Annotated in this window: 100 protein-coding genes, 1 tRNA gene and 3 rRNA genes (2 of these 104 only partly in view); 77 read left to right on the plus strand and 27 right to left on the minus strand. The window is 67.8% G+C overall.

What is annotated here, in order from left to right:
• From BJ960_RS06300 to BJ960_RS06320, 5 genes are all read left to right on the plus strand, one after another.
• Positions 1-616: the 3' portion of an aldo/keto reductase gene (locus BJ960_RS06300; RefSeq protein ID WP_185986667.1), read on the plus strand. The gene continues 347 nt to the left of window position 1, outside the view; only the last 616 of its 963 coding nucleotides appear in the window; its start codon lies off the left edge, out of view; its stop codon occupies positions 614-616.
• 249 nt (positions 617-865) lie between these two features.
• Positions 866-2,428 carry an AMP-binding protein gene (locus BJ960_RS06305; RefSeq protein ID WP_272928805.1) on the plus strand — a complete coding sequence of 521 codons (1,563 nt, stop codon included), beginning with the start codon at positions 866-868 and terminating at the stop codon, positions 2,426-2,428.
• Positions 2,429-2,624: 196 nt separating this feature from the next.
• Positions 2,625-3,455 (plus strand): LuxR C-terminal-related transcriptional regulator, encoded by an 831-nt coding sequence (locus BJ960_RS06310; RefSeq protein ID WP_185986669.1) that lies wholly within the window; start codon positions 2,625-2,627, stop codon positions 3,453-3,455.
• A 108-nt stretch (positions 3,456-3,563) separates the two neighbouring features.
• The gene (locus tag BJ960_RS06315; RefSeq protein WP_185986670.1) at positions 3,564-4,715 is read left to right on the plus strand and encodes an acyl-CoA dehydrogenase family protein; all 1,152 of its coding nucleotides are present in this window, start codon (positions 3,564-3,566) and stop codon (positions 4,713-4,715) included.
• 174 nt (positions 4,716-4,889) lie between these two features.
• The gene (locus BJ960_RS06320) at positions 4,890-5,315 is read left to right on the plus strand and encodes a hypothetical protein (RefSeq protein ID WP_185986671.1); all 426 of its coding nucleotides are present in this window, start codon (positions 4,890-4,892) and stop codon (positions 5,313-5,315) included.
• A 17-nt stretch (positions 5,316-5,332) separates the two neighbouring features.
• Here BJ960_RS06320 and BJ960_RS06325 read toward each other — a convergent pair whose 3' ends face one another.
• On the minus strand, positions 5,333-6,967 hold the full coding sequence (locus tag BJ960_RS06325; RefSeq protein WP_185986672.1) for a class I adenylate-forming enzyme family protein: 1,635 nt from the start codon (positions 6,965-6,967) through the stop codon (positions 5,333-5,335).
• A 34-nt stretch (positions 6,968-7,001) separates the two neighbouring features.
• On the minus strand, positions 7,002-7,874 hold the full coding sequence (locus tag BJ960_RS06330; RefSeq protein ID WP_185986673.1) for a crotonase/enoyl-CoA hydratase family protein: 873 nt from the start codon (positions 7,872-7,874) through the stop codon (positions 7,002-7,004).
• Positions 7,875-7,985: 111 nt separating this feature from the next.
• Here BJ960_RS06330 and BJ960_RS06335 point away from each other — a divergent pair, with 111 nt between their 5' ends.
• Positions 7,986-8,246, plus strand: a complete 261-nt coding sequence (locus tag BJ960_RS06335; RefSeq protein WP_185986674.1) for a helix-turn-helix domain-containing protein — start codon at positions 7,986-7,988, stop codon at positions 8,244-8,246.
• Between the two features lie 9 nt (positions 8,247-8,255).
• Here the strand turns inward: BJ960_RS06335 and BJ960_RS06340 are convergent, their stop codons facing one another.
• The 11 genes from BJ960_RS06340 to BJ960_RS06390 all read right to left on the minus strand — a co-directional run bounded on the left by BJ960_RS06340 (position 8,256) and on the right by BJ960_RS06390 (position 17,616).
• On the minus strand, positions 8,256-8,993 hold the full coding sequence (locus BJ960_RS06340) for an RES family NAD+ phosphorylase (protein ID WP_307814684.1): 738 nt from the start codon (positions 8,991-8,993) through the stop codon (positions 8,256-8,258).
• The gene (locus tag BJ960_RS06345; protein WP_185986676.1) at positions 8,876-9,499 is read right to left on the minus strand and encodes a hypothetical protein; all 624 of its coding nucleotides are present in this window, start codon (positions 9,497-9,499) and stop codon (positions 8,876-8,878) included. The genes BJ960_RS06340 and BJ960_RS06345 overlap by 118 nt, the downstream gene beginning before the upstream one ends.
• Positions 9,500-9,557: 58 nt before the next feature.
• Positions 9,558-10,184 carry a TetR/AcrR family transcriptional regulator C-terminal ligand-binding domain-containing protein gene (locus BJ960_RS06350; RefSeq protein ID WP_185986677.1) on the minus strand — a complete coding sequence of 209 codons (627 nt, stop codon included), beginning with the start codon at positions 10,182-10,184 and terminating at the stop codon, positions 9,558-9,560.
• Positions 10,181-10,939, minus strand: a complete 759-nt coding sequence (locus BJ960_RS06355; RefSeq protein WP_185986678.1) for a tyrosine-protein phosphatase — start codon at positions 10,937-10,939, stop codon at positions 10,181-10,183. Before BJ960_RS06355 ends, BJ960_RS06350 begins: the two co-directional genes overlap by 4 nt.
• Complete coding sequence (gene phnE, locus BJ960_RS06360; protein WP_185986679.1) at positions 10,936-11,775, minus strand: phosphonate ABC transporter, permease protein PhnE; 840 nt, start codon at positions 11,773-11,775, stop codon at positions 10,936-10,938. The genes BJ960_RS06355 and phnE overlap by 4 nt, the downstream gene beginning before the upstream one ends.
• Entirely contained in the window at positions 11,756-12,577 is an 822-nt protein-coding gene (gene phnC / locus BJ960_RS06365; RefSeq protein WP_121077596.1) for a phosphonate ABC transporter ATP-binding protein, read from the minus strand. The genes phnE and phnC overlap by 20 nt, the downstream gene beginning before the upstream one ends.
• Positions 12,578-12,591: 14 nt before the next feature.
• Entirely contained in the window at positions 12,592-13,497 is a 906-nt protein-coding gene (phnD, locus tag BJ960_RS06370; protein WP_185986680.1) for a phosphate/phosphite/phosphonate ABC transporter substrate-binding protein, read from the minus strand.
• A 230-nt stretch (positions 13,498-13,727) separates the two neighbouring features.
• Entirely contained in the window at positions 13,728-14,648 is a 921-nt protein-coding gene (locus tag BJ960_RS06375; protein WP_185986681.1) for an acyl-CoA thioesterase, read from the minus strand.
• Positions 14,645-15,073: an acyl-CoA thioesterase gene (locus BJ960_RS06380; RefSeq protein ID WP_185986682.1), complete on the minus strand. Its 429-nt coding sequence runs from the start codon at positions 15,071-15,073 to the stop codon at positions 14,645-14,647. Before BJ960_RS06380 ends, BJ960_RS06375 begins: the two co-directional genes overlap by 4 nt.
• Before the next feature lie 129 nt (positions 15,074-15,202).
• The gene (locus tag BJ960_RS06385) at positions 15,203-16,903 is read right to left on the minus strand and encodes a glycerol-3-phosphate dehydrogenase/oxidase (protein WP_185986683.1); all 1,701 of its coding nucleotides are present in this window, start codon (positions 16,901-16,903) and stop codon (positions 15,203-15,205) included.
• Positions 16,904-16,941: 38 nt separating this feature from the next.
• Positions 16,942-17,616 carry a TetR/AcrR family transcriptional regulator gene (locus tag BJ960_RS06390; protein ID WP_185986684.1) on the minus strand — a complete coding sequence of 225 codons (675 nt, stop codon included), beginning with the start codon at positions 17,614-17,616 and terminating at the stop codon, positions 16,942-16,944.
• A gap of 17 nt (positions 17,617-17,633) precedes the next feature.
• Here BJ960_RS06390 and BJ960_RS06395 point away from each other — a divergent pair, with 17 nt between their 5' ends.
• From BJ960_RS06395 to BJ960_RS06415, 5 genes are all read left to right on the plus strand, one after another.
• Positions 17,634-19,319 (plus strand): FAD-binding oxidoreductase, encoded by a 1,686-nt coding sequence (locus BJ960_RS06395; protein WP_185986685.1) that lies wholly within the window; start codon positions 17,634-17,636, stop codon positions 19,317-19,319.
• A 32-nt stretch (positions 19,320-19,351) separates the two neighbouring features.
• Positions 19,352-20,230, plus strand: a complete 879-nt coding sequence (locus BJ960_RS06400) for an SDR family NAD(P)-dependent oxidoreductase (protein WP_185986686.1) — start codon at positions 19,352-19,354, stop codon at positions 20,228-20,230.
• A 90-nt stretch (positions 20,231-20,320) separates the two neighbouring features.
• Complete coding sequence (locus BJ960_RS06405) at positions 20,321-20,536, plus strand: hypothetical protein (RefSeq protein WP_121077033.1); 216 nt, start codon at positions 20,321-20,323, stop codon at positions 20,534-20,536.
• A 49-nt stretch (positions 20,537-20,585) separates the two neighbouring features.
• Positions 20,586-21,362 carry a glycerophosphodiester phosphodiesterase family protein gene (locus tag BJ960_RS06410; RefSeq protein WP_185986687.1) on the plus strand — a complete coding sequence of 259 codons (777 nt, stop codon included), beginning with the start codon at positions 20,586-20,588 and terminating at the stop codon, positions 21,360-21,362.
• A 405-nt stretch (positions 21,363-21,767) separates the two neighbouring features.
• Positions 21,768-23,168: a dipeptidase gene (locus BJ960_RS06415; protein ID WP_185986688.1), complete on the plus strand. Its 1,401-nt coding sequence runs from the start codon at positions 21,768-21,770 to the stop codon at positions 23,166-23,168.
• A gap of 86 nt (positions 23,169-23,254) precedes the next feature.
• Here BJ960_RS06415 and mscL read toward each other — a convergent pair whose 3' ends face one another.
• Positions 23,255-23,716: a large-conductance mechanosensitive channel protein MscL gene (gene mscL / locus BJ960_RS06420; RefSeq protein WP_185986689.1), complete on the minus strand. Its 462-nt coding sequence runs from the start codon at positions 23,714-23,716 to the stop codon at positions 23,255-23,257.
• A 139-nt stretch (positions 23,717-23,855) separates the two neighbouring features.
• On the opposite strand from mscL, the gene BJ960_RS06425 reads away from it, so the two are divergent.
• From BJ960_RS06425 to BJ960_RS06460, 8 genes are all read left to right on the plus strand, one after another.
• Entirely contained in the window at positions 23,856-25,376 is a 1,521-nt protein-coding gene (locus BJ960_RS06425) for an IMP dehydrogenase (protein WP_185986690.1), read from the plus strand.
• A gap of 61 nt (positions 25,377-25,437) precedes the next feature.
• Positions 25,438-26,865 (plus strand): threonine synthase, encoded by a 1,428-nt coding sequence (gene thrC / locus BJ960_RS06430; RefSeq protein ID WP_185986691.1) that lies wholly within the window; start codon positions 25,438-25,440, stop codon positions 26,863-26,865.
• A gap of 38 nt (positions 26,866-26,903) precedes the next feature.
• Entirely contained in the window at positions 26,904-28,115 is a 1,212-nt protein-coding gene (locus BJ960_RS06435) for an AI-2E family transporter (protein WP_342354337.1), read from the plus strand.
• Between the two features lie 42 nt (positions 28,116-28,157).
• On the plus strand, positions 28,158-28,568 hold the full coding sequence (locus BJ960_RS06440) for a phage holin family protein (protein WP_185986692.1): 411 nt from the start codon (positions 28,158-28,160) through the stop codon (positions 28,566-28,568).
• A 121-nt stretch (positions 28,569-28,689) separates the two neighbouring features.
• Positions 28,690-28,762 (plus strand) — tRNA-Glu (locus tag BJ960_RS06445).
• Between the two features lie 122 nt (positions 28,763-28,884).
• Positions 28,885-29,946: a 3-isopropylmalate dehydrogenase gene (locus tag BJ960_RS06450; RefSeq protein ID WP_185986693.1), complete on the plus strand. Its 1,062-nt coding sequence runs from the start codon at positions 28,885-28,887 to the stop codon at positions 29,944-29,946.
• Positions 29,947-30,007: 61 nt separating this feature from the next.
• A complete protein-coding gene (locus BJ960_RS06455) occupies positions 30,008-31,111 on the plus strand; it encodes a branched-chain amino acid aminotransferase (protein WP_185986694.1) in 1,104 nt (367 codons plus the stop codon).
• 10 nt (positions 31,112-31,121) lie between these two features.
• Positions 31,122-31,910 (plus strand): fumarylacetoacetate hydrolase family protein, encoded by a 789-nt coding sequence (locus tag BJ960_RS06460; RefSeq protein ID WP_185986695.1) that lies wholly within the window; start codon positions 31,122-31,124, stop codon positions 31,908-31,910.
• 78 nt (positions 31,911-31,988) lie between these two features.
• Here the strand turns inward: BJ960_RS06460 and BJ960_RS06465 are convergent, their stop codons facing one another.
• Positions 31,989-32,594 (minus strand): hypothetical protein, encoded by a 606-nt coding sequence (locus BJ960_RS06465; protein WP_185986696.1) that lies wholly within the window; start codon positions 32,592-32,594, stop codon positions 31,989-31,991.
• 80 nt (positions 32,595-32,674) lie between these two features.
• Here BJ960_RS06465 and rlmN point away from each other — a divergent pair, with 80 nt between their 5' ends.
• A complete protein-coding gene (rlmN, locus tag BJ960_RS06470) occupies positions 32,675-33,979 on the plus strand; it encodes a dual-specificity RNA methyltransferase RlmN (RefSeq protein WP_185986697.1) in 1,305 nt (434 codons plus the stop codon).
• A gap of 79 nt (positions 33,980-34,058) precedes the next feature.
• Here rlmN and BJ960_RS06475 read toward each other — a convergent pair whose 3' ends face one another.
• Both BJ960_RS06475 and BJ960_RS06480 read right to left on the minus strand, forming a co-directional pair.
• Positions 34,059-35,066 carry a PDDEXK family nuclease gene (locus BJ960_RS06475; RefSeq protein ID WP_185986698.1) on the minus strand — a complete coding sequence of 336 codons (1,008 nt, stop codon included), beginning with the start codon at positions 35,064-35,066 and terminating at the stop codon, positions 34,059-34,061.
• Positions 35,067-35,412: 346 nt separating this feature from the next.
• Positions 35,413-36,480 (minus strand): aminotransferase class V-fold PLP-dependent enzyme, encoded by a 1,068-nt coding sequence (locus BJ960_RS06480; protein WP_185986699.1) that lies wholly within the window; start codon positions 36,478-36,480, stop codon positions 35,413-35,415.
• A gap of 82 nt (positions 36,481-36,562) precedes the next feature.
• Between BJ960_RS06480 and BJ960_RS06485 the strand changes: the two genes are divergently transcribed.
• The 5 genes from BJ960_RS06485 (at position 36,563) to BJ960_RS06505 (ending at position 42,326) form a co-directional block, all read left to right on the plus strand.
• Positions 36,563-37,537, plus strand: a complete 975-nt coding sequence (locus BJ960_RS06485; RefSeq protein WP_185986700.1) for a LysR family transcriptional regulator — start codon at positions 36,563-36,565, stop codon at positions 37,535-37,537.
• A 58-nt stretch (positions 37,538-37,595) separates the two neighbouring features.
• Entirely contained in the window at positions 37,596-38,897 is a 1,302-nt protein-coding gene (locus BJ960_RS06490) for an MFS transporter (RefSeq protein WP_185986701.1), read from the plus strand.
• Positions 38,898-38,932: 35 nt separating this feature from the next.
• Positions 38,933-40,456, plus strand: coding sequence for a glutamate--tRNA ligase (gene gltX / locus BJ960_RS06495; protein ID WP_185986702.1), 1,524 nt, complete (start codon positions 38,933-38,935; stop codon positions 40,454-40,456).
• Between the two features lie 66 nt (positions 40,457-40,522).
• On the plus strand, positions 40,523-41,527 hold the full coding sequence (locus BJ960_RS06500; protein WP_185986703.1) for an NAD(P)/FAD-dependent oxidoreductase: 1,005 nt from the start codon (positions 40,523-40,525) through the stop codon (positions 41,525-41,527).
• Positions 41,528-41,612: 85 nt separating this feature from the next.
• Positions 41,613-42,326 (plus strand): queuosine precursor transporter, encoded by a 714-nt coding sequence (locus BJ960_RS06505; protein WP_185986704.1) that lies wholly within the window; start codon positions 41,613-41,615, stop codon positions 42,324-42,326.
• A 339-nt stretch (positions 42,327-42,665) separates the two neighbouring features.
• Here BJ960_RS06505 and tgt read toward each other — a convergent pair whose 3' ends face one another.
• On the minus strand, positions 42,666-43,994 hold the full coding sequence (tgt, locus tag BJ960_RS06510; RefSeq protein WP_185986705.1) for a tRNA guanosine(34) transglycosylase Tgt: 1,329 nt from the start codon (positions 43,992-43,994) through the stop codon (positions 42,666-42,668).
• 539 nt (positions 43,995-44,533) lie between these two features.
• On the opposite strand from tgt, the gene BJ960_RS06515 reads away from it, so the two are divergent.
• The 9 genes from BJ960_RS06515 (at position 44,534) to mnhG (ending at position 56,381) form a co-directional block, all read left to right on the plus strand.
• Positions 44,534-46,056, plus strand: a 16S ribosomal RNA gene (locus tag BJ960_RS06515).
• Positions 46,057-46,497: 441 nt separating this feature from the next.
• Positions 46,498-49,609, plus strand: a 23S ribosomal RNA gene (locus BJ960_RS06520).
• A gap of 139 nt (positions 49,610-49,748) precedes the next feature.
• Positions 49,749-49,865 (plus strand): 5S ribosomal RNA (rrf, locus tag BJ960_RS06525).
• The 16S, 23S and 5S rRNA genes sit together here, the layout of an rRNA operon.
• 202 nt (positions 49,866-50,067) lie before the next feature.
• Positions 50,068-52,950, plus strand: a complete 2,883-nt coding sequence (locus tag BJ960_RS06530) for a Na+/H+ antiporter subunit A (RefSeq protein ID WP_244960240.1) — start codon at positions 50,068-50,070, stop codon at positions 52,948-52,950.
• Positions 52,947-53,399, plus strand: coding sequence for a Na(+)/H(+) antiporter subunit C (locus BJ960_RS06535; RefSeq protein ID WP_121078533.1), 453 nt, complete (start codon positions 52,947-52,949; stop codon positions 53,397-53,399). Before BJ960_RS06530 ends, BJ960_RS06535 begins: the two co-directional genes overlap by 4 nt.
• Positions 53,396-55,066 (plus strand): Na+/H+ antiporter subunit D, encoded by a 1,671-nt coding sequence (locus tag BJ960_RS06540; RefSeq protein WP_185986707.1) that lies wholly within the window; start codon positions 53,396-53,398, stop codon positions 55,064-55,066. The genes BJ960_RS06535 and BJ960_RS06540 overlap by 4 nt, the downstream gene beginning before the upstream one ends.
• Complete coding sequence (locus BJ960_RS06545; RefSeq protein WP_121078529.1) at positions 55,059-55,619, plus strand: Na+/H+ antiporter subunit E; 561 nt, start codon at positions 55,059-55,061, stop codon at positions 55,617-55,619. The genes BJ960_RS06540 and BJ960_RS06545 overlap by 8 nt, the downstream gene beginning before the upstream one ends.
• Positions 55,616-55,924, plus strand: a complete 309-nt coding sequence (locus BJ960_RS06550; protein ID WP_185986708.1) for an MrpF/PhaF family protein — start codon at positions 55,616-55,618, stop codon at positions 55,922-55,924. Before BJ960_RS06545 ends, BJ960_RS06550 begins: the two co-directional genes overlap by 4 nt.
• Entirely contained in the window at positions 55,917-56,381 is a 465-nt protein-coding gene (gene mnhG, locus BJ960_RS06555; protein WP_185986709.1) for a monovalent cation/H(+) antiporter subunit G, read from the plus strand. Before BJ960_RS06550 ends, mnhG begins: the two co-directional genes overlap by 8 nt.
• Before the next feature lie 85 nt (positions 56,382-56,466).
• On the opposite strand, the gene aceB is transcribed toward mnhG, so the two are convergent.
• A complete protein-coding gene (gene aceB / locus BJ960_RS06560; protein WP_185986710.1) occupies positions 56,467-58,122 on the minus strand; it encodes a malate synthase A in 1,656 nt (551 codons plus the stop codon).
• A gap of 264 nt (positions 58,123-58,386) precedes the next feature.
• Between aceB and BJ960_RS06565 the strand changes: the two genes are divergently transcribed.
• From BJ960_RS06565 to BJ960_RS06580, 4 genes are all read left to right on the plus strand, one after another.
• Positions 58,387-59,856, plus strand: coding sequence for an XRE family transcriptional regulator (locus tag BJ960_RS06565; protein WP_121078523.1), 1,470 nt, complete (start codon positions 58,387-58,389; stop codon positions 59,854-59,856).
• Positions 59,857-60,015: 159 nt separating this feature from the next.
• Complete coding sequence (locus BJ960_RS06570; protein ID WP_259125173.1) at positions 60,016-60,468, plus strand: FHA domain-containing protein; 453 nt, start codon at positions 60,016-60,018, stop codon at positions 60,466-60,468.
• Positions 60,468-61,145, plus strand: a complete 678-nt coding sequence (gene ftsR, locus BJ960_RS06575) for a transcriptional regulator FtsR (protein ID WP_121078521.1) — start codon at positions 60,468-60,470, stop codon at positions 61,143-61,145. Before BJ960_RS06570 ends, ftsR begins: the two co-directional genes overlap by 1 nt.
• Before the next feature lie 209 nt (positions 61,146-61,354).
• The gene (locus BJ960_RS06580; protein ID WP_237463835.1) at positions 61,355-61,876 is read left to right on the plus strand and encodes a MerR family transcriptional regulator; all 522 of its coding nucleotides are present in this window, start codon (positions 61,355-61,357) and stop codon (positions 61,874-61,876) included.
• A 632-nt stretch (positions 61,877-62,508) separates the two neighbouring features.
• On the opposite strand, the gene BJ960_RS06585 is transcribed toward BJ960_RS06580, so the two are convergent.
• Positions 62,509-63,321: a ParA family protein gene (locus BJ960_RS06585; RefSeq protein WP_185986712.1), complete on the minus strand. Its 813-nt coding sequence runs from the start codon at positions 63,319-63,321 to the stop codon at positions 62,509-62,511.
• 87 nt (positions 63,322-63,408) lie between these two features.
• On the opposite strand from BJ960_RS06585, the gene def reads away from it, so the two are divergent.
• Positions 63,409-63,900 (plus strand): peptide deformylase, encoded by a 492-nt coding sequence (gene def / locus BJ960_RS06590; RefSeq protein ID WP_121078517.1) that lies wholly within the window; start codon positions 63,409-63,411, stop codon positions 63,898-63,900.
• A gap of 76 nt (positions 63,901-63,976) precedes the next feature.
• Here def and BJ960_RS06595 read toward each other — a convergent pair whose 3' ends face one another.
• Positions 63,977-65,806, minus strand: coding sequence for an AMP-dependent synthetase/ligase (locus BJ960_RS06595; RefSeq protein WP_307814746.1), 1,830 nt, complete (start codon positions 65,804-65,806; stop codon positions 63,977-63,979).
• Positions 65,807-65,944: 138 nt separating this feature from the next.
• On the opposite strand from BJ960_RS06595, the gene BJ960_RS06600 reads away from it, so the two are divergent.
• Together BJ960_RS06600 and BJ960_RS06605 are read left to right on the plus strand one after the other, a co-directional pair.
• Positions 65,945-66,625 carry a lysophospholipid acyltransferase family protein gene (locus BJ960_RS06600; RefSeq protein WP_121078584.1) on the plus strand — a complete coding sequence of 227 codons (681 nt, stop codon included), beginning with the start codon at positions 65,945-65,947 and terminating at the stop codon, positions 66,623-66,625.
• A 115-nt stretch (positions 66,626-66,740) separates the two neighbouring features.
• Entirely contained in the window at positions 66,741-68,126 is a 1,386-nt protein-coding gene (locus tag BJ960_RS06605; RefSeq protein ID WP_121078582.1) for a class II 3-deoxy-7-phosphoheptulonate synthase, read from the plus strand.
• A gap of 132 nt (positions 68,127-68,258) precedes the next feature.
• Here the strand turns inward: BJ960_RS06605 and pknB are convergent, their stop codons facing one another.
• A complete protein-coding gene (gene pknB / locus BJ960_RS06610; protein ID WP_307814747.1) occupies positions 68,259-70,241 on the minus strand; it encodes a Stk1 family PASTA domain-containing Ser/Thr kinase in 1,983 nt (660 codons plus the stop codon).
• A gap of 94 nt (positions 70,242-70,335) precedes the next feature.
• Here pknB and BJ960_RS06615 point away from each other — a divergent pair, with 94 nt between their 5' ends.
• Positions 70,336-70,683: an Rv2175c family DNA-binding protein gene (locus BJ960_RS06615; protein ID WP_185986714.1), complete on the plus strand. Its 348-nt coding sequence runs from the start codon at positions 70,336-70,338 to the stop codon at positions 70,681-70,683.
• Between the two features lie 35 nt (positions 70,684-70,718).
• Here BJ960_RS06615 and BJ960_RS06620 read toward each other — a convergent pair whose 3' ends face one another.
• The gene (locus BJ960_RS06620; RefSeq protein WP_185986715.1) at positions 70,719-71,813 is read right to left on the minus strand and encodes a polyprenyl synthetase family protein; all 1,095 of its coding nucleotides are present in this window, start codon (positions 71,811-71,813) and stop codon (positions 70,719-70,721) included.
• Between the two features lie 71 nt (positions 71,814-71,884).
• Between BJ960_RS06620 and BJ960_RS06625 the strand changes: the two genes are divergently transcribed.
• The 25 genes from BJ960_RS06625 to BJ960_RS06745 all read left to right on the plus strand — a co-directional run bounded on the left by BJ960_RS06625 (position 71,885) and on the right by BJ960_RS06745 (position 99,309).
• Positions 71,885-72,253, plus strand: coding sequence for a DUF3040 domain-containing protein (locus BJ960_RS06625; protein ID WP_121078509.1), 369 nt, complete (start codon positions 71,885-71,887; stop codon positions 72,251-72,253).
• Positions 72,254-72,678: 425 nt separating this feature from the next.
• A complete protein-coding gene (gene mraZ, locus BJ960_RS06630) occupies positions 72,679-73,110 on the plus strand; it encodes a division/cell wall cluster transcriptional repressor MraZ (protein WP_119279310.1) in 432 nt (143 codons plus the stop codon).
• Between the two features lie 13 nt (positions 73,111-73,123).
• Positions 73,124-74,095 carry a 16S rRNA (cytosine(1402)-N(4))-methyltransferase RsmH gene (rsmH, locus tag BJ960_RS06635; protein ID WP_185986716.1) on the plus strand — a complete coding sequence of 324 codons (972 nt, stop codon included), beginning with the start codon at positions 73,124-73,126 and terminating at the stop codon, positions 74,093-74,095.
• Positions 74,092-74,679: a cell division protein FtsL gene (gene ftsL, locus BJ960_RS06640; protein WP_185986717.1), complete on the plus strand. Its 588-nt coding sequence runs from the start codon at positions 74,092-74,094 to the stop codon at positions 74,677-74,679. Before rsmH ends, ftsL begins: the two co-directional genes overlap by 4 nt.
• 74 nt (positions 74,680-74,753) lie before the next feature.
• Entirely contained in the window at positions 74,754-76,529 is a 1,776-nt protein-coding gene (locus tag BJ960_RS06645) for a peptidoglycan D,D-transpeptidase FtsI family protein (protein WP_307814749.1), read from the plus strand.
• Positions 76,530-76,540: 11 nt separating this feature from the next.
• Positions 76,541-78,100: a Mur ligase family protein gene (locus tag BJ960_RS06650; protein ID WP_307814751.1), complete on the plus strand. Its 1,560-nt coding sequence runs from the start codon at positions 76,541-76,543 to the stop codon at positions 78,098-78,100.
• Positions 78,097-79,533 (plus strand): UDP-N-acetylmuramoyl-tripeptide--D-alanyl-D-alanine ligase, encoded by a 1,437-nt coding sequence (locus tag BJ960_RS06655; RefSeq protein ID WP_185986719.1) that lies wholly within the window; start codon positions 78,097-78,099, stop codon positions 79,531-79,533. Before BJ960_RS06650 ends, BJ960_RS06655 begins: the two co-directional genes overlap by 4 nt.
• The gene (gene mraY / locus BJ960_RS06660) at positions 79,530-80,615 is read left to right on the plus strand and encodes a phospho-N-acetylmuramoyl-pentapeptide-transferase (protein ID WP_185986720.1); all 1,086 of its coding nucleotides are present in this window, start codon (positions 79,530-79,532) and stop codon (positions 80,613-80,615) included. The genes BJ960_RS06655 and mraY overlap by 4 nt, the downstream gene beginning before the upstream one ends.
• Entirely contained in the window at positions 80,612-82,093 is a 1,482-nt protein-coding gene (murD, locus tag BJ960_RS06665; protein WP_185986721.1) for a UDP-N-acetylmuramoyl-L-alanine--D-glutamate ligase, read from the plus strand. Before mraY ends, murD begins: the two co-directional genes overlap by 4 nt.
• Positions 82,094-82,096: 3 nt before the next feature.
• Positions 82,097-83,317, plus strand: coding sequence for an FtsW/RodA/SpoVE family cell cycle protein (locus BJ960_RS06670; RefSeq protein ID WP_185986722.1), 1,221 nt, complete (start codon positions 82,097-82,099; stop codon positions 83,315-83,317).
• A gap of 5 nt (positions 83,318-83,322) precedes the next feature.
• Positions 83,323-84,399 carry a UDP-N-acetylglucosamine--N-acetylmuramyl-(pentapeptide) pyrophosphoryl-undecaprenol N-acetylglucosamine transferase gene (locus BJ960_RS06675; RefSeq protein ID WP_185986723.1) on the plus strand — a complete coding sequence of 359 codons (1,077 nt, stop codon included), beginning with the start codon at positions 83,323-83,325 and terminating at the stop codon, positions 84,397-84,399.
• Positions 84,386-85,609, plus strand: coding sequence for an MFS transporter (locus BJ960_RS06680; protein ID WP_237463834.1), 1,224 nt, complete (start codon positions 84,386-84,388; stop codon positions 85,607-85,609). The genes BJ960_RS06675 and BJ960_RS06680 overlap by 14 nt, the downstream gene beginning before the upstream one ends.
• A gap of 77 nt (positions 85,610-85,686) precedes the next feature.
• On the plus strand, positions 85,687-87,117 hold the full coding sequence (gene murC, locus BJ960_RS06685; RefSeq protein WP_185986725.1) for a UDP-N-acetylmuramate--L-alanine ligase: 1,431 nt from the start codon (positions 85,687-85,689) through the stop codon (positions 87,115-87,117).
• Positions 87,114-88,298, plus strand: coding sequence for a cell division protein FtsQ/DivIB (locus BJ960_RS17170; RefSeq protein WP_185986726.1), 1,185 nt, complete (start codon positions 87,114-87,116; stop codon positions 88,296-88,298). The genes murC and BJ960_RS17170 overlap by 4 nt, the downstream gene beginning before the upstream one ends.
• Before the next feature lie 132 nt (positions 88,299-88,430).
• Positions 88,431-89,630, plus strand: coding sequence for a cell division protein FtsZ (ftsZ, locus tag BJ960_RS06695; protein WP_121078482.1), 1,200 nt, complete (start codon positions 88,431-88,433; stop codon positions 89,628-89,630).
• A 9-nt stretch (positions 89,631-89,639) separates the two neighbouring features.
• The gene (locus tag BJ960_RS06700) at positions 89,640-90,338 is read left to right on the plus strand and encodes a YggS family pyridoxal phosphate-dependent enzyme (RefSeq protein ID WP_307814753.1); all 699 of its coding nucleotides are present in this window, start codon (positions 89,640-89,642) and stop codon (positions 90,336-90,338) included.
• A gap of 30 nt (positions 90,339-90,368) precedes the next feature.
• Positions 90,369-90,854, plus strand: a complete 486-nt coding sequence (locus BJ960_RS06705) for a cell division protein SepF (RefSeq protein ID WP_121078480.1) — start codon at positions 90,369-90,371, stop codon at positions 90,852-90,854.
• Positions 90,854-91,150, plus strand: coding sequence for a YggT family protein (locus BJ960_RS06710; RefSeq protein WP_121078478.1), 297 nt, complete (start codon positions 90,854-90,856; stop codon positions 91,148-91,150). Before BJ960_RS06705 ends, BJ960_RS06710 begins: the two co-directional genes overlap by 1 nt.
• An 81-nt stretch (positions 91,151-91,231) precedes the next feature.
• Positions 91,232-91,879 (plus strand): DivIVA domain-containing protein, encoded by a 648-nt coding sequence (locus BJ960_RS06715; protein ID WP_121078476.1) that lies wholly within the window; start codon positions 91,232-91,234, stop codon positions 91,877-91,879.
• Positions 91,880-91,940: 61 nt separating this feature from the next.
• Positions 91,941-92,594: a signal peptidase II gene (gene lspA / locus BJ960_RS06720; protein WP_185986727.1), complete on the plus strand. Its 654-nt coding sequence runs from the start codon at positions 91,941-91,943 to the stop codon at positions 92,592-92,594.
• Positions 92,581-93,498 (plus strand): RluA family pseudouridine synthase, encoded by a 918-nt coding sequence (locus tag BJ960_RS06725; RefSeq protein ID WP_185986728.1) that lies wholly within the window; start codon positions 92,581-92,583, stop codon positions 93,496-93,498. The genes lspA and BJ960_RS06725 overlap by 14 nt, the downstream gene beginning before the upstream one ends.
• A 215-nt stretch (positions 93,499-93,713) precedes the next feature.
• Complete coding sequence (gene dnaE / locus BJ960_RS06730; RefSeq protein WP_221936424.1) at positions 93,714-97,214, plus strand: DNA polymerase III subunit alpha; 3,501 nt, start codon at positions 93,714-93,716, stop codon at positions 97,212-97,214.
• Positions 97,214-98,056, plus strand: a complete 843-nt coding sequence (gene nadE / locus BJ960_RS06735) for an ammonia-dependent NAD(+) synthetase (protein WP_307814754.1) — start codon at positions 97,214-97,216, stop codon at positions 98,054-98,056. Before dnaE ends, nadE begins: the two co-directional genes overlap by 1 nt.
• Positions 98,053-98,577 (plus strand): peptide-methionine (S)-S-oxide reductase MsrA, encoded by a 525-nt coding sequence (gene msrA / locus BJ960_RS06740; RefSeq protein WP_185986730.1) that lies wholly within the window; start codon positions 98,053-98,055, stop codon positions 98,575-98,577. The genes nadE and msrA overlap by 4 nt, the downstream gene beginning before the upstream one ends.
• A 6-nt stretch (positions 98,578-98,583) precedes the next feature.
• Entirely contained in the window at positions 98,584-99,309 is a 726-nt protein-coding gene (locus BJ960_RS06745) for a Pr6Pr family membrane protein (RefSeq protein ID WP_185986731.1), read from the plus strand.
• A gap of 3 nt (positions 99,310-99,312) precedes the next feature.
• Here BJ960_RS06745 and BJ960_RS06750 read toward each other — a convergent pair whose 3' ends face one another.
• A complete protein-coding gene (locus BJ960_RS06750) occupies positions 99,313-99,819 on the minus strand; it encodes a single-stranded DNA-binding protein (protein WP_185986732.1) in 507 nt (168 codons plus the stop codon).
• A 229-nt stretch (positions 99,820-100,048) separates the two neighbouring features.
• Here BJ960_RS06750 and BJ960_RS06755 point away from each other — a divergent pair, with 229 nt between their 5' ends.
• Entirely contained in the window at positions 100,049-100,531 is a 483-nt protein-coding gene (locus BJ960_RS06755) for a DUF6993 domain-containing protein (protein WP_185986733.1), read from the plus strand.
• Positions 100,532-100,551: 20 nt separating this feature from the next.
• On the opposite strand, the gene BJ960_RS06760 is transcribed toward BJ960_RS06755, so the two are convergent.
• The gene (locus BJ960_RS06760) at positions 100,552-101,376 is read right to left on the minus strand and encodes an aminoglycoside 3'-phosphotransferase (RefSeq protein WP_185986734.1); all 825 of its coding nucleotides are present in this window, start codon (positions 101,374-101,376) and stop codon (positions 100,552-100,554) included.
• Positions 101,377-101,519: 143 nt separating this feature from the next.
• Between BJ960_RS06760 and ettA the strand changes: the two genes are divergently transcribed.
• Complete coding sequence (ettA, locus tag BJ960_RS06765; RefSeq protein WP_185986735.1) at positions 101,520-103,199, plus strand: energy-dependent translational throttle protein EttA; 1,680 nt, start codon at positions 101,520-101,522, stop codon at positions 103,197-103,199.
• 80 nt (positions 103,200-103,279) lie between these two features.
• Positions 103,280-103,747, plus strand: a complete 468-nt coding sequence (locus BJ960_RS06770; protein ID WP_185986736.1) for an acyl-CoA thioesterase — start codon at positions 103,280-103,282, stop codon at positions 103,745-103,747.
• 24 nt (positions 103,748-103,771) lie between these two features.
• Here the strand turns inward: BJ960_RS06770 and BJ960_RS06775 are convergent, their stop codons facing one another.
• A complete protein-coding gene (locus BJ960_RS06775; protein ID WP_185986737.1) occupies positions 103,772-104,668 on the minus strand; it encodes an acyl-CoA thioesterase in 897 nt (298 codons plus the stop codon).
• Between the two features lie 81 nt (positions 104,669-104,749).
• Between BJ960_RS06775 and BJ960_RS06780 the strand changes: the two genes are divergently transcribed.
• The 4 genes from BJ960_RS06780 to BJ960_RS06795 all read left to right on the plus strand — a co-directional run bounded on the left by BJ960_RS06780 (position 104,750) and on the right by BJ960_RS06795 (position 109,115).
• A complete protein-coding gene (locus tag BJ960_RS06780) occupies positions 104,750-105,412 on the plus strand; it encodes a DUF8185 domain-containing protein (protein ID WP_121078452.1) in 663 nt (220 codons plus the stop codon).
• 31 nt (positions 105,413-105,443) lie between these two features.
• On the plus strand, positions 105,444-105,695 hold the full coding sequence (rpoZ, locus tag BJ960_RS06785; RefSeq protein WP_119279365.1) for a DNA-directed RNA polymerase subunit omega: 252 nt from the start codon (positions 105,444-105,446) through the stop codon (positions 105,693-105,695).
• A gap of 107 nt (positions 105,696-105,802) precedes the next feature.
• Positions 105,803-106,987 carry a methionine adenosyltransferase gene (metK, locus tag BJ960_RS06790; protein WP_185988189.1) on the plus strand — a complete coding sequence of 395 codons (1,185 nt, stop codon included), beginning with the start codon at positions 105,803-105,805 and terminating at the stop codon, positions 106,985-106,987.
• 13 nt (positions 106,988-107,000) lie between these two features.
• Positions 107,001-109,115 (plus strand): primosomal protein N' family DNA-binding protein, encoded by a 2,115-nt coding sequence (locus BJ960_RS06795; protein ID WP_307814755.1) that lies wholly within the window; start codon positions 107,001-107,003, stop codon positions 109,113-109,115.
• A gap of 196 nt (positions 109,116-109,311) precedes the next feature.
• On the opposite strand, the gene trpB is transcribed toward BJ960_RS06795, so the two are convergent.
• Positions 109,312-110,529 carry a tryptophan synthase subunit beta gene (gene trpB / locus BJ960_RS06800; RefSeq protein WP_185986738.1) on the minus strand — a complete coding sequence of 406 codons (1,218 nt, stop codon included), beginning with the start codon at positions 110,527-110,529 and terminating at the stop codon, positions 109,312-109,314.
• A gap of 214 nt (positions 110,530-110,743) precedes the next feature.
• Here trpB and BJ960_RS06805 point away from each other — a divergent pair, with 214 nt between their 5' ends.
• From BJ960_RS06805 to BJ960_RS06815, 3 genes are all read left to right on the plus strand, one after another.
• On the plus strand, positions 110,744-111,718 hold the full coding sequence (locus BJ960_RS06805) for an IS481 family transposase (RefSeq protein ID WP_185986739.1): 975 nt from the start codon (positions 110,744-110,746) through the stop codon (positions 111,716-111,718).
• A gap of 87 nt (positions 111,719-111,805) precedes the next feature.
• Positions 111,806-113,239 (plus strand): SWIM zinc finger family protein, encoded by a 1,434-nt coding sequence (locus BJ960_RS06810; RefSeq protein ID WP_237463816.1) that lies wholly within the window; start codon positions 111,806-111,808, stop codon positions 113,237-113,239.
• A protein-coding gene (locus BJ960_RS06815; protein WP_185986740.1) for a hypothetical protein crosses the window boundary here: on the plus strand, positions 113,236-115,343 show its 5' portion. Its footprint extends 1,594 nt past the window's final position; only the first 2,108 of its 3,702 coding nucleotides appear in the window; its start codon is at positions 113,236-113,238; the stop codon falls past the right edge of the window. Before BJ960_RS06810 ends, BJ960_RS06815 begins: the two co-directional genes overlap by 4 nt.

Here is a 115,343-nt window from a genome sequence, read left to right on the forward strand (position 1 = left end):
CCGCCCAGGGATGAGCGTCGAGAAGCTCGTCGATGAGATCACGGAGATCGTTGCCGATGGCCGTGCCCGTAGCTGGGGTGCATTGAACTGGGTTCCCGAGGACTTGATGCGGGCTCATGAGCACGCCACCGCAAACGGCGTGCAGGGCCCGGCTCTTGCCCAGCTGAAGTATTCCATTGTGCGGAGAAACGTCGTCGAGGAGCAGTATCGACAGGTTGTTGAGCAGACTGGGATGAGTATCCACGCTTCCGACACGATGGAGGGCGGCATCCTGGCAGGCGTCCTCAACCCGGAGCGCCATATCGGCATTGACGTTGGAGAGATCCGCGAGCAGATCAAGGGCACCGTGCCTAAGGTCCTCGAGGCAGCACGGCGTCTTGACATCACGCCGGCCCAATTCTCGCTTGCGTGGTGTTTGACCAATCCCCAGGTTGCGTCACTCCTCTTCGGTGCGACTCGCCCAGAGCGACTCATCGAGAACATTGAGGCTGTTCGAATCGCGTCAGAACACGGTGCCGAGATCCGCGCCGCGGCAGAGGGGCTCGGCATCGACGCGCACGCCCTTGACGCGCCGTACACCCATGACCGCCCCCTGATTGGCGACTACGTCGCGTAATCTCCGCCGAGGAAGACTACGCGTCGACCGAGCACTGGTATTTCCACCCGCTCGGTGAGAAGGCCAGGACCTATGTGGAGGTCCTGGCCTTCATCCTTTGGCCTGGCGTTTAGGCATCCTGGGAAGGAGAGCAGCCCTGTCCACCACACACAATCTCACCCGCGAAAGGGGGTATCGACCCCGCGAAGCCCCAGGGATCATGAGGTCATGGGCAATGGAGCACAGATTTCTTACGCATCGGGTACGAGCATGACACCGCTGAAGGGGCAGACCATCGGCGAGATGCTCGACGAGATCACCGGCCGGTTTCCTGACAATGAGGCGCTGGTCGAGACGTTCACGGGGCGGCGGTGGACCTTCTCAGAGTTGAGAAGCGAAAGCGCCAGACTCGCCGCAGCGCTGACGAAGCGCGGCGTCGCGAAGGGCGACCGGGTCGGCATCTGGTCGCCGAACTGTGCCGAGTGGGTGTTCACGCAGTACGCGACCGCGATGATCGGCGCGATCCTGGTGAACGTCAACCCGGCCTACCGTACGCACGAGCTCAAGCACGCGGTGGACACGTCGGGCATCACCGTGATGGTGAGCGCCGTCGAGTACCGCTCGAGCGACTATGCGGGCATGCTCGCCGAGATCGGGTTCACCGACGTGCTGTTCATCGGTACGAAGGAGTGGGATGCCGCGCTCGCCGACGCTGAGCAGGATCCGCCCGCCGCGGAGGCGGTCCCGCTCACGTTCGACGAGGCGATCAACATTCAGTACACGTCGGGCACGACCGGGTTCCCGAAGGGCGCGACGCTCACGCATCACAACATCCTCAACAACGGCTTCTTCGTTGGTGAGGGCGTCGGCTACACGGACACCGACCGCGTCTGCCTGCCGGTGCCGCTGTACCACTGCTTCGGCATGGTCATGGGCATCCTCGGCGCGCACAGCCACGGCGCCTGCATCGTGCTGCCTGCGCCGACGTTCGACGCGGCCACGACGCTCGCCGCCGTCGAGCAGGAGCGCTGCACCTCGCTGTATGGGGTGCCCACGATGTTCATCGCAGAACTCGGGCTCGAGAACTTCTCGGAGTACAACCTCCAGAGCCTCCGCACGGGCATCATGGCGGGCTCGTCGTGCCCCGCCGAGGTGATGGAGCAGGTGATCGCCGAAATGCACATGAGCGAGGTCGCGATTTGCTACGGCATGACCGAGACCTCGCCCGTGTCGACGATGACCTCGGTCACCGACGACCTCGTCGCGCGGACCCAGACGATCGGCAAGGTGATGCCGCACCTCGAGGTGAAGATCATCGACGAAGACGGCCACGTCGCCCCGGTCGGGGTGCCGGGGGAGCTGTGCACGCGCGGCTACTCGGTGATGCTCGGCTACTGGGGGCAACCTGACGAGACCGCTGAGGCGATCGACGCCGGCAACTGGATGCACACGGGCGACATCGCGACCATGGACGAGAACGGGCGCCTGAACATCGTCGGACGGCTGAAAGACATGGTCATTCGTGGCGGCGAGAACATCTACCCGCGCGAGATCGAGGAGTTCCTCTACCGCCACCCCGACATCGCTGACGTCCAGGTGATCGGCGTGCCAGATCAACGGCTCGGCGAGGAGCTCATGGCCTGGGTCGTGCTCCGGCCTGGCGCGGGGATCCTCACCGCCGAGAGCCTCCGCGAATTCGCGTCGGGCAAGCTCACCCACTTCAAGATTCCGAAGTACGTGCACGTGGTCGACGCGTTCCCTATGACAGTTACCGGCAAGGTGCGCAAGGTCGAGATGCGCGAACTTGCCACAACAATGTTGGCCAGCGTTTGAGCGTGCGTACAGTGCGCCGGAGGTACGGTGGACATGACTGCGCGATAGCCCTAGGCTGGCTCGCACGGCGCCGAAGCCGTGCGGATCACCGAGGCTGGCGCGGGCGACAAGGAGGTCCGATGTTCAAGCTTGACGGCGGGCGCGCGCGGCGCGCTGCGCAGCGGCGTGTGCACGGCAGCGACCTGGTGAGGGCATCATGATGCGCTCGGCTGTCGCGGGCGCGCTTTCTGGCGCGCGCGAGGCCACCGGCCTCGACGTGCTGTTCGGCGGCTACGCCGCCCCCGATTCGGATCGGTTCACGATTACTCACACCGTTGGCGCGCTGACGCCCGCGCTGACCGGGCTCGTGATTCGCGCGGGGAAGGGGCTCGGCGGGCTTGCGCTGGCCCAGAAGGCCCCGACCGCCGCCCGCGATTACCTGCACGACTCCTCGATCTCTCGGCACTACGACCCCGCCGTTCAGGCGGAGTCGCTCCGATCAGTTGTCGCCTTCCCGATCGTCGTTGACGGCGACGCCCGCGGCATCGTCTACGGCGCCAGACGCGAGACGGGCTCGTTCGCGCCGCAGGAGGTGCGGAGCGTTCGCGCCGCAGCCGACGCCGTCGCGTTCCGTGTGGCCGTCGACGAGGCGGTCCAGAAGCAGGTTGAGTCCGCGGAGACCGCCGAGTACCTGCGCGCGGTGCGCTCGGCGCCCGCGGACCGCGAGTGGGAGCAGGTGCGGGTCGCCTTCGCCGAACTTCGGGAGCTGGCGCGCACCATCGAAGACGCCGACGCGCAGATCGGGATCCAGGCGATCCTCGACAAGCTCACCCCTGACGCCGCGCCCGAGGGTCCCGCGCTGTCGGTGCGGGAGATCGACGTGCTCGCGCTCGTTGCGCTGGGGCTCTCCAACCGCGAGATTGGGGACCGGCTGCACCTCGAGCTCGAGACCGTGAAGAGTTACCTCCGCAGCGCGATGCGGAAGCTCGGCGCACACAACCGTGTCGAATCGGTCGCGCTCGCTCGCGGCCTCGGCCATCTGCCCTAGCAGGCATCATCACCCGGGTGTCGCCCACAGGCGGCGCTCACTATCCAGGGGTCCGGCACCGCACCGGCGTGCCGCCTCGCCCCACCCGACACACGAAGGAACAGTTTGATGGAGAACTACAGTCTGAACGAGGAGGAGCTGCAGCTCGCCCAGATGGTGCGCGAGTTCGCTGACGAGGTGGTGGCGCCCGTCTCGTACGAGGCTGACCGCACCCACACCCTCCCGCTCGACATCGTCGCGCAGATGGGCGACATGGGCCTGTTCGGGCTCCCGTTCCCCGAAGACGTCGGCGGTCAGGGAGGCGACTACTTCGCGCTCTGCCTCGCGATTGAGGCGCTCGCGCGGGTCGACCAGTCGATCGCGATCACGCTTGAGGCCGGGGTGAGCCTCGGAGCGATGCCGATCTTCCGCTTCGGTACCGCCGAGCAGAAGGCGGAGCTGCTGCCCGACCTGCTCGCGGGCCGGGCACTCGCGGGCTTCGGCCTGACCGAGCCTGAGGCTGGATCGGACGCCGGCGCGACCCGCACCACCGCGCGCCTCGAGAACGGCGAGTGGGTCATCAACGGCTCGAAGCAGTTCATCACGAACTCCGGCACCGACATCACGAAGTTCGTCACCGTCACCGCCGTCACCGGCGAGAACAACGGCCGGAAGGAACTCTCGACGATCATCGTGCCGAGCGGCACCCCCGGCTTCACCGTGGAGCCCGCGTACGACAAGGTCGGCTGGAATGCGTCAGACACGCACGCGCTCACCTTCAACGACGTTCGGGTGCCCGAAGCTAACCTGCTGGGCGAGCGCGGCCGCGGCTTCGCGAACTTCCTGCACACCCTCGACGAGGGGCGCATCGCCGTCGCGGCGCTCGCGACCGGCGCGGCGGAGGGGTGCCTCGAGCAGGCGATCGACTACGCCGGCAAGCGACACGTGTTCGGTGAGCCGCTGAAGACTCGGCAGCACATTCAGTTCATGATCGCCCGCATGCAGCTGCGCGTGCACAACGCGAAGCTCTCCTGGCACCACGCGGCGCGCCTCTGCGCCGAGGGCAAGCCGTTCAAGACCGAGGCCGCGATCGCAAAGCTCACCGCCTCGGACGCCGCGATGGACAACGCTCGCGACGCGACGCAGATCTTCGGCGGCAACGGGTTCATGAACGAATTCCCGGTTGCGCGCCACTACCGCGATTCGAAGATCCTCGAGATCGGCGAGGGCACCAACGAGGTGCAGCTGCTCGTTATCGCCCGCTCGCTGGGTCTCGCGTAGGTCACGCGCCGACAGGCATCTGCCGGCACGCACCCCGTCCCGCCCGGACCACGGGCGCGACGGGGTGCTCGCGTTTTGGCTGCAGTCAGGGGTGGCCCCTGCGGCCGTCTCGGGGCCCGCTCTAGGATGGGTACGAGCCAGCCGCACGAACGATCGCGGCAGAACGGGGCCTTCATGCGCATCGCCAAGACGACAGACACCGGTTCGGTGGGTGACGTCTACGCGCTCGCTGACGAGCTCCTGGCCGACGCCGAGCAGTTTCAGCGGGCCACGGCGGCCGTGCCCGGCGAACTCTTCATCGCGTTCCGCTCGCTGCCGCGAGAGTACGGCCGCAGATCCACCGTGCGATACGTGTCGGCTGACGATGTCCTCTACCTCGACGTCGCGGTCGCGGAAGAGGACATCGCCGAGCTGACATTCGACGAGCAGCGGGACCTGCTTCGATCCGAACTCCGTGCGCTGGTGCAGCGCGGCGTGCGATCGCGCACCGCGGGGTGGAGCCGCGCGCAGAGGCACACGATCAACAGCGCATTCGAGGCCCTGTTGAGCGGCACCGACGCCGCTCCTGGCGACGGCGTTCTCGCAGATACCCCGACATAACGGGGTGACCCCGGACGCTAGTCGAGCAGCTTCTTGTACGCGCCGCGCTGCAGCCCGTCGCGCAGCCTGTGCTTCTGCAGCTTTCCCATCGCGTTCGCGGGGAGCTCGTCACCGTGGAACCAGCTTGCCGGAATCTTCTGGGGCGACAGGCGCGGGCGCAGGAAGTCCTTGAGCTCCCGTGATGTCAGCGGCGCGAGTCCGGCACGGAATCTCACGGTTGCGGCGACGGTCTCGCCCCAGCGGTCGTCTGGCACGCCGACGACTGCCGCGAGCGCAACATCGGGATGCAGCTGAATCGCCTCTTCGACCTCACGCGGGTAGATGTTCTCGCCGCCCCTGATGATGAGGTCCTTCACGCGTCCGGTGATGGTGAGCGCCCCGTTCTCGTTCATGATCCCGAGGTCGCCGGTGTGCAGCCACCCGGTGTCGTCGATGAGCTCAGCACTCGCGTCTGGCATGCCGTAGTAGCCCGCGACGAGCTGGTAGCCGCGAGCGCAGATCTCGCCTGGCTCGCCGATCCTGACGATCTCGCCTGACTGCGGGTCCACGATCTTCACCTCCGCCTGGGGGAGCGGCGTGCCCGCCGTGCCCCACCGCTCCGCCTCGTCGGCGTCCGGCGACGTCTGCGCGAGGATCGGGCTGAGCTCGGTCTGGCCGTAGACCGTCGTGAGCGGCGCCCCGAAGACCTCCTCGATCTCACGCGACAGCTCCCACGGCACCGAATCGCCGCCGGACGATACCGTCTGCAGCGAGCTGAGGTCGACGTTTCGCACGGCGGTGCGCTCGATCGCTGCCCGGAACATCGCGGGGACCATGCGCAGGCCGGTGGCCCCGAACCGCTCGACGGCGTCGAGCGCGAGGTCGGGGTCGAAGGTGCGCAGCAGAACGAGCGTGCCGCGCTCGAGGAACGTGCCGAACCCGGCGAGACCCGAGCCAGCGGTGTGAAAGAGCGGCAGCGGCGAGACGGAGACCCCGGCGTGAGACGTGCCGCCGCGGGCGTTCACAAAGTCCGCGTTGGTGATCATCGCTCGGTGTGAGAGCTGCGCCGGCTTCGGGAGGCCGGTCGTTCCCGACGTGAACTGCAGCTGGATCGCGTCGCCCGGTCTCACCGTCGGAAACTCCGCGGCGATGGGGGTCTCGCGGGTGGCGTCGAGCCACCCCTCGAAGGGGATAATCGACGGCACCTGCAGCCGCTCAGTTCGTGATCGCAGTCGCACCAGGTCGAGCGCGTCGAAGAGGATCGGTGCCATGTGTGTGCCACGAACCTCCGCGCCGAAGGCGACGGCATCGGCGTGGGACGCGGCGAGGATGTGCGCGAGCTCCGGGCCGCGAAGCGCCGGATTCGCGGTAACGAGCGTCATTCCCGCGAGCGCGGTCGCGCACTGCAGGATGAGCCACTCAGGGTCGTTCGCAGCCCAGACAGCGATGTGGCTGCCGGGGTCGAAGCGTTCAAGCAGCCACGAGGCGGCCCGCTCCGAATCCTCGAGCAGCTCCCCGTAGGTCCACACTCGCGGTGCTCCCTTGACGGAGACTCCGATGAGGGCCGGGGCATCGCGCGAGTCCGCGGCGGCGGCGCGGATGAGGTCGCCCAGTGTGAGCTCGAGCACGGGGCGACTGGTGTCGGCCGGGTAATACGATTCTGTGAGGTGCACGGTGAACTCCCTTGTTCGCGTCACGGGGCGGCCGTCAGAGCGCGGCAACTTCGGACTCGGTCGGGATCGGGCCGCCGCCGTTCGGGATGAGCCCGCCGGCGTCGCGCCACTTCGTGGCCGAGTGGAACCCCTGCTGCTGCGCGAAGTCCATGAACCAGCGGCCTTCGGGGGAGTGCCTCGTGATGCCGTCGAAGAGCGTCGCGAGGTTCTGCGTGCTCTGCAAGCCCATGTTGTCGTAGGCCTGGTTCACCATGAGTTTCTGCATCGCAAGCTGGTTGCTCGGAACGGTCGACATTCGGTCCGCGAGTCGCTCGACCGCATCGTCGAGTTCCGCGGCCGGTACGGCCTCGAGTACCAGGCCCCACTCGGCGGCCCGTTTGCCGGTGATGGTGTCGCCGGTGAGGAGCATTCGCTTGGCCCGCTCCGCCCCGAGCCTGTACACCCACATGGCCGTGGTCGGGCAGCCCCACACCCGCGCCGGCATGTAGCCGATCTGCGCGTCCTCCGCCATAAGGACGAGGTCGCAGCTCAGTGCGACGTCGCTGCCGCCTGCGACGGCATGTCCATGCACCTTGGCGATCGTGGGCTTGAGCGACCGCCACAGGCTGAAGTAGTGCTCGGTCGCGGCGCGCATCGAGGCGTAGTCCTTGATCGGGTCCCACAGGTCGCCCTGGTTGTCGACGCCCTGCTCCGCGTAGAGACGCAGGTCGTAGCCCGAGCTGAACGACCGGCCCGCTCCCTGCAGGATGATCACGCGGACGTCGTCGTCGGCGTTTGCGCGCGCCACGGCATCGGCGAGTTCGCGCGCCATGGCGAGCGTGAGGGCGTTGAGCGACGACGGCCGGTTCAGCGTGAGGTAGGCCTTCCGGTCGCGGGTTTCGTAGAGGACGGTGGGCTCTGTTGACATGGGTGCTCCTATCTGGGTACTTCGGTGTACTGAAACTGGAGTGCTGATGCCTCGAATGATAGGCGCTTTTAAGTTACTGTGCAATAAACGCTACTGCGGCATTGTTGAAGCGTGCTTGTTCCCGCCCCAGATCTGCTCGCGCTCGGCGTCGAAGTCGCGCGGCAGCGGCGAGCCCACGGGTACTCCATCGACGCTCTCGCCGAGGCCGCCGGCGTGCACCGCAAGACGATCATTCAGATCGAGGCGGGCAGGGTCGCGGCCCGCGTGAGCACGCTCCACGGGATCGCCCACGCGCTCGACGCCCCGCTCGCGGAGCTGCTGGACCCGCTGTGCCGTCAGCACGGGGCACCGCAGCGCCCCGCCGCACGCTAAGTCCCGCGGTCAGCCAGCCGGGGGAACAAGCACTTCGACGCCGAGCGGGCCACACAGGGTGATGAGCTTCTCTCGCCCGCCTGATACGTCGTCGAAGCGCCACGAGTAGCTCGAGTCGACCTCGAACGCGCCGTCGCAGCGGTCGCCGAAGAACGCGTACGCCCGGTCGCTGTTGCACTGCCTGCTCATGTACACCACGCCATCGAATCCCGCGGCGTGGGCAGCTTCAGCCCACTTCACGGTCTCACCGTACGAAGACGCCGGCGTCGCTGTGACCTGCTCCGCTCTCACTCCGAGGGCACGCAGTCCGAGTCCGAGGAAGGCCGCGAGGCGCAGATCGCCCGTCGTACGGAGGCGGCTGGTTATCCGCCCCTCGTACTCTCGGGGCAGGAGCTGGCCGCCAGTGAGCGGGGCATCGTGGAGCAGCGTTTCAGCGACGGCAGCTTGCTCTGAGGCGGCCGCGTACAGGATGGGCACGTGTGGCGAGCCGAAGAACGCAAATCGTGTGGCTGCCCCGAACCCCGGGTTGAAACTCGCAGGTGGCCGGCCACCCGAATGCACCCGGTAGAGGTCGCTGCCCAGCGGGAGCGGTTCGTCATGGGCTCGAAATGGGAACGGAGGGCGAGGTGTTACCACGCCACGCCCCACGCCCGGCGGGCGACGTCGAAGACCATGTCGGGGTCGGCGTCGATGAAGTCGATTGGGCGGGCAGCGTTCGGAAGGTATGTTGTGGGGCGCCAGAGCCACAGCAGGGCATCCTCTTGGCCCCACCCGAATTCCGAGGCAAGCTCTGCGTACGGCGCGACCCACGGGGCGACGCTGCCGTGGTCGAAGTCAAACTGGAACCCTGGGTAGACGTACCTGTTGAGCCGCTGCACGGCGAGCAGCGCCCCCCGCTTGCGCATGTCATTTGCGAGCGAACGCGCGGCTGCTGGCGAGGAACGGGATCCGAGTAGCTCGGCAACTTGTGTGGATGCGAGTAGGCCTGACTCGGCCTCAATCGCCCGCCACACGTTCTCCGTTGCCTGTGCTGCGCGAGCCGCACCAGGCGGGACAGTGCCGGGGAGTTTCACGAGCTCGACCCCGAGCTGTGCGCGGGCGGTTTCGATGCGCACAGCCTCGAGCGCGGCGCGCAGCGCCACGGATGCCTGCGCGTCGGTCACTTCGTGCCCGGTCTCCTGCCGCAGCACTTCGCGCATCGCGTCGATCTCGCGGGGCTGTTCTTCGCTGAGTTGTGCGTGTCCGGTCGCCATACGGTCTCCAATTCCTACGATCCATTGTACCGCAGGAAACGGCAGGTGGCCCGGGTGCTTAGGAAACCACCATCCCGCGCCACGTGATGTCGAATGCCGCGGCGAGGCGGCTGCGGGTGGCCGGCGACTCGAGCGGCTCGCCGCGCACAATGGATTGGTAGTAGGCGGCCCCGGCGATCGCGTCGAAGGCCGCTTCGACGTCGAGATCGTGTCGCAGGATCCCGCGGTCGACGCCAGCGCGGAGCGCCCGCTCGACCGGCCCGCGTCGGCGGCTCACGTGCGACTCCCAGTACGCGCGTTGCAGGGCGCGGTCGGCCATGACGAGGCGGATCCGCTGCCGAAACCGCGCCTCCGAGTAGCCGGAGGCGTCGATCGAGGTGGGCGAGCCGATGAGCGCGGTGAACAGCGTCTCGCGAAGGTCGCCGTCGAGCGGGAGCTCGGGCGGCACGGTCCGGCCGACGTCGAGCGCGGCGGCGATGAGCGTCGTGAGCGACGGCCACCTCCGGTACAGCGCCGCCCGGCTGACGCCGCCGCGCTCGACGACGCGCGACACCGTGACCTCTTCTTCGGCGTCGATGAGGTCGAGCACCGCGGCGATGATCTGCGGGTCGAGGTCCGTGTCACGCGGCCTGCCGGGGCCGCGGCGAACCGCGACCCCGGCAGGTGCTGCAGCGGTGAGTGTCATGCGCTGAGCGCTCGCGCGCGGAGCTTCGCGACGGTGTCGTCGCTGAGGCCGGCGGCCCGGAGCGGGGCGAGCGCGTCGCCGTGGGTGTCGCGGAGGGAGGCGAGCAGGATCCGCATCGACACGTCCATCCCGTCGTCGGTGAGCGCCTTGCCGTCGAAGACCTCGGGATCGAGGCCGAGCTTTGCGAACACGGCGCTCATCGCGGTCTTCGTGCGCGCCATGATCGCCGGCATGTTCGGTCCGGTCTTCGCGTAGTCGGCGACGATCGCGTCGTCGTCTGCGCCGAGCACGAGCAGCAGCGACGCGGCGAGCACGCCGGTGCGGTCGCGCCCGGCGGCGCAGTGGAACGCGGTGGCCCCCGGGGTGTTCGCGATGATGTCGAGTGCGGTCACGATGAGCGGCGCGGCGCGGTCAATCATGCCGACGTACATCTCGCCCATGAGCTCGTGCGTGAGCTCGGGGGCGTCGCCGGCAGGAGCCTCGATCGAGCCCATGAACGGCAGGTGGTGGTACGCGACGGCGTAGTCGGCGAGGGGGCCGCGGCCGGTCACCTGCACCTCGTGTGGCGAGCGCAGGTCGATGATCGCGGTGAGCCCGTCCGCCACGAGCTTCGCGGCGAACTCGGGGGTGACGGTCGCGAGGTCGTCGGTGCGGATCGCGAGGCCGTCGCGCAGCGTGCCGCCGGAGATCGGGGTCCCGCCGAGGTCGCGCAGGTTGACGGGCGTAGTGAGCTCGAGCTCGAGTGTGGCGGTCATGTGATCTTCTTTCTGATGAGGGCGCTGCCCTGGTCGATTGCCGTGACGAGCACGATGATGCAGATGATGATGGCGCTGAGGTGGCCGTAGTCGTACATGCGCATGGCGGTGGTGAGTTCGAGGCCGATGCCGCCGGCGCCGACGAGGCCGAGGATCGTCGCGCCGCGCACGTTGCCCTCGAACAAGAGCAGCGTGTACGAGACGAGCAGCGGGGCGGCCTGGGGGAGCACACCGTACTGGATCACCTGGCGCTTCGACGCTCCGACGGCCTGCATGGCGACCATGGGGCCGCGATCGACGGACTCCATCGCCTCGGCGAACACCTTGCCGATGGAGCCGAGGGAGCCGAGCGTCATCGCGAGGATGCCGGCGAAGGGGCCGAGGCCAACCGCGGAGACGAACATCAGCGCGAACACGAGGTCGGGCACCGAGCGGATCACGTTCATGATCCAGCGCGCCGGGTAGTACAGCCACTTCGGGGAGATGTTCGAGGACGCGGCGAACGCGACGAGCAGCGAGAGCACGGCGCCGAGCACGGTGCCGACGACGGCCATCTGGAACGTCTCGATGAGCAACTCGACGATTTTGCCGAACTTCGTGAAGTCCGGCGGGAACAGTCGCGAGAGGAACTCGCCCATGTTGACCGCGCCCTCGCCGAGCTTCGCGAAGTTGAATTGTGCGCCGTTGAACGACCAGATGAGCACGATCACGGCGACCGGGAGGCCCATGAGGAACCGGGCGCGGGGGAGCGAGACTGCCTTCTCGAGGCGCGCGCGGTCCGCCGCTGGCAGTTCGGGCTGCTGCGCCTTCGGGCGCTCAGGCGCGTGCGTGGACACTCGGGGTCACCTCCTGCGTGCCGACGCGGCTCTCGGAGTCGTCGGCGTACAGCGGGGCGAGCTGCTCCGCGTCGAGCTCGGCGGTGCGGCCGCTCACGATCATCTCGCCGTGGCGCAGGCCCACGATCCTGTCGGTGTGGGCGAGCGCCAGCGGGAGCACGTGCAGGCTCACGAGTACCGGAATCCCGTCCTGCAGCGCGATCTCGCGCAGCAGCTCGAGCACGGAGTCGGCGAGTTTCGGGTCGAGCGACGCGACGGGCTCGTCAGCGAGGATGAGCTTCGGCTGCTGCATGAGCGCCCGCGCGATCGCGACGCGCTGCTGCTGGCCGCCGCTCAGCGAGCGGGCGGGATCCTTCGCCTTGTGCGCGATCCCGACGCGGTCGAGCAGCTCGAGCGCACGTTTGCGGTGCGCCGACGTGAACCCGTACGCGAGGTTGATCGGGCCGGCGGTGTGCAGCGCCCCCGTGAGCACGTTCGTGAGCACGCTCATCCGCGGGATGAGGTTGAACTGCTGGAACACCTGGCCGACCTCGGACCGGAGCGTGCGCAGCTCGCCGCGCCGCAGGTTCGTGACGTCGTGCCCGGCGACACGAACCTGTCCGCCAGAGATCGGGGCGAACCCGGTGAGCGAGCGCATGAGCGTCGACTTCCCCGAGCCCGACGAGCCGAGCAGGGCGACCATCTCGCCAGGGAATAGATCGAGATTGACGCCGTCGAGCACGTTCGGTCCGCCGTCGTAGGCGACGCGCAGGTCTCGGGCGGTGACGAGCGGGAGCGCCTGGCGCAGTTCTGCGGTGGTCATGCGCGCGGGGTCGATCACTTGAGGTCCTCGAGCTCGACGCCCGCGACCGCAGCGATGTCCGCGAACGACGAGAAGAAGTCAGGCTGTGGCGCGATGACAGGCTCGAGTCCCGCGAAGCCGCCGTAGCCGGCGAGGCGCTCCTTGTTCTCTGCAGAGAACACCTTCGGCAGCGCCTCCTCGAGCTGGGTGCGCGTCTCGGCGTCGAGCGACTGCCGCGCGAGCACCGATCCCATGACAGCCATCGGCGCGCTCTCGCCGACCGCGCGCCATTCGCCGTCCTCGAACGGGAACATGGGGGCGCCCATCTCGGTGAGCATGAACGCGGTGCAGGCCGCGTCGACCTGGCCCTGCTCGAGCGCAGCGAAGCTGCCTTCGTGGCCGCCGGCGAAGATCGCCTCGTAGTCGGTGCCCTGCTCGAGGCCCGCCTCGTGCAGCATTGACACCGGCATGAAGTAGCCCGAGCTCGAGGCCTGGTCGGCGAACGCGATCGTCTTGCCCTTGAGGTCTGCTGGCGTCTTCACCGGCGAGTCGTTCAGCACGACGCAGGTGGAGACCGGCTTGTCGTCGCCCGGCCAGGCGAGCAGCGCGTCAACCTCGCCGGTGTTCACCGCGAGCGCGGACGGGAAGCCGCTCATGATGCCGATATCGACGTGGTCTGCGCGGATCGCTTCGACGACCGAGAGGTAGTCGGGCACGTCGGTGACCTCCACCTCGCGGCCGGTCTCAGCCTCGAGGAGTTCGACGAGGACGTCGACCGGGTTCTCCGCGGTCGGATCGTCTGACATAGGGATGGTGGCGATCGTGATCGGCGCATCCGCGGCGGCGGAGTCGGCGCCTGCCGCGGCTGCGGCCTGGCACCCGGTGAGGGTGAGCGCGGCGATGCCGACGATGCCAAGCGAGGTGATGACGTTGCGACGCATGGTGACCTTTCGGAGAGTAGGGCCCTCGAAGAATTCCGAGAACACCTGTATTCAAACTTCCGAAAGTGACGAGCAATTACGAGACTGGGGGTTCGCTTGCCAAAGGTTTCATGAACGAGTGGTGAACCCGCGTCAGGCCGGGCTATCTGATTTCTCAGATAGCGACCGAGTATCTGGTAATTCGGATACCACCGGGCGATCCCGGACTCCGGCCGTCGTGCATTCGAGTCTCAGCGACGCACTCGAACGATGCCCTCCTGGACAACGGTCGCGACGAGCGCGCCGTCTCGCGTGACGAGGTCGCCCTGGCAGACGACGTGGTCGCCGGTTGCGCTGACGAGGCGCTGCGAAAACAGCAGCCAGCCGGCGGGGTCGAAGTCGGCGTGGAACCAGAGGCTCTGTTGCACAGTCGTGCTGAACATGCCGGGCGCGAGCCAGCCGTGTCCGAGGGCGGCCGCGGCGGGCTCGAGGATGGTGTCGTCGGCGATGTAGGCGACGAGCGCGATGCGGCCCTCGGGCGTCGCGAGCAGTGCGCGTTGCGCCGGTGCGTCGCCCGTGAAGCGCACCCACACCCGATTCGTGGCGCGCGGCGGCACGCTCTCCCCATACAGCGGCGGGTCGATGTGGCGGGTATCGAGGGCGCGGCCGCCGCCCCAGTAGGCGTCGAGCTGCGTGGGGTCGTCGACGTCGGGCGAGAGCGGGCCGCGGGCCGCGATTGCCTCCGCCGCGGTGGGAAGCGAATCAGGATCGGGGAGGCCGTCCCGCGCCGACAGGTCGGCCGCTGGCGCCTCGCCGGGGCGGGGCGCGCGGAGCAGCACGGCCGCGGCGGCGATCTCGGTGCCGTCTTGCAACAGCCGCACGGAGCGATTCGCGTACCGAAACCCGTCGCGCACGCGCTCGACAACGTAGCTCAGCGGGCGGTCGCGGTCGCCCGGCCGAAGGAAGGCGATCTGCATGCTGTGGGGGAGTTGCCCCTCGGCCGCCGACCGCACCGCCGCGGCAAGCGCGCCGACCGAGAGATCGCCGCCGTAGGCGGCGGGCCAGGGGGTCGCGACCGTGCGGCCCTCCCAGACGTCGAAGCGCTCGCCGGCGCTGCCCGAGGCCTGGGTGAGCGCCCACGGAGTCGAAAGCTTCGGGAAGGGATCGGTCATGGGTGTGCCGTGCTCTCGTGCTGAGCGTGGTCACCGTCGAACTGGTGTCTGGCGAGCTCCAACCGGACGGCGTCGGAGAGCGGTTCCGAACGCTTGGTTGCTGGGTTCACGTTGACGTACGTCGTGCGGCCGGTGGCGCAGCGCGTGCCGTGCTGGTGGAGTTCCTCGTGCAGCGTGAGCGACGAGTTTCCGACCCGTTCGACCCACGTGCGCACCGTGACTGGCGCGGGATAGGTGAGCTCGTGCTCGAAGTTGACAGTGAAGCCCGCGACGATCATGCGCCACTGCGAGAAGTCCTCCGGCGGGCCGAAGATGGCGAAGAAGTCGCGCCGGCCGGCCTCGAACCAGACGGGCACCACCGTGTTATTGATGTGCCCGACCGCGTCCGTCTCGGAGACGCGCGGGTGAATGATTGTCTCGAACACTGTGCTCCATCTGTGGGGTGGACACGGACGCTCCGGGGTGCATCGGTGCAGGGGTTCCGCTCGCGGGCCGGGTGAGGGCCCGCGAGATGTCGCGAGTGCCGCCCAGCCTACGGAGCCGTATCCCGTAGCCTACGCGAGCCGCTCGATGAGGTCACCCGCCGCCGTCTCGGCGGCTGCCGCGACCCTCGGGTCGAGCGCGAGCCTGGTGCGGCGCGCGAGCAGGTCCGCCGGGGTGGCGGCGCCCTCGGCGAGGATCCCGAAGGCGAGTTCCGCGAGCGTGATCCCCGAGCCGGGGCTCGCCTCCGCAGCGAGGTCTGGATCGGCTGCCGCGAGCGCCGCGACGCGTTCGGCCTCCCAGCCGTAGACGCGGGCGAGCCTGTCGACCGTCTCGCCCGCGTCGGCGACGGGCCAGATCGCGGCCGCAGCCCGGGCGCACGCGCGCCGGGCGCTCTCCGGCGTCGGGCGGTGTCGTGCGGCGGCCGCGCCGCGCGGGCCATGCTCGGACCCCGGCGACCCGAGCACGGGCACGCGTTTCGTGACCGCCGGCCGAACCGCGGGATCCTCGCCGAGCCGGCGGAGCGCGGCGTCGACGGCGTCCTCCGCCATCTTGCGGTACACGGTGAGCTTGCCGCCCGTGACGGTGATGGGCGCGCCAGGGGCGTCGAGCACGAGGTGCTGGCGCGATGCGGCGGCGGACGGCCGTTCGGCGTCCCCGCGGTGGCTCGTGACGGCGCGGATGAGGGGGCGCAGGCCCGAGAACGCGCTCAGCACGTCGGCGCGCGTGAGCGGGACGGCGAGCGACTCGCTCGCGACCCCGAGCAGGAAGTCGATGTCGTCGTCAGGCACGCCGGGCGCGTAGCCGTCGGCGCCAGGCGCCGGCTCGTCGGTCAGCCCGAGGTAGCTGAGCCCGTTCGCCTGCGGCAGCACGAACACGTACCTGCCGAAGTGGCCCGGCACCGGGGCGGTGAGCACCGCGCGTGGCATTCCGAAGATCTCCGAGCGGAACACGAGGTGGGTGCCCCGGCTCGGCGCGAGCTCCACCCCGGGCGCGAGCTCCGCAGCCCAGACGCCCGTCGCGTTGATGACCGTGCGCGCCCGGACACGGAGCTCGTCGGCGTAGGCCGCGATCCACGCCTCCCGGTCGGTCGCCCGGACCACGCGGCACCCGGTCGCGATGTGCGCGCCGTGCCTGGCGGCCGTGCGGGCGAGCGCGATGACGAGCCGGGTGTCGTCCTCGACGGCGCCGTCCCAGTACACGAGACCGCCGCGCAGCCCGCGCTCGCGGAGCGCCGGGGCGAGCAGCAGCGCCTCGCGCGCGCTCACGCGCTGCGGCTTCGGGAGGACGCGCCCGGGGAGCCCGCTCGCGGCGCGCAGGGCGTCGGCGATCCTGATCCCGGTCTCCGAGAGCGCGTCGCCGAGCCTGCCGTCGAGCGGGCCGGCAGCCGCGGGGCCGCCGCCGTGCGCGCGTGCGGCGCGGTCGTGTGCGAATCGCGGCACGAGGAACGCGCGAGGAGTCACGAGGTGCGGGGCGATGCGCCGCATGAGCGCCTCCCGCTCGACCGCGGACTCCCAGGCGAGTGCGACGTCGCCCTGCGCGAGGTAGCGCAGCCCGCCGTGCACGAGCTTCGAGCTGAAGCCGCTCGTGCCGCTCGCGAGGTCCCTCGCCTCGACGAGCGCGGTCGAGAGCCCGCGGGTCGCGGCGTCGAGCGCGATGCCCGCGCCGGTGATCCCGCCGCCGATGACGAGCACGTCCACCTCGCGTTCGGCGAGGTGCGCAAGCGCGCGGGCGCGACTTGCTCGGTTCAGGTCTCCGGGGAGTGTGTCGAACATGTCGCCTCGTTTCTGGCCGGACGGAGCCGGCCGGTCAGCTATGCGATGGTGACTGGCGCGGTCGGCGGTGACTGGGCGGCGCCGGTCGCGCCGTCGGCCTGCGGGACGGGCGCGATGCCCGCGCGCAGCGCCGCGAGCGTGATGCCCGCGAGCTCCGCGCAGCTGCGGTCAAACGCGTCACCGCGCACGAGGGGCGCCCCGAGCGCGACGCCGCGGACGAGGAGCAGCAGGGTGAGGCTCGACGGGGCGGACGGCGCGATCGAGCCGTCGCGCAGCCCCGCCTGCCGGAGCTCCTCGATGGCGTCCACGACGAGTTCCTGGCTGCGGCCGAGGCGCCCGCTGAGGTACGGCTCGAGCAGCTCGGGCTGCTGGGACATTACCGACGCGATGAGCTCGGATTCGACGAAGGCGCGGGCGCCAGCGCCGAGAAACGCCGCGAGCCTGTCGGCGCCGGTGGCGGCTGGCCCGGTCGGGAGCATCGCGCGCAGCCCGGCGACCGCGCGGGCGAACTCGCGCGTGAGCGTGAGCAGGATCGCGTTGTCCATGCTGCCCATCGCCCGGTACAGCGTCATCCGCGAGATCCCAGCGGTGTCGGCGACGTCCTGGGCGGTGAGCTTTCGGGGGCCGTAGCGGCGCAGCCCAGCGGAGACCGCGTCGAGGATGGCCTCGTCGCGCGCGATAACCGAAGAACTTCTGTGACTCTGTGCGCCCATGTGTCACACTGTAACGTATGGCTGCCGATATTACCGAGAGCGTCCCCGTATCGCCGTGGTGGGGCTGGGCGCCACCGACGCCAGGCGGAGCCCTGAGCGACGGCACGCTCGCCGTGCTCGCCGAACACCTTGGGATCGACGCGGTCGCCGCGCGCCGCCCCGGCGTGCTCGATGCAGCGCCGGCCACGCCCCCGGGCGACGCCGACGTCAGCAGCCCCGCGCTCACCGAGGCGGAGGTGGCGGCGCTCGGAGCCGCGATCCCGACAGGGACCATGGCGCAGGATCCGGAGAGCCGCGTCGCACACGCGGCCGGCAAGAACACCGTCGACCTCCTCCGCCAGCGCGCCGGGGCCCCGCTTGCGCTGCCCGACGCGGTCGTGCGGCCGGGCGCACGCTCGGAGATTCCGGGGGTGCTCGCCGCGTGCGTCGCCCACGGCATCGCCGTCGTGCCGTTCGGCGGCGGCTCCAGCGTCGTCGGGGGAGTCGCGCCGCTCGCGGGCGACCACCACGCCGTCGTCGCGCTCGATCTCACGGGCCTCGCCGAGCTCCTCGAACTCAACGAACGCGACCGGACGGCGACGTTCGAGGCCGGGGTGCGCGGCCCGGAGGTCGAACGGATGCTCGCCGAGCGCGGCTATACCCTCGGGCACATCCCGCAGTCCCATCAGCAGGCGACGCTCGGCGGGTACGCGGCGACGCGCTCGGCCGGGCAGGCGTCCACGGGCTACGGGGCGATCGCGGAGCTCATCACCGCGATCCGGATCGACACGCCCACCGGCCCGCTCGCCCTCGGGGGCCGCGCTCCCGCCTCCGCGGCCGGCCCAGATCTGCGCCACGTCGTGATCGGGAGCGAAGGCACCCTCGGCGTCATCACCGAGGTTACGGTCGCCGTGACCCCGAAGCCGACAGCGAAGGCGTACGGCGCCTGGGCGTTTCCCTCGTTCGAGGCGGGCGCCGAGGCGGTCCGCGCGCTCGTCCAGGACGGCGCGGCCGGCGACGCCCCCGACGTCTGCCGCCTGAGCGACGAGGAGGAGACGGCGCTCACCCTCGCCCAGAGCGGCGGCCGCCAGGTCGAGCTGCTGCGCCGCTGGCTGCGCTCGCGCGGCATCGAGACGCCGGCGCTGCTGCTCGGCGTCTGGGAGGGGTCCGGCGCGGAACCCAAGGCCAGGCTCAAGCGTGCGCGCAGGATCCTCCGCGCGCACGGCGGCGTCTCCGCGACGAGCGCGCCCGCAGCAGCGTGGGATCGCGGCCGATTCAGCTCGCCGCGCCTCCGCGACGAGCTCCTCACCATCGGGGTGCTCGTCGACACGCTCGAGACAGCCGCGACGTGGACGCGCCTCGCCGACACGCACACGGCCGTCGCCGCAGCGATCCGCGGCGCTCTCGAATCGGGCCCGCAGGGAGCGGTCGCGAGCGCCGTGCAGGGGCACGTCTCGCACGTGTACCGCACGGGTGCATCGCTGTACTACACCTTCATCGCGAAGGCCGAGGACGACCCGATCGCGCAGTACGAGCGCGTGAAACGTGCCGCGAACGCGGCGATCCTCGCCGCCGGGGCGACAATCACCCACCACCACGCCGTCGGAACCGAGCACGCGGCCGAGCTGCCAGCTGAGATCGGGGAACAGGGCGTGCGGATCCTCCGCGCCGTCAAGCGCGAGCTCGACCCGACCGGCATCATGAACCCAGGAAAACTGATCTAGCTCGCGCGTGCCGCGACGAAAGGTGTGAGGCAATGGCAGACAAGACTGACGGGCGTCGCGTGATCCCCGGCGCAACCGTGCTCATCACCGGGGCCGCCCGCGGCATGGGCGAGCTGTATGCGCGCCGCGCCGCGCGGGAGGGCGCGGCGAAGATCGCGCTCTGGGACCTCGACGAGGATCGCGCGACCGCGCTCGCCGCCGAGCTCGCCAGCCCCCGCGGGCGCGTTGGCGGCCCAGACGTGCGCGTCTACGCCGTCGACGTGTCCGACCGTGAGGCCGTCGCCGACGCGGCAGCGCGCGTGCGCGACGAGCTCGGCGACCCGGACGTCGTCGTGAACAATGCAGGCATCGTCCGCGGTGCACTCTTCTGGGAGCACGACGCCGAACGCGACATCGAGCTGACGATGCGCGTGAACGCGCTCGCCCCGATGTGGATCGCGCGCGAGTTCCTGCCGGCGATGATCGCCGACCGGACGCGGCCCAAGCGGATCCTGAACATCGCCTCAGCCGCTGGGACGCTCGCGAACCCGCGCATGAGCGTCTACGCCTCCTCGAAGTGGGCGATGATCGGGTGGAGCGAATCGCTCAGGCTCGAGCTCACCCGCACCGACAACGCGCACGTCGCCGTGACCACGTTCTGCCCGAGCTACATCTCGACGGGCATGTTCGCGGGCGCCAGGGGTCCGCTGCTCACGCCGATCATGCGGCCGCAGCAGGCCGTGCAGGCGGCATGGAGCGGGATGCTGAAGGGCACGCCGATGGTGCTGCGGCCGTGGACCGTGAAGCTCGCGATGGCGCTGCGGGGCGTGCTCCCCACGCGGGCGTGGGACGTGCTCGGTGATCGCGTCTTCCACGTGTACTCGTCGATGGACCGGTTCACCGGGCGCGCCGACGAGCGCGGCACACCCTGAGCCGCGTCAGGGGGCGCGTGGCACCTGGGTACCATGCGATTCATACTTCGGTGTGACGCGCCCGGGCGCTGGGAACGCGAATATGGAAGCATGAAGTTCCCCGAGGTGTTGAAGCAGCCATCAACGTTCGTCGCCGCCGCGCTCGTGACCGCGTGCCTCGTCGCGCTGCTCGCCGCAATCGGCGGGTTCCTCCTCATCGACGGCGCAACGCGCAGCGCGCTCGCGATGAAGCCCGTCGGCTCAGGGATCGTGACGAGCTCAACTGTCGAAACGTCTGAAGCGACGGTCGTTCCGGCACGCGGATAACCCCGAAACTTGCCTGCCGGGCGCGGGCCGTGGGCAATAGCATGGAGACATGTTGCACCCATTCTTCGCGGAGGGGCAGACGCCCCGCATCTTCGGGCATCGCGGGTATGTGTCGGCCGCGAACGCCGAGCGCGGCATCGCCGAGAACTCGCGCGCCGCACTCGCTGCGGCAGTGGACGCGGGCGCGGACTACGTCGAGTCCGACTGCCAGCTCACGGCCGACGGCGAGGTCGTGCTGTTCCACGACAGCACCCTCGAACGAACCCTCGGCGACGCCCGGCGGATCTCGACGGTCACGCACGCGCAGCTCGCCGAGCTCATGGCCGACCGCGGGGGACTCATCACGCTCGCGGAGGCGCTCACCGAGCTCCCGTCAATCAGGCTCAACGTCGACATGAAATCCCCGGAGGTCGCGACCCCTGCCGGAACGCTTGTCGGGAGCCTCGCGCCCGACCGGGTGCTCATCAGCAGCTTCTCCGACAGGCTGCGGCTCGAGGCGCTCGCCGCAGCCGAGGCCGCAGGCTCTCGGCCCGCGGCCGGTGCCGGCCAGAGCGCCATCGTGAAGATCCTCGCGGCGGTGGCGATGCGGTCGTCCGCGCTCCTCGACCGGGCGTTTGCCGGGATCGACGCGCTGCAGGTTCCCGTCAAACAGGGGCCGGTCAGGGTGCTGAGTCCCGGCCTGCTCCGCGCGGCGCATGAGCGCGGCGTCGAAGTGCACGTCTGGACCGTCAATGAGGCCGACCAGACGCGCGAGCTCGTGGAGCTCGGCGTGGACGGCATCATCACGGACCGCACGGACCTCGCGGTCGCGGCGCTTCGCGGGTAGGGGCCGGCGGGGCCCCAGTTAGACCAGGCCCGCACACCTTCTTCGCGTGAGCACACCTTCCTCACGCACTTTAGGGTGTGTTGAGGCGAGGAAAGTGTGCTCGGGGGCTTGCGGGCCTTGCCCGTCTCGGGGCTACCGGGCGCAGCTGCAGCGGTCAGCGACCGCGACGCCCTGCAGCGCGTCTTCAATGTGTTCGCCGCAGCCGGCCCAGGTCGGCTTCGAGCAGTTCTCGCAGGTTACGCGTGCGCACATGGTGTGTCCTTTGTGTGAGTGAATCTGAATGGTGGACGGCGGTGAACACTGTCCGACCACACCATCAAACCAGACGTTCGCATCGATAGGCTTAAGGATTGAAGAGGGCGAGCCGCGAAGACGCGCGCCGCCACCGGCTACGAAGGAGACCCGATGAGCGACCAGCTCGAAACAGTCATCAAGCAGCACGTTGACACGGCGTTCGAAACCACGATCGAGGAGCTGTGCGAACTCGTGCGGATTCCGTCGGTGTCATGGCCAGCGTTCGATCCCGCGCACGTGCAGGAGAGCGCAGAGAAGGTTGCCGAACTCATGCGCTCGACCGGCGTCTTCGAGTTCGTCGATATCCGCCGCGCGCCGGTCGCTGGCCAGGAGAACGAGACTGATCCCGAGCTCGGTCAGCCCGCCGTGATCGCCCGCCGCCCGGCGAAGAACGGCGCCCCGACCGTGCTGCTCTACGCCCACCACGACGTGCAGCCTCCCGGCAAGGAAGAGGAGTGGGACACCCCGCCGTTCGAGCCGACCGAGCGCAACGGCCGCCTGTATGCACGCGGCGCAGCCGACGACAAGGCGGGCGTGATGGTGCACGTCGCGGCCATCCGCGCGCTCATTGAGGCGAAGGGGGCGGACTTCGACCTCGGCCTCGCCGTCTTCATCGAGGGCGAGGAGGAGTGGGCGTCGCAGTCGTTCGCGAACTTCTTGCACGAGAACCGTGCGGAGCTCGAGGCAGACGCGATCATCGTCGCCGACTCGGGCAACTGGGACGTCGACACCCCGGCCCTCACCGTCGCACTTCGCGGCGCCGTCGCGTTCAACGTCCGCATCGAGACGATGGCGCACGCGACCCACTCGGGCATGTTCGGCGGCGCCGTTCCCGACGCGATGCTCGCGGCCGTGAAGCTGCTGGGCACCCTGTGGGACGAGGACGGCTCGGTTGCCGTCGAGGGACTCACGAGCGCCGACCTCACCACCCCCGAGTACGACGAGGCGCGGCTGCGCGAAGAATCGGGTCTGCTCGACGGCGTTTCCCCGATCGGCCGCGGCGAGATCCTGTCGCGCATGTGGGCGCAGCCTGCGATCACCGTGACGGGCATCGACGCGCCGAACATCGCGAACGCGTCGAACACCCTCATCCCGAGCGTGCTCGTGCGCATCTCCGCCCGCGTCGCGCCTGGCCAGGACCCGCAGGAGTTCTACGACGCGCTCACTGGCCACCTCACGAAGCACGCGCCGTTCGGCGCGAAGCTCACCTTCGAGGACCCGGGCCTCGGTCAGGCGTTCAGCGTCGACACATCGGGCCCCGCGGTCGCGCACATGCGCGCGGCAATGACCGGCGGCTTCGACCGCGAGCCGATCGACATGGGCATCGGCGGCTCGATCCCGTTCATTGCCGACCTTGTCGACGAGTTCCCCCAGGCGGAGATTCTCGTGACCGGCGTCGAGGATCCTGACGGCCGCCCGCACTCGCCGAACGAGTCGCTGCACCTCGCGTCGTACAAGAATGCCCTCGCGACCGAGGCGATCTTCCTCGCGCGGATGAACGACGGGCTGTAAGCGCCCACACACCCCGACACAACGAGAGGGGCTGGCGGATCGTGATCCACCAGCCCCTCTCGCTGTGTCTGCGCGACGCCCGCGCGCTACTCCGCGTGGGCCGGACCCGCGGGGTCAGCCGGCGCTGCGGGTGCGGCGAGGGGAGCGGCAGCCGAGGCGGCGCCGCCGTTCTGCGCCTTGAGGAGATCGCGGATCTCGCTGAGCAGCTCCTGCTCGGTCTCGACGACGGGCTCTTCCACCGCGGTCGTGGTGCGCTTGCGGAGCTCGTTCATCGGCATCACGAAGACGAAGTAGACGACCGCAGCGACGATGATGAAGTTGATGAGTGCGCCGACGAGTGCGCCGAACGCGAGGGTGCCGCCGCCGGGAAGCTCAACCATGAGTGCCGTATCGAGCGAGTCGGCCTTGAAGAACATGCCGATGAGCGGCGTGATGAGTGACGACACGACCTTCTCGACGACCGCGTTGAACGCTGCACCGATGACAACGGCTACCGCCAGGTCGATGACGTTGCCGCGGAGCAGGAACTCCTTGAACCCTTTGAACATGTGCTTCCCCTTTGCGTGAACCGTGAACCAGTGCAGGTGTTTCGCCCCTAATGTATTGCGAATCGGCGCCGCGCGCGAGCATATCCGCTCCATGTCGTCGTCCCAGCCACGCGCGCGTCGCCCGGGGTACGCTGAGCCTATGGACTTCATCGGTGCCCAGCCCACGCTCGATCTCACCTACTCCGACGTCTTTCTCGTCCCGCGGCGGTCGGCGGTCGGAAGCCGCCTCGCGGTGGACCTGGCGCCCACCGACGGGACGCCCGCGACGATCCCGCTTGTCTCCGCAAACATGAACTCCGTGACGGGTCCGCGGCTGGCGGCCGTGCTCGCCCGCCGCGGCGGCCTCGGCGTGCTGCCGCAGGACATGAGCGAGACCGGGCTCGCCGACGCGATCGCGTGGGTGAAGGCGCAGCCCGTCGGGTTTGACACCCCGATCGTGCTCGGCCCCGAGCAGACCGCGGCGGACGCGCTCCGCCAGGTGCCCGCCGCCGAGGGCCAGGTCGTGGTGGTAGTCGAGGGCGGCTCGGCCTACGCCGGCGCCTTGCCAGGCGGCTCCGAACCCGGCCAGACGTTCCCCGCCGGCCGGGTTCTCGGGGTTCTTGCGGCGACGCGCCTCGCTGAGCTGCCGGGCGACGCGCGGCTGGGGGATCTCGCCTCGGGCCAGGTTCCCGTGCTCGAGCTCCGCGAGCTTGGCGCCGCTGCGCAGGATCCCCGTGCGATGTTCGACGCCGTGGACACGGCGCTTGGCGACACTGGCGCCGAGGCCGTCATCATCGCTGAGCAGGGCGCGGTGCGCGGCACGCTGTCGCGCCGGTCGGCGCTTCGGGCCTCGATCTATCGGCCGGCGCTCGACGCCAGCGGGCGCCTCGCCGTCGCGGTCGCGGTCGGCATCAACGGCGACCCGGCAGCGCGCGCGAAGGCGCTTGCCACTGCCAGGGCCGACGTGCTCGTCGTCGACACCGCGCACGGCCATCAGGAGGGCATGATCCGCGCCCTGCGAGAGATCTCGGCGCTCGGGCTCGGCCTGCCGATCGTTGCGGGCAACATCGTTACGGCGGACGGCGTCACCGACCTGGTGGACGCTGGCGCCACGATCCTGAAGGTTGGCGTCGGGCCCGGCGCGATGTGCACGACGCGCATGATGACCGCGGTGGGACGCCCCCAGTTCTCGGCCGTCCTCGAAACCGCGCAGGCCGCGCGCGAGCTCGGCGCCCACGTGTGGGCTGACGGCGGCGTCCGTTATCCGCGCGACGTTGCGCTCGCCCTCGCCGCCGGCGCCGGCTCGGTCATGATCGGATCCTGGTTCGCCGGCACCGCCGAATCGCCCGGCGAGCTGCTCGCCGATGCGAACGGCCGTCAGTACAAGGAATCGTGGGGGATGGCCTCGACGAAGGCGGTGCAGGGGCGGTTCTCCAGGCTCGACGCGTTCGAGCGCGCACGCAAGGAGCTCTTCGCCGAGGGCATCTCGTCGTCGAAGATCTACCTGGACCCCCAGCGCCCCAGCGTCGAGGATCTCGTCGACATGATCACCTCTGGCGTGCGCTCGTCGTTCACGTATGCGGGCGCCGCGTCGCTCACCGACTTCCACGTCAATGCGCGCGTCGGCCTGCAATCGGCCGCCGGCTACGAAGAGGGCAAGGCGCTGCCCGTTTCCTGGTAAACGTGCCCGCGGGCGCATGCCCGTTCACTAGACTGTGAAGCTGCAACGGTTAGGAGCTTTGGTGGAATACATCTCGACCCGCGGCGGGATGGCCCCCGCACCCTTTAGCGCGACGCTGCTCGAAGGGCTTGCGACCGACGGCGGACTCGCCGTTCCCGAAACGATGCCCGAGATCACGCATGAGCGGATCGAGACCTGGCGCTCACTGAACTACGCCGAGCTCGCCACCGAGATCCTCAGCTTCTTCGCGACCGACATCCCGGGCCCCGAGCTCGCCGCGATGTGCGAGCGAGCGTACCGCGAGGAGAGCTTCTCGCCCGGGATCGTGCCGCTCACTCCGATCAGCGACTCAATCACGCTGCTCGGCCTCTCCGAGGGCCCCACGCTCGCGTTCAAGGACATGGCGATGCAGTTCCTCGGGCAGTCGCTCGAGTACGTCCTGCGCAAGACCGGGCGCACGCTGAACATCGTTGGCGCGACCTCTGGTGACACCGGCTCCGCGGCCGAGTACGCGCTCCGCGGCAAGGAGGGCGTGTCCGTCTTCATGCTGTCGCCCCAGGGACGCATGAGCGACTTCCAGCGTGCGCAGATGTACTCGCTCGACGACGCGAACATTCACAACATCGCGGTCGAGGGCGTCTTCGATGACTGCCAGAACCTCGTGAAGGCGATCGCGGGCGACCTCGAGTTCAAGCGCGAGTACAGCGTCGGCGCCGTGAACTCGATCAACCTCGGCCGGATCTCGGCCCAGGTCGTCTACTACTTCTGGGCGTGGCTCCGCGCGAGCGATTCGCTCACTGCCGAGGAACGCGAGACCTTCAAGATCTCGGTCACGGTGCCCTCGGGCAACTTCGGCAACATCCTCGCGGGGCACTACGCGCGCGAGATGGGCGCACCGATCCGCCGCCTCGTGCTCGCCGCGAACGAGAACAACGTGCTCGACGACTTCTTCCGGACGGGGATCTACGCGCCGCGCACGTCGGCCGAGACGCACCTCACGTCGAGCCCGTCGATGGACATCTCGAAGGCGTCGAACCTCGAGCGGTTCATCTTCGATCTGCTCGGGCGCGACCCGGAGCGGCTGAACGCTGCATGGCGCGAGCTCGACGAGACCGGCAGGATCGACCTGAGCGCCGAGCTGCCCCGCTTCGTCGGCGAGTTCGGCATCCAGAGCGGCACCAGCACCCACGCCGACCGCGTCGCCACGATCCGCTCGGTGCGCGAGGAGAGCGGCGTCACGATCGACCCGCACACCGCCGACGGTGTGAAGGTCGCCCGCGAGCTGCTCGAGCCCGGCGTCCCCATGCTCGTGCTGGAGACCGCAAAGCCCGAGAAGTTCCCCGAGATTGTGCTCGAGGCGACGGGGGAGGCCCCCGGCCTGCCCGCCGACCTCGCGGGCCTGCTTGACCTGCCGCAGCACGTCGTGAAGATGGCGGACGATGAGGCCGCGCTGCGCGAGTTCATCGCGGATCGGGCACTCCGCGCGTAGACTCCAACCACATGGTCTACGGCTAGGAGGGGTATCCAGTGTTCGGACGCCGCACAGAGCAAGTACTTACCCGACGCATTGTCGAGTTGGAGCGACGGAGCGGCATCCGCGTGCCCTCCGGGGAATCGGGCGGGCAATCGAACCCCGCATCCGAGTCGCCCGTGGCGCGCTCCCGGGCAGGCGGCGCGTGGGGTGACGGCTTCGGAATGATCGCGACGCGGTCGCTGCAGGTGATCATCGTGCTCGTACTGACCGCGGCGGTCGTGATCGGGCTCCGAACGCTGAGCACGGTGTTCATCCCGATCCTGCTCGCGCTGATCCTGGCGAGCACGTTCGCGCCGGTTATGCGCTGGCTCCGCGCCCACAAGCTGCCGTCGGCGCTTGCGACGGTGGTCGTTCTGCTCGGGATCCTGTTGCTGCTCACCGGCGTCGGGTGGCTCATCGTCTGGGCCGTGCAGGACGAGTGGGATGAGCTCGCCGCGCAGGCACAGAGCGGCTTCGAGCAGGTCGTCGCGTGGGTGCAGACGCTGCCGTTCGCGCCAAGCTCCGAGCAGATCTCCGAGTGGCAGGACACCGTCATCGACTTCGTGACGAGCTCCCAGTTCGGCTCGGGCGCGCTCGCGGGCGTCGGCGCGATCACGAGCTTCGTCACCGGCCTCGTGCTCATGATCGTTGTGCTCTTCTTCTTCCTGAAGGACGGCCCGCAGATCTGGCAGTTCCTGCTCCGTCCGTTCCGCGGCGAGGCGCTCGCCCGCGCCGAGCGCGCTGGCGACAAGACCGTGTCGACCCTCGGCTCCTACGTCCGCGGCACGGCCGCCGTCGCCGCGGTCGACGCGATCGGTATCGGGATCGGCCTCTTCATCCTGGGCGTCCCGCTCGCGCTGCCGCTCGCCGCGCTCGTGTTCATCCTCGCGTTCATCCCGATCGTCGGTGCGACGGTCGCCGGCATCCTCGCCGCGCTCGTCGCCCTCGTCGCGAACGGCCCGCTCAGCGCCGTGCTCGTCGTCGGAGTCGTCGTGCTCGTGAACCAGCTCGAGGGCAACTTCCTGCAGCCCGTGCTCATGGGGCGCGCGCTGAAGCTGCACTCGCTCGTGATCCTGCTCGCACTGACGATCGGCACCGTGCTCAGCGGCGTGCTCGGCGCGGTGCTCGCCGTGCCGATCGCCGCCGTCGCGTGGGGCATCATCCAGGTGTGGGACGGCCCCAACCTGCCGGCGAAGCCGTTCCGTCCGCGGGAGCGCCAGGCGTAGATTTGCCGGCGCACCTCGCGCCGCCGCACCCGAAAGGACGCCATGCGTTTTCTCCTCAACCTCCTCGCGCAGATCGCACTCGCGGCCGTCGCCCTCGTCGTGATCCACTTCGCGCTGCCCGGCGTCACCCTCCACCTCGCCGGCTTCTTCATCGCCCTGGGGGTGTTCACGATCGCGTACGCGATCCTTCGCCCGCTCGTCAGGAAGCTCGCGCAGCGCTACGCGGAGCCACTGACCGGGGGAGTCGGCCTCATCGCGACGCTGCTCGCGCTGTGGATCGCGACCCTCTTCAAGGGGGGCATTGTCATCTCGGGCGTGCAGGCCTGGCTGCTTGCGCCAGCGATCGTGTGGATCATCACCGCGCTCGGCGGCTGGATCGTCGGCAAGTTCGTGATCGACCGCTCGCTCGAGAAGCGCGATCTGGCGCGGAAGATCGCCCATTCCAAGAAGTAGCGGCGGCGCAACACGCGCGGGTGCACCGGTTTTGGGGCCTCGATTTGCGCAGCCGGTGGGTACGTGGGAATATATATGAGTTGTCAACGACGGCCTAGGCCAGAAGGAGACAACAGCGTCCGGCCCCATCGTATAGCGGCCTAGTACGCCGCCCTCTCACGGCGGTAACGCGGGTTCGAATCCCGCTGGGGTCACCGGAACAGAAAGCCTCACCTTCGGGTGAGGCTTTCTTCGTTTGTGCGCAGTGCTGGCCTGGGGAGGGAGCCCTCGGGAGTATGCTTGAACCACGATTTCAACGCACAACGAGGAGCACGTAGTGACCCGCACGATCAAGCTTGCAGTGATTCCAGGCGACGGTATTGGGCCGGAGGTGATCGAGCAGGCGAACCGCGTCATCGACGCTGTCGTTGCTGGGGGCGACATTACGATTGAGCGGACCGAGTTTAAGCTCGGCGCCGAGCGCTTCCTCGAGACCGGCGACACGCTGCCCGAGATCGAGCAGGCCGCGATTGCGAGCCACGACGCGATCCTCTTTGGCGCGGTTGGCGGCGTGCCCGGCGACGAGCGGCTCCGCTCCGCGAACATCGAGCGCGGCCTGCTGCTGAAGCTTCGCTTCGACTTCGAGCACTACGCGAACGTGCGCCCGTGCGTGCTGTTCCCGGGCGTCGAATCGACGCTCGCAGACCCCGGCACCGTCGACTTCGTCGTCGTGCGCGAGGGGACCGAGGGGCCGTACGTCGGCAACGGCGGTCGCCTGCGCCCCGGGACCCCCGCCGAGGTCGCGACCGAGGTGTCGGTGAACACCGCGTTCGGCATCGAACGGGTCGTGCGCTACGCCTTCGAGACCGCCATGGCGCGTCCGCGCAAGAAGCTCACCTGGGTGCACAAGACCAACGTGCTCGTGCACGCCGGCGCGACCTGGCAGGGCGTCGTCGAGGCCGTGCGCGCGGAGTACCCGGAAATCGCCGTAGACTATATGCACGTCGACGCGGCAACGATCCACATGGTGCAAAACCCAGCACAGTTCGACGTGTTGGTCACTGACAACCTCTTTGGCGACATCCTCACCGACCTTGCGGGCGCCATCGGCGGCGGCATCGGTCTCGCGGCGTCAGGCAACATCAATCCCGACGGCACCTTCCCGAGCATGTTCGAGCCGGTGCACGGCTCCGCACCGGACATCGCCGGGCAGCAGAAGGCCGACCCAACGGCGGCCATTCTCTCTGCAGGGCTCATGCTCGACCACCTCGGGCTCGACGCCGAGGCGGAGCGCCTGCGTGCGGCTGTCCGCGCCGATCGCGCGGCAGCGGGTGCGCAGGTCCGCTCGACGGCCGAGGTCGGCGACGCGATCATCGCGCAGATTCCGGCCCGCGCATAGCTCACGTTCTCGGCCCGCGCCGAACCACTCATGCGTTTCACACTGACCAGAAAGGCGTGTCATGACTGACTCCACCTTCACTCTCACCGAGGCGGAACGCCTCCCCGCAGCGGAGCGCGAGGCGATCCTCGCTGATCCCGGCTTCGGCGATCACTTCACCGACCACATGATCTCGATCGTCTGGACGCAGGCGGACGGCTGGCACGACGCGCAGGTCCTGCCGTACGGCCCGATCGCGATGGATCCGGCGTCGTCCGTGCTGCACTACGGCCAGGAGATTTTCGAGGGGATGAAGGCGTACCGTCGCGCCGACGACTCCATCGTGATCTTCCGCCCCGAGGAGAACGCGCGCCGCCTGAACGAATCTGCCGTGCGGCTCGCCCTGCCCGAGCTTCCGGTCGAGCTGTTCGTCGAGGCGACCAAGCGGCTCGTCGAGATCGACGCCGACTGGGTACCGCGCGGCGCCGACCAGTCGCTCTACCTGCGTCCGTTCATGATCGCCGACGAGAGCTTCCTCGGCGTCCGCGCAGCGCAGCGCGCCCGCTTCATGGTCATCGCGAGCCCCGCCGGGCCGTACTTCACGGGTGGCGTGAAGCCCGTCTCGATCTGGCTGTCGCAGGACTTCGCACGCGCCGGCCACGGCGGAACGGGCGCCGCGAAGTGCGGCGGCAACTACGCCGCGTCGCTGCTTCCGCAGAACGTGGCGGCCGAGAACGGCTGCCAGCAGGTGCTGTTCACCGACGCAGGCGACCCCGACGTGATCGACGAGCTCGGCGGCATGAACCTCTTCCTCGTCCGCGATGACAAGACGCTGCTCACGCCCGCGCTCAACGGGAACATCCTTCCCGGGATCACGCGGAAGAGCCTCATCCAGCTCGCGAAGGATCGCGGCTACGCGGTCGAGGAGCGCGCGGTCACGGTTACGGAGTGGCGCGAAGGCGTCGCGAATGGTTCCATCGTCGAGGCGTTTGCCTGCGGCACCGCCGCCGTGATTACGCCGATCGGGCAGCTGAAGTCGCCCGACTTCACCATCGACTTTGGTGACGCGGCGCCGGGCGAGCTCACGCTGTCGCTGCGTGAGGAGCTCACAGGGATCCAGTACGGCACCCATGAGGATCGCCACAGCTGGCTCACCGAGATCCCGTCCGCCAGCGTCGCCGCGTAGAGGAGCAGCAGTGAAGATCGCACGTTTCGAGGCCGACGGGGAGATCTCGTTCGGAATCCTCGACCCCGCAGAGGACGGCACCGGCGTTGAGCTCGTCGAGCTCGTCGGAGACCCGATCGTGGCGGGCTACGACACGACGGGCAAGCGCTTCAAGTTCGAGGACGTGCGGTTGCTCGCCCCCGTGATCCCGCGCTCGAAGATCGTCTGCGTCGGCAAGAACTATGCCGACCACATCGAGGAGATGAAGGACGTCACGGGCGGCGATGCGCCAGCGGAGCCGCTGCTGTTCCTGAAGCCGAACACCTCGGTGATCGGCCCGGGCGGCACGATTGTGCGGCCCGCCATCTCGGATCGCGTCGAGCACGAGGGCGAGCTTGCGATGGTGATCGGTGCGATCGCGAAGGACGTCCCTGAGGATCGCGCGCTCGAGTACGTCTTCGGCTTCACCTGCGCGAACGACGTCTCCGCCCGCGACATTCAGATCGCTGACGGCCAGTGGACGCGCGGCAAGGGGTTCGACACGTTCTGCCCGCTCGGGCCGGTCATCGAGACCGATCCTGACCTCGCGGACGCGCGCGTCACGACCCGCGTGAACGGCGAGACGCGGCAGGACGGCACCACCTCGCAGCTCATCTTCTCGCTCGCCCGGATCGTCGCGCACGCGTCGCAGGCGTTTACGCTGCTGCCGGGCGACGTGATCCTCACCGGTACACCCGCGGGCGTCGGGCTGCTTGAGCCCGGCGACGCCGTCGAGGTCGAGGTCGAGGGCATCGGGATCCTGCGCAACACCGTCGCGTAGCGCGCCGTGCTGCGCGCCGTGCTGCGCCCTGCGCGTGCTGGCTGAGTCCCTCACCGAACGGTGGGGGACTCAGCTGTTTCAGCTCTGGCTGAGGCTCTCCAGATCATCGCGCAAACTCGTCGCTCGTTCTGGCACCCGGGGGAGTGCGTGCGCGGAAATGCTTCGGGCAAGCTGCCTGTCCTTGAGCAGTACGGCGACCCGGGCCCAGGTGAGCAGGTGCGCGGGGTGCATGCTCTCGTCGGATGCGGCAGCCACGGCGCCGGCTTGGAAATCCTCCGAGAACGCGGTGAGCGGGCCGAAGAACCCGGTGGCCTGACGCGGCCACTCCGAGACAAAGAACGCGACCGATTCGGCAGCCTCGGCTGCGCTTTGGCCGTAGGCGAACTCCGCGTCGGAGCTGTTGCGGAAGCCCGAAATGATCGAGCTACGCCAGGCACAGTCGTGGTCCCGGAGCTGCTCGGCAGGGGTGCTCGACGTTCCAGCGACCTCGTCGAGCGGGCTCAAGTGCACGCCGAGGCCGACCTGGAAGACGCCGGCCCGAGGGCGATGTTGAATCTCGACGACGTGCACGACGCTTCCCGGAAGCACGCGGCGGGCGACGTCGCCGGACCGGACGAATCCGTCCGCGGCCAGGAGCGGGAAGAACTGCCGCCGGAACTCGGCATTGATGGTTTTGCGGTCCACGAGGCTCCTCCGGTTCGGTGCTGCCCCCATTTTAGGGGCCGGGCGCAGCATCAGCTTTGAGGTGAGACAATAGGAGCACGATGGATCCGAACAAGCTCAACCACACACCGCCCACCGGCGAGTCCAAGCTCATCAAGACTCGCCCGAACACTGGCGGCCTTGCTCGGCGTCCGCAGGTGCGTCCGAAGACCGAGGGGTGGACGCAGCTCACGAATCCCGATGGGCGCCCGACGCTGCAGTTCGCATCCCCGCGCGTCAAGCAGCCCGCGACGCACCTCGCCGATATGACGCTCGAGGAGCGCGAAGCGAAGGTCGTCGAGATGGGGCTGCCGAAGTTCCGTGCGAAGCAGCTCTCGGTGCACTACTTCGAGCACCGCACCACGTCTCCCGAGGAGATGACCGACCTGCCGAAGGACCGGCGCGAGGAGCTTGCGGAGGCATTCTTCCCGCCGCTTCTGAGCGAGGTCAAGAAGCTCGTGACCGACGACGGCAACACGGTCAAGTTCCTGTGGCGGTTGTTTGACGGCGCGCTCGTTGAGTCAGTGCTTATGCGGTACCCGGGCCGGATCACGCTCTGCGTGTCGAGCCAGTGCGGCTGCGGCATGAACTGCCCGTTCTGTGCGACGGGCCAGGCGGGCCTCACGCGCAACATGTCGACCGCCGAGATTCTCGATCAGGTCGTCCAGGCGAACCGCTTTATCGCGGAGGGCGGGCTGGGGCACAAGCGCCGCGCCGGCAACGGTGCGGAGCCCGAGCGCGTGAACAACATCGTGTTCATGGGCATGGGGGAGCCCCTCGCGAACTACAAGCGTGTGATGAACGCCGTTCGCCGCATGGTCGCGCCGTCGCCTGAGGGCCTCGGGATGAGCGCCCGCGGCATCACGGTCTCGACCGTTGGACTCGCCCCGGCGATCCGCAAGCTTGCCGACGAGGACATCCCGGTGACGTTTGCCCTGTCACTGCACGCGCCCGACGACAAGCTGCGCGACGAGCTCATCCCGGTGAACAGCCGCTGGAAGGTCGACGAGGTGCTCGACGCCGCGTACGCCTACTACGAGAAGACTGGTCGCCGTGTCTCGATCGAGTACGCGCTCATCAAGGACATGAACGACCACGCCTGGCGCGCGGACCTCCTCGCAGATCGCCTGAACCAGCGCGGCCGCGGCTGGGTCCACGTGAACCCGATTCCACTGAACCCGACGCCGGGCTCCATCTGGACGTCTTCGACCAAGGAAGTCACGCGCGAGTTCGTCGACAGGCTCAATGCTGCCGGTGTTGTCACGACCCTGCGCGACACCCGCGGCAAGGAGATCGACGGCGCGTGCGGCCAGCTCGTCGCGACCGAACAGGACCGCGCGGACGCCGAGGCGTTCGCGACCTCCTGACAGCCGCTGTCGAGCGAGTCCGAACCGTCCGAGGTGAGCGACCGGGACCGGACCGCCTGCGGTTGGCGAGCGAGACCGTTCAGCGGGTCTCGCGTGCGAACCGCAGCGCTTCGAGCACCTGCCGTTTGAGTTCGAGCGGCTGACGGTAGAGCAACGAGCTCGTGACTCTGAGGACCCGCCACCCCTGCTCTGCGTACGCCTGATACTTTTCGACGTCGCGTGCGTACTGTTTCGCCTGGCTGAAATGATGTTCCCCCTCGTACTCGATGGCCAGCTTCAGCTGTGGGTACGCGAACTCGCTGCAGCCAAGCAGCCGCCCCTCTGGGGAGTACACGTCGTAGTCGAGCTCAGGCGGCGGCGCGCGCCACTCTGCGAGCAGCATTCGGATGTGGCTCTCGGGTGGCGACGCGCTCTGGTGCGTCAGCAGGGGGAGCAACTCCCGAAGCTCGCGGCCGCCGCGGCGATACGGGGTCGTGGCCGCCTGTTCGAGTTGGGAGCGTGTCGCCAGTGGGTCGCGCTTGTACCTACTCGTTCCCGGATATCGCGGATGCCTGAGCACTGCGTCGCCGACCGCGACGGCCTGTGACCGGGCGAGCCCGGGGGTAAGCTCTGCCCACGTGGTTGCGGGATCGGTGACAGGAATACCCCTCAGAACGACGACCTTGACCTGCCTGGGCGAGAGCACGCGGTACGTGACGCCGAAGCGTTCCAACGACTGGCTCCCCTCGCACGACGCAATGTCGACCCGCAGCTCATCGCCGCCCAGGGGAGGGGATACCGGAAGCCCCCAGATCGCCGCGGCGGTGTAGTGCGAGAAGAATGCGTTGGGCTTCATTACCTCGATGAGGTTGATTGCACGGATGGTGAGCGACTGTCGCCATCGTTCGTTCGGGTGCGGCAGCCGCCCACTCGGATGGTCCGCCGGAGAGACAATGACCTCTCCATCGACCCGGGAGTATGTCCCTGGAGCGATGCGCACGACGTCGTCACCGTGCAGGCGGCGGCTGTCGATCCCCGCCGCGCGGGCGGCAGCGGCGGTGAAGACTCTACCGAGGCTCTCGGGAAGGGGATGCTGGCGTCGATCCATGCTGCAATCCTGCCGAGCCGGGCCTGGCGCGCCCACCGCACCGGACCGAATGTGGAGAACGAGGCCACGCAGGGTGGGCTGCGGGCGATGTGGACGAAGTAGCCCACCCCAGCACTTTCGGGCGCACCCTTCCCAGACTCGACCCCTACCCGCAGGTCCGGTCCCCGGAAACGGGGGCGCCGATCCTGCTCCCGGAAACTTTGTCTACGTTTTGACGTAGTTGTTGCGCCTCAACTACGTCAAAACGTAGACAAAGTTGTCCAGGGTGGGGGCCGTGAGCGCCGTGAGCGCCAGGGGACCCCCAGCGCCAGGGCGCCACCAGCACCGGCGAGCCCGCGCCCGAGCCCTAGCGGCCGAGCGCCCGCGCCAGCAGCTCCACGTCTTCGACGGTATTCCAGAGGTGGAACGACACCCTCGCGTTTCCCGCGCGACCCGAGGCGACGAGTCCGGCGGCCTGCATTGCGGCGAGGTCGGCGCCCTCGGGGTCGGGCCAGGTGACGATCGCGGAGTTTCCGGCTGGCATCCCGAGCATCTCGCGAGCAGCGTTCGCGAGGCCCACGGCGTGGTCGTGCACGGCTGCGGCGTCGAGCGACACGATCACCTTGAGCGCCTCTTCGGTGCCCCCGATGAGCGGCCACAGCGGTGAGAGGTCGAACCTGCCGGTCCCGGCGGCGAGGGGAGTGTTGCCCGCGTAGCACGAACTCCACACGTCGTCCGCCGAGCACCAGCCTGCCGCGAGCGGCGTGAGGGTCTCATCTAGCCCCTCGCGCACGGTGAGGAACGCGGTGCCCCTCGGCGAGCACAGCCACTTGTAGGCGTGGCAGACCGTGTAGTCGAATTCGGCCGCGCCGACCGGAAGCCAGCCGAGCGACTGCGTGAGGTCGACACAGGTCTTGGCGCCGACTTTGGCGGCGGCCTGCACGATCGCCGCATGGTCAGCGACCTCGCCCGTTACGGACTGCACCAGTGAGAACGCCACCAGTGACGTGGCCGGTGTGATGGCCTCGGCGAGCGTCGCGGCCGGGGCGTACCGGACGGTCACGCCGCGCGACGCGAGCTGTTCGAAGGGGTGCGTGAGGGAAGCGAAGTCACCGGCTGGGCAGAGCACCTCACCACCGTCGGGCACCCCCGTCGCGACGATAGAGACGAGCTGCGACGCCTGCGACCCCAACGCCACGCGCGAGGCGGGGACGCCGGCGAGTTGCGCGTACAGGCCGCGCACCCGCTCTGCCGCTTCGCCGATGGCGCGGGCGTCGATCGCGCCACGCGACCAGTCATCGTAGAACGCGTGGCCGGCCCGGGTGGTGCCGTGCGTTGGCAGGCCACCCGTGCACGCCGAGAGGTAGCCGCGTACCGCTGGGAAATGGCTCGAGAAGTCGTGTGTCGAGGGCTGCGTCGCCGCTGAGGTGGTCATGCAGATCAGGCTACGGCGCGACAAAACATAAGAATAGAGAATGATTCTTATGAAAGAGTTGCATCTGGGTTATAGTGGTGCTGTGAACGCCACCCGACCCGCCGATCCGCTCGGCTCCATCGACTCGACCGAGCTGCGCATCCTGCATACCCTGTCGGTGACAGGCTCACTCACCGCGACCGCCGCGGCGCTCGGCCTGAGCCAGCCCGCCGTGAGCCAGCGCATCAAGCGCGTCGAGACCCGCCTGGCCGTTCCGCTCATCGAGCGCTTCGGCCGCGGGATCCGGCTCACGACCGCCGGCAACATCCTCGCCGATCACGGCCGCACCGTCGTCAGTGAGATCGATGCAGCCCTCGCCGCGATCGACGATCTACGCGGGGAGCGCGCTGGCACCCTCCGTCTCGTCGGCTTCCCGTCGGCATCGGCGACAATCGTCCCGGCCATCATGCGAAAGCTCGCGGTGGAGGCGCCCGAGGTCGCGCTGCAGTACCGCGAGGCCGAGCCCCCCGAGGCGACCGAGATGCTTCGCGACGGCGAGGTCGACTGCGCGCTCATCTTCGACTACGAGGGCGCCGCTGAGCTCCCCGCAGGGTCGGCCTTCTTCCCGTTATGGGAGGAGGAGGTGCAGCTCGTGGTCTCCGAGAGCCGCGCGGCGGAGCTCGTTGGCGCGGGCAGTGCCGACGCGCCCGCGAAGCTCGCCGAGTTCGCCGGTGACCACTGGATCGCCGGCTGCGAAAAATGCCGCGGCCACCTGCTCGCGGCCTCGCGCGACGCCGGCTTCGATCCTGAGATCATCCAGGAGACCGACAACGTGCCAGCGATGCTCGCGATGGCCGCGGCAGGCGGCGCGGTTGCGCTCGTCCCCGGCCTCGCGCTGGCCGCGGCTCGCACGCTTCCGGACGAGGCCGTGCTCGTCGAGCTTGACCCGCAGCGCCATCGCACGATCGGCCTGATCGCGATGGCGACCGCGAACGAGAGCCCGCAGGTGCGCCTCGCGCGCCGCCTGCTCGCGAGCATCGACGGCACCTGTTGGGGGCTCACACCGGTGGGCCAGTAGTCACACCGGGCTGAGGCCGCAGCACCACCACACACCCCGCCACCAAAGGAGACGTCGCGTGACGACGAACACGGCAGCAGCGCCGGACCGGGTACCGGGTTCGAGCCGGTATCGGGATCGCTTTCCGCTCGAACTCGGCGGCAAGCTGCAGCGACGAACCCTTGTCGTGCTTTCGACCGCGACGATCCTCGGCGGCCTCGGCTTCGGCGCCTCGGCGTCGGTCGGCGCGCTGCTCCTCGCCGAGGTGAGCGGCAACGACGCGATCTCAGGCCTCGCGGCCGCCATGTCGAACGCGGGCGCCGCCGCCGCGGGCATTCCGCTCGCACGAATCGCAGCGCGACGTGGCCGCCGCACCGCGGTGGTCCTCGGTAGCTCGGTTGCGATGCTCGGCGCGCTCCTCGCGATTGGGGGCGCGGCGATCTCGGTGTGGTGGGTCCTTGCGCTCGGGATCGGGATCCTCGGCGTGGCCTCCGCCGTGCAACTGCTCTCTCGCTTCGCGGCGACCGACCTCGCCCTGCCAAAGAACCGCGCGCGCGATCTGTCGCTCGTAGTGTGGTCGATCACCGTTGGCGCGGTGATCGGTCCGAATCTCATGGGCCCGGGGGCCGTGGTCGGCGGGTGGATCGGCGTGACCCCGCTCGCGGGGGTCTTCGTGTTCACGTTCTTTGCGCAGCTCGCGGCGGTGTGCGTGAACTTCTTCGGGCTTCGTCCGGACCCGCTGCTCACGGCGCGGCTGCTGCAGGCCGAGGCCGAGAAGTCGAGCGACGTCAGACCAGAAACCACCAGTGAGGTGGCGGCCTCGCGCAGCGCGAAGATCCTCGCGATCGTCATTATCGGTATGGCTCAAGCGATCATGGTCGGTCTCATGGCGATGACCCCGCTGCACCTCAAGCATCACGGCGGCAGCGACGCCCTTGTTGGCGTCACGCTCAGCCTGCACATCGCGGGGATGTACGCGCTGTCGCCCGTGTTTGGCATCCTGGCGGGCAAGATTGGCAGGCTCCCGGTGATCGTTGGAGGATGGGCGATCCTGCTCGTCGCGATCTACTTCGCGTTCATCTCGGGCGACAACAACGGCTACGTGCAAATCGCGATGACGCTCGTGGGTATCGGCTGGAGCGCGGTGACGGTTGCCGGCGCCGCGCTGCTCACGGACCTCACCACACTCGGGGAGCGGCCCAAGTGGCAGGGGCGCGCCGACACGTTTATGAGCGCCTCCGGGGCGGCGGCGGGCGTGCTCGCCGGAATCGTGTTCGCGATGAGTGACTTCTCGATCCTCGCCCTCGTGGCACTCGCGCTGCTGACGCTCGGCGTGATCGCCTCGATGTATCCCAAGCTGCGAGTCGCCAGGCAACACTGAAGCCCGGGGCGCCAATAGCGGCTAAACTGGTGGGGATGTCTACTACCGTCGAACCCCAGTTCTCAACCGCTACCGGCAGCGACGTTCGCGTTCGCTTCTGCCCCTCACCGACGGGCACGCCGCACGTCGGCATGGTGCGCACGGCCCTGTTCAACTGGGCGTACGCCCGGCACACCGGCGGCACGTTCGTCTTCCGCATCGAAGACACCGATGCGGCGCGCGACAGCGAGGAGAGCTACGGCCAGATCCTCGACTCACTGCGCTGGCTCGGCCTGACCTGGGACGAGGGCATCGACGTGGGCGGCCCCCACGGGCCATACCGTCAGTCGGAGCGTGGCGAGATCTACCGCGAGATCGCGCAGCGCCTGATGGACGCCGGCTACCTCTACGAGAGCTTCTCGACCGCCGAGGAGATCGACGCGCGCAACGAGGCGAACGGCCGCGCGAAGCAGCTCGGCTACGACAACTTCGACCGCGACCTCACCGACGAGCAGCGCGCAGCATTCCGTGCTGAGGGCCGCGAGCCCGCGCTCCGGTTCCGCATCCCCGACATGGATCTCAGCTTCGACGACCTCGTGCGCGGTCCGATCAGCTTCCCCGCGGGCTCGACCATCGACTTCGTTGTCGTGCGTCCGAACGGTGCTCCGCTGTACACGCTGACGAACCCCGTCGACGACGCACTCATGGGCATTACGCACGTCCTGCGCGGCGAGGACCTGCTCTCGTCGACGCCCCGCCAGGTCGCGCTGCACCGCGCACTCGTGGAGCTCGGCATCGAGGCGGCCATCCCGCAGTTCGGCCACCTCCCATACGTGCTGGGCGAGGGCAACAAGAAGCTGTCCAAGCGCGATCCCGAATCGAATCTGCTGCACCACCGTGAGCGCGGGTTCATCCCCGAGGGTCTCCTCAACTACCTGTCGCTGCTCGGCTGGTCCATCTCCGCGGACCGTGACGTGTTCACGAGCGACGAGATGATCGCGGCGTTCGATGTCACCGACGTCAACCCGAATCCCGCCCGCTTCGACCAGAAGAAGGCCGACGCGATCAACGCAGACCACATCAGGCTGCTGAGCGAGGACGACTTCTACAAGCGGATCCTCCCGTACCTCATCGCCGGCGGCGCGCTGCCCGTCGAGCCGAGTGAGCAGCAGCTCGCAACCGTGCGTGCCGCGGTCCCGCTCGTGCAGAGCCGGGTCACCGTGCTCTCCGAGGTCGTGCCGATGCTCGGCTTCCTCTTCACCAACGCGGCCGCGCTCGTCTACGAAGACGACGCGCTCAAGTCGCTGAAGGACGATGCGCCTGAGACCCTGCGCGCGAGCATCGCGGCGCTCGAAGCGCTGCCGGCCGACGCGTGGGCGACCGAGCCGATCCAGACGGCGCTGCAGGACGCGCTCATCGAGGGCATGGGCCTGAAGCCCCGCGTCGCGTTCGGTGCGCTCCGGGTTGCCGCTTCGGGACGCCGCGTGTCGCCGCCGCTGTTCGAGTCGTTCGAGCTGCTGGGTCGCGACGAGACGCTTGCGCGTCTTCGCCGACTCGAGGCTCAGCTCTCAGGCGCATAGTCGCCCCCGGCGGGCGCGCCGCCCGCCGGTCAGGAATCGGTTGACTGGAAGAAGGAGTGAGACCTGATGGTGATCGAGACGGTTGCGGATAATCCTGCGGCTCCCTATGGCGTCGCAATCATCGGCGGCGGTCCTGCCGGGCTGTCGGCGGGCCTGCAGCTCGTGCGGGCGAACCGCCGCATCGCGATCCTCGATTCGAACAGGCCGCGGCACTCCGCCACGCTCCGCTCCCACGGCTTCCTGACCCGCGACGGCGCGCCGCCGCTCGAACTCCGCAAGCTCGGGCGCGAGGAGTTCGAGACCTACCCGACCGCGCGTTTCGCGCAGGCGATGACCCGCGAAATCGCGCCGCTGACTGCGGACGAGGCGCGTGCGGCGGGCTTCCCCGACGGGATCGGCTTCAGGATCCGGGGCACCGGGCTCCGCGGGAGTAGCGACGTCGAGATCGTTGCCCGCCGCGTGCTCATCGCTGCCGGGCTCACGGAGGAACTCCCGCCGTTTCCGATGATTCGCGCCTACTACGGTACTGCGCTGCACTCGTGCGTCGAGTGTGACGGCTTCGAGAAGACCGACAAGCCGCTCGCGCTCATCGGTGAGACGAGTGACCTGTTCGCGCGGGCGCTGCTCATCTCACGGTTCAGCTCGGACCTCATCGTGTTCACGAACGGGGCCGACACGATCCGGCCGCAGCAGGAGACCGAGCTCGCATCGATCGGTATCCGCGTCGAGCGTCGCCCGATCGACGACATCGTCGGCGAGAAGGCCGACATGACGGGCGTGCGGCTCGCCGACGGCGAGGTCATTGCCCGAGTCGGCGGATTTGTTCGCCCCCGCTGGCACGCATCGGTCGACTACTTCGGCGATCTCGAGATCGAGCGCGACGACTGGGGCCTCGTGAAGGTTGACGAGCGTGGCGAAACCTCGATTCGTGGCGTCTACGCCGCAGGTGACACCGTCCCACCCGGGCCGCAGCAGCTCATTATCGCGGCTGGCAACGGCGCGAGCGTCGCGGCGAAGCTCAACATGGACATGATCCGTGGCGCGCTCGGTGTCGGGCAGGTAGACGAGTAAGCTGTGTTCTGCGCTCACGCATAGTGGGCGAGATATTCGCAGTACAGACGTGGGGCAGCGCGTCGTCACTCTCAAGGAGACAGTTGTGTCTGAGCAACAGCGCGCCCACTTGGTGCCTGGTGACCGTGCGGCAGCGGCTGGGGGCCGCTACGCAGTAATTTCGGCAGCGTTCGTAGGAATCCTGCTGATCTCGAACGTGGTGGCGGTCAAGCCGATCGCGTTCGGGGCGATCGAGTTCGGCAGCGTCTCGTTGCCGCTCGTCTTCGACGGGGGAGTGTTCCTCTTCCCGCTGGCCTACATCCTCGGCGATGTGCTCGCGGAGGTGTATGGGCTGAAGGCGTCTCGGCGCGCGATCCTCACGGCGTTCGCCCTCGCGCTCGTGGCGTCGCTCACCATCGTGCTCGTGCAGGTGTCGCCGCCCGCAGCCGGGTGGGAGAACCAGGACGCGTTCGCTGCGGTGCTCGGATTCGTGCCGCGCATCGTCGCCGCGAGCCTCGTCGCGTTCCTCGCCGGTCAGCTCGTCAACGCGTGGGTGCTGGATCGCCTGCGCCGCAAGACCTCCGGGCGCTTCCTGCGGACCAGGCTGATCGGATCGACGATCGCTGGCCAGCTGATTGACACCCTGCTCTTCTGCACCATCGCGTTCGCCGGGATCATCACGGGGGTCGACTTCGTCATGTACGTCGTGCTCGGGTACGTCGTGAAGGTGCTCGCCGAGGTCGTGCTGCTTCCCGTGACCACGCGAGTCATCGCCTGGACGCGCCGGGCTGAGGAAGCGCGGACGGCGTTCCCGGCGTAGGTCGCGTGCCGCGCGCGGATGGCGGCGGCGTGGGGTTCCGGGCGTTGGAGCGGGGTGAATCTTGTCACCGGGGGTTGCCCTCGTGACAGCGGGCCGATCCTCTGGGATCTGCGATAGCAATGCCGGTCCGGGCGCATCCGGCGATTGGGTCTGTCGATCCCAGGCGCACTGACTGCTCGGGCGGGCCGGGCCACGCCAGCCATGGGGGAGTGATGGCCCTGCGGCTCGGGCGGGGCGCCAATCCCGCTCTGGCGGGGCGCCACTCCCTTTCGGCCGGGGCAACACTGAGGGGGGTGGTGCCGCGATCGAGTCGCGGCACCACCCCCTCAGTTGTTCTCACTACGCGGAGTAGCGGGCTGCCGCCTCCTTAGCGAAGTCGGCTCCGTACTGCTTGGTCAGGACTTCCTCGCGGAGTTCGAGGAACGTGCCGTCGATGATCGACTGGCGGATCTGGTCGACGAGACGCACGATGAAGCGCTCGTTATGAATCGTCGCGAGGGTTGAACCGAGCATCTCCTTGGCCTTGAACAGGTGGTGCAGGTAGGCGGCGGTGTAGTTCTCGCACGTGTAGCAGTCGCACTCGGGGTCGAGGGCCTCGAACCGACGGCGCTGGGTCGCGGCCTTCGCGTTGATGCGACCGCTGCTGGAGTACATGGTGCCGCCGCGTGCCTGCCGCGAGGGGGCGACACAGTCGAACGTGTCTGCGCCGGCCGCGATGCCGAAGAAGAGGTCGTCGGGCTCTGAGATGCCGAGCAGGTGTCGCGGCTTGTTCTCCGGTAACTCGTCACAGACCCAGCCGACGATCTCGCCAAGTTCGGTCTTCTCGATTGCGCCGCCAATACCGAAGCCGTCGAACTCCTGCTCGGTCGCCGTCGCCCCCCGGAGCCCCGCGAGTCCGCTCGCCGCTCGGCGACGCAGGTCCTCATACTGTGCACCCTGCACGACACCGAACAGTGCCTGGTATGGACGATGCTGTCGCTCGGCGGTCTGGCGTGCGTGCTCGTCGAGGCACCGCACGGCCCAGCGCTCGGTACGCTCCACCGAGTCCTCCTGATAGGCACGTGAGTCGAGCAGGGTGGTGAGCTCGTCGAAGGCGAACATGATGTCGGCGCCGAGCTGGTGCTGAATCTGCATCGAGATCTCAGGGGTGAAGCGGTGCTTGTCGCCATTGATGAATGACTTGAAGGTGACGCCGTCCTCGTCGACGTGCGCGAGCCGTTCCTTGGTCTTCGCGATGACCTCGGCCTCGGCGTGCGTCTTCTCGCTCATCGAGATGACCTTCTTGAACCCAACGCCGAGCGACATTACTTGGAAGCCACCCGAGTCGGTGAACGTCGGGCCGTGCCAGTTCATGAACTTGCCGAAGCCGCCGGCCTCATCGACGATGTCGCTGCCAGGCTGAAGAAACAGGTGGTACGCGTTCGCAAGGACCGCCTGGCCACCAAGCTGGCCGACGGTCTCGGGGAGGAGGGACTTGACAGTTGCTTTGGTCCCGACCGGAATGAAGGCGGGGGTCTGGATGTCGCCGTGCGGGGTGTGGATGGTGCCCGCCCTCCCGAGCGGAGCGCCAGTACGGCCAATCGCGCCCCCGGTCTCGAGTCGATGCTCGACGTCGAAGCTGAAGTCGGCGGGGGAGGGGGACAGCGGGGTCGCGGAAGAGTCAGTCACCCACTCAGTGTAGAAGTAGCCCGCTGCGAGGGCACAACACGCGCGGGAACACGAGGGATCGGCAGCCAACGGTCGAGTTTTGCCCCGTTCCGGGCATCGGCGAACCCTAGAGAGGAGAGGGTGAACGAATAGCCAATACTGCATGAATGGCGGAAAGACGCGGAGACACGCCCGAGATCGCGCCGCGGCTTGCCCTTCGGGGCGGACCGCCGTAATGTATTCCCTTGTCAGCGCAACGCAGCCGGGCCGCAGAGCGGTTCGGTTTAGACGGATGCGCTGGAATCACCTCGTGTGATAAGATAGAAAAGTTGCTCTTCGGAAAGCCTCAGGGTGAGTACGGTGGGTGTCTGGATCTTGAGAACTCAATAGTGTGCACTTAAATTGTCAAATGCCAATTTATTATCCCCGGCATTGAACCTGTTGGTTTGGTGTTGGAGATTCCTTTTTTATGGATAACGAAATCGTCAGATGATGGTTTCTGTCCAGGTTGAACTCGCAGTCTGGCTTACCTTATTCCGGTGGCTGGCTGCTATTCGTTTTTTACGGAGAGTTTGATCCTGGCTCAGGACGAACGCTGGCGGCGTGCTTAACACATGCAAGTCGAACGATGAAGCCCAGCTTGCTGGGTGGAAGAGTGGCGAACGGGTGAGTAACACGTGAGTAACCTGCCCTGAACTCTGGGATAAGCACTGGAAACGGTGTCTAATACTGGATACGACCTATCACCGCATGGTGTGTGGGTGGAAAGATTTATCGGTTTTGGATGGACTCGCGGCCTATCAGCTAGATGGTGAGGTAATGGCTCACCATGGCGACGACGGGTAGCCGGCCTGAGAGGGTGACCGGCCACACTGGGACTGAGACACGGCCCAGACTCCTACGGGAGGCAGCAGTGGGGAATATTGCACAATGGGCGCAAGCCTGATGCAGCAACGCCGCGTGAGGGATGACGGCCTTCGGGTTGTAAACCTCTTTTAGTAGGGAAGAAGCGAAAGTGACGGTACCTGCAGAAAAAGCACCGGCTAACTACGTGCCAGCAGCCGCGGTAATACGTAGGGTGCAAGCGTTGTCCGGAATTATTGGGCGTAAAGAGCTCGTAGGCGGCTTGTCGCGTCTGCTGTGAAATCCCGGGGCTCAACCCCGGGCCTGCAGTGGGTACGGGCAAGCTAGAGTGCGGTAGGGGAGATTGGAATTCCTGGTGTAGCGGTGGAATGCGCAGATATCAGGAGGAACACCGATGGCGAAGGCAGATCTCTGGGCCGCTACTGACGCTGAGGAGCGAAAGCATGGGGAGCGAACAGGATTAGATACCCTGGTAGTCCATGCCGTAAACGTTGGGAACTAGATGTAGGGCCTGTTCCACGGGTTCTGTGTCGTAGCTAACGCATTAAGTTCCCCGCCTGGGGAGTACGGCCGCAAGGCTAAAACTCAAAGGAATTGACGGGGGCCCGCACAAGCGGCGGAGCATGCGGATTAATTCGATGCAACGCGAAGAACCTTACCAAGGCTTGACATAGCCGAGAACGCTGTAGAGATACAGAACTCTTTGGACACTCGGTTACAGGTGGTGCATGGTTGTCGTCAGCTCGTGTCGTGAGATGTTCGGTTAAGTCCGGCAACGAGCGCAACCCTCGTCCTATGTTGCCAGCACGTTATGGTGGGAACTCATGGGATACTGCCGTGGTCAACACGGAGGAAGGTGGGGATGACGTCAAATCATCATGCCCCTTATGTCTTGGGCTTCACGCATGCTACAATGGCCGATACAAAGGGCTGCGATACCGCGAGGTGGAGCGAATCCCAAAAAGTCGGTCTCAGTTCGGATTGGGGTCTGCAACTCGACCCCATGAAGTCGGAGTCGCTAGTAATCGCAGATCAGCAACGCTGCGGTGAATACGTTCCCGGGCCTTGTACACACCGCCCGTCAAGTCATGAAAGTCGGTAACACCCGAAGCCGGTGGCCTAACCCTTGTGGAGGGAGCCGTCGAAGGTGGGACTGGTGATTAGGACTAAGTCGTAACAAGGTAGCCGTACCGGAAGGTGCGGCTGGATCACCTCCTTTCTAAGGAGCACTCACCAAACTTTGTTTGGTGCAGATTGGGGCGTTCATCACCGATCGTGTGATGCGTACCCGCTCATGGGTGGAACATTTGACAACGTGGATCAGGGTGCTGTTGTTTGGGGTGAGTACGCCGGCTTTGGCTGGTTGGAAAGTCTTGGATGGTGGTGTTCTGGTTTTTTTGAGTGCATACTGTTGGGTCCTGGAGACCCAGACCACGGTTGCTTCCTGTATGGGGGGTGATGGTGTCTTGGTTTCTTCAGCCCTGGTGTCTAGAACGTGTTGTCTAGCTGTCCAGGGATTGACCGTACGTTGAGAACTACACAGTGGACGCGAGCATCTTCGATACACGCACGATCACCTTTCGGGGTGTGGAGGCGTGTCTCATTGGTCACGCATGAGTCTTCGGGCTTGTGTGTGTTTCTAAATAATTTACTTATGTGATTTCAAGTTTCGAAGAGCAAACGGTGGATGCCTTGGCATCTGGAGCCGAAGAAGGACGTAGTAATCTGCGATAAGCCTCGGGGAGCCGATAAACGGGCTTTGATCCGAGGATTTCCGAATGGGGAAACCCCGCCAGCGCGCATGCGTAGCTGGTGACTCCCGCCTGAATATATAGGGCGGGTAGAGGGAACGTGGGGAAGTGAAACATCTCAGTACCCACAGGAAGAGAAAACAACATGTGATTCCGGTAGTAGTGGCGAGCGAACCCGGAAGAGGCTAAACCGGTGGTGTGTGATACCTGGCAGGGGTTGCATCATCGGGGTTGTGGGACGCTGCTGAAGGCGCTGCTGAGCCTTCGACGTGAATGTTCAGGTTATAGGGGAACCGCTTGGAACGGCGGACCGGAGTGGGTGAGAGTCCCGTACCCGAAATGACCTGGCTGCGTGTGGCGTATCCCAAGTAGCACGGGGCCCGAGAAATCCCGTGTGAATCTGTCAGGACCACCTGATAAGCCTAAATACTCCCAGATGACCGATAGCGGACTAGTACCGTGAGGGAAAGGTGAAAAGTACCCCGGGAGGGGAGTGAAATAGTACCTGAAACCGTTTGCTTACAATCCGTTGGAGCAGCCTTGTTGCTGTGACAGCGTGCCTTTTGAAGAATGAGCCTGCGAGTTAGCGATATGTGGCGAGGTTAACCCGTGTGGGGAAGCCGTAGCGAAAGCGAGTCTGAATAGGGCGATTCAGTCGCATGTCCTAGACCCGAAGCGAAGTGATCTATCCATGGCCAGGCTGAAGCGCGTGTAAGAGCGCGTGGAGGGCCGAACCCACTTAGGTTGAAAACTGAGGGGATGAGCTGTGGATAGGGGTGAAAGGCCAATCAAACTTCGTGATAGCTGGTTCTCTCCGAAATGCATTTAGGTGCAGCGTTGCGTGTTTCTTGCCGGAGGTAGAGCTACTGGATGGCCGATGGGCCCTACAAGGTTACTGACGTCAGCTAAACTCCGAATGCCGGTAAGTGAGAGCGCAGCAGTGAGACTGTGGGGGATAAGCTTCATAGTCGAGAGGGAAACAACCCAGATCACCATCTAAGGTCCCAAAGCGCGTGCTAAGTGGAAAAGGATGTGGAGTTGCTGTGACAACCAGGAGGTTGGCTTAGAAGCAGCCACCCTTGAAAGAGTGCGTAATAGCTCACTGGTCAAGTGATTCCGCGCCGACAATGTAACGGGGCTCAAGCACGCCACCGAAGTTGTGGCATTCATATAACAGGTAGGCCTTCGTGGTCCAGCCGTATGGATGGGTAGGAGAGCGTCGTGTGGCGAGTGAAGCGGCGGTGTGAACCAGTCGTGGATGCCACACGAGTGAGAATGCAGGCATGAGTAGCGAAAGACGGGTGAGAAACCCGTCCTCCGGAAGACCAAGGGTTCCAGGGTCAAGCTAATCTTCCCTGGGTAAGTCGGGACCTAAGGCGAGGCCGACAGGCGTAGTCGATGGACAACGGGTTGATATTCCCGTACCGGCTGGTAACCGTTCAAGACCTAACCAGTAGTGCTAAGCAAACCAAAGCTTCATGGATCCTTCGGGTGATGTGGGGTGGCGGCTGCGAACCCGAACTGGGGTGGTGAGCGTGAGGTGTGACGCAGGAAGGTAGGTGATCCCGGGCGATGGTTGTCCCGGGCTAAGCATGTAGCCTGCGGGATAGGCAAATCCGTCCCGCGTGAAGGGTGAGATGCGATGGGGACCCGTATGGGGAAGTCATTGATCCTATGCTGCCGAGAAAAGCATCGACGTGAGGTTGCTAGTTGCCCGTACCCCAAACCGACACAGGTGGTCAGGTAGAGAATACTAAGGAGCTCGAGATAATTATGGTGAAGGAACTCGGCAAAATGCCCCCGTAACTTCGGGAGAAGGGGGGCCATCCGCCTATTAGGATTTACTCCGAAAGGGTGTGGTGGCCGCAGAGACCAGTGGGGAACGACTGTTTACTAAAAACACAGGTCCGTGCTAACACGCAAGTGGACGTATACGGACTGACGCCTGCCCGGTGCTGGAAGGTTAAGAGGAGCGGTTAGCGGTTTTCGGACTGCGAAGCTGTGAATTTAAGCCCCAGTAAACGGCGGTGGTAACTATAACCATCCTAAGGTAGCGAAATTCCTTGTCGGGTAAGTTCCGACCTGCACGAATGGCGTAACGATTCCCCAGCTGTCTCCACCGTAAACTCGGCGAAATTGCAGTACGAGTAAAGATGCTCGTTACGCGCAGAAGGACGGAAAGACCCCGTGACCTTTACTACAGCTTGGTATTGGTGTTCGGTGTGGCTTGTGTAGGATAGGTGGGAGACTGTGAAGCGGGCACGCTAGTGTTCGTGGAGTCATTGTTGAAATACCACTCTGGTCATATTGGATATCTAACGACGAACCCTGATCGGGTTTTCGGACAGTGCCTGGTGGGTAGTTTAACTGGGGCGGTTGCCTCCCAAAAAGTAACGGAGGCGCCCAAAGGTTCCCTCAACCTGGTTGGCAATCAGGTGGCGAGTGTAAGTGCACAAGGGAGCTTGACTGTGAGACTGACAGGTCGAGCAGGGACGAAAGTCGGGACTAGTGATCCGGCAGTGGCTTGTGGAAGCGCTGTCGCTCAACGGATAAAAGGTACCTCGGGGATAACAGGCTGATCTTGCCCAAGAGTCCATATCGACGGCATGGTTTGGCACCTCGATGTCGGCTCGTCGCATCCTGGGGCTGGAGTCGGTCCCAAGGGTTGGGCTGTTCGCCCATTAAAGCGGTACGCGAGCTGGGTTTAGAACGTCGTGAGACAGTTCGGTCCCTATCCTCTGCGCGCGTTGGAAATTTGAGAGGATCTGACCCTAGTACGAGAGGACCGGGTTGGACGAACCTCTGGTGTGCCAGTTGTTCTGCCAAGGGCATGGCTGGTTGGCTACGTTCGGGATGGATAACCGCTGAAAGCATCTAAGCGGGAAGCCGGCCTCAAGATGAGATTTCCGTAGGAGTTTACTCCTGTGAGGCTCCCAGTAGATGACTGGGTTGATAGGCCAGATGTGGAAGCGCGGTAACGTGTGGAGCTGACTGGTACTAATAAGCCGATGACTTGACTTCATCCCAAATAGTGTTTTGGGGCGTAAGTATGTTGTTGTAACGATGTTCGCGTCTACTTTGTGGTTCTTGACGTACGGCCACGACCCCTTGCATCCTGTGTGGTGCCTGGTGTGGGGTTTGTGTGTTATGTCAATAGAGTTTCGGTGGTTATAGCGTCAGGGAAACGCCCGGTCACATTCCGAACCCGGAAGCTAAGGCTGACAGCGCCGATGGTACTGCGAGGGGGACCTCGTGGGAGAGTAGGACACCGCCGAACATTTTGTTGAGAAAGCCCCGGAGCAATTGCGCTCCGGGGCTTTCGTCATTTCAGGGGGCCTTCCGTGGAGCCGCACGCTGCGGCGCGTCCCCGCCCAAGTTCACACCGGATTGGTAGACACGCCATCGGTGCGCGCAATCATCCGATAAACTGGTGGCTGGACGACGGACAATGCGAAAGTAGGCAGCCAATGGGCGCGATGATGGGTACTATTCTCTTCCTCGCGCTAGTGTCTCTCGTTTCTCATCCGCTCGCGAAGCGCTTTGGGCGCCGCGTGTTCTTGATCCTCGCAGCGAGTATGGCCGCCGTGCTCGGTGTATTCGTCGTATTGTCGCTCGAGGTGTTCGGGGGAGAGACGCTCGTCGAGCATCTCGAATGGATCCCGCAGCTCAACGTGAATCTCACGTTCCAGCTGGACCCGCTCTCGGCGCTGTTCGCCCTCCTCGTCACGGGCGCCGGCGCGCTCGTGCTGCTCTACTGCGCGCACTACTTCGACGACGGCGAGCTCGGCATTCCCCGCTTCGCCGCCGTGTTCATGGGCTTCGCGACGAGCATGCTTGGCCTCGTCATTGCCGACAACGTCTACCTGCTCTTCATCTTCTGGGAAGCGACGACGGTCTTCTCCTTCCTGCTCATCGGCCACGTGCTTCGACTTCGCACCGCGAACTCTGCCGCGCTCCAGGCGCTCATGATCACCACGCTCGGCGGACTCGCGATGCTCGTCGGGTTCGTGCTGATCGTGCAGGCGGGCGGGACGCCGCTGCTTTCGGAGATCATTGCCGATCCTCCGCAGGGGACGCTGGTGACGGTCGCGGTCTACCTGGTGCTGCTGGGTGCGATCTCTAAGTCCGCGATCTTCCCGCTGCACTTCTGGCTGCCCGGTGCCATGGCGGCTCCGACCCCGGTGAGCGCCTACCTGCACGCCGCGGCGATGGTGAAGGCGGGCGTGTACCTCATCGCGCGAATGAGCGAACCATTCGCAGACGTCCCGGGGTACCGCTGGACGCTCGTCATCCTCGGCGGCATCACCATGCTCGTTGGCGGGTTCCGTGCGCTCCGGCAGTTCGACATTAAGCTGATCGTCGCCCAGGGCACGGTGAGCCAGCTCGGCCTCCTCGTGATGGTCATCGGCGTCGGCGACCCGCGCGTGACCTTTGCCGGCCTCGTGCTGCTCTTTGCGCACGCGGTGGCCAAAGCGCCGCTGTTCCTCACCGTCGGCATCATCGACTATTCGACAGGCGTCCGCGATTTGCGCCGACTGAGCGGCATTGGCAAGCGGTTCCCCATCCTTGCCGTTGTCTCGCTCGTCGCGGCCGCGTCGATGGCAGGGCTGCCGCCATTCTTTGGCTTCATCGCGAAGGAGTCGGCCTTCGCCGAGCTGCTCGAGGTGGGCGCGTCGCAGCCCGCGGCCTACGTCGCGCTCGTGGTGGCCATCGTCGGCAGCATCCTGACTGTCACGTACATGATCAGGTTCATCTGGGGCGCGTTCGCGACGAAGCCCGGCGTCGAGCCCACCCCGATCGAAACCCGCGTGTCGCCCGGCATCGTCGTGGCGCCCGCCATGTTCGCTGCCATCGCCGTGCTCTACGGCGTCGCGTCGCCGATGCTCGACCCGCTCATTCGGGCCGCCGTCCCGGCGTCGCCACTCGGCGACCCCGAGCACCTCAGCATCTGGCACGGGTGGACGCTGCCGCTCCTGTTCTCCGCGGTGATCGTCGCGCTCGGCATCCTCGTGTTCTTCCCAGCTCGTCGCCTCGCGGTGACCCTGCCGCCACCGTCCGAGCGGTTCTCCGGGTCCCACGCCTACTGGGTGGCCACGCACGTCCTCGACACGATCGCGGTGAAGTTCACCTCGCTCACCCAGCGTGGCTCGCTGCCGTTCTACCTCGCGGTGATCCTCAGCGTCGTCGTGATCGCGCTCGGTGGCACCGTGCTGTCGGTGCAGCAGTGGCCGGAGGAGCTATCGCTCGTGTCGAGCCCCGTCGACATCCCGATTGCGATCGTCATGATCGTGGCCGCGCTGTTCGCGATGCGCGCCCGCACCCGCTTCCAGGGTGGCCTGCTCGTGGGCGTGACGGGCTACGGCATGGCGACGATCTTTGCGCTTCACGGCGCGCCCGATCTCGCGCTCACGCAGCTGCTCGTGGAGACTGTCACCCTGATCGCGTTCGTGCTCGTGATTCGCAGGCTCCCGGCGCACATGGCGTCGCGTCCGAAGGCGGCAAAGCGGGCGTTTAGGCTACTGCTCGGTACCGGCGTCGGGCTGGTGCTCGGCACCGTCGCTGTCATCTCGCTCGGGGCGCGCATTGCCGACCCGATCTCGCTCGGGCTGCCGCAGCTCGCCGTCGAGGGCGGCCACGGCTACAACGTCGTGAACGTGATGCTCGTCGACATCCGTGCGTGGGACACGATGGGGGAGCTGTCCGTGATTCTCGCGGCCGCGACCGGCGTGGCCTCGCTCGTCTTCTTGAACACGCGCAACGATCAGAGCCCGCACCTCAGCAGGCGCGAGGCGCGCAATGCGACGCGCGCGCACCTGCTCCGTGTCGCGGATCCCGAGGATCCCGCGAGCCGCATGAACTGGCTGCTCGCAGGCTCGTACCTGCGCCCGGAGCGCCGCTCGATCATCCTTGAGGTCGTCGTCCGACTGGTCTTCCACGGCCTGCTGATCCTGTCGGTGTTCCTCCTGCTGTCTGGCCACAACGCGCCCGGTGGCGGGTTCGCCGCTGGCCTGGTCGCCGGCCTCGCGCTCGTCGCCCGCTACCTCGCGGGTGGCCGGCACGAGCTCCGGGCGACGGTGTCGCTCGACGCCGGCCGGATCCTCGGCATCGGACTCGCGCTCGCGGTCACGATGGCGATCCTGCCGCTGTTCTTCGGCCAGCCCGCGCTCGCGTCGAGCTGGGTCGACATCGACCTCGGCCCGTTCGGCTCGCTGCCGCTTGTCACGTCCACGCTGTTTGATATCGGCGTCTACCTCGTGGTCTTCGGCCTCGTGCTCGACGTACTCAGGAGTCTCGGCTCGGAGATCGATGAACACGAAGAAGAAGAAGATCACGCCGAGTTTGCAGAGGAGGTTGCACGATGACAATGCCCCTCGTGTTGGTTGCGGTCATGGTCGTGATGTACATCGCGGGCGTGTACCTGCTGCTTGACCGGAGCCTCACCCGCATCATGCTCGGCTTCCTGCTCGTCGGCAACGCGACGAACCTCCTCATCTTCCTGATGTCTGGGGATTTCGGCGCAGCACCGATTGCGGGCGGGGACGAGGCGATCAGCGATCCGCTTCCGCAGGCGTTTATCCTCACCGCCATCGTGATCACCTTCGGCGTGAGCGCCTTCCTGCTCGCGTTGATCTATCGCTCGTGGCGTCTCGCACGCGTGAGCGACGACCACGTTGAGGACGACGCAGACGATCTCGCAATCGGCAGCGCGGAGACGCTCACCACCGGGCAGGTCACCGAGGAAGACCTCGAGGACGCCCCAGAGTTTGAGGAAGACGTGCCAGAAGACGAGACAGAGGGGGCCCGCAAGTGACGTTCCTCGTGCCCCTCGTCGTACTGATCCCGCTTGTTGGCGCGGCGCTCGCCCTCGCGGCGCCCGGTCGCGGCGCCCTGCAGCGCGGCATCACGCTCGTCGCGCTCACCGCGAGCTCGGTGCTCGGGATCGCGCTCATGTTCATCGTCGACCGCGGCGGACCGCTCGTGATGCAGGTGGGCGGCTGGGCCGCGCCATACGGCATCTCGCTCGTGGTCGACCGCGTCTCGGCGATCATGCTCGCCGTCTCCGCGGTGGTGCTCCTTGCGGTCTTCATCTTCTCGATCGGCCAGGGCCTCGCCGACGGCGATGAGGAGACCCCGGTCTCCATCTACTACCCGACCTACATGGTGCTCGGCGCTGGCGTCTTCAACGCGTTCATCGCGGGCGACCTCTTCAACCTGTACGTCGGTTTCGAGATCTTGCTCGTGTCGAGCTACGTGCTCATCACCCTCGGCGGCACCGCGCCCCGTATCCGGGCCGGCGTCACCTACGTCATCGTGTCGCTCGTGTCGTCGATCCTGTTCCTCGCCGCGATCGGCCTCGTCTACGGCGCCACGGGCACCGTGAACATGGCCCAGCTGCAGACGAGGATCGCTGAGCTTCCGAGCGACCTGCAGCTCATCCTCAACCTGGCGCTGCTGATCGCGTTCGGTATCAAGGCGGCGGTGTTCCCGCTCGCCTTCTGGCTGCCGGACTCCTACCCGACGGCTCCCGCACCGGTGACCGCGGTCTTTGCCGGCTTGCTGACAAAGGTCGGCGTGTACGCGATCATCCGCACGCAGACGATGCTGTTCCCGGAATCGAGCGTGGATCCATTACTCATGGTGATAGCGGCGCTCACCCTGCTCGTCGGCATCCTGGGGGCGATCTCGCAGCTTGACGTGAAGCGAATGCTCTCGTTCACGCTGATCAGCCATATCGGGTACATGATCTTCGGCATCGCGATCGCCACGTCCGCCGGTTTCGCGGCAACGATCTACTACATCGCGCACCACATTATCGTGCAGACGACGCTGTTCCTCGCGGTGGGGCTGATGGAACGCCAGGGCGGTACGACGTCACTCTCGGGGCTCGGCGGCATGCTGCGAAGTGCGCCGGTCATCGGAGTGCTGTTCTTCATCCCGATGCTGAACCTCGGCGGCATTCCGCCGTTCTCGGGGTTCCTCGGGAAGGTGGGCCTGTTCACGGCCGGCGCCGCCCTGCAGACCCCTGCCGCATACTGGCTCATTGGTATCGGCGCGCTCGTCTCGCTGCTGACGCTCTACGCGCTCGCCCGCGCATGGGTGCTCGCGTTCTGGCGGCCCAAGCCCGCCACCGCGGCGCCGGCCGGCCCCGCGAAGGAGCCCGCGAAGGCGCCGTCAACCGAGGCGCTCAGGCTGCGCGAGCGTGAGGAAGCGATGATCGAGCGGCTGCAAGACGCTCCCGACGCCGCGCCGACGCAGGAGCAGCGCGGTATTCCACGCCTCATGGTTGGAGCGACGGTCGGCATGATCGGCGTCAGCCTGGTACTCACGTTCGCGGCCGGTCCGCTGTTCGGGTACGCCGAGCGCGCGGGTGAGGATCTCGCGGCGCCCGACACGCTCGCGTCGCTCGTCCTCGACGGCGACCACCCGAACGGTGGCAGCGGGTCCACCGGAGCACCGGAGGAGGCACCCAATGGCTAAGCGCACGCCCCGCACGGTGACCGGCATGGAGCTCATCGTGCGCTTCCACGAGCTGCCGCTGCTTGTCGGCCTCGTCATCCTCTGGATGATGCTCTGGCGCGAGGCCTCGCTGCTCTCGCTCGTGAGCGGCATCGTCGTTTCGATCGTGATGATGCGCGTGTTCTACCTGCCGCCAGTGGCGCTCGCCGGCAGGTTTAACCCGTGGTACGCGCTGAGGTACCTCGGCTACTTCCTGTGGAACCTGTCGCGCGCCTCGTTCGAGGTCGCGTGGCTCGCGGTGCGGCCGGGGCCGGTGCCGATGACCTCGATCATTGCCGTTCGGCTCCGTACGAGCTCTGACTTCATCCTCACGGTCGTCGGCCTGACGATCTCACTCATCCCGGGCTCGCTCGTCGCCGAGGTGGATCGGTTCGGGTCGGTGCTGTACCTCCACGTGCTGAATACGCCGTCGCAGAAGTCGATCACGAAGATGCGGCACGACGTGTCCACGATCGAGCGGCTGCTCATTCTGACGCTTGGCTCGAAGGAAGAGGTAGCGGGGGTGCGCAAATGACGTTCGAACTTGTGATGTTCATCGCGATTGGCGTCGGGCTGACGTTCACCGCCCTCGCGGCGCTGATCCGGATCGTGCGCGGCCCGACGATCCTCGACCGCATGGTCGCCTCGGACGTGTTGCTGACGACGGTGATCCTCTCGCTCGGGGCCGACATGGTCGCGCGCAACCACACGGATTCCATCCCGATTATGGTCGCGATCGCAGCGACCGCGACGTTCGCGACGATCGTCGTCGCCCGGTACGTGAAGCGGCGCAGCGAGCAGGATCTGCCCGAGTCGGCGGGGGAGGCCGAGCATGTTTGACCAGATACTCGACGTCATCGCGCTGATCTGCCTGCTGCTCGCGGCGGCGCTCTCGGCGGCCGCCGGCATCGGACTGCTCCGCTTCACGGACGCGCTGAGCCGGCTGCACGCGGCGACGAAGCCGCAGATCTTCGGCCTGCTGCTCGTGGTCGCCGCGGTCGCGATCGATCAGCGCTCGCTTGGCGTGTTCCTCGCGCTCGTGCCGGTCTTCGTGTTCCAGGCGCTCACTGCGCCTACGGCGGCGCACATGGTTGGTCGTGCCGCGTACCGTACCGGGCAGCTCGACTCGCGCACGATCCTCGTCGACGAGCTTGGCCCAGCGGTCGAGCGGGCGACGGCGCGTGCGGCGGAGCAGGATCGCGAGCAGGCGCTCGCTGAAGAGGCTCGCGATCGCGAGCTCGAGGCGGAACATGCCGAGGGCGACCAGGCGCCCGGCAGGCCGCCGACGGTGAGCTAACCGGACACGCGAAACGGCCGGCCCCCTCCGTGTGGAGGGGGCCGGCCGTTTCACCACCAGCGCGCTCGGACGTGCGCGCGGCTTCCTACGCGTCGACGAGGTAGCGGCTGTATGCCGGCACCGTGAGGAACGTCGGGAAGGTGTCGCCGAGCGCGACGTCCGCGAACAGCTCCGCCGCGTCGTCGTAGCGGTCGCCCTCGAAGCGCTCGAAGCCGCGAACGGTCTCTGCGAGGATCTCGGTCACCCACGCGCGGGTGATGGGCGTGCCGTCAGCGGTGCGCTGATCCTGGTGGATCCACTGCCAGATCTGCGAGCGGCTGATCTCGGCGGTCGCCGCGTCCTCCATGAGATTGTCGATCGCGGCGGCGCCGACGCCACGGAGCCAGGACTCGATGTACCGGACGCCGATCGAGACGTTGTCGCGCACGCCTGCCTCGGTGATGTCGCGACCGATGTGCACGTCGAGCAGCTGCGCGGCGGTCACCTCGACGTCGTCGCGCTGGCGGTCGACCTGGTTCGGGCGATCGCCGAGCACGGCATCGAACTCCGCCTTCGCAACCGGAATGAGGTCTGGGTGTGCCACCCAGGTGCCGTCAAAGCCGTCCGCGGCCTCGCGGCTCTTGTCTGCACGCACCTTTTCCTCAGCGAGGCGGGTGACCTCGGGGTCGCGACGGTTCGGGATGAACGCGCTCATGCCGCCGATCGCGTGCGCGCCGCGCCGGTGGCTCGTCTTCACGAGCAGCTCGGTGTACGCGCGCATGAACGGTACCGTCATGGTGACCTCGCTGCGGTCGGGCATCACGAAGCGCGCGCCGCGGCCGCGGTAGTTCTTGATGATCGAGAAGATGTAGTCCCACCGGCCCGCGTTCAGGCCCGCCATGTGGTCGCGCAGCACGTACAGGATCTCCTCCATCTCAAACGCTGCGGGCAGCGTCTCGATGAGCACGGTGGCGCGGATCGTGCCGTGAGCGAGGCCGAGGCGCTCCTCGGTGTAGCTGAAGATGTCATCCCACAGCTTCGCCTCTTCGCTCGACTCGAGCTTCGCGATGTAGAAGTACGGGCCGTGACCGTTCTCGATGAGCTGCTTCGCGTTGTGGAAGGCGTAGAGGCCGAAGTCGACGAGGCTGCCGGAGGCTGCGCCCTGCTGGCCCTGCGCGTCGGTGAACCGGATGTGCTTCTCTACGAGGTGCCAGCCGCGCGGCCGCATCACGATAGTCGGGGTCTCCGTCGCCGTGACGCGGTACTCCTTGCCCTCGGGGCTCGTGTACTCGAGCTTGCCGCGGATCGCGTCGAACAGCGACAGCTGGCCGCCGATGACGTTGCGCCAGGTCGGGCTCGTGGCGTCCTCCTGGTCTGCGAGCCAGACCTTCGCGCCCGAGTTCATCGCGTTGATCGTCATCTTCGGGTCGGTCGGGCCGGTGATCTCGACGCGGCGGTCCTCGAGGCCGGGAGCGGGGGCCGCGACCTGCCACGAGGCGTCCTCGCGGATGTGCCGGGTGTCCTCGCGGAACTTGGGGTCGCGGCCGTTGCCGATCTCGTACCGGCGACGCTGCCGGTCGGCGAGGCGTTCGTGGCGGGTGCTCGCGAAGCGCTGATGCAGCTCGGTGAGGAACGCGAGCGCTTCCGGGGTGAGGATCTCGTCGGAGCGGTCGAAGGGACGGCCGCTGACCTCGAGCTTGGGCGCGTGGGTCGTGGGGGAGAACGTGCGTGTCCGCTCAGCGGTTGCGGTTGGAGTGTTCATGTCGGTGTCCTTAGCGTGATGGGTGCGCCGGCTCCGGTGGTGAATCGGTGTCGGTGCGTGTGTGGTGAAGCCGCTGGGTGTTGCTGCTGGACCCCGGGGTCGGTGTCGTTCGCCATTGATGACTTCGTGAACCCGATCCCCGGGGGAATTGCCTGGTGTGCTTCTATCCTGGACCCGGAGTTTGCCCGTCGAGCCGCATCTGTAGCGAGAAATAATGGGGTTTTTCTGCTTGCCGAAAGATTTTCGCTCTGTCACCATGGAGGCATGACGATCGAAGCACTCGACCTCGCCCCCGCAGAGCCCGAGGCGGACGCCGGCGACGCGCTGACGCTCGGGCGCCGGATCCGCGAGCGCCGCACCGAACTCGGCATGACCCTCGAGCAGCTCGCGCAGGCCGTCGACCGCGCGCCCTCGCAGCTGTCCGCGCTCGAGAACGGCAAGCGCGAGCCCCGGCTCCCGCTGCTGCGCGCGCTCGCGTCAGCCCTCCAGTCCACCGTCGACGAGCTTCTCCTCGACGAGGCGCCGAGCGAGCGAGCCGCCCTCGAGATCTCCGTCGAGCGGGCGCAACGCGGCGCCGTGTTCAGGTCGCTCGGGCTGCAGCCCATCCGCGTATCGAAGGCAACAAACGATGAGACGCTGCGCGCGATCATCGGCCTGCACCAGGAGGTCGAGCGGCTCCACAGCGAGCGCGCCGCGACGCCGGAGGAGGCCCGCCGCGCCAACACCGAGCTCCGGGCGGGCATGCGCGTCGCCAACAACTACTATCCCGACCTCGAACGGGCTGCGGCGGAACTGCTCGACAGCGTCGGCTACTCGGGCGGGCCGGTGCTCCAGCAGACCGTGGCAAAGGTCGCCGAGAAGCTCGGGTTCACGCTGCACTACGTCAGCGACCTGCCGCACTCGACGCGGTCGGTGATTGATCGCCGCAACGGCAGGATCTACCTGAGCGCGAATTTGCCGTCGCGCGACGCCCGCGCCCCGATCCTGCGCGCCCTCGGGAGCCTCGTCTGCGGGCACGAGGAGCCGCGGAACTACGGCGACTTCCTCAAGCAGCGTGTCGAGGTGAACTACCTCGCGGGCGCGGTGCTGCTGCCGGAGGCCGCCGCGGTCGAATCGCTGCGCGACGCGAAGAAGCGCCGCGAAATCTCGATGGAGGATCTGCGCGACGCATTCGCCGTCTCCTACGAGATGGCGGCGCACCGGTTCACAAACCTCGCAACCGAGTGGCTCGACCTCAACGTGCACTTCATGAAGGCGCACGAGTCGGGCACCCTGATCAAGGCGTACGAGAACGACGGCGTGCGCTTCCCGTCCGACGCGCTCGGCAACCTCGAGGGCGCGATGGTGTGCCGCAACTGGACGGCGCGGACCGTGTTCGCCCAGCCCGACTTCTTCAACCCGTGGTACCAGTACACGGATATGGCGGCGGGCGGCACCTACTGGTGCACCTCGCGTCTCGAGAACGCGAAGGAGGGCCAGTACTCGGTGAGCGTCGGCGTGCGTTTCGAGGACGTGAAGTGGTTCCGCGGGCGCGAGACGCAGCACCGGTCGCAGTCGTTCTGCCCCGACGAGCGCTGCTGCCGGCGCGCCTCCAGCGAGCTGACGCAGAAGTGGCAGGCGTCGGCCTGGCCGGAGGCCGCAACGCCGACGAGCCTGCTCGCCGCGCTGCCTACCGGCACATTCCCAGGCGTCGACTCGCACGAGGTCTACGAGTTCCTCGAGTCCCACGAATAGCGGGCTGCGGGGGACTCGGCGGCGCCCCTCGGGCGCGCGCGCACGAGCCGTGACGACCCATTTCGAGCGCAGGGATGCGCCGCGATGCCTCACTGCGATAGCGTAGAGGGAAAGTATCGAGGCTCGAGCCTCGACGAGGATGAGACAGGTGAGACAGTGGTGAGCGAGAAGCGGAATAAGGATACCGAGGTACGCGCCACGGAGCAGTTCCGTGAGGATCTGAACGCGATGATTCGCGCGCAGGTCACCGACCTCACTGTTGACGAGCTTGAGGCCGTGCAGTCGCTGCCGTCGGGCGCCGCGCTGCTCGTCGTGCGCCGCGGCCCGGACCTCGGCGCACGCTTCCTGCTCGATCAGGATTCGACGGTCGCGGGCCGCCACCCGGCCGCCGACATCTTCCTCGACGACGTGACGGTGTCGCGCAAGCACGCCGAGTTCAAGCGCCGCGGCACCGTCTTCTCGGTGCTCGATCGTGGCTCGCTGAACGGCACCTACTGCAACGGTGAGCGCATCGACGGCGAGGTCGTGCTCGAGGACGGCGTGGAGGTGCAGGTGGGCAAGTTCCGCTTCACCTTCTTCGCGTCCCGGTTTGATCTCCCAGGCTCCTTCTGATGGGAGCGGCGCAACTGCGGGCGGTGCCCGTAGGGCTTCTCAGCATCGGTCAGGTGCTCGCTGCGCTGCAGGAGGACTTCGCTGACCTGACGCCCTCGAAGCTGCGGTTCCTCGAGGATCAGGGACTCGTGACGCCCGAGCGCACAAAGTCGGGCTACCGGAAGTTTTCGCAGGAGCACGTCGAGCGCGTACGTCTGGTGCTGACGCTGCAGCGCGACCACTATCTTCCGCTGAAGAAGATCGCGGAGGTGCTCGAGGAGCTCGACGCCGGGCGCGATCCCGTGATCCCCGGCGCCTCGCAGCGTAGCGCGTCGACGATCCTGTCGTCGAAGGAAGTGCTCTCGAGTGACGAGCTCTGCCACGCTGCGGCGACGAACAAGCGGTTCCTTGGCGAGGCGATCGCCGCGGGCCTGCTGCCGGCCACCGAGGTGTTCCCGTTCGACTCGATCGCCCAGCTGAACGCGCTCGTGCGCCTCGCGCAGGCGGGCCTCACGCCCCGCCATCTGCGCTCCCTCAGGATCGCCGCCGAGCGCGAAGCTGAGATGCTCGCGCACGCGGTGTCGTCGCGCGGCGAGAAGCAGGGATCGCCGAGCGCGGTGGACGGCTCGCTCGAACTCGTCGAGTATCTCGAGACCGTCCGCTCCGGCGTGTTGCGCCGCAAGTTTGGCGCCCTGTAAAACGGCGTGATTCCGCTGAATTCTCACCTTCAACTAGAACCTTAAGGTCGAAAACGGAATTCGCTGCCCGCGGTCGTTGCCTCGGGGGCCTCTCGCCGATAGCGTTAGGTGAATTGAGCACAACGCGAGAGAGGGATGTCATGGAGCACATCGAACCGCCATTCGGCGGGAGCGGCACTGGTGCTGGGGAGTACCTGGATTCCGCAGAGATGCTGTTCAGCGACGGGCTTCCCCAGCCGAACATCGACGGCGGCTTCAAGGGCGCCGTCGCCGCGCGTGCTGCAGGCATCACCTACCGCCAGCTTGACTACTGGGCGCGCACCGGGCTCGTCGAGCCGACCGTGCGTGGCGCGAGCGGTTCGGGCTCGCAGCGGCTGTACGGGTTCCGCGACATCCTCGTGCTGAAGCTCGTGAAGCGCCTGCTCGACACGGGTATCTCGCTGCAGCAGATCCGCACCGCCGTCGCCCAGCTCCACGAGGCGGGCGTCCACGACCTGTCGCAGACCACGCTCATGAGCGACGGCGCTGGCGTCTACCTGTGCACCTCGAACGACGAGGTTATCGACCTCGTGAGCCGCGGCCAGGGCGTGTTCGGCATCGCCGTCGGCAAGGTGCTGCGCGAGGTCGAGACCTCGCTCGTCGACCTCGACGATCACCGTGAGAAGGCCGCCGACGACTCCTCGCTGAGCGACGAGCTGGCTGCGCGTCGCGCGGCCCGCAAGACCTCCTAGCGCCCGGCCGGCCGCGGCTCCACTATGGCCGGCTCTTGACCTAGCTTTGCTCGGCCCCTGGCTCCGCCATGGCCGGCTCTTGACCTAGCTTTCCCCGGCCCCTGGCTCCGCCATGGCTGGCTCTTGACCTAGCTTTGCCCCTGGCTCCGCAGCCATGCCGAGTCTCCCCGCGCCCGCGCTGCGTATGTGATCGACGCTTCGTATGCCACGGTGCCACGAAAGCTGCATTGGTACGGCCGTTCCCATGCGGTGGCGCTGGAGATTCTCCGGGCTTGCCGGGGCCTTTGGGGTCGCCGGGGCCTTTGGGGTCGCCGGGGCCTTCGGGGTCGCCGGGCTTGTCGGGCCTGCCGGGCATGTCGGAGTCGGCTGAGGTGGCGCCTTTCGGGCGCACGCCGCGGGATTCTACGTAGCTACGTGGGGACACCCGTGGACGTCCCGGCTGCGCACTGGGGGAGAGCCATGCCTGGTAGCGCGGAATGCTCTCGACTCTCGATGGCAGGCGCAGGTATTACCCGGCACCCTGGGGTATGCCTCAGGGACTGCCAGGTGCGACCGAGCAGCCCCTGATCTAAGATCCTGGCTCAGGCTACGGAGTGAGCCTCTGGGGCCGAATCACCCGCACCGAGGTGGCGCTAGGCCTGCTTGGCCTGAGCTGCGGCCTGGCCGGCGGACCGGAGCACGCGGTCGAGGACCAGATCAAAGTTTGCGGCCATCTCCTGCGCCGGCTCGCCGGGCCAGAGGTGCACGGGCTTCGCCGCACCCTGCGCCTGCTGCAGTGCGGGGCGCTCTGGAAGCTGCGGGTTGAGCACGAGGGGGCCGAACATCTCACGCAGCTCGCGGATGCGGAACTGGTGCTCCATCGACTGCGGCTGCGTGCGGTTGATGAGGATGCCGAGGGGCTGCAGTCGGGGGCTCACGCCGCGGCGGATCTCCTCGATTGCGCGCAGCGCGCGGTCGGTCGCTGCGACGGCGAACAGGCTCGGCTCGGTGACGATGAGGACGCGGTCGCTCGCCGCCCACGCGGTACGCGTCAGTGCGTTCAGCGAGGGAGCGGAGTCGATGATGGCGAGATCGTAGTCGGCCTCGACGGTTGCGAGCGCCTCCTCGAGCTTCCAGATGTCGCGTGCCGACGGATGCGGTCCGTCGAAGTTGATGGCGGAGGGGCTGCCGACGAGCAGGTCGATCTTGCCGCCCTCGTGGAACTCGTTCCAGCCGCTCGGGGCGATCGCGGAACGCACGACCTTCTCCTTGGGCGACTCAAGCACGTCGGCGACGTTCGCGAAGCCCTCCGGGTCGACTGCGAGCCCAGTGGAGACGTCGGACTGCGGATCGAGATCGACGACCAGCGTCCTGAGTCCACGAGAGAACGCCGCCGACGCAATGCCGAGACTTACGGTCGTCTTTCCTACGCCACCTTTGAGGGAGCTCACACTCAGTACATGCACGTTTCGAGCTTACTGGATTCCGGTTGGAAACAGGTGGGTGTTCTTCGGAACCGGGGCAATTTCGCTCGACCCGATAGCATCGAAGCTATGGCAAAACGCGAGATTCGACTGTTCGGGGATCCGGTGCTGCGCACCGTCTGCGACAAGGTGACCGAGATCGATTCAGGGGTTCAGGCGATGGTCGCCGACCTCGTTGAAACGGTCGACGAGCCGGGCCGCGCCGGGCTCGCCTCGACGCAGATCGGGTACACGCTGCGCGCGTTCAGCCTGAACATTGACGGCCACATCGAGTACGTGCTGAACCCGGAACTCGTCGAGGTGTCGGGGGAGCCCGTGCCCACTGGCGAGGGCTGCCTGTCGGTTCCCGATCTCTGGTTCGAGGTCATGCGATACCCGTACGCGAAAGTGCGCGGCATCGATCTCGACGGCAACGAGATCACCATCGAGGGCGAGGGGCTGAAGGCCCAGGCGCTGCAGCACGAGTGCGATCACCTCGACGGGAAGCTCTACATTTCTCGGCTCGACCGCGAGGCCCGGGGCGAAGCAATGCGCCAGATCCGTACCTCCGCCTGGTTCTAGCGGACTCGCCGCCGAACAACGCAGAAGGGGCGCTCCGACGTTCAGGTCGGAGCGCCCCCAGCGCTGTGTGCGTCGGCTAGTGCTGCGTCTGCAGCGCCTCGGTCTGCGGGTTCTCACCGTAGATGTCGGCGATCTCCGACGCGAAGTCGCGCAGGATGTTGTCGCGCTTGATGCTCATCTTCGGCGTGAGGTGACCGTTCGCCTCGACGAAGTCGGTCGGCAGGATGACGAACTTACGGATCGACTCGGCCCGAGACACGTACTTGTTGCCCTCGTCGACGGCGCGCTGCACCTCTGCGAGCACCTTCGGGTGGCGCGAGGCCTCCTCGACTGTCATGTCGGGGTTCTCGCCCTGGTTCTTCAGCCAGGCAGGCAGCATTTCCATGTCGAGGGTCACGAGCGCCGCGATGAACGGCTTCTGCTCGCCGACCGCTACGACCTGGCTGATGATCGTGTTCGCGCGGATCGGGTCTTCGAGCGCCGCCGGAGCGACGTTCTTGCCACCCGCCGTGACGATGATCTCCTTCTTGCGGCCCGTGATTGAGAGGTAGCCGTCGCTATCGAGCGAGCCGAGATCGCCGGTCTTGAAGAACCCGTCCTCGGTAAAGACGGCCTTGGTGGCCTCAGGGTTGTTCCAGTACTCCTTGAAGACGTCGATGCCCTTCACCTCGATCTCGCCGTCCTCGGCGATTCGAACGGTGTGGCCGGGCAGCGCGGGGCCGACGGTGCCGATCTTGAACTTGTCGGGAAGGTTCACCGTGACCGGGGCGGTCGTCTCGGTGAGGCCGTAGCCCTCAAGGATCTTGATCCCGAGGCTCCGGTAGAAGTGGCCGAGGTACTGGCTGAGCGGGGCGGAGCCCGAGACGGCATACTTGACGCGGCCGCCGAGCTTCTCGCGCAGCTTCGAGTACACGAGCTTGTCGAACACCTTGAACTTGAGTCCGAGCATGAATGGCACGTTGCCGGCGTCGAGCGCCTCCGAGTGCTCGACGGCGACCCTCGCCGCGGCCCGGAAGATCTTGCCCTTGCCCTCGGCCTCGGTCGACTGCTCGGCCGAGTTGTAGACCTTCTCGAAGACGCGCGGGACCGCGAGGAGGAACGTCGGGTGGAAGGTGCTCAGCGCCGGAAGCAGCTGCGTGGTGTCGGCCTGGTGCCCGACCCGGACGCCACCGTGGACGCACAGGACAGAGATGAAGCGGGCGAAGACGTGCGCGAGCGTCACGAAGAGCAGCGTCGCCGCCCCTGGCTGCTGGACGAGCTCCGACAGCGCGCCACCAGCGTTGCGCGACAGGTCAACGAAGTTCGAGTGGGTGAGCACGCAGCCCTTCGGGCGGCCCGTGGAGCCCGACGTGTAGATCAGCGTCGCAATGTCGTCGCCCGAGGCGAGGTTGCGGCGGCGCTCGATCTCGGCGTCCTCAACGCCAGCGCCCTGCGAGCTCAGCGTCGCGATTGCGCCCTCGTCGAGGCGCCAGACCAGGTCGACCTTCGTCAGCTCGTCCTGCACCTCGGCAAACCTGCCGAACTGGTCGCCGGTCTCGATCATGAACCCGCGAGCGCCCGAGTCTTCAAGGATCCAGTGGATCTGCAGGGCGGACGAGGTCTCGTAGACGGGGACCATGACCGCGCCCGCGTAGTGCAGCGCGAAGTCGACGAGCGTCCACTCGTAGCTCGTCTTGCACATGAACGCGATGTGGTCGCCGGGTTCGACGCCGGCCGCGACGAACCCCTTGGCGAGGGCAACGACCTGGTTCCGGAACTCGGTCGCCGTGATGTCGGTCCAGCCGCCGTTCGACGGCGTCGCGAAGAGGGCGCGGTCGGGGGTGGCCGCCACCCGCTGTTCCAGAAGGTCTGTAATGTTATCCTCGGGAACCGGGGGAACGAGCAGTGGTGTTTCTGACAGCTTCACGGCAACTCCTTTGTACCTCGTGTCGGACGCTGTGCGCAGCGGTTTCGCCGCGGACATGTATGCTCTCACCCTATCTCTATGCGCCTGTGGATGCGCGGGCCCGCTATTCTGGAGCTCTACGAAGGGAACCAGCTCACTTTGCTTTACTGGATCTTTAAACACCTGATCGTCGGGCCCTTTTTGAAAGCGGTGTACCGGCCGTGGGTGGAGGGAGCCGAGAACATTCCGGCGACTGGCCCCGTAATTCTTGTCGGGAATCACCTATCGGTCATTGACTCGTTTTTCCTCCCGATCATGATCGAACGACGCGTCTACTTCCTCGCGAAGAGCGAATACTTCACCGGGAAGGGCCTCAAGGGCTGGCTCGTGAAGACCTTTATGCTCGGCGTCGGGCAGCTGCCCATCGACCGCTCGGGCGGCAAGGCCTCTGAGGCATCGCTGAACACGGCGCTGAAGGTGCTCGACCGCGGCGATGTGCTGGGCATCTACCCCGAGGGCACGCGCAGCCCGGACGCGAGGCTGTACCGCGGCCGCACGGGCGTCGCGCGCATGGTGCTCGAGTCTGGCGTGCCCGTCGTGCCCGTCGTCATGATCGACACCGAAAAGGCGATGCCGATCGGAGCGAAGTTCCCGAAGATCCGGCGCATCGGCACCGTTATCGGCCAGCCGCTCGACTTCTCGCGCTTCGAGGGGATGAGCGCAGACCGCTTCGTGTTGCGAAGCGTGACGGACGAGATCACGCTCGCGATCCAGGAGCTCAGCGGCCAGGAGTACGTCGACGTCTACGCCTCGAGCGTTCGGGAGCGTACCGGCAAGTAGGTGGCAGGTTCGCTCATGGCTGTGGTGTGGAATGCCACGCCGGTGCGGCGTGTTGGGTAGTGTTGAGTGGTGCCGCCAATAGGGGCGGCACTTTTGAGATACACACGGGATGGCCATGAACGCAGCAAGCGTAGAGACCCTGACGGCGCAGCAGACCTTTGAGCAGCTCGATGCATATCGTGCACTCGAGGCGAAGCAGCAGCCGAGCTGGCCCGACGCCGCAGCGCTCGAGTATGCGAAGGCCGAGCTGTCGACGCAACCGCCGCTCGTGTTTGCCGGCGAGGTCGATCAGCTCCGCGAGCGGCTCGCAAGCGCGGCCCGCGGCGAGGCATTCCTGCTGCAGGGCGGCGACTGCGCGGAGACCTTCGAGGCCGCGACGGCCGACAAGATCCGCGACCGCGTGAAGACGCTCCTGCAGATGGCCGTCGTGCTCACATACGGTGCCTCGATGCCGGTCATCAAGGTCGGTCGCATGGCCGGCCAGTTCGCGAAGCCCCGATCGAGCAACGAGGAGACCCGCGAGGGCGTCACGCTGCCCGCGTACCGCGGCGACCTCGTGAACGGTTACGACTTCACCGAGGCCTCGCGCACCGCTGATCCGAGCCGACTCGTGCGTGGCTACCACGTCTCCGCGTCGACGCTGAACCTCATCCGCGCGTTCACGCAGGGCGGGATGGCCGACCTGCGCCAGGTGAACTCCTGGAACCAGGGCTTCGTGTCGAACCCCGCGAACCAGCGGTACGAGGCGCTCGCGACCGAGATCGACCGCGCACTCCGCTTCATGGACGCGTGCGGCGTTGACCACACCGCGCTCACCCAGACCGAGTTCTACGTGAGCCACGAGGCGCTGCTGCTCGACTACGAGCGTCCGCTTGCGCGCATCGACTCGCGGACGGGGGAGCTCTACGGCACCTCGGGGCACATGCTCTGGATCGGCGAGCGCACCCGCGACCTCGACGGCGCGCACGTCGACTTCCTCTCGAAGCTGCGCAACCCGATCGGCGTGAAGCTCGGCCCGACGGCGACGACCGACGACGCGCTGCGGCTCATCGACAAGCTCGATCCTGAGCGCGAGCCCGGCCGCCTGACGTTCATCACCCGCATGGGCGCCGAGAAGATCCGCGACGTGCTCCCGGGCCTGCTCGCTGGCGTTCGCGACGCCGGCGCGCAGCCGCTGTGGGTCACCGACCCGATGCACGGCAACGGCATCACGACCGCGACCGGGTTCAAGACCCGCCGCTTCAACGACGTGATGGACGAGCTGCTGGGCTTCTTCGAGGCTCACCGCGAGGTCGGAACGTACCCCGGCGGCATCCACGTTGAGCTCACCGGGGACGATGTCACCGAGTGCCTCGGCGGTTCGGAGAACATTGACGAGGAGGCGCTCGCGACGCGCTACGAGTCGGTGTGCGACCCGCGGCTCAACCACATGCAGTCGCTTGAACTCGCGTTCCAGGTGGCTGAGGAGCTCAAGCGGACCGTCGGCGCCGGCGCCCGCTAACGCATCGAAGACCCGCCGGTTCCGGCTCGCGAGAGTTCGGGCCCGGCGGGTTTTTCGTGCGCGCGTGTGCGCGGAACGGCACGGGCGACAGCGAGAATTGCCGCGCGTGCCCGCGCACGCTTCCGCGCAGGGCTACAGCGAGAGCTGCGAGGTGATCCTGATCTCGGTTCCCGCCTCGACCTGCTCGCCGGCCGCGGGGTTCGTGCCCGTCGCCTTCGCGAAGCCGCGCAGAGCCTCGGGCACCAGCGTCGTCGGTGAGAAGCCTGCCCCGGCGAGCGTGTCCATGGCCTCCTGCAGCCCGAGCCCCGACACGTCGGGAATCTCGAACAGCTCGGGGCCCGTGGAGATCTGCAGGCCGACGGCGTCGCCTGGCCGCACGGGATCGGTCGTCCAGTTCACGGCCACGACCTGTCCCTTGGGGACGTCATCTGAGATGACCTCGGTGTTGTGTGCGCTGTCGACGGTGAGGTCGCTCTTGCTCAGCACGCTCGTCGCCTGGTCGACGGTGAGACCGTTCACCGATGGCGGCTGGCCGGCGGAGACAATGAGGTTGATGGTGCCGCGCTCCGGGAACGTCTCGCCGATCTCGCCGTCGTCGGCGTTGAGCGCGGCGAGCACCTCGCCCTCGGCGGCGTCGGAGAACCGCGTGTCTGTCACCTCACCGAACGTGAAGCGGCTGTCCTCGATGAGCTTCGTGGCGTCGTCGAGCTGGAGGCCGACGAGCGTCGGCACGGCGAGCATCTCGGGGCCCGTCGACTGGCACAGCGTGACCTCGGTGCCGCGGTCGAGCCGGGTGCCGGGCTCCGGCGTGACTGCCGAGGCAAGGCCGACCTCGACGTCGAGACTCGAGCACTCGGTGACGGCGACGGTGAGGTCGAGCCCTTCGAGCTCCGCCTGCGCGTCGGCGACTGTCTGCCCGGCCACGTCCGGGACGGTGACCGCCGAGCCAGGTCCCTGACCGAACCAAAACGCGCCGGCGCCTGTCGCGACCGCGAGCCCGGTGATGACGAGCGCCGTGATCCGACCCTTTCGTGCCCGGCGAACTCCCTGAGCGTGTGCGCGATCGGTGCTCGTCGCCGAGCTGGGGTGTTCGTCGCCGGGATCTGAGGCACCGGCCTGGAGCGTCGCCTGCTCGACGCCGCTGAGCACGGTCGTCGAGGGCGTGAGGTGGGTCGTCGCGGCGTCGTCGAATGCGTCGCCAGGCAGCACAGTCGTGTCGCCGGGAAGTGGGCCGATCGGCAGCACCGCGGTCGCGAGCGCCTCGGGCATGCCGTAGGGGTTGTCCCGCAGTTCGCGCATGTGGACGAGCGCCTCACCGGCGTTGGCTGGCCGCAGATCAGGATCGCGCTGGGTGAGCCACACCACGAAGCTGTCGAGAGCGGGCGTTGAGACGTCGCCAGACTCCGACGGGGCGGGCACGTCGGAGTGCGCGTGCTGGTAGGCGATCTGCATAGGCTGTTCGCCGGTGAACGGCTGCGAGCCCGTGATCATCTCGTAGAGCATGATGCCGAACGCGTAGAGGTCGCTGCGTTCGCCGGCGACGCCGCGCGTCACGAGCTCGGGGGAGAGGTACGCGATTGTGCCGAGCAGCGCCTGGCCGGTCGTCGTGTTCGCGCTCACGGCGCGCGCGAGGCCGAAGTCGCCGAGCTTGATCCTGCCGTCGTCGACGAGCAGCACGTTCTCCGGCTTGAGGTCGCGGTGCACGATCCCCGCGCTGTGGGCCGCAGCGAGGCCAGCGAGCACGGCCTCGCCAATCTCGAGACTCTGGTCGAGCGTCAGCCGCTGCTGCTTCTTCAGGAGCTCGCGTAGCGTGATGCTCGGCAGGTACTCCATGACGAGGTACACGCGGCCGAGATCCTGGCCCTGGTCGAAAACATTCACGAGGTTCGTGTGCGACAGCCGCGCCGCGCTGCGGGCCTCGCGGTCGAAGCGGCGCGTGAAGTCCGCGTCTTCGGCGAGGTGCTCGTGCATCACCTTCACGGCGACCTTGCGTTCGAGCCGCAGGTCGTGCGCGAGGTAGACCATTGCCATGCCGCCGCGGGCGATGCGCGAGCGAATCACGTAGCGCGCGTCGAGCGTCTGCCCGATAAGCGGGTCGATAGTGGCAGGGGTCACGAGGAAAGTCTACGGAAGATTCCATGCGCATACCCTGCCGCGCGCCGTGTGCTGACGGATTGCGCTTCGCGGATTGCGCTGGCAGAGTTATGGGGTGTCAGAGAATACTGCGTCAATCGGCTCGACCCTCACTATCCCCGAAGTCGCCGAGCGCTTCGGAATCCCGCTCGGCAAGGTGCACCGCCTTGTGGAGGAGCACTACCTCGCGATCGTGCGGATCGACGGCATCAAGCGGATTCCCGTCGAGTTCCTCGCCGACGACGAGCCCCTGCATTCGCTGCGCGGCACCCTCCTCGCGCTGAGCGACGCCGGGCTCAACGAGGAGGAGTCGGTGAACTGGCTGTTCACCATGAACGACGAACTCGGCGTGCGTCCGATCGACTCGCTCCTCATCGGCCACAAGAGCGCGGTGCGTCGCGCAACCCAGTCGCTGGCGTTCTAGCGCCGCGGGAGGGCAAGCTCCGCTCGCGGTCCCGGTTAGGCGTCGCGGCTGGCGGCGCGCCCCGCGAGCGCGCTCAGCCGCTCCGCCGCGGCGCCGTCGAGGTCCGAGAGCGCCCGGTGCGCGCGGTCGATGTTGCGGGTGATCATCTGCTCGACCTGCTGCTCGGCGCCGCTGTCGCGAATCGTTCGCTGCAGCATGTACACCTGCTCGGCATCGAGGTCCGTGCCCAGCAGATCGTCGAAGATGCGGCGCTGGGTCACCGGGAGCGCCTCGCGCGCCAGGGTCACGAGCACTGTCCGCTTGCCTTCGACGAGATCGTCGCCGCTCGGCTTGCCGGTGAGCTCCTCGTCTCCGAAGACGCCGAGGAGGTCGTCGCGCAGCTGGAAGGCCACGCCGACGGGGAGCCCGAAGCCCGCGAGCGCGGCCTCCTGCTCGGTGCTTGCTCCGGCGAGCGCTCCGCCGATGAGCAGCGGCGCCTCGACGCTGTACTTCGCCGACTTGTAGACGAGCACGCGGGTCGAACGGTCGAGCTGCTCCGCGTGCTCGGCGAAGCTCGAACGCTGCTCCTCGAGGACGTCGAGGTACTGGCCGACGGCGACCTCGCTGCGCATGCGGTTGAAGTGGGCGCGCGCCGCACGGGCGAACGCGGGCTCGGCCGCGGCGTCGCAGGCGCGGTTCATGAGCTCGTCAGACCACGATTGGAGCAGGTCGCCGAGCAGGATCGCGCTCGAAATGCCGAAGTGCTCGGGCGCGCCGCGGTGGCCGTGCTCGCCGTGGAGTCCAGCGAACCGCTTGTGCACGGCGGGGCGGCCCCGGCGGGTGTCCGAGCGGTCGATGACGTCGTCGTGGATGAGCGCGGCAGCGTGGAAGAGTTCGAGGGCGCACGCGGCGTCGAGGACCGCGCCGAACTCGGCGGTTACCGGGCCCGCGATATCGAGGGGACGAACAGCGCGGTACCCGTGGACAGCGAACAGTGCCCGGAAACGCTTGCCGCCGGTCAGGAAGTCCTTGGCCTCATCGAGAAGCGGAGCCGCGTCTGGGCCGAGCGGCTCGAGCTCTGCGCGGTGACTGTCGATGATGTCGTTCAATCGCTCCTGTATAAGGCCTGCGAGTCTCGTCGTTTCGTCCACCCGACTAGCCTATCCGGCGGCCGGGGTCGTAGACTGGAAGGGAAGACTTTTCTTAGGGTGAAGGGGACATCATGGCGCTGTCAGAACACGAACAGCGGCTGCTCGACGAGATGGAGCGCCGGCTCTATCAGAGCGAGGCTGATCTGCTTCCCGCTTCGACGGGCGTGCCGCGTCGCTTTAACTACCGTTCGCTCGTGCTGGGCACACTGCTCGCGCTCGCCGGAATCGGTCTGCTGATCGGCGGAGCCGCAATGCAGCAGCTGTGGCTCGGGCTCATCGGGTTCGTCGCCATGCTCGGCGGCGTACTCGTGATGTTCTCCAAGCGCACCGAGGTGGAGCCAGAGCAGCTCTCGTCGAGCGCGCCTCGAGCCGCCCAGTCCAAGGAATCACTCGCGGACCGTATGGAACGCCGCTGGGATGAGCGGATGGGCGGCCAGTAGCCCCCCACTTTCCTCCCCACGGGTCACAGCTTCGGCTGTGGCCCGTTTTTTTATGCCCGCCGGGGGCTGCTCGGGTCGTCGTCTCCGAGGAGCAGCCTCCCCGCCGTCGGTACGTATGGGATCGGTCGAAGGCCCGTGCGTAAGGGATCGGCAGCACAACCGTGCGTATGGGATCTGCAGAAGATAGGCCCGACACCCGCAGGATCGCCAGGCGTACGGCAGATCTCAGGGGTACCGGCCGAGCGCCTGCGCGCCTCTCGAGCCTCAGAATGCGCGAAATGAGGCAAATCGACTCCACTTTGCTCCACCAAGCAACTACAGGCCTGTTTCGAGAATGATCCACGAAATACCGGACATTTGCGTGATTAGTGGAGGGAAGTGGAGTACCGTGGGAGAAACGTATCGAATGAGGAGGGGAGTGGACTATGTTTCTCGGCACGTTCACTCCGCGCCTCGACGAGAAGGGGCGGCTGATCCTCCCCGCAAAGTTTCGCGACGAACTCGCTGACGGCCTCGTCATCACCCGCGGTCAGGAACGCTGCCTCTACGTCTTCAGCGAGAGCGAGTTTGAGGCGATGCACGACCGCGTTCGGCAGGCGCCGCTCACCTCGAAGCAGGCGCGCGACTACCTCCGCGTGTTCCTCTCCGGAGCACACCCCGAGACCCCCGACAAGCAGCACCGCGTGACGCTGCCCCAGACGCTCCGCGACTACGCGGGCCTCGACCGAGAGCTCGCCGTCATCGGCGCAGGCTCCCGCGCCGAGATCTGGGACGCGCAGGCCTGGGAGACCTACCTGACCGAGCAGGAATCCGTCTTCTCCGACATCGAAGAGGAGGTGATTCCCGGCATGTTCTAGCCGGGAACACGTCATGGCACAGCCCACACCACGCAACCCTGCCGAGCTGCACACGTCCGTCATGCTCGAGCGCTGCGTCGAGCTTCTCGCCCCCGGGGCCGAGCGCGACGGCGCCTTCGTCGTCGACGCGACGCTCGGCATGGGCGGGCACACCGAGGCACTCCTCGAGCGCTTCCCTGGCCTCACCGTCATCGGGCTCGATCGCGATACCGAGGCGCTCGAGCTCGCCGGCGCCCGGCTCGCCCGGTTCGGCGACCGGTTCGTGCCGGTCCACGCGGTCTACGACGAGATCGACAGGGCGCTCGCCGAGGCGGGCGCGACAAGCATCGATGGCGCGCTGTTCGACCTCGGCGTCTCCTCGCTGCAGCTTGACGACGCCGACCGCGGCTTCGCCTATGCGCAGGACGCGCCGCTCGACATGCGCATGGATCAGACGCGCGGGCGCACCGCCGCCGAGATCCTCGCAGAGGAACCCGAGGGGCGACTCCGGGAGCTATTCGAGCGCTACGGCGAGGAGCCACTCGCCGGCCGCTACGCGCGGGCGATCGTCGCCGCGCGTCAGGTCGCACCCCTCGAGCGTTCCGGCCAGCTCGTCGATGTGCTGCAGGAGGCGACCCCGGCCGCCGTCCTCGGCAAGCGTCACCCGGCGAAGCGCGTCTTCCAGGCGCTGCGCGTCGAGGTCAACGGCGAGCTCGCGACGCTGGAGCGCGCGATCCCCGCGGCGATCGACAGGCTCAACCTCGGCGGCAGGCTCGTCGTGATGTCGTACCAGTCGCTCGAGGATCGCATCGTCAAGCGAGCGATCCAGGCCAGGAGCCGCTCCACGGCACCGCAGGGCCTCCCGGTCGAGCTTCCCGAACACAAGCCTGAACTGCGCATCCTCACGAAGGGCGCGGAACAGGCAACTGACGAAGAGAAGGCAGTCAACCCGCGCGCCATCCCGGCGCGGCTGCGCGCGGCTGAACGAGTAAGGGAAATGTCATGAACGCCACAGTTCCCGTCGAGGTCGACCCGATCGAGCTGTTCGGCGCGCCAGCGCCGCTTCGCGACACCTCCCGCGACCGCGCGGACAGGCTGCGCCCGGCTCCGGCTCCCGCCCCGAAGCCCAAGAAGAGCCCCGTGCTCGGCGCGATTGTCGCCGTCTGCGTCATCCTCGGGATCTTCGCGGCCCAGCTCGCCCTGAGCATCCTCGTGTCGCAGGGCGCGTACGAGAGCCGCGCGCTCGAGATCGAGGAGCGCGACCTCGGCCGCGTCGAGCGGGTGCTGTCGCAGAATCTCGACAAGCTCGCCTCGCCGCAGAACCTCGTCGAGAACGCTGCGGCGCTCGGCATGGTGCAGAACGTCGCCCCGGCGACGATGCGCCTGAGCGACGGCGCGATTCAGGGCGACCTGAACTCGGTCACCCGCGAGGCCAGCCCGAACCTCGTGCCGAACGCCCAGCTCGAGAACCTCCCGGTCGTTGACGCCAAGGGGCTGCTCACGAGTCGAAACGCTCAGGCGGCTCCCATCGTGGACGCCGCTGCCGCCGTAGCATGGCAGGGCAAGCTTCCCGCACCAGAAACGCACTAGTCCGCTCGGCGGGCCCGTTAGGAGACGAACGAGTGTTGTGGCGAACCCTGCGAGGCACGCGAGGGCGAAACCTGGTGGTCTTCGCCATCCTCGTGCTCGTCGCGCTCGCCTTCATGGTTCGGCTTATTGATCTGCAGATGATCTCGGCGGCGGCGATGAACGAGGAGTCGCACGAGAAGCGTGCGGTTCCCGTCACGATCCCGAGCGTTCGGGGCGACATTGTCGACCGCAACGGCAACGTGCTCGCCACGACCGACGAACGCTACGACGTGCAGCTCTCGCCGAAGAACGCGAGGCTCAACAAGGGCGTGTTCACGCGGCCCGACGTCGAGCGCGGGGCCGGGACGATCGAGGTGACCGCCGACCAGGCCTACGCAGAGATCGGCTCGGTCACCGGCCAGAGCGGCGCCGAGATCAAGAAGATCGTCGACGACGCGATCGACGAGAACCCGAAGTCGGACTTCGCCTATGTCAAGCGCGGCGTCGACCTCAACCAGCTGCAGGAACTCAAGGAGCTGCAGATCCCGTGGCTCACGTTTGAAAGCCAGCACAAGCGCGTGTACCCGAACGGCGCCGTCGGCGGCAACATCGTCGGCTTCGCGGGGCAGGACGAGGTCGCCCAGGCCGGCGTGGAGCTCTCGCAGGACGAGTGCCTCGCCGGCGAGGACGGTGCCGAAACCTACGAGCGCGGCGCCGACGGCATCCAGCTCCCTGGCAGCGTGGTTGAGACGAAGAAGGCGCAGAACGGCGGCACCGTCGAGCTCACGATCGACCTCGACCTGCAGTGGGCGAGCCAGCAGATCATCAACCAGCAGGTGGACAACGTCGGCGCCGAGTACGGCTACCTCGTGATCATGGACGCGAAGACTGGCGAGCTCGTCGCGGTCGCCGAGGACGGCTCGGTCGACCCGAACGACGTCGGCGCCGTCGACGGTGACCGGCGCAACGCCCGCGCCTTCACCTCGCCCTATGAGCCGGGCTCGACCTTCAAGGTCATCACGGCGGCCGCGCTCATCGACCAGGGGCTCGCGACGCCGCAGAGCACCGTCACCGCGCCGGACAACTGGCAGCCGCAGTCGGGCGTCACCTTCAGCGACTGGTTCAACCATGGCCCGGCGAACTGGACGCTCACCGGCACCCTCGTCTACTCCTCCAACGTGGGCATCTCGATGCTCGGCAGCCAGATGTCGCCCGAGACGCGCTACGAGTACCTCAAGAAGTTCGGAGTGGGCCAGCCGACGAACGCCGGCATGCCGCTCGAGGACGCGGGGATGTTCGCGGACGTCGCCGACTGGGACGCGCAGACGAGCTACGTGACGATGTTCGGCCAGGGACTGTCGTCGACGATCGTGCAGACCGCCGGCGTCTTCCAGACGATCGCGAACGACGGGGTGCGCGTGCCGCCGTCGATCGTGAAGAAGTGCGCCCCGCCCGAGGGTAAGGCGACCGCGCCCGATCACGGCGACGATGTCACGGTGATCTCGCCCGAGGCCGCGGCCGAGACGCGCAAGATGCTCGAGACGATCGGCACCGACGGCCTCATCAAGGACATGGCCTCGATCCCGGGGTACCGGATCGGCGGAAAGACTGGCACGGCCGAGCAGTCGGACGGCCAGGGTGGCTACCGTACCGACTTCGTGTACAGCTTCGCCGGCATGTTCCCGATGGACGACCCGCAGTACGTGATCGTGGCAACCGTCGCGTACCCGCACGGCGGCGACGGGACCGCTGCCGCCGTGACCGCATTCCACGACGCGGCCGAGTCCACGATCCGCAAGTTCCATATTCCGCCCTCGACCGGCAAGTACGAGAAGTTGCCAATTGGCGACGAGCTCGCGTCAGCTGGGTAGGATCGATACACGTGACCAGCACTTCCGGTGATCTTACGATCCGACCCCAGCACCCGCAGAAGGTGACGCTCGCGCAACTCGCTGAGCCCTTCTCCCTCGAACTCGCAGCGACAGACGGCGAGGTGGGTGTCACCGGCGTGACGATCGACTCGCGCGACGTCCGGCCGGGCGACCTCTACGTCGGGATTCCCGGGGCGAGGCACCACGGCGCGAACTTCGCCCAGGCGGCGCTCGCGAGCGGCGCTGCGGCGATGCTCACCGACGCGGCGGGGCGCGACCTCGCGCTCGCTGCGGGCGTGACAGGGCTGCCGATCCTCGTCGCTGGCGTGCACCCGCGTTCGATCCTCGGCGAGCTCTCGGCGCGGGTCTACGGCACCGACACGCTCGCGGCGAAGACCTTTGGCGTGACCGGCACGAACGGCAAGACGAGCGTCGTCTACTGCATCGCGCAGATCCTCGAGGCGGCCGGGCTCAGGCCAGGCCTGAGCTCGACGGCTGAGCGCAGGATCGGCGACGAGGTGATCGTCTCGAACCTCACGAGCCCCGAGGCCTCCGAACTGCACGGCCTGCTCGCGCGCATGGTCGAGCGCGGCGTCGAGGGCGTCGCGATCGAGGTATCCGCGCAGGCGATCGGCCGCCACCGCATCGACGGCGTGCACTTCGACGTCGTCGCGTTCAACAACTTCTCGCAGGATCACCTCGAGGAGTACGGCGACATGGAGACCTACTTCCAGGCGAAGCTCGCGTTGTTCGCCCCGGAGCACGCCGCACGTGGCGTTGTCGTCGTTGACGGGCCGTGGGGCCAGCGCGTCGCCCGCGAGTCGCAGATCCCGGTGACGACGCTCGCGACCGAGTACGGGCAGAGCGCCGACTGGCACCTCGCGATCACCGCGCAGACCCTCGACGGTGTCGCGTTCGTGCTGCAGGGGCCGGAGGGCGCGCACTTCCGCGGCCGTGTCCCCGTCTTCGGTCGCTTCATGGCCGAGAACGCGGCGCTCGCGCTCATCATGCTGCACGAGGCAGGCATCCCGATCTCGCAGGTCGAGGCTGGGCTCGAGAACGGGCTCATCCCCGTGCAGATCCCGGGCAGGCTCGAGGAGATCACGGAGGGTGGCGCAGGCCCCAGGTTCTACGTGGACTACGGGCACACGCCCGGCGCCTTCGAAGCGATGCTCGACGCGCTCGGCGAGGTCGCCGAGGGCAAGATCATCTTCATGTTCGGAGCCGACGGCGACCGCGACACCACGAAGCGCGAGGAGATGGGCAGGATCGCGGCTGCCGGCTCCGACGTGCTCATCGTCTGCGACTACCACCCGCGGAGCGAGCCGCCCGAGCAGATTCGCGCGCAGCTTCTCGCTGGTGCGCGCTCGGCCGCGCACGCGACGCTGCACGAGGAAGCCGATCCGAAGCGCGCGATCCGCCTCGCCATTTCCCTCGCGGAACCCGGCGACGTTATTCTGTATGCCGGTCCCGGACACGAGGACTACCAGGAGGTCGCCGGGGCGTTTATCCCGTACTCGGCGCGTGATGAAGTACGCGGCGCGCTCCGCGAGGCAGGATTGCTTGCGTGATTGAACTGAGTTTCTCCGAGGTCGCTGCCGCAACGGGAGGCCGGCTCGTGCTCGCTCCCGGCGACACGCCCGACACGCGCGTTTCGGGGGAGTCGCAGACGGACTCCCGCGAGGTGCAGCCCGGCCAGATCTTCTTCGCCCGGCGCGGTGACGACACTGACGGGCACCTCTTCGCGGGCAAAGCCGCCAGGGCTGGCGCAAAGCTGCTCGTTGTCGAACGCGAGCTCAGCGAGGCGGAGCTCGGCCTCGACGCGGGCGCCCCCGCCGTCACGCTGCTCGTCGTCGATGACGCGACCGACGCGCTCGGCGCACTCGCAACCGAGGTTGTCCAGCGGCTGCGCGCGAGCGACAAGCTGACAATCGTCGGCATCACCGGGTCGAACGGGAAGACGACGACGAAGAACCTCGTCGCCGCGATGGCGGAGACGATCGGATCGACAGTCGCGAGCGAGAAGTCGTTCAATAACGAGGTCGGCGGGCCGATGACAATGCTCCGCGCCACGCCGGAGACCGAGACCCTTGTCGCCGAGATGGGCGCAAGCGGGATCGGCGAGATCGCGCGGCTCACCGGCATGGCGCAGCCCCACATCGGGGTCGTGCTCACCGTCGGTCTCGCGCACGCCGGAGAGTTCGGCGGCATCGAGGCCACGTTCCGCGCGAAGAGCGAGATGGTGCAGAGCCTCGACGCCGACGGCGTTGCCGTGCTCAACCGCGACGACCCGCGCGTCGCGAAGATGGCGGAGCTCACCCCGGCCCGGATCGTCTGGTTCGGCCAGCACCCTGACGCCGATGTGCGCGCGAGCGACATCGAGCCGTCCGCGAGCGGTACGACCTTCACCCTGCACGCCGGGGGCGAGTCGCGCCCCGTCACCTTCCGGGTGCTTGGCGAGCACCACGTGATGAACGCGCTTGCTGCGGCGGCCGTTGGGACGACGCTCGGGCTGTCGCTCGACGCAATCGTCGAGGTGCTCGAGGCGGCCACGCTCGCCGCGCCCGGCCGCATGCAGGTGCTCGGCGGCCGCGACGGCATCACCATCATCAACGACGCCTACAACGCGAGCCCCGATTCGATGAGCGCCGCGCTGCGCACGCTCGCCCAGATCACGAAGCCCGAGGGGCGCTCCGTCGCCGTGCTCGGCGCGATGACCGAGCTCGGGGACTACACGATCGAGGAGCACCTGCGCGTCGGGCTGCAGGCGGTGCGCCTGCGCATCCGGCAGCTCGTCGTCGTTGGCCGCGACGCCCGCGACCTGCACATCAGCGCGATCAACGAGGGATCGTGGGATGGCGAGAGCGTCTTCTTCGAGACGCAAGACGAAGCTTTTGATTATCTACTCGAAATGCTCACGACCGATGACACGGTGCTCGTGAAATCTTCGAACGCCGCGGGCCTGCAGGCCCTCGGAGACCGCCTGGGGGAGGCATACGCATGATTGCCATGCTCATCGCGGCGGGGTTCTCGCTGATGTATTCACTGCTACTGACGCCGCTGTTCGTCCGCGGCTTCAACAAGCTCCGCTGGGGCCAGCCGATTCGCGTCGACGGGCCAAAGGAGCACGAGACGAAGCGGGGCACGCCAACGATGGGCGGCCTGATCTTCCTCTCGGGGTCGGTGCTCGCGTACTTCGTCGGCAAGCTCGTCATGGGGGAGACCCCGACACCGTCCGCGCTGCTCGTGATCCTCATGGCCGTCGGCGCCGGCACGGTCGGCTTCATCGACGACCTCATGAAGACCCGGATGCAGAACTCGGCTGGCCTCGGCGGCTGGGCGAAGATCTTTGGCCAGGTCGTGATCGCGGTCTCGTTCGCCCTGCTCGGGCTGCAGTTCGCGAACGAGCACGGCCTCACCCCGGTGTCGACGCACATCTCGATCTTCCGCGACCTGCCGTTTGACTTCATGAGCCTCGGCGTCATCGCGGGCACGATCCTCGTGATCCTGTGGGTCATGGTGATCGTCACCGCGACTACGAACGCCGTCAACGTGACCGACGGGCTCGACGGTCTCGCCGCGGGCGCATCGATCTTCGCGTTCTCGGCGTACGTGCTCATCGGCTTCTGGCAGTCGGCGCAGAACTGCGCGGCAACGGCGGGCGAGGCCGGCTGCTACGAAGTGCGCGATCCGATGGACCTCGCGGTCATCGCGGCCGCGTTCCTCGGCGGCGTCGCAGGCTTCCTGTGGTGGAACACGAACCCCGCGCAGATCTTCATGGGCGACACCGGCTCGATGGGTATCGGCGGCGCGATCGCTGCGCTCGCGATCCTCACCCGCACCGAGGTGCTGCTCATCCTCATCGGCGGTCTGTTCATCATCGAGACCGGCTCGGTGATCTTGCAGCGGCTCTACTTCAAGGTGACGAAGGGCAAGCGGATCTTCCTCATGAGCCCGATTCACCACCACTTCGAGCTCAAGGGCTGGGCCGAAGTGACGATCGTTGTTCGGTTCTGGATGATCGCCGGGATCTTCGCGATCGTCGGGATCGGCGGTTTCTACGCAGAATGGGTGCTGAACCAATGACCGCAGTACAGGATCGCCTCGCGGCGCTGACGAGCTGGCACCACGACTGGTCGGGGCTGCGCGTCGCCGTGTTGGGCCTCGGCGCAACCGGCTTCTCCGTCGCGGACACCCTCGTCGAGCTCGGGTCGCGCGTTCGCGTGGTGTACGGCAAGCCTGACGCCGACCGCGAGCGTCTGCTCGACGTGATCGGTTCCGAGCGCGCACTCGCCGAGACCGATGAGGCGCAGCTCGCCGATCTCCAGGCGTTCGATCCCGAACTCATCGTGATCTCTCCGGGATACCCGGCGCACCACCCGGTCGTGCGCTGGGCGACCGAGCGCGACGTGGCCGTCTGGGGCGACATTGAGCTCGGCTGGCGGCTGCGCGACAAGACTCCGCGGGTCGCCGACTGGATCTGCATCACCGGGACCAACGGCAAGACCACGACGACCCAGCTCACCGCGCACATGCTTGTCGCCGGCGGCCTGCGTGCGGCTCCCGTTGGCAACATCGGCACCCCGCTGCTCGACGCGCTCCGCGACCCCGTCGGCTACGACGTGCTCGTGCTCGAGCTCTCAAGCTTCCAGCTCGAGCGCGTGCATTCGATGTCGCCATACGCGAGCGCCTGCCTGAATCTCGCCGACGACCACCTCGACTGGCACGGTGGCGCGCAGGCGTACCGCGACGCCAAGGCGAAGGTCTACGAGCACACGCAGGTCGCCTGCGTCTACAACCGCGGCGACCTTGAGACCGAGCGGATGGTTGAGGAGGCGGACGTCATCGAGGGCGCCCGCGCGATCAGCTTCGGGCTCGACACCCCGCCGCCGAGCGGCTTCGGCGTCGTCGACGGGATCCTCGTCGACCGCGGCTTCCACACCGGTCGCCGCGACGAGGCCTACGAACTCGTCACCGTCGATGAGCTCACGGATCGCGGAATCGGCCAGCCACACATGGGCCTGAACATCCTCGCCGCGGCGGCGCTCGCTCGCTCGCGCGGCGTGGAGCCGGCGGAGATCGCGAGCGCCGTCTTGAGCTTCACGCCCGACGCGCACCGCGCCCAGCAGCTCGGCGAGCACGCCGGGGTGCGCTGGGTTGACGACTCGAAGGCCACGAACGTGCACGCGGCCGACGCGTCGCTGCGCGCGCTCTCTGGCGTCGTCTGGATCGTCGGCGGGCTCCTCAAGGGCGTCGACATCACGCCGCTCGTCGCCGAGCACGCCTCGCGGCTGCGCGCCGCGGTCGTCATCGGTGCGGATCGCGCAGAGGTGCTCGGGATCCTCAAGGAGCACGCGCCGGGCGTACCGGTCGCGGAGATTACCGCCGAGCGCGGCCTCGACGTCATGCGTGACGCCGTCCGAGAGGCCGCGGCGCTCGCGCAGCCCGGCGACACGGTACTGCTGTCTCCGGCCTCCGCATCGATGGACCAGTTCGTCGACTACGCGGACCGTGGGCGCGCCTTCCAGGATGCGCTCCGGGAGCTCTCGACGGACTCGGAGTAGCTGATGGGGGCCAGGGGCGGGGAGCCGGGCAGCGGGAAAGCCCGGCCCGCCCTCGCCGGCGCGCGGATCTCGCTCGGGGCCGCGGCGAAGACGGGCAACAATCGGACCGTTGCGCTGCTGTGGGGCATCACGCTGTTCCTCACGGGCATCGGGCTCATCATGGTGCTGTCGGCGTCGTCGGTGACGTCGTACACGCAAGACCAGGGGAGCCTCGGCGGGTTTACGCGCCAGCTCGTGTTCGCGGCTCTCGGCCTGCCGCTCATGGTGTTCGCGGCGACTCGCAAGCTCGACTTCTGGAAGCGCTGGGCCTGGTGGTTCTTCGGCGCGGGGCTGCTGCTGCAGGCCCTCGTGTTCACGCCGCTCGGCTTCGCCGTCGGTGGCAACCGCAACTGGCTGCTCATCGGAAACATTCAGGCGCAGCCGTCCGAGGCGTTGAAGCTCGCGCTCGTCGTCTGGATCGGCGCGGTGCTCCTCAAAAAGGAGAAGTACCTCGGGCAGGTGTCGCACGAGCTCGTCCCGATCGTGCTCCCCGGGGCGCTGCTTGCACTCGGGCTCGTGCTCGCCGGCCGCGACCTCGGCACCGTGCTCATCATGGCCGCGCTCGTGATCGGCGCCATGTACTTCGGCGGCGTGAGTTTCAAATCGCTCGGGATCATCATCGCTGGCGGCGTCATCGCGACGATCTTCTTCGTCGTGACGAGCGAGAACCGCATGAAGCGCCTCTTCGAGCACTCGGGCGGCGAGTCGGACTACTCCGGCATCGGCTGGCAGCCGCAGCACGGGGTGTGGGCGCTCGCGAACGGCGGGATGTTCGGGGTCGGGCTCGGCGGCTCGAAGGCGAAGTGGAACTGGCTGCCCGCCGCCGACAACGACTACATCTTCGCGATCATCGGCGAGGAGCTCGGCTTCGTCGGCGCAATGCTCGTGATCGTCCTGTTCATCGTGCTCGCGGTGCTGATGCTGCGGGTCATCTCGCAGGCGCGCGACAGGTTCGGCCGCGCCGTCGTCGGCGGGGCGCTCGTGTGGATCGTCGGCCAGGCGTTCGTGAACATCGGCGTCGTCATCCGCATCTTCCCCGTGCTCGGCGTGCCGCTGCCGCTCATCAGCTCGGGCGGCACCGCGCTCGTGTCGTGTCTGGTGACGATGGGGGTCGTGATTTCGGTCGCGCGCGACGCGAAGGCCTACCGTGAGGAACTTGCGCAGGGCGCATCCGTGGCACGATAGGTGCTATGACAACGTACCTCCTCGCTGGCGGCGGCACCGCCGGACACGTGAACCCGCTGCTCGCCCTCGCTGACCGTATTCGGGAGCGCGAGGCGGACGCCGAGATCGTCGTGCTCGGCACGAAGGAGGGCCTCGAAGCGCGGCTCGTCCCCGAGCGTGGCTACGAGCTGTCGACGATCGCAAGGCTGCCTTTTCCGCGCAAGCCGAACGGGTACGCGCTGACCTTTCCGGCGAAGTACCTCGGCGCGATCCGGGAGGTGCGGGAGCTGATCCGCGAGCGCGGCGTCGACGTCGTCGTCGGGTTCGGGGGGTACGCGTCGGCTCCCGCCTACCGGGCCGCCGCCAAGGAGGGGATCCCCGCCGTCATCCATGAGGCGAACGCGAAGCCGGGGATGGCGAACAAGCTCGGCGCCAGGTCGACGTCCTTCGTCGGCGTGACGTTCGCCGACACGCCGATCGCGCACGCGCGAGTCACCGGCATGCCGCTCAGGCCCGAGATCGAAGCGCTCGATCTGACCGCGCTGCGCGGCGAGGCTCGCGCCCACTTCGGCTTCGATCCTGACCGGCCGACCCTCCTCGTGACCGGCGGCTCGCTGGGCGCGCGCGCCATCAACCGCGGAATCTCCGGGTCGGCGCAGGCGATCGTCGACGCTGGCGTGCAGGTGCTCCACGTCTGGGGTGGGCTCACCGAGATCGAGGATCCGGGCGTCGCGGGTTACACGGTCATTGAGTACTGCGACCGGATGGACCTCGCGTTCGCGGCCTGCGACCTCGCGATCTCGCGCGCGGGATCGACGACGGTGAGCGAACTCTCGGGCCTCGGGGTCCCCGCCGTGTTCGTACCGCTCAGCCACGGCAACGGCGAACAGCGGGCGAACGCGGCGGGCGTCGTCGCCGCAGGCGGGGCGATCATGGTCGACGACAACGAACTCACGCCTGCGTGGGTGACGGGCACGCTGCTTCCGCTGATCACCGATGAGGATCGCCTGCGCGCCATGTCCGAGCGCGCTCGGCGTGCGGGCTCGCTCGACGGCACGGCCAACCTGTACGACCTCGTCCGCGAAGCCGTTGCGACCCGCTAGCGCCGCACCCGCCATCGCCCCGCGCTCGTGGGCGATGCTCGCGGTGATGGTGTTCGGTCAGGCGTCGACGACGGTCGTCACGGCGACTCCCGCGTTCCTCATTCCCTACCTGCATTCCGAGCAGGGCATGAGCCTCGCCAGCGCCGGCGTGCTGGCGGGCGCCCCGCACCTGGGGCTCGTCCTCACGCTCATCGCGTGGGGCGCCCTCACCGACAGGTTCGGCGAACGCAGGGTGCTGCTCGCGGGACTCGCGCTCACCACGCTCGCGGTTGCCGCGTCCATGCTGGCCCAGGGATTCGCCTGGCTCGGCATCGCGCTCGTCGCGAGCGGCGCGATGTCGGCCTGCATCAATAATGCGAGTGGCCGGCTCATTGCGGGTTGGTTCCCGATCGACAAGCGCGGCCTCGCCATGGGCATCCGCCAGACCTGCCAGCCGGTCGGCATGGCGGTCGCGGCGCTCGCGGTGCCAGCGGCGGCGAACGCGTGGGGCATCACCGGGGCGCTCGCGTTCGGGGGCGTGCTCACGCTCGTGAGCCTCGTCGCGTGCGCGATCGTGGTCGTCGACCCGCAGATCCCGGCGAAGACGCTCGCCCAGGCGAGTAGCAACCCGTACCGGGAATCGGGCACGCTGCTCAGGATCCATGCGGTGTCAGTGCTGCTCGTGATCCCGCAGTTCGTGCTCTCGACGTTCGGACTCGTGTGGTTCGTGATTGGCTTTGGCTGGAGCGAGCTTGCCGCGGGCGCGCTCGTCGCGGCCGCACAGCTCATCGGCGCGGTGGGTCGCATCGTCGCTGGCGTCTGGAGCGACCGCGCGGGCTCGCGACTGCGTCCGATCCGGATCATCGCCGTCGCCTGTGCCGCGCTGCTGCTGCTGTCGGCTGCGTTCGGATGGGCCGACTGGGCGATCCCCGCCGCGATCGCCTACGTGCTCGTGAGCTGCGTCAGCGTCGCTGACAACGGCCTCGCGTTCACCGCCGTCGCGGAGATCGCCGGGCCGCGCTGGTCGGGCCGCGCGCTCGGGGCGCAGAACACGGGTCAGTTCCTCGCCTCCGGACTGCTGCCGCCGGCGATCGGCGCCCTCATCGCGGTGCTCGGGGTGCCGGCGGCGCTCGCGATCGTCGCGATTGCGCCGCTCATCGCCGTTCCCATCGTGCCGTCTGAGGACGACGCGCACGCCACAGCCACGCGCACGGCCAAGGCGGTACGCTAGAAGCCGCGCGAGCGCGCTGCCGGACACGGTTTGGCACGCGGCAAGGCGCCCGTTCGACAGCCCGAGGAGGCTCCCTGATGATCTATCCCGACACCCAGCTTGAGATCCCCGAGGACCTCGGCCGCGTGCACTTCGTCGGCATCGGCGGGGCAGGGATGAGCGCGATCGCCCACATGATGAGCGCCGCAGGCGTGCGCGTGACGGGATCCGACCGCGGCGCGAACTACAGCACCCAGGCGCTCGAGGCCGCGGGCGTGCAGATTACGGTGGGCCACCGCGCCGAGAACGTCGGAGACGCCGACACGCTCGTCGTCACGGGCGCGCTGTCGCAGGACAACCCCGAGTACGTCGAGGCGCGCGAGCGCGGGATTCCCGTGCTGCACCGCTCGCAGGCGCTCGCTTGGCTCGCCCGCTCGAAGCGGCTCGTCGCCGTCGCGGGCGCCCACGGCAAGACGACGTCGACAGGCATGCTCGCAACGGCCCTGCTGGGGCTCGGCCAGGACCCGTCGTTCGTGAACGGCAGCGTCATCGCGGGAATCGGAGCCGCCTCCGCGGCGGGCACGGACGACCTGTTCGTGATCGAGGCGGATGAGAGCGACAAGTCGTTCCTCATCTACGACACGCAGGTCGCGCTCGTCACCAACGTGGACCCCGAGCACCTCGACTTCTTCGGCTCGCGCGAGAACTTCATGGCGGCGTTCGTCGACTTCGCGCGCGGCGCGAGCGAGCTGCTGGTGATCTCCGCCGACGATCCCGGCGCGCTCGAGGTGCTCGCCGCCCTCCGCGCCGAGCGCGACGGCAGCGCCGCCGCGCCAGTGCGCACGTTCGGCTTCGCGAGCGACGCTGACGTGCGGATCGTTTCCGTCGACACCGCTGATCGCGCTGTCCTGGAACTCGAGATCGCGGGGGAGCGCTTCGCCGAGCAGCTCGGGGTGTTCGGTCGCTACAACGCGGTGAACGCCGCAGGCGCCGTCGCCGTGCTCACCGGGCTCGGTTTCGAGCCAGGAGCCGCACTGCGCGCGGTCGCCGGGTTCACCGGAACGCACCGCAGGTTTGAGTCACACGGCGAGCCCGGCGGAGTGCGCGTCTACGACGACTACGCCCACCACCCAACCGAGGTCGCCGCGCTGCTCGACTCCGCCCGCTCGGTCGCCGGCGATGGCAAGCTCATCGTCGTGCACCAGCCGCATCTGTTCAGCCGTACCAGGCTGTTCCACGCGGAGTTCGCGGAGGCGTTCTCACTTGCCGACCACACGATCGTGCTCGAGATCGATCCGGTGCGTGAGGCGCCCGACCCGTCAACGACGGGAGCGCTCGTGACCGAGGCCTTCGCGGACCGCAGCCGCGCGAGCTACATCGACGACTGGGATGCGGCCATCGCGCGGGTCGTCGAGCTCGCGGCCCCCGGCGACCTCGTGCTCGTCGTCGGCGCGGGCAACGTGTACAAGATCGTGCCGCAGCTCGTCGAAGCGCTGAGCGCGACGGTCGGAGATTCGGACCGCGCGTGAAGCGTCCAGGTGGGTTCGACGCGGGGCAGCAGCGGGAGCCCGAGCGGTCAGCCGCTGACGTCAGGGCGGAGCGTGAGGCGCACGCGCGCGAGGCCGCGGCCCGCGAGGCTGCGGCCAGGGAGGCCGCCGAACGCGACGCGCGCGAGCGCGAAGCCGTCGCCCGCGAGCGGGAGGCACGCGAGTCGGCCACGCGAGCAGCCGAGCGCGAGTGGCTCGCTGAGCGCACGCAGGCTGTAGACGCGGTCACGGGGTCGGCGAGCGGCACCGGCGCTACCGGTGCCACCGATCCGGATCCCGCCGACGCCCAGGAGACGCAGGACATCTCGGCCTCGCTCGACGTCGCCCGGCTGCGGGGTGCGCCGGAGCGCGTGCGCGCGCTGCTACCGAAGCGCGAACCGCGCGAGGTCGACCCCGTCGTCGCGGCGGCGAAGCGGCTGCGCGCCGCAGAGCGGCAGAACAAGCGGCGCGTGAAGCGCGAGACGAAGCGGTTCACCGCCGAGTCGCGGCGGCGGCGGAGGCGCGTGCTCATCGCGCTCGCGACGGTCGCCGCGCTCGTGCTGTTTGTGCTCGTCGGCGCGTTCACTCCGATCATGTCGGTGCGGGAGATCAAGGTTGAGGGCGCGACGAGCGTGAACGCCGATGAGGTGACCGAGGCGCTTTCGGGGTTCAACGGCGTGCCGCTTGCCCTGGTCAACGAGAACGACGTCCTCCGGGCGCTCGAACCGTTCCCGCTCATTCAGCGCTACGCCATCGAGCGCGTGCCGCCGAGCACCCTCATCGTGCGGATCGAGGAGCGGGTCCCGGTGATCGCGATCGCTGAGGGCGACTCGCTGCGGCTGTTCGACGCGGCAGGCGTTGTGCTCGGCGATGTCGCCGAACGCCCCGAGGGGGTGCCGCTCGGGACCACCGCAATGCGCAACACCTCTTCGAAGGGGTTTCAGGCCGCCTCGCGTATCGTCCGCGACATGCCTGCCGGGCTGCGCGCGCAGCTCACCGAGGTGAGCTCGGCGAGCGGCCAGGACGTGACGTTCACGCTCGCGAGCGGGGTCGAGGTGTTCTGGGGCAACCCCGAGGAGACGAAGCGAAAGTCGCTTGTTCTCGAGACGATGCTGAAGTCGCTGGGGGATCGGCCGGTGAGCCATATCGACGTCTCCTCGACCGAGTCGCCCATCTTCAAGTAGATTCGCGGCGTGTCGAAGGCGCCGGGTGGGCGTGGAGCCATACCGTTGACACGAAAGCGTATACGGCAATACTAACTTTGAAGTTCAAGTAGAACTTTAATGTTGCTCGTACTTGAAGGTTGAGGGGACCAGGTGGCCATGAACCAGAACTACCTCGCGGTGATCAAAGTTGTCGGAGTCGGCGGCGGCGGCGTCAACGCCGTAAACCGCATGATTGAGCTCGGGCTCCGCGGTGTCGAGTTCATCGCGGTGAACACCGACGCGCAGGCACTGCTCCTCAGCGATGCCGACGTCAAGCTCGACGTCGGCCGCGAGCTCACCCGCGGTCTCGGCGCGGGCGCCGACCCCGAGGTCGGCCGCCGGGCCGCCGAGGACCATGCGGAGGAGATCGAGGAGGCGCTTGCCGGCGCCGACATGGTCTTCGTGACCGCAGGCGAGGGCGGCGGCACCGGCACCGGAGCCGCGCCAGTCGTCGCACGCATCGCGAAGTCGATCGGGGCACTCACGATCGGTGTCGTCACCCGCCCGTTCAGCTTCGAAGGCAAGCGCCGCGCGGCGCAGGCCGACGCCGGCGTCAACACGCTGCGCGAGGCAGTCGACACCCTCATCGTCGTGCCGAACGACCGCCTCCTCGAGATCAGCGAGCCCGGCATCAGCATGATCGACGCGTTCGCCGCGGCCGACCAGGTGCTCCTCGCCGGTGTCCAGGGCATCACCGACCTCATTACCACCCCCGGCCTCATCAACCTCGACTTCGCGGACGTCAAGTCCGTGATGCAGGGCGCCGGCTCCGCGCTCATGGGCATCGGCTCCGCACGCGGCGCCGACCGAGCCATCAAGGCCGCCGAGCTCGCCGTCGCCTCGCCGTTGCTCGAGGCGTCCATCGAGGGCGCGCACGGCGTGCTGTTCTCGATCCAGGGTTCCTCGAACCTCGCGCTCAGCGAGATCACCGAGGCCTCCACGCTCGTGCAGGACGTGGTGCACCCCGAGGCGAACATCATCTTCGGCACCGTCATCGACGAGACCCTCGGCGACGAGGTGCGCGTGACTGTCATCGCCGCAGGCTTCGACGAGGAACCGGCCGGGCAGGCCCGCAGCGCCTCGGCCGACCGCGGTCGCCGCGCAGGCCACGTCGAAAGCATCGAGGAAGCGTCGGCCGTGAGCGCGGCGCTCGCGGGCACCGGCGCACGTGCGGCATCGAACGATGTCGCTGAGGAGACCGGCGAGTTCGGGGGAGCGCTCCAGCACCCGCCCGTTGAGGAGCAGCTGCGCGATCCCGCGTTCGACGGCGACGATGACGACGACCTCGACATCCCCGCCTTCCTGCGATAGGACGAGCACGTGAGCGTCACTGAGGCGTCCGCTGCCTACGAGGGTCTCGCCGACCGGTTGCACGCGGTGCAGGACGGGATCGCCGAGGCCTGCCGGGCCGCCGGCCGCGATGCGTCGGAGACGACGCTGATCGTCGTCACGAAGTTTCACCCGGCGAGTCTCGTCGAGGCGCTCGCGGAGCTCGGCGTCCGCGATGTCGGAGAGAACCGGCATCAGGAGGCGCGTGAGAAGTCCGCGCAGCTCGCCGGGCTCGACCTGAACTGGCACTACATCGGGCAGCTGCAGACGAAGAAGGCTCGGCAGGCCGCCCAGTACGCCGCGGCGATCCACTCGATCGATCGCGCCCAGCTCGTGGATGCGCTTGCGAGCGTCGACCGAGCGCTCGACGTGTTCCTCCAGATCAACCTCACGGACGATCCGGGCCGCGGCGGCGCGGCCCCGAGCGAGATCGAGCCGCTCACCGAGCACATCCTCGGGACCGAGTCGCTCGTGCTCCGCGGCGTGATGGCGGTCGCCCCGCTTGAGGAGCCTGCCGCGCAGGCGTTCGAGCGCCTGGCCGGCTACTCCGACCGGGTTCGCGCCCTCGCCCCGGAGGCGACGGCGATCTCCGCGGGAATGACGCACGACTACGCCGAGGCGATCGCGGCAGGGGCGACACACCTGCGAATCGGCAGCGCAATCACGGGAAACCGGCCGGATGCCCGGTAGTCTCAAGGCAAACAACCGTTGGGAGAACAGATGAGCAACCCGTTGAAGAAGACAATGGTGTTCCTCGGACTTGCCGAGGAGGGCCTCGAAGAGGAGCCGGTCGCTCAGGCCGCGCCCGAGCGCGAGCCCGCTCCCTCGGCGCAGGCCGCGGCGAAGCCCACTCAGGCGCCGCGCCCGGCAGTGGCGCCGCTTCGGCGGGTTACCCCTGTTCGCAATCAAGCACCTCAGGCAATGAACGAAATCTTTACTGTCCACCCGACGGCGTACCGCGACGCGCAGGTCATCGCCGAGAGCTTCCGCGACGGCATCCCCGTCATCATGAACCTCTCGCGCATGAGCGACGATGAGGCCAAGCGCCTGATCGACTTCTCGAGCGGTCTGACGCTCGGCCTGAACGGGCGGATCGAACGCGTGACGAGCAAGGTCTTCCTGCTGACCCCCGAGCACATCGAGGTCGGCAGCGACGAGCCCGCCAGCGAGGCCGACGGTTCGTTCTTCGTGGCTCCCACCGCATAGTGGAGATCCTCTATATCTTCACCACCGTGGTGCGCATCGCGCTACGGCTCTTCGTGCTGCTGCTCTGGGCGCGGTTCATCCTTGACTGGGTGACCGTGCTCGCGCGCGGGTTCCGCCCGAAGGGCATTCTCGCGATCATCGTCGAAGCGGTGTACATGATCACCGATCCGCCGATTCGCCTGTTCCGTAAGATTCTCCCGCCAATCCGACTCGGCCAGGTCGCCCTCGATCTTGGCTGGTTCTTGACAATGTTCGCGTGCATCATTTTGCTCAGGATTATCCCTGGCTGGGTGTAAACCCCGTAAGCTCAATGAGAGTTTGCTAGCGTTGACGTGTAGATCGCGCGAGCGATCCAACCCACAGAAAGAGATTTAACGATGGCCCTAACTCCTGAAGACGTTGTGAATCAGAAGTTCACGATCACGAAGTTCCGTGATGGCTACGATCTCGATCAGGTCGATGACTTCCTCGACACGGTCGTTGAAGAGATCCGTCAGCGCGACGCAGAGAAGCAGGAGCTGGAGGCGAAGATCGCCGAGCTCACCGCTCAGCTCGAGGAGCGCGGCCCCGTCGCCGCCGACGAGACGATCGTCGTTGAGGCGCCTGTCGCAGTGGCACCCACGCCCGCGCCCGCCGAGGAAGCTCCGGCAGCCGACGGTGCGCAGCGTCCCGATGCAATCAAGTCGAGCGCGATGCTCCAGATGGCGCTCGAGCTGCACGACAAGTACGTCAGCGAGGGCGAAACCACCCGCGACGAGCTCATCAACGCCGCGCAGACCAAGAGCACGCAGATGGTCGACGACGCCGAGCGCACCGCTCGCGAGCTCGTCGAGGAGGCGCAGAAGCGCCGCACCGACGAACTCCGCGCGCACAGCGACGAAATGGAGAAGCTCAACCAGGTCGTGGCCGAGCTCCGCGGCTTCGAGAGCGAGTACCGCTCCACGCTGCGCTCGTACATCCAGTCGCAGCTTCGCGATCTCGACAGCTCGCCCGAGCCGCTCGTGAGGCCTGAGGGCCTCGAGTAAATCGAGGGTGAAGACAACAACTTCAGCCGCAGCGGCACCAACCACCCGTCGTAGGGTGTTGGTGCCGCTGTTGCTCGTAGCAGTCGCGGCCACGGTCCTCATCAGCGACCAGATCGTGAAGAACTGGGTCGTCGCGACCCTGCCGGAGGGCGAGACCGTACCGGTGCTCGGCGGCTTCCTGCAGTGGCACTTCGTGCGCAACCCCGGAGCGGCATTCTCGATTGCGAGCGGGCAGACGTGGATCTTCACGATCCTCTCCGCGATCGTCGTCGGGGTCATCATCTGGCAGATCCGGCGCCTGCGCTCGGTGCCGTGGGCGCTGTTCCTCGGGCTGCTGCTCGGCGGCGTGCTGGGCAACCTCACCGACCGGCTCACGCGCGAACCAGGGTTCCCTGAGGGGCACGTCATCGACTTCATCCTCACGCCGTGGATGATGCCCGCGATCTACAACATCGCCGACATCGGCATCGTCAGCGGCATGATCCTGTTCGTGCTCATCACGATCTTCGGGCTGTCGATCGAGGGCGGCCGCGAGAAGCGCGGCGCTGAGGCTGAGGGCGAGGCTGAGGCTGAGGCCGCCGATCCTGAGGTGGCCGACGCTTCCGATGGTGCGGCCGACGCCGCCGATGGTGCGGCCGACGCCGCCGACGCTCCGGCGCGTCCGGGTCAGGCGCCCGGCGCAACAGAGGAAAGGTCAGCGGGTGGAACACCGTAGTCTGCCAGTGCCCGACGGGCTCGCGGGCGAGCGCGCCGACGCCGCGCTCGCGAAGCTGCTCGGGTTCTCCCGGAGTTTCGCGCAGGACGTTATCGCGGCTGGCGGCGTTGCGCTTGACGGCGAGGTTATTCCGAAGTCCGCGAGGCTCAGTGCCGGCGCCCTGCTCGAGGTGAGCTGGGAAGGTAAGGCAGAACCGACAGTCGTTCCCGTCGACCTGCCCGAGCTCGGCATTGTCTACGATGACGACGACCTCGTGGTGATTGACAAGCCGGCGGGAGTCGCCGCCCACCCGTCGCTCGGGTGGACCGGGCCGACGGTTCTCGGCGCGCTCGCGGGCGCCGGGTATCGCATCGCGACGTCGGGCCCGCCGGAGCGGCAGGGCATCGTCCACCGGCTCGACGCCGGGACGAGCGGTCTCATGGTCGTCGCGAAGAGCGAGCGCGCGTACAGCCTGCTCAAGCGAGCCTTCCGCGATCGCGAGGTCCGCAAGATCTACCACGCGGTGGTCCAGGGGCACCCCGACCCGTTCTCCGGCACGATCGAGGGGTCGATCGGCAGGCATCCCGGCCACGAATGGAAGTTCGCGGTGACGAGCGACGGCAAGCCGTCCATCACGCACTACGAGACCGTCGAGGCGTTCCCGTTCGCGACCCTGCTCGAGATTGAGCTCGAGACCGGGCGTACCCACCAGATCCGCGTCCACATGTCAGCGCAGCGCCACCCGTGCGTGGGCGACACGATGTATGGCGCCGACCCGGTGCTGTCCGAGCGCCTCGGCCTCACTCGCCAGTGGCTCCACGCGATGCGGCTCGGGTTCCGGCACCCCGGCACGGGGGAACCCGTCGAGTTCGAGTCGACGTACCCGGCCGATCTGCAGCACGCGATCGACGTCCTCGACGCGTAGTTCAGCCGCCGCGGGAGCCGCAGCGGCGGTCCCTCGGTGCTCCGAGCCCGCTGCCGCTGGCGGCGCGCGCGGGCCGCGGCGCCGACGCGAGCGCATGAGCGACCCTGGGTGTGCGCCCACGGTGGACGCGGTACCCTTGAACAGTCTTCGAAAGGGGCTCTTGAGTGTCGGATTCTGACGGTTTCGTTCATCTCCACGTGCACAGCGAGTACTCGATGCTCGACGGCGCAGCGCGCGTGAAACCGCTCATGCAGGCGGTCGCCGAGCAAGGGATGCCGGCAGTCGCGATGACCGACCACGGCAACACGTTTGGCGCCTTCGATTTCTGGAGTTCCGCGAAGGATGCCGGGGTGAAGCCCATCATCGGCATCGAGGCATACCTCGCTCCGGGGACGCACCGATCCGACCGCACGCGGGTGCGCTGGGGCGACGGCGGTGGCGACGACGTGTCCGGCGGCGGCGCGTACACCCACATGACGATGCTCTCCGAGACGACCGAGGGCATGCACAACCTGTTCAGGCTGTCGAGCTACTCCTCGCTCGAGGGCTACTACTTCAAGCCGCGTATGGATCGCGAGCTGCTGCAGACCTACTCGAAGGGGCTCATCGCGACGACGGGCTGCCCGTCGGGCGAGATCCACACCCGCCTGCGCCTCGGCCAGTACAACGAGGCGCGGCAGGCTGCCGCCGAGTTCCAGGACATCTTCGGCAAGGACAACTTCTTCTGCGAGATCATGGACCACGGTCTCGAGATCGAGCGCCGCGTGCAGAAGGATCTGCTCGCGATCGCCCGGGATCTCGGGATTCCGCTCCTCGCGACCAATGACCTCCACTACGTGCACGAGAACGACGCCGAGGCGCACTCGGCGCTGCTCTGCGTGCAGTCGGGCTCGCGCCTCGACGACCCGAACCGGTTCCAGTTCAGCGGCTCCGGCTACTACCTGAAGAGCGCGGCCGAGATGCGGCACATCTTCCGCGAGCTGCCCGAGGCCTGCGACAACACGCTGCGCATCGCGGAGCGCTGCGAGGTCGAGTTCAACACGTCGGCCAACTACATGCCGCGCTATCCCGTGCCGGAGGGGGAGAGCGAGGACAGCTGGTTCGTGAAGGAAGTGGAGAAGGGCCTCCACTACCGCTACCCGAGCGGCATCCCCGACGCGGTGCGCAAGCAGGCCGAGTACGAGATCGGGGTCATCATTCAGATGGGCTTCCCCGGCTACTTCCTCGTCGTCGCGGACTTCATCAACTGGGCGAAGGAGAACGGGATCCGTGTGGGCCCCGGCCGCGGCTCGGGCGCGGGCTCGATGGTCGCCTATGCGATGAGGATCACCGACCTCGACCCGCTGCAGCACGGACTCATCTTCGAGCGGTTCCTGAACCCCGACCGCGTCTCCATGCCCGACTTCGACGTGGACTTCGATGATCGTCGCCGCGGCGAGGTCATCAAGTACGTGACAGAGAAGTACGGCGACGAGCGCGTCGCGCAGATCGTGACCTACGGCACGATCAAGTCGAAGCAGGCGCTGAAGGACGCGTCGCGCGTGCTCGGGTTCCCGTTCGGCATGGGCGAGAAGCTCACGAAGGCGATGCCGCCGGCCGTGATGGCCAAGGACATTCCGCTCTCGGGCATCACCGACTCGGAACACCCCCGGTACAAGGAGGCGGCCGAGTTCCGCGCCGTGCTGCAGGAGGATCCTGACGCGAAGCGAGTCTACGAGACCGCGCTCGGCCTCGAGGGGCTGAAGCGCCAGTGGGGCGTGCACGCGGCTGGCGTCATCATGTCGAGCGATCCGCTCATCGACATCATCCCGCTGCAGAAGCGCGAGCAGGACGGCCAGATCGTCACGCAGTTCGACTACCCGACCTGTGAGGGCCTCGGCCTCATCAAGATGGACTTCTTGGGGCTGCGAAACCTCACGATCATCTCTGACGCGCTCGAGAACATCAGGCTGAACCGCGGGGTCGAGCTCGACCTCGAGCGGCTCGAACTCGACGATGCCCCGTCGTACGAGCTGCTCGCCCGCGGCGACACGCTTGGCGTGTTCCAGCTCGATGGCGGCCCGATGCGCGGCCTGCTGCGCCTCATGAAGCCGGATAACTTCGAGGACATCTCCGCCGTGCTCGCGCTCTACCGCCCGGGCCCGATGGGCGCGGACTCCCACACGAACTATGCGCTGAGAAAGAATGGGCTGCAGCCCATCACGCCGATTCACCCCGAGCTCGAGGAGCCGCTGAAGGACGTGCTCGACACGACCTTCGGCCTCATCATCTACCAGGAGCAGGTGATGTCGATCGCGCAGAAGGTCGCGGGGTTCTCGCTCGGTCAGGCGGATATTCTCCGTCGCGCGATGGGCAAGAAGAAGAAGTCCGAGCTCGATAAGCAGTACGAGGGCTTCTCGGGCGGCATGCACGAGCGGGGCTACAGCGACGCCGCCGTGAAGGCGCTGTGGGACATTCTGCTGCCATTCTCGGACTACGCGTTCAACAAGGCGCACTCGGCCGCATACGGCGTGGTGAGCTACTGGACCGCGTATCTGAAGGCCCACTACCCGGCGGAGTACATGGCCGCGCTGCTCACGAGCGTCGGCGACTCCAAGGACAAGCTCGCGATCTACCTGAACGAATGCCGGCGGATGGGCATCAACGTGCTGCCGCCGGCGGTCAACGAGTCGTTCGCGAACTTCTCGGCGGTCGGCGACGACATCAGGTTCGGGCTCGGTGCCATTCGCAACGTCGGCACGAACGTCGTCGAGGCGGTGCGCGAGGCCCGCGAATCGAAGGGCAACTTCGAGTCCTTCCACGACTACCTCAAGAAGGTTGCTCTGCCCGCGCTGAACAAGCGCACGATCGAGTCGCTCATCAAGGCCGGCGCGTTTGACGGCCTCGGCGGCACACGACGCGCGCTGCTCGAGATCCACGAGGCGGCGGTCGAGGGCGCGGTGAAGGAGAAGCGCGCCGAGGAGAACGGTGACGTCGGCTTCGACTTTGACAGCCTCTTCGCGGAGGCAGCGGAAGCCACCGGCGCGGGCACGGAGACGGTATCGCTGGTGCCGGAGCGGCCCGAGTGGAACAAGAAGGACAAGCTCGCGTTCGAGCGCGAGATGCTCGGGCTGTACGTGTCCGATCATCCGCTTCGCGGGCTCGAGACGACACTCGCGAAGGAAGCCTCGGCGACCGTCGAGCAGGTGACGAACCCGGATGCGAACTTCGATGGTGAGACCGTGGTGCTCGCCGGCCTCCTCACGAGCGTGCAGCACCGCACCGCGAAGTCAGGCAACCTCTACGGCATGGCGACGATCGAGGACTTCACCGGCGAGATCCAGGCGCTGTTCATGGGGAAGTCGTACCAGGAGTTCGGCCCGATGCTCCAGCCGGACTCGATCGTTGCGCTCCGCGGCAAGCTCAACGCGCGGGACGACGGCATGTCCATGCACGCCTACGGGGTGCGCGGCATCGACGCGTCCGTGCAGGACGAGGCCGGGACCCTCGCGCTCACGCTGACCGAGGCGCGGGCGACCGAGCCGCTGATGGAAGAACTTCAGTCAACGCTGAAGCGACACCCGGGCGATTCAGAGATTAGGCTAAACCTCATCACACCGCACGCCGTGCGGGTGTTTGAGCTCCGCGAGCGCGTGCGAATCTCTTCGGACCTGTTCGGTGAGCTCAAGGGGCTGTTGGGGCCGCGATGCCTCATGGATGTAGAGGAGCTTGTGTAGTGGACGAACTGCAGCGCCGGATCATTCGGGAGCTCGGCTCCCAGCCGGAGATCGATGCCGCCGCGGAGATCGAACGGCGGGTGGCATTCCTCGCCGAGTACGCAGCGGCAATCCCCGGGGTCCGCGGCTTTGTGCTCGGCATCTCGGGTGGTCAAGACTCGTCACTTGCCGGCCGGCTCGCGCAGCTCGCTGTCGAGCGTCTCCGCGAGAGCGGACGGGACGCCGAGTTCTGGGCGATGCGTCTCCCGTACGGCGTGCAGCACGACGAGGACGACGCGCAGCTTGCGCTCTCCTTCATTCGCCCAGACCACACGGTGACGGTGAACATCGCGGCGTCGGTCGACGGCATGGTGTCGGCGCTCACCGAAGCGACTGGTGAGCCTGTCAGCGACTTCAACAAGGGCAACGTGAAGGCGCGTGCCCGAATGGTCGCACAGTATGGGCTCGCGGGCGACCGCGGCCTCATCGTCATCGGCTCGGACCACGCGGCCGAGGCGATCACTGGGTTCTTCACGAAGTTCGGCGATGGCGCTGCCGACGTCATCCCGCTGCAGGGGCTCACCAAGAGCCAGGGCGCGTCGATGCTGCGCGAGCTCGACGCGCCGGACAGGCTCTGGGAGAAGGTGCCGACCGCGGATCTTCTCGACGGCAAACCCGGCGAGACCGACGAGTCCAGCCTGGGCGTGACCTACACCGAGATCGACGCATATCTGCGCGGCGAGCAGGTGTCCGATGCCGCGCGCGCGAACCTCGAGCGCCGGTTCCTCGCGACCGACCACAAGCGGCGGGTGCCGGTTGGACCACACGACGCCTGGTGGCGTGGAGAAGGAGTGAACGCATGACGACGACCTATGTGTTGGGTGGCGGCTGCTACTGGTGCCTCGACGCGGCCTACCGGGCGCTGCGCGGCGTCGTCGCCGTGCGCTCAGGCTTCGCGGGCGGCGACATGCCGAACCCGAGCTATGAGGCCGTCTGCACCGGGCTGACCGGGCACGCCGAGATCGTCGAGGTCGAGTTCGACGAGACGGTGCTGCCGCCGGCCGTGGTGCTCGACGCATTCTTCACGATGCACGACCCCCGGCAGCTCAACCGCCAAGGCAACGACGTCGGCACGCAGTACCGGTCGGTGATGTTTTACGCAGACGACGCGCAGCGCGAGCTCTTCGAGGCCGCGCGCGCTCGCGCCGACGAGGCCTGGGGCGGGGGAGTCGTGACCGAGATCGCGCCCCTCGCGACCGTCTACCCGGGGCCGGAGGAACATCAGGACTTCTTCGCGAAGAACCCGACCCAGGGGTACTGCCTCGCGGTCGCGGTGCCGAAGGTGAATAAGATCCGCGCGGGCTTCGCCGAGTACCTCGTCTAGCCGGCAATGACCGAGACCCGAGCCGCCAGCACGGAGGCGCCGACCACCTGGGTGCACGGCGCGCTCGCGCTGCGCCCGGTCGCGCTCGCGTTCAGGGTGCTCTCGGCGGTGCTCATCGTCGCCGGCATCGTCCGCATCACGGGCGTCCTCGGGCCGGACCCGAGCTGGCTGGCGTTCACGTTCTACACCGTGCAGAGCAACGTGCTGTGCCTCATCTGGATGCTCGTGCTCGTCGGCGCAACTGTCCGGGACGTGGCGACGCGCGGCCCACGCGGGCTGTCGTCGCCGTCCGCGGCATGGAGCGCGGCGATCATGATGGCGATCACGATCACGATGCTGGTCTACCTCGTGGTGCTCGTGCCCACCTCCTTCGTGCAGGGCAGCGACTACGTGCCGTTCTCGGTGACGGACAACCTGATCCACATCGTGACCCCGTGCCTGCTGATCCTCGACTGGCTGCTGTTCGTGCCGAAGGGCAGGTTGCGAACCGGCGATCCCGTGCGCTGGCTCGCGTTCCCGCTCGTGTACCTGGTGTTCGCGTTCACCTACGGCGGTCTGGGGGGAGAGTTCTCTCCGGGCCAGCGCTATCCGTACCCGTTCTTGAACGTCGAGGCGCACGGCGTCGGCGGCGTCGCGCTGTGGGTGGCGGGCCTCGGGGTCGCGCTTGCCGGGGTCGGCTACCTCTACCTTTGGCTCGACCGCGCGCTCTCGCGAGGCTCGCGTCGCGCGTAGCGATCATACCGAGGCCAGCTCCGGGGTGAAGCCGTCGGCGGAGGTGGCGCCCGACGTGGCGCCCACGGCCTTCGGCTCTGGAGGGGCCGCGACGCCGACGTGAGCGGCCCCGTCGGACGGGGCAGGTTCGGCTGCTGCCCCGCCGCCGTCGACGGCGCTGGCCTTGAGGAACCCCGAGACCCCGAAACGCACGTCGTGCCCGACGCCCTCGGCGTCGACCTCGACGGCCGTGCCGCGCTTGCCCTCGTTCTCCCAGTCGCGCAGCCGGAGCCTGCCGGCGACGACGATGCGGTCGCCCTTCTTGAACGACTGTTTCGCGTGGCGGGCGAGGCCGCGAAAGGTGTTGATCGTGAACCAGTTCGTGTCGCCGTCCGACCACTCCTTGGTCTCCGCGTCGAACCGGCGGTCGGAGCTTGCGAGCCGGAACGTGCAAAACTCGGCCCCGCCAGCTGGCGTGAAGAGCTTCGGCTCGGTGGCGATCTGACCGATGACGCTGATGTGCTGGGCCATGGTGGCTCCCTCTCTGTCTCGCAGCCAGCCGATGATGTCAGCGCTGCTTCCTCGTCGCACCCGCGCGCCGCGGGCGGCTCCCACCAGCATGGGGGTCGCGCTCGGGGCGCACGAGCGATCGCATGGTGTTGTGGACAACGACCCGCGCACGGGTGAGCCAGCGAGCCTGTGGGCGAAGCTCTCAGCATTGCTGCGGTTCCGTCAGGCCGGCTCCCCATAGACTTGGGGCATGGTTGTGAATCGAGCTCGTCGCGCTGCGGCAACGGTTGCAGGCGCTGCGGCACTGATGCTGGCTCTCAGCTCGTGTTCGCTGCTCGAGGGGCCCACGCCGGTAACGCCGGAGCGGCCGCCGGTCGAAGTCCCAGCCGAGCCCGCAACGTTCGTTCCCGGCGGGACGTCCGAGGAGAATCTGCCGTTCTTCGGCCAGGTACTCCGCGAGTACGCCGCGGGCGAGCAGCCGGTGCAGGGCCAGCCGATCGTCGACGCTCTCGTCGCCGGAGGCTTCGATAGGCAGACGATGCAGGTCTCGTTCGACGCGTCCAAGACGGGCCTCGCCGCCGACAGCATTTACGTCGCGGTTCGCACCGGCGAGAGCTGCCTGATCGGGCAGGTTTCAGCTGAGGATCGCGACGCAACCGCGGAGGTCGTCGGCGCGATCGGGCCCGACAAGAACGTCTGCCTCATCGGCCAGACGCGTCCCATCGACTGGTAGCGGTGGCGCTCGCCGGACGCCTAGCCGACGTCCCAGAGCAGCCGGTAGTACGCGATCCGATCCTGATCCGGGGCGATTCCGTACCCCTCGTACACCAGGTGATCGAACCCGGGCCCGTGGTTCCAATCGATGCTCCACGCGGCGACCGCAAGGTCGGCCCAGCGGTCGGCGACGCCGAGCGAGCCGAGATCGACGTGCGCGGCGAAGCGCCCCGCGGGATCAAGCAGCGTGTTCGGCGCGCACGCGTCGCCGTGGCAGACCACGAGCCGATCAGGATCGGGCGCCTCATGCAGCCGCCGCCGCACGCTGTCGACGGTGAGATCCCGGTAGCCGCGGTGCCAGTCGCCGGGGCTCTCGCCCGAGGCGACGCGCTCCTCGAAGCGCTCGATCCGGCCGTCGATGCCCCATTCGAACGGGCACTCGGCGACGGGGAGGGTGTCGTGCAGTCGCCGCAGCCCGGCACCGATCGCGAGAGCCGCGGTCGCGGGCTCCGCGATCCACTGCGGCTCGACGGCCGACGCGCCCGCGAACGCGCGCGTGATGAGCCAGTCGCCGTCCTCGGTGGAACCGTGGCTCAGCACCTCCGGCACGGTCGCCCCGTGCGCGCGCGCCCACGTGAGCCGGGTCGCCTCGGCGGCAAGATCCAGCTCTGGGGTGCCTGCCGGCACCCACTTCACGTAGCGGTCGCCGTCGCCTGGCGCTCCCTCGTCCCGGAACGTGAGCCCGCCGAGCTCGTTCACCCAGACGGGAACGAGGTGCCGGCCGCCGGTGAGGTCGCGCACAGGATCGGGGACGGCGACCGGTCCCGTTGGGATCTCGGCGACGGGTTCGGGTGCGTCATACATGCAGCCGAGTCTACGGAGTCGGCGCGACTGCCGCGCGGTCGCGTAAATCTGAGTTCGACCTGACCGAGAGCGGGTAGAGTAGTCGGCGATAGATTCCACCTCGTGAAGCAGGGAGTTCGGAGCGCACGCGCTTTTGAAAATATATGGCTGAATACATCTACCAAATGGTTCGCGCCCGCAAGGCAGTCGGCGAGAAGCTGATTCTTGATGACGTGACGATGTCGTTCCTTCCGGGCGCCAAGATCGGCATGGTCGGCCCGAACGGTGCCGGTAAGTCGACGATCCTGAAGATCATGGCGGGGCTCGATACCCCGTCAAACGGCGACGCCGCGCTGACCCCCGGCTACACTGTCGGCATCCTCATGCAGGAGCCCGAGCTCGACGAGACGAAGACCGTGCTCGAGAACATCGAGAGCGGCATCGCCATCAAGGGCAAGCTCGATCGCTTCAATGAGATCTCGGCGCTCATGGCCGAGCCCGACGCCGACTTCGATGCGCTGCTCGCCGAGATGGGCACGCTGCAGGAAGAGATCGACGCCGCTGACGGCTGGGATCTCGACAACCAGCTCGCGCAGGCGATGGACGCGCTCCGCACCCCGCCCGGCGACGCCGAGATCGGCCCGCTCTCCGGCGGCGAGAAGCGCCGCGTTGCGCTCACGAAGCTGCTGCTGCAGAAGCCCGACCTGCTGCTGCTCGACGAGCCCACCAACCACCTTGACGCCGAGAGCGTGCTGTGGCTTGAGCAGCACCTGCAGAAGTACCACGGCGCCGTCATCGCGATTACGCACGACCGGTACTTCCTCGACAACGTCGCGGAGTGGATCGCCGAGGTCGACCGCGGCCGGCTCATCGGCTACGAGGGCAACTACTCGACCTACCTCGAGAAGAAGGCCGAGCGCCTCGACGTGCAGGGCAAGAAGGATCAGAAGCTCGCGAAGCGTCTGAAGGACGAGCTCGAGTGGGTCCGCTCGAACACGAAGGGCCGCCAGGCGAAGTCGAAGGCGCGTCTCGCGCGCTACGAGGAGATGGCGACCGAGGCTGAGCGCACCAAGAAGCTTGACTTCGAGGAGATCCAGATCCCCGCGGGCCCGCGCCTCGGCAACGTCGTCATCGAGGCGAAGGACCTGAAGAAGAGCTTCGGCGACCGCACGCTCATCGACGGGCTCTCGTTCTCGCTCCCGCCGAACGGCATCGTCGGCGTCATCGGCCCGAACGGCGTTGGCAAGACGACGCTGTTCAAGACGATCGTCGGCCTCGAGCCGCTCGACAGCGGCGACCTGAAGATCGGCGAGACCGTGAAGATCAGCTACGTCGACCAGAACCGCGCGAACATCGACCCAGACAAGACGCTCTGGGAGGTCGTGAGCGAGGGCCTCGACATCATCACCGTCGGCAAGACCGAGATCCCGTCGCGCGCGTACGTATCGAAGTTCGGGTTCAAGGGCCCGGATCAGCAGAAGAAGGCCGGCGTGCTGTCGGGCGGTGAGCGCAACCGTCTGAACCTCGCGCTGACGCTCAAGCAGGGCGGCAACCTCCTGCTCCTCGACGAGCCGACCAACGACCTTGACGTTGAGACGCTGCAGTCGCTCGAGAACGCGCTGCTTGAGTTCCCCGGCTGTGCCGTGGTTATCACGCACGACCGGTGGTTCCTCGACCGCATCGCGACGCACATTCTCGCGTACGAAGGCACCGACGAGAACCCTGCCGACTGGCACTGGTTCGAGGGCAACTTCGAGGCGTACGAGGCGAACAAGATCGAACGCCTGGGCGCGGAGGCGGCGAAGCCGTCACGCAGCCACTACCGCAAGCTCACCCGCGACTAGCGCGTGACCGAGTGCCCGCAGGCGAGTCCTGCGGGCACTCGTGTTTTGCCACCCGTCGCCTCCCGCGAAAGGACCGCACCTTGGCTCGAGCCCACGTCACCCTGCCCCTGCGCTGGGGCGACCAAGACGCCTACGGGCACGTCAATAACGTCGTGTTCGCCCGCCTGCTCGAGGAGGCCCGCGTGCGGGTGCTCTGGCTCGGTGCGGCGGCCGAACCCACCGGGCTCGAACAGCACTTCCAATCGAATATCGCGGGCGGGCCGAAGATGCTCGTCGCGAGCCAGTCGATCGAGTTTCTCAGCGTGCTCGAGTACTCCGAGCAACCGGTCACGGTGGAGCTCTGGATCGGCAAGCTCGGCGGCGCGCACCTTGAGATCCACTGCGAGATCGTCGACGGCGCGGCGGCCGGGCGCTCCGTCGTCGCGCGTGCGATCACCGTCGCGGTGATGGTCGACGGCGACACGCTAAAGCCCGCACGCCTGAGCCCCGCGGGGCGCACGGCCGTCCGCGCCTGGATGGACGAGCCGCTCGTCCTTGGGCGCGGCTAGCGGCACACCGTCCTCCGGTGGTCGCTACCGGGGAAGCCGGATCATCGACTCCTGCGAGACACTCGCGACGAGCGCGCCCGAGCGATCGTAGAAACGCCCGTGGGCGAGCCCGCGGCCGCTCTGCGCGGTCGGCGACTCGAGTTCGTACAGCAGCCACTCGTCGACGCGGAACGGCCGGTGGAACCACATGCTGTGATCGAGACTGGCCGCGCTCATCCCCGGCGTTGCCCAGGGGATGCCGTGCCGGCGCGCGACAGGCTCGAGCAGCAGGTAGTCGGAGGCGAACGCGAGCGCCGCAGAGTGCAGCGCCTGGCCGCCGTCGAGGGGCTCGCGGCTCTTGAGCCACACCGCCTGACGGCTGCTGGGCTCGCCGGCCTCGACCAGGATGTCGCCCTCAACGTGGCGGAAGTCGAACGGCCGGTTGAGCACCCACGAGTTGCGGCGCTCGCCGGTGAGATGGCCGTACTTGTCCCACACCGACGGGAGATCCTCGGGCTGCGTGATCGCCGAGGTGTCGAGGCCCTCCTGGTGATCGAGCCCCTCTTCGCGCCCCTGGTACGAGGCGATCAGTGACATGAGCACCTGACCGTCCTGGTAGGCCTGCGCGCGCCGCGTCGAGAACGACCGGCCATCGTGGAGCCGCGCGATCTCGAATGTCATCGGGGTGTGGCTGTCGCCGGGGCGCACGAAGTACCCGTGCATCGAGTGGATCTCGCGCCCCGCGGGTGCAGTCAGCCCCGCGGCCATCAGCGCCTGCCCGAGCACCTGCCCGCCAAACGCCCGGCCGTGCGGGGTGGGCATCGCCGGACCGGTGAAGATGTCGTAGTGGGTGCGCGCCTCCGTGTTTGCGAGCGCAAGCATCTCAGCGAGGTTCGGGGCAGGAATCTCGTCGCCGTGTGGAGTCTTCGCCGCATCAGTCATAGGCCTCAGTCTATGTCGCAGCCGTGCCGAGGGAAGCAAGCTCGCGGCTGCCGTCAATCTTCCGCCGATAGGCTGAGGGCGATGACCGCACAGATTTTGACCCTAGGCCTCGCAGACCAGCACACCCGGGACGACCTGCAGAACTATCTGTCGCGCCTCGCCCGCCTCGGCGAGGCCGAGGTGCGGCTGCAGACCCGCGGCAGCGCGCTCGCGGTCTACGGCTGCACCCAGGCGCCGGCCGGGATTATGGACGAATCGCCCGTCGTGCTCGTGATGCGGGCGTTCCCGCTTGCGGCGGCGCCCGCCGAGCCAGTCGACACCGTCGTGGAGGTGCGTTCCCTCACCGACAGGCTCGCCCGCGCCGAGTCCGGGCTCGACCTGGCGCTGCCCGACGTGGAAGTCGCCGCCGCCTGGACCGGCGTGTTGCCGCCGATCGCGGGCTGGGAGGCGCGCGGCGAGATGGACGCGGGATCGCTCGCCGTCGTCGCAGCCGAGGGGATGGCTCGCGTCGCCGAGAACGTTCCAGCCGACGCGGGCGACCCCGTCGTGCAGAAGGTGCGGAGGGCCGTGTGGGGGAGCGAAATCGCCCCCGGAATCCCCGCCGCAGCCGCGTTCGCGGCCGAGGGTCTCGGCTTCCTGTCGGGCATCGATCGCCTGACAATTTCGGGCACGCGCGCGTGGACAAGACTGAGCAGTCGTAACGGACACGTCATCTTGCGCCGCGGCGTCGGCCTCATGAGCTAGAATAGACGGGTCTATCTAGAGGAGTTAATTCATGGCTAATGTCAACGGCATCATCGACCCACCGATCGACGATCTGCTCGACAAGGTGGACTCGAAGTACGCTCTGGTCGTTTTCGCTGCTCAGCGCGCGCGCCAGATCAACGACTACTACACCGATCTGCACGACGGAAACCTGTTCGACAACGTCGGGCCCCTCGTGGACTCGTCGGTTGACGACAAGCCGCTGTCGATCGCGCTGCACGAGATCGTCGAGGGCAAGCTGCAGATGACGCCCAAGGCGTAACTGCTCGCACTGTCGGTGGCGCCGGATACCCTCTAGGTACCGGCGCCACAGCCATTCTGGGGCCACGTGGTTCGGCCCAATTCATTACTATTCGAGGAGCATCCGTGCTGCGTCAGTTCACGTCCGAGTCCGTCACCGAGGGGCATCCCGACAAGATTTGCGATCGCATCTCTGACTCGATCCTTGACGCGATGCTTGAGCAGGATCCGGGGGCGCGCGTCGCCGTCGAGACGCTCGTGACGACCGGGCTCGTGCACGTCGCCGGCGAGGTATCCACGAGCGGGTACGTCGAGATCCCGCAGCTCGTGCGTGACGCGATCCGCGGGATTGGCTACACGAGCTCGGAGATGGGCTTCGACGCCTCGTCGTGCGGCGTCTCGGTGTCGATCGGGCAGCAGTCGCCCGACATCGCGGGCGGCGTCGACGTCTCACTGGAGGCGCGCGAGGCCGGCGACGACGACGCGCTGAGCGCGCAGGGCGCCGGCGATCAGGGCATCATGTTCGGCTTCGCGACTGACGAGACCCCCGAGCTGCACCCGCTGCCAAGCTGGATCTCGCACCGCCTCGCTGAGCGACTCACTGAGGTCCGCAAGAGCGGCATCATTCCCGAGCTCCGCCCCGATGGGAAGACCCAGGTCACCATCGGCTACGACGGTGACCGCCCCGCCTCCATCGAGGCTGTCGTCGTGTCGACGCAGCACGCGGCGAGCCTGTCGATCCCGGCGCTGCGCGAGGCCGTCGCCCGCGAGGTCATCAATCCGGTGCTCGAGCAGGTCGATCTGCCGCGCGCCGACGCCAAGTTCTTTATCAACCCGGCCGGTCCCTTCGTGATCGGCGGCCCAATGGGCGACGCCGGCCTGACCGGCCGCAAGATCATCATCGACACCTACGGTGGCGCGAGCCGCCACGGCGGTGGCGCGTTCAGCGGGAAGGATCCGTCGAAGGTCGACCGTTCGGCAGCCTACGCAATGCGCTGGGTCGCGAAGCACGTGGTGCGCGCGGGGCTCGCCCGTCGGGCGGAGCTCCAGGTCGCCTACGCGATCGGACGTGCGCACCCGGTCGGGCTCTACGTGGAGACCTTCGGCACGGAGACCGTGCCGACCGCCGTCATCGAGGCCGCCGTGCGCGAGGTGTTCGACCTGCGTCCGCTCGCGATCATCCGCGATCTCGAACTGTTGCGCCCGATCTACGCGCAGACGAGCGCCTACGGCCACTTCGGCCGCGAACTGCCCGACTTCACGTGGGAAGCGACGCCGCGCGTCGCTGAGCTGCGCGCAGCCGCAGGGCTCTAGTTGAGGCGGCGGCGTGTCGGCCGGTGAGCTGAGCGACGTCCCCGCCGACGCGGAGCACGGCGAGTCGGCCGCTCCAGCCACGGAGGAGCCGGCCGCTCCCGCGTCGACGTGCAGCTGTCTCGACGCCGAAGCGCCAAACGGGCGTGCCGTCGCCGAGGTGCTGCTCGATTCGGCGCTCCCGCAGCTCGACCACCTGTTCGACTACGCCGTCCCCGAGGAGCTCGCGGGCGAGCTGCGGGTCGGCCAACGCGTTCGCGTGCCGTTCCGCAACCAACAGCGGAAGGCCTTCGGGTACGTCATCGGGTTCGCCGAGACGAGCAGCTTCGGCGGTGAACTGTCGCCGATCGCCGACATCGTGAGCCCGGTCCCGCAGCTCACGCCCGAGGTCTGGCGGCTTGCCCGCGCGGTCGCCGACCGTGCCGGCGGCTCGGCGGGCGACATTCTGCGTCTCGCGATCCCAGGCAGGCAGGTGCGCGTCGAGAAACAACACCTCGCCGCCGCCGGGACGCCGCCCGAGGCGTCAGCGCACGCGCCAGCCGAACCACTTGACGCCGACTCAGCGGCCATCGCCGCCAGGCTCGTCACTGGCGAGCGGCTCGCGCTCACCGCGACGCACTCGCCCGAACGGCTGTCGACAGGTGAGTGGGTTGGCGCCTGGGCGATCCGGCTCGCCCACGTCGCGATGGCGGTCCATGCCGCGGGCAAGAGCGCGATCGTCGTGCTCCCGGACTACCGCGATCAGGATCAGCTCCAGAGTGCCCTCGCCGCCCTCGGCGCCGCCGACGTGCTCCGCGTCGACGCGAGGCAATCGAACGCCGAGCGCTATGGCAGTTTCCTGCAGGCGCTCGACGGGGTGGCTCGGATTATCATCGGGAATCGCTCCGCCGTCTATGCTCCGGCGCACGAGCTTGGCGCGATCCTGATCTGGGACGACGGCGACCCCGTCCTCGCCGAGCCGCTCGCGCCCTACGTGCACGCACGCGACGCGGCGCTGGTGCGCGCCGAGCAGTCGGGCGCCGGGCTGTTCTTCGCCGCGCACGCCCGCAGCGCCGAGGTCGAGCGGCTGACCCTCATCGGCTACGTGCAGGACCAGGTGAACCCGCCCAGGCGCACCCGCGTCATCCACGCCGATCAGTCGATCGCGCCGGACGCGTTCGCCGGACGCGTGCCAGACTTCGCGGCGAAGACAATCCGCGAGGGGCTCCGGACGGGACCCGTGCTCGTGCAGGTCGCGACGCCCGGGTATGCGCCCGTGTCGGTGTGCGGCGACTGCGGCGACCTCGCCCGGTGTACTGCTTGCGGCGGCCCGATCGGGTTCCGCACGGCCGGAACTGCCGCGTGCCGGTGGTGCGGGCAGCACGCAGGCGGGTGGGCGTGCGCAGGCTGCGGCGGCAACCGGCTCGCCGAACGCGGCATGGGATCGGCCCGGACGGTCGAGCAGTTCGAACGCCAGTTCCGCGGGTTTCGCGTGCTGCTCTCCGACGGCGACCACCCACGCGAGCGCGTCGACGCGAGACCTGCGATCGTGGTCGCGACACGCGGGGCCGAACCGCTCGCGGCTGGCGGGTATCGGGCGGTCGTGCTGCTCGACGCGGAGCGGCTGCTGAGCCTCGAGAACCTGCGCGCCGGCGAGGACTGCCTGCGGTGGTGGGAGAACGCTGCCGCGCTCGCCGCGCCTGACGGGGTCTGCCTCATGGCCTCCGGCGGCGGTCCCGTGGTGCAGGCGTTCGTCACGGGGCGGATCGACGAGTGGCTGCACAGCGAGCTCCGCGACCGGCAGGCGCTCAGGTACCCACCCGCCGTGCGGGTCGCGAGCGTGACCGGCGGTTCCGCCCAGGTCGATCGTGCGCTCGCGGCGCTCCGCACTCCGGACACGTTGGCCGGCGTCGAGGTGCTCGGGCCGACGCCCGTTGCAGCGTCCGACCCCGCCGCGCGCGGAGCCAAGCTTGTTCGGGCGATCGTGCGGTTTGAGTATGCGCGGGGGAGCGACGTCGCGAAGCGCCTCCGTGGTGCGCTCGTCTCGGATGCGGCCGGGGCCTCGTCTCGCCAGAAGGGGCGCGCCCCCGGGCGGGCCGTCCCCGAGGCGCTGAGGCTGCGGTTCGATGACCGCGGCGTGTTCGACGGGTAGGTCGGGCCCGCGGGGCGGCACGGCGTGGCGTTCCAGGGTCCCGCCCCTTCCCGTGCCCCCGAGCGCGACTTTCTCTACGGTTTGACGTAGTTCGAGAGGCGCAACTACGTCAAACCGTAGAGAAAGTCTGGCGGGTGGTGGCTGGCGGGGCGGGTGCTGGCGGGTGGGAAACCCGGGGGCCTGCCCCGAACGCCGCTTACTTCGACTGCTGCGCGAGGCGCTCTGCGACGAAGTCCACGTCCTTGTCGCCGCGACCCGACAGGTTCACGATGATCACGGCATCGGCGGGGAGCGTCGGGGCCAGCTTCACGGCGTGCGCGACCGCGTGCGACGACTCGAGCGCAGGGATGATGCCCTCGGTGCGGGTGAGCAGCTGGAACGCATCGAGCGTCTCCGCATCGGAGGCGGTGACGTACGTTGCGCGGCCGAGCTGCTCGAGCCGAGCATGCTGCGGGCCGACTCCGGGGTAATCGATGCCCGAGGCGATCGAGTGCACTGCCGAGGGCTCGCCGTTCGCGTCCTGCAGCACCTTCGTGTGCATGCCGTGCAGCATCCCGGGGGTGCCGAGCGTCATCGTCGCAGCGTGACGGCTGCCCTCGAGGCCCTCGCCGGCGGGCTCGACGCCGATGATGCCCACGGCCTCGTCCTCGAGGAACGCGTCGAACAAGCCCATCGCGTTCGATCCGCCCCCGACTGCCGCGATGAGGTAGTCGGGAAGCTTGCCCTCAGCCTCGAGCACCTGCGCGCGCGCCTCCCGGCCGACGACCGACTGGAAATCGCGCACCATCGACGGGTACGGGTGCGGCCCGACGACCGAGCCGATCGCAAAGAAGTACTCTTCGGGGTTCGCCGCGTACACGCCGAATGCCGAGTCCACGGCCTCCTTCAGCGTCTTGCCGCCCTCCTCGACGGAGACGACCTTCGCGCCGAGCAGCTCCATGCGCACGACGTTCGGGTGCTGCTTGGCGACGTCGATGGCGCCCATGTGGATCTCACAGTCGAGCCCGACGAGCGCCGCGGCGGTTGCCAATGCGACGCCGTGCTGGCCGGCGCCGGTCTCGGCGATGACCTTCGTCTTCCCCATGCGCTTCGCGAGCAGCGCCTCGCCGAGGCAATGGTTGATCTTGTGCGCGCCCGTGTGGTTGAGGTCTTCGCGCTTGAGGTAGATCTTCGCGCCCCCGAGCTTCGCGGTGAGGTTCTCAGCGAAGTACAGCAGTGACGGACGGCCGACGTACTTCGCGAGTAGCGCCTGGTACTGCTCTTGGAACGCGGGATCCGCGCTGGCCTTCGCGTACTCGCGCGCGACCTCGGCGATGGGCTCGACGAGGAAGGGCGGCAGCGGTGCGCCGCCGAACTCGCCGAAGAAGCCGTGCTCGTCTGCGCGGTATGGCGAGACAGTGGTGGTCTGAGTCATGAGTGGAGATCCTTCGTGGTCACTGAGTGTGTGTCTGAACGCCACTCGTGAGACAAAAAACACCGCCTCCGAGAGGCGGTGTCGAGGTGCATGCAGATGCGTGAAGAGTGACCGCCCTAGGTGTACTGACCCGGAGGGTTGTTGACATAGGAGAGACCTTCGTTGTCGAGTTGGAGCTGTCTAGTTCCCCTACTCGCTCAAACGAAGGTCTCTCATGTCTCACGCTAATGCCCGGCTCGCTCCTGCCGGTAGAATGATCCTGGTCCAACGCATTCAATCGGGTCGCCCTGTCGCTCATGTTGCCTCGGAGATGGGAATCTCGCGCACGACTGCGTGGCGGTGGTGGCGCAGGTTCCAGGAAGCCGGGGTTACGGGATTACGGGATCGGTCGAGCGCGGCCAGGTCGCATCCGCGGCGCACTCCCGGATGCATGGAGACCCGGGTGCGGATCGTGCGCGCGCTCACCAGACGTGGCCCGGTATTCATCGCGGGCAAGCTCGGCATGCACGCCTCGACAGTCGGGCGGGTGCTGCGTCGCCATCACACCCCGTTGTTACGTGAACTTGATCCCGTGACTGGGATCAGGATCCGTGCGGAACGACGGTCCGCGAACCGATACGAACACGAGTATCCGGGCTCGTTGATCCATATCGATGTGAAGAAGCTCGGCCGTATCCCTGACGGCGGTGGGTGGCGGCTCCATGGGCGCAGCGAACGTCCGAACCGGAAACGAGGACAAGGGTACGACTACGTCCACACCGTGATCGATGACCACTCTCGTGTCGCGTATGCCGAGATCCACGACGACGAGAAAGGCGTGACCGCGGCCGGTGTCCTTGAACGCGCGATCGGGTTCTACGCGTCGCTTGGGGTACGTGTTGAGCGTGTCATCAGCGATAACGCGTTCGCGTACCGGCACTCCGCCGCGTTCAGAGACGTCGTCACCCAGCACAGTATTCAGCACCGGTTCATTCGCCCGCACTGTCCCTGGACCAATGGGAAAGTCGAACGCCTCAACCGCACTCTCGCGACAGAGTGGGCGTACGCGAGACCCTGGACTTCTAACGACGAACGTCGAGCAGGATTGACGGCCTGGCTTGACTACTACAACCTAGACAGAGCTCACCTCGGCATCGACGGTCAAACTCCCATCGACCGAGTCAACAACGGTCGAGGTCAGTACACCTAGGCGGCCCACCACTGAATCACGATCTGCATGTGGCGAGTGTAGCACCAGCGGCGCGCGCGTGTCACCCGTGGTCGCTAGCATCGAGACATGACGATGCAGCATGCGCCAGCTCCGCCGGCCCCGCGGGCGTTTGGCGCGCCGACCGGGCTGGGTCCGGACGGGCTGCTGCTCGGGCTTGCGCCGGCGCTCACCGCGCAGGGCATCGACCGTTCGCCGAGTTTCTTCTCGGGGTTCGCGACCGAGCCGCTCGTGCTCGCCCGCGGACTCCTCGTGCTCGCCGACATCACGGCGACCCGTTACTTCCAGTACGTGCCAACGACGATGCGCGACCCGGTACTCACGGCGAATGGTGACCGGCTGCGGGCGGAGTGCTTCTCAGCCTGCAACAGCGTGTACGCGCGGCTCGATCTGCTCGGCGATGGCTTCGACGGCGGCGACATCGCGCACGGCACGACGAACGTCGATCTCGGCCAGCAGTCGCGCGCGGTGCTGTCCGGGGTGCGGCGTGCTGAACTGCTGCATCTTGATGTTGGGTCCGGCGGCGCGGTGCTCGCCACGCCGAGCGCCCAGGCAGCAGAGCGCCCCGTGAACATGCCAGATCGGTGGGTGCGGGCGTTCGGAAACGTCGCCGAACTCCACGCGCGCATGGCACCACTCGTGACGCTGACCGCGCAGGAGGCGCGCGCCTTCGTCTCGGCCGTTCCGCCGGCGACGGCGAGCGGCCGAACGGCCTGGCTCGCGCCGACGGCAGCGGGAACGCGGATCGCGTCGCGGCCGACGACCGGGGCGATCGCCGTGCCCGGGCTGCACCGCCTGAGCGCTGCGAAGCGGCTCCTCCCGCACCTGCGCGGCGCGACCGTCTACGGTGCGCCGCACGCGGAGACCGGCGCGGTCGCCGTCGTCCTTGAACTCCCGCACGCGCGCCTCACCCTCGGCCTGACCGCGGAGGCGTGGCGCGGTCATTCGGGGGAGGGAGCGCTCCTCGCGGCGCTTGCAGGCGACGACGTCGTCGCCGACGCGGAAGTCGTCTCGGCGCTGCTCGCCTTCGAACCCGTGCTCGACGCCGACAGTCTGGCACACGCGGCAGGGATCACGCGGGCCCGCGCGGACGGGGCGATCGCGGTGCTCGCCGCCTCCGGCAGGGTCGGGTGGGATCTCGCGGACGACGCGCACTTCCATCGGGAGCTGCCGGACGATCCGGCGCGGATCGAGCGCGACGGTCCGCGCCTCGCCGCGGCCCGAGCGCTCGTGGCCGCGGGTCGGGTGGCGCCGGGCGCGGGTGCGGCGGGCTCGGGGGAGCCTCGAAGCTGGGTCGTGCGGGGCGGCGAACCCGGCGACCACGCCAGCGACAGTCTGGTGCGTGTCGGCGACGACGGGCAGCTCGTGTGCGGCTGCGCGTGGGGTCTTCGTCACGGCGCAGGGCGCGGCCCCTGCAAGCACGCGCTTGCCGTCGAGATCGTGCGAGCCCGCGCGTCCCAGCACACCGGTCAGCGCACCCCAACACTGAAGGAGCAGGCGTGAGCGCCTCAGCAGCACTGAACGAATCACTCGCGGTGTACCGCGCGCTCGGCTGGACCGACGCAACCCCAGACCTGCCGCCGGAGGCGATCCTCGCCCTACCGCTCGGCACCCCGGAGCAACAGCGGACCGCGCGCGCCGGGCTGCAGTCGGGCGAGTGGGGATCCTTTGAAGCTCTCGACGCGGCGAGCTACGGCTGGCGCAGTTGGCTCGGCGAGGGCGTCCACGCAGGACTGCTCGCCCTGTTCGCCATCCGCGTTGGCGTCTCCGCCAAGCGAGCCGTCGCGGTCGCGCCAGCGAGCGGTGCCATCGGCGACGAGCTGCTCACAGCGGTCATCGCAGACCGGGATGCGGAGTACGCCCAGAGTTTCGTCACGCACGCATCGGCGCGCGGCGGACGGATGTGGATCGACGCGACCTCGCGCTTCGCTGGCTCCACGGTGCGACTGGTCCACGAGTTTTCGCTCCCGGTTCCCGAGCGCCTGGACTACCTCCGCGACTGGGCCGTCTACGCTCTCGGCGCGCCCGCGAACGAGGGATGGTTGCAGCCCCGCGACCGTGGCGAGATTCCCGCAGCGGTGCTCGGCCCCCGCTTCCGCGAACACGCGGCGGCCGCGGTCGCCCTCGGACTGAGTGTGACCGGGCCGTTCGGTGTGCTGCTCACGGCGGCGCTCGACCGCGGCTGGCTCGATGCGGATACCGCGCTCGACCTCGGGTTCGCCGGACTCGACGCCGCGCAGCGGCCCGGCGACCGGAAGGTGTGGGCCGCGTTCCTCACCGAGCATCTCGGGCTCACTGGTGAAGCGCGCCGCGCAGACCTCCTCGGCCGCGCCGACGCGCTGGTGTCGGCCATCGCGACGGGGGACGCGCCCCTCGCCGAGGCGTTCGGGCCCGCGCTCATCGCCCACGGCGGCGACGACACGCTGCTCGAGGTGCTGATGCTCGGGCTCGGTGTGAAGCCGAAGAAGGCGCGCCGCGCGTTGCTCGTCGCGGCCGCCGGCCGCCCCGCTCCCAGCGCCGCCGTCAGCGCCGAGGTTGCCGCGCTCGTGGAGCCGCTCAGGATCGGGAACGACGTGCCGCTCGCCCGCGCGGCAACGCGGCTGCTGGACGCCTGGGGCGTTGCGCCCGACACAGCCGCGATGGTGGGCGCGGGCGCTGAGCCCGCAGGAGCGGCGCCGGGCACCGTCCGCGGCCGCTGGGAGCCGACTCCGCCGCTCTGGGAGGTGCCGCGGTTCTCGCTCGGGCTGGACGACGGAGGCCGCGGGGTGCGCGAGTCGCAGAGCCGCGGGTCACGCACGTCGCAGGGCCGCGGGGTGGGCGAGTCGCGGGGCGCCGCCGCGCTCGCTGCCGTGGACACCGCCGCCCTCGCTGCCGAGGAACTTACCGCGCTCGCCGCGACCCACACTGACGCGCTCGTGGGAGCCGTGACAGCGGCGGCCGCCGAGCTGTCCGTGCGCCCCGAGGGCGGCGCGGTGGACCCGGTCGCCGAACGCTTCCTCGCGCTCGCGAACGAGCTGGCCCGGCGTGATCCTGATCTCGCCCGCGCGACCCTCCGCGGCGTGCGCCAGCACTGGGTGCCGGGGCTGCGCAGTATTGCGCAGTGGGTCGCGGGCGAAAGCCTCCCCGCGCTTGACCGGCCGGCCCGCGAAGCGTTCCCCGGCGCGACGCCGACGGTCTTCGGCCCCGCTCCCGCCCGCGACGCGGCGGTGACGCAGCGCCTCGGCGAGGTCCCCGTGCTGCTCTCGACTCCGACCTGGGATGACATGCGCCTCTCCGCAGACGCGTTCACCGCCAGGCTGCGGTCCTACGCCGCGCAAGAGGTGGCGGCGAGTGAGGCCGACCTCTTCCTCGCCCTGCTCCGGGTTGACGCCGCCGCGGTCACGCCCGAACAGCGCGACGCGCTCCGCCAGATCGACGTCGCCATCGTCGGCCAAGACGGCGCGGAGCTGCCGGTGCGGGCCGGGTCCGTCGCCGCCGAGTACCTCGCGCAGCCGCTCACCGAGCCCCAGGTCGAACTCGATACGCAGCGGCACTGGTGGGGGACAGCGCACTTCGAACAGCCGCCGGCGCTCGCTGCGTTCCCCGTCAGGCTGAAGGCCGACACCTA

This window comes from Leucobacter aridicollis (assembly GCF_013409595.1).
GTDB classification, from domain to species: Bacteria; Actinomycetota; Actinomycetes; order Actinomycetales; family Microbacteriaceae; genus Leucobacter; species Leucobacter aridicollis.

Bases quoted from the DNA above. Each gene is read 5' to 3' on its own strand.
- BJ960_RS06775 (WP_185986737.1), bottom strand. From the start codon at position 104,668: ATGACTGATGCGGCGAAGACTCCACACGGCGACGAGATTCCTGCCCCG.
- BJ960_RS06355 (WP_185986678.1), bottom strand. From the start codon at position 10,939: ATGACCGCCACACTCGAGCTCGAGCTCACTACGCCCGTCAACCTGCGC.
- BJ960_RS06330 (WP_185986673.1), bottom strand. From the start codon at position 7,874: ATGTCAACAGAGCCCACCGTCCTCTACGAAACCCGCGACCGGAAGGCC.
- BJ960_RS06755 (WP_185986733.1), top strand. From the start codon at position 100,049: ATGGTTGTGAATCGAGCTCGTCGCGCTGCGGCAACGGTTGCAGGCGCT.
- BJ960_RS06315 (WP_185986670.1), top strand. From the start codon at position 3,564: ATGGAGAACTACAGTCTGAACGAGGAGGAGCTGCAGCTCGCCCAGATG.
- BJ960_RS06530 (WP_244960240.1), top strand. From the start codon at position 50,068: ATGGGTACTATTCTCTTCCTCGCGCTAGTGTCTCTCGTTTCTCATCCG.
- BJ960_RS06455 (WP_185986694.1), top strand. From the start codon at position 30,008: ATGACTGACTCCACCTTCACTCTCACCGAGGCGGAACGCCTCCCCGCA.
- rpoZ (WP_119279365.1), top strand. From the start codon at position 105,444: ATGGCTAATGTCAACGGCATCATCGACCCACCGATCGACGATCTGCTC.
- BJ960_RS06550 (WP_185986708.1), top strand. From the start codon at position 55,616: ATGACGTTCGAACTTGTGATGTTCATCGCGATTGGCGTCGGGCTGACG.
- BJ960_RS06580 (WP_237463835.1), top strand. From the start codon at position 61,355: ATGCTGTTCAGCGACGGGCTTCCCCAGCCGAACATCGACGGCGGCTTC.
- BJ960_RS06385 (WP_185986683.1), bottom strand. From the start codon at position 16,903: ATGTTCGACACACTCCCCGGAGACCTGAACCGAGCAAGTCGCGCCCGC.
- phnC (WP_121077596.1), bottom strand. From the start codon at position 12,577: ATGACCACCGCAGAACTGCGCCAGGCGCTCCCGCTCGTCACCGCCCGA.
- BJ960_RS06395 (WP_185986685.1), top strand. From the start codon at position 17,634: ATGGCTGCCGATATTACCGAGAGCGTCCCCGTATCGCCGTGGTGGGGC.
- BJ960_RS06400 (WP_185986686.1), top strand. From the start codon at position 19,352: ATGGCAGACAAGACTGACGGGCGTCGCGTGATCCCCGGCGCAACCGTG.
- BJ960_RS06565 (WP_121078523.1), top strand. From the start codon at position 58,387: ATGACGATCGAAGCACTCGACCTCGCCCCCGCAGAGCCCGAGGCGGAC.
- BJ960_RS06390 (WP_185986684.1), bottom strand. From the start codon at position 17,616: ATGGGCGCACAGAGTCACAGAAGTTCTTCGGTTATCGCGCGCGACGAG.
- BJ960_RS06705 (WP_121078480.1), top strand. From the start codon at position 90,369: ATGAGCAACCCGTTGAAGAAGACAATGGTGTTCCTCGGACTTGCCGAG.
- BJ960_RS06415 (WP_185986688.1), top strand. From the start codon at position 21,768: ATGAGCGACCAGCTCGAAACAGTCATCAAGCAGCACGTTGACACGGCG.
- BJ960_RS06350 (WP_185986677.1), bottom strand. From the start codon at position 10,184: ATGACACTCACCGCTGCAGCACCTGCCGGGGTCGCGGTTCGCCGCGGC.
- BJ960_RS06605 (WP_121078582.1), top strand. From the start codon at position 66,741: ATGAACGCAGCAAGCGTAGAGACCCTGACGGCGCAGCAGACCTTTGAG.
- BJ960_RS06545 (WP_121078529.1), top strand. From the start codon at position 55,059: ATGGCTAAGCGCACGCCCCGCACGGTGACCGGCATGGAGCTCATCGTG.
- ettA (WP_185986735.1), top strand. From the start codon at position 101,520: ATGGCTGAATACATCTACCAAATGGTTCGCGCCCGCAAGGCAGTCGGC.
- rlmN (WP_185986697.1), top strand. From the start codon at position 32,675: ATGGATCCGAACAAGCTCAACCACACACCGCCCACCGGCGAGTCCAAG.
- BJ960_RS06810 (WP_237463816.1), top strand. From the start codon at position 111,806: ATGACGATGCAGCATGCGCCAGCTCCGCCGGCCCCGCGGGCGTTTGGC.
- BJ960_RS06410 (WP_185986687.1), top strand. From the start codon at position 20,586: ATGTTGCACCCATTCTTCGCGGAGGGGCAGACGCCCCGCATCTTCGGG.
- BJ960_RS06715 (WP_121078476.1), top strand. From the start codon at position 91,232: ATGGCCCTAACTCCTGAAGACGTTGTGAATCAGAAGTTCACGATCACG.
- BJ960_RS06750 (WP_185986732.1), bottom strand. From the start codon at position 99,819: ATGGCCCAGCACATCAGCGTCATCGGTCAGATCGCCACCGAGCCGAAG.
- BJ960_RS06310 (WP_185986669.1), top strand. From the start codon at position 2,625: ATGATGCGCTCGGCTGTCGCGGGCGCGCTTTCTGGCGCGCGCGAGGCC.
- mraY (WP_185986720.1), top strand. From the start codon at position 79,530: ATGATTGCCATGCTCATCGCGGCGGGGTTCTCGCTGATGTATTCACTG.
- BJ960_RS06375 (WP_185986681.1), bottom strand. From the start codon at position 14,648: ATGACCGATCCCTTCCCGAAGCTTTCGACTCCGTGGGCGCTCACCCAG.
- BJ960_RS06670 (WP_185986722.1), top strand. From the start codon at position 82,097: ATGGGGGCCAGGGGCGGGGAGCCGGGCAGCGGGAAAGCCCGGCCCGCC.
- BJ960_RS06480 (WP_185986699.1), bottom strand. From the start codon at position 36,480: ATGACCACCTCAGCGGCGACGCAGCCCTCGACACACGACTTCTCGAGC.
- BJ960_RS06805 (WP_185986739.1), top strand. From the start codon at position 110,744: ATGTCTCACGCTAATGCCCGGCTCGCTCCTGCCGGTAGAATGATCCTG.
- BJ960_RS06405 (WP_121077033.1), top strand. From the start codon at position 20,321: ATGAAGTTCCCCGAGGTGTTGAAGCAGCCATCAACGTTCGTCGCCGCC.
- msrA (WP_185986730.1), top strand. From the start codon at position 98,053: ATGACGACGACCTATGTGTTGGGTGGCGGCTGCTACTGGTGCCTCGAC.
- BJ960_RS06745 (WP_185986731.1), top strand. From the start codon at position 98,584: ATGACCGAGACCCGAGCCGCCAGCACGGAGGCGCCGACCACCTGGGTG.
- ftsR (WP_121078521.1), top strand. From the start codon at position 60,468: ATGGGAGCGGCGCAACTGCGGGCGGTGCCCGTAGGGCTTCTCAGCATC.
- BJ960_RS06475 (WP_185986698.1), bottom strand. From the start codon at position 35,066: ATGGATCGACGCCAGCATCCCCTTCCCGAGAGCCTCGGTAGAGTCTTC.
- BJ960_RS06780 (WP_121078452.1), top strand. From the start codon at position 104,750: ATGACCGCACAGATTTTGACCCTAGGCCTCGCAGACCAGCACACCCGG.
- BJ960_RS06320 (WP_185986671.1), top strand. From the start codon at position 4,890: ATGCGCATCGCCAAGACGACAGACACCGGTTCGGTGGGTGACGTCTAC.
- rsmH (WP_185986716.1), top strand. From the start codon at position 73,124: ATGGCACAGCCCACACCACGCAACCCTGCCGAGCTGCACACGTCCGTC.
- BJ960_RS06625 (WP_121078509.1), top strand. From the start codon at position 71,885: ATGGCGCTGTCAGAACACGAACAGCGGCTGCTCGACGAGATGGAGCGC.
- BJ960_RS06345 (WP_185986676.1), bottom strand. From the start codon at position 9,499: ATGGCGACCGGACACGCACAACTCAGCGAAGAACAGCCCCGCGAGATC.
- murD (WP_185986721.1), top strand. From the start codon at position 80,612: ATGACCGCAGTACAGGATCGCCTCGCGGCGCTGACGAGCTGGCACCAC.
- phnD (WP_185986680.1), bottom strand. From the start codon at position 13,497: ATGCGTCGCAACGTCATCACCTCGCTTGGCATCGTCGGCATCGCCGCG.
- gltX (WP_185986702.1), top strand. From the start codon at position 38,933: ATGTCTACTACCGTCGAACCCCAGTTCTCAACCGCTACCGGCAGCGAC.
- BJ960_RS06305 (WP_272928805.1), top strand. From the start codon at position 866: ATGACACCGCTGAAGGGGCAGACCATCGGCGAGATGCTCGACGAGATC.
- trpB (WP_185986738.1), bottom strand. From the start codon at position 110,529: ATGACTCAGACCACCACTGTCTCGCCATACCGCGCAGACGAGCACGGC.
- mnhG (WP_185986709.1), top strand. From the start codon at position 55,917: ATGTTTGACCAGATACTCGACGTCATCGCGCTGATCTGCCTGCTGCTC.
- def (WP_121078517.1), top strand. From the start codon at position 63,409: ATGGCAAAACGCGAGATTCGACTGTTCGGGGATCCGGTGCTGCGCACC.
- BJ960_RS06535 (WP_121078533.1), top strand. From the start codon at position 52,947: ATGACAATGCCCCTCGTGTTGGTTGCGGTCATGGTCGTGATGTACATC.
- BJ960_RS06675 (WP_185986723.1), top strand. From the start codon at position 83,323: ATGACAACGTACCTCCTCGCTGGCGGCGGCACCGCCGGACACGTGAAC.
- mscL (WP_185986689.1), bottom strand. From the start codon at position 23,716: ATGTTCAAAGGGTTCAAGGAGTTCCTGCTCCGCGGCAACGTCATCGAC.
- ftsL (WP_185986717.1), top strand. From the start codon at position 74,092: ATGAACGCCACAGTTCCCGTCGAGGTCGACCCGATCGAGCTGTTCGGC.
- murC (WP_185986725.1), top strand. From the start codon at position 85,687: ATGATCTATCCCGACACCCAGCTTGAGATCCCCGAGGACCTCGGCCGC.
- BJ960_RS06760 (WP_185986734.1), bottom strand. From the start codon at position 101,376: ATGTATGACGCACCCGAACCCGTCGCCGAGATCCCAACGGGACCGGTC.
- BJ960_RS06500 (WP_185986703.1), top strand. From the start codon at position 40,523: ATGGTGATCGAGACGGTTGCGGATAATCCTGCGGCTCCCTATGGCGTC.
- BJ960_RS06425 (WP_185986690.1), top strand. From the start codon at position 23,856: ATGGACTTCATCGGTGCCCAGCCCACGCTCGATCTCACCTACTCCGAC.
- dnaE (WP_221936424.1), top strand. From the start codon at position 93,714: ATGCTCGACGGCGCAGCGCGCGTGAAACCGCTCATGCAGGCGGTCGCC.
- BJ960_RS06440 (WP_185986692.1), top strand. From the start codon at position 28,158: ATGCGTTTTCTCCTCAACCTCCTCGCGCAGATCGCACTCGCGGCCGTC.
- aceB (WP_185986710.1), bottom strand. From the start codon at position 58,122: ATGAACACTCCAACCGCAACCGCTGAGCGGACACGCACGTTCTCCCCC.
- mraZ (WP_119279310.1), top strand. From the start codon at position 72,679: ATGTTTCTCGGCACGTTCACTCCGCGCCTCGACGAGAAGGGGCGGCTG.